The sequence below is a fragment of the Nocardia mikamii NBRC 108933 genome, assembly GCF_001613505.1.
In the GTDB taxonomy this organism is placed as follows: Bacteria; Actinomycetota; Actinomycetes; order Mycobacteriales; family Mycobacteriaceae; genus Nocardia; species Nocardia mikamii.
This window is the reverse complement of the sequence record NZ_BDCM01000003.1, coordinates 1-115,343: the sequence shown is the minus strand read 5'-3', so window position 1 is coordinate 115,343 and position 115,343 is coordinate 1. Positions and strand designations below refer to the sequence as shown.

Genomic DNA, 115,343 nt, shown 5'->3' with positions numbered 1-115,343 from the left:
GGCGCTCGATCTCGGCCTCCGACGGGCAGCCGAACGTGCACGAGACCACCGCGACCGGCTCGGCGGTGAGCAGATCGAGCTTCTCGTCCCAGGCGTCGGCGTCGAACCGCGCCTCGCCGAGCGGGAAACGGCGGGCCAGCCGGTCGAGGTAGGCCGCGAAGTGTTCCGGCGGTGTGGGCGTGCCCGGAACGAACAGATTCACTCCAAAGGGGGTCTCGGTCAGCTCGCGCAGCGCCGCGACGCGCGCGGCGGTATCGGTGGCGCTCAGATATCCGGCGGCGAGGAATCCCAGGCCGCCCGCGTTGCCGACAGCGGCGGCGAGTTCCGGGGTGGACGGGCCGCCGGCCATCGGCGCCAGCACGATCGGGGTGCGCACGTTGTCGAGGATCACCCCCTCAGTCTGAACCCGGCCCCGGACCTCGGTAACGGTGCCCACGGGACCAAGATCAGCCTTCCACCTGCGAATTCCGCCGGGGAGGTTGCGAAAAGGTCACGACGGAGTACAGTTTCCGTCACAACAGATGCCGAATCGTTACCGAATGTCAGGTTTCGTCCGGCGTCGCCGCCGAGTTGATCGACGCTAGGACCAGCCTTGCCGCAGCACCGTGAGACATCCAGTTCCGTATCCGTTCAGGACCTGCTCGGTGACATCTCCGCCGGTAGCGGCGCGGCCGAGCGTCCCACTCGCCATCGTGCCCAGCCGCGCACCGGCGACCGGATGAAGCTCGCCGCCAGCGCCGCGGTCGCGACCGGTGCGCTGATCGGCACCGCCACCCAGTTCGCGCACGCCGCGCCGCTGTTGCCCGGCGGCCACAACGACACCCCCGAACCGGTCGCGCTGAAGTCGGCCTCCGAACCCGCGCACGAGGCCGAGCAGGCCGCACCCGTCGCCGCCCCGGTCGCCGCCGAGACTCCCGCCGCGCCGCAGGCTCAGCCGGTGGCCGCGCCCGCGCCCGCCCCGTTCGGTCTGCAGAATCTGCCGCCCGAGGTCGCCGGCCCGCTCTCGCACGCCGAAGAGGTGCTGAAGGGTATTCAGCAGCAGCTCGCGCCGGCCCAGGCCGTGCGGCCGGTGGCCGGGGTCGTGAGTTCCGGATTCGGATCCCGGTGGGGCGCCATGCATTACGGGGTCGACTTCGCCGATTCGATCGGTACTCCTATTCATTCGGTGGAGAACGGCACGGTGATCGACGCCGGTCCCGCCTCGGGCTTCGGGCTGTGGGTCCGGGTGAAGCAGGACGACGGCACCACCGCGGTGTACGGCCACGTCAACGACATCCTCACCCACGTCGGCCAGCGGGTGAACGCCGGTGACGTGATCGCCACCGTCGGCAACCGCGGCAACTCCACCGGTCCGCACCTGCATCTGGAGATCTGGGATCCCAGCGACGTCAAGATCGATCCGGCTCCCTATCTGGCGAGCAAGGGCGTCGTCCTGTCCCAGCAGTCGTGGGGGGCGGGCGAATAGCGCCCGCGCTGTCGTCGGCCGCCCGGCTCGGCCGGCCGCGGGGGGTTGATGCATTGACTGGTTTGCACGAGCTGTTCGATTCCGGATCCTTGCACGGCCGCACCTACACAGCTCTGGTGCAGCATCCGCGGTCCAGCCTGTCGGAACTGGCGCAATATCTGGAGTGCTCGCGCGAGGCCGTCGCGGCCGCGCTGGACACACTCTGCGAAATGCAGGCCGTGGTCCGCATCGAGATCGACGACACCGTCCGCTGGGACGCCCACGCTCCCGAGGCCCTGTCGGAAGCCGAATCCCGCCGCCGCCAAGCCGAAACCGTGCGCATGCACGAGGCCGCGGCCCGGCTCGGCGAGACCTTCCGCTCGGTGCGGCGCACCACGCGCGGCGACGGCACGGTCGTGCCGATGTACGAGGCCCGCGAGGTGGTCGCCGAATTCGAGGATCTGCAGCGGGCCGCGCGCAGCCGGATCCGGATGATCGACCGGGGCCCGTATCTGTGCGAGGGCGAGCGCGCCGCGCGGCTGGTCGACGTGCGCTCGGCGCGGATGTCGGCGGGCGTGCGCTATCAGACGCTGTATCAGGACACCATCTATCAGGATCCCGATCGGCTGCGCTTCGCGCTGCAGGCCAATACCGCTGGAGCGCAGGCACGCACTCTGCCCGATCCGCCGTTCAAGGTGATCATCGCCGACGACGACCGCGCGGCGCTGATGCTGCATCACGACGAACGCCGCGGCGATCCGATGGGCCTGCGCATCGCGGCCTGCCCGGCGCTGGACGCGATCGTGCACACCTTCGAGGTGTTGTGGTCGCTGGCCGCGCCGATCTCGGTGAATCCGGACCAGCCGCTGGACGAACGCGACCGGGCCATCCTGACCCTGATGGGCCTGGGCGCGACGGACGACACCATCGCCCGGCGGCTGGGCATGTCCCGGCGCACGGTGGTGCGGCGGACCGCCAGTCTGCTGGAACGCCTGGGTGCCAGCACCCGGTTCCAGGCCGGCGTGCAGGCGATCCGCCGCGGCTGGCTGTGACATGCGGCCGCCGGTGCGGCTGTGACTAGAGTCACGGAGGTCGACGCGGGGTGCAACATCGAGGCACCCTGGCAGCGATGAGAACTAGGAGAACCAGCGGGTTGCGGCCGTAGATCGGCCGTGCCCCGGGGGCTCAGCCATCCTTATATGATTGCTCGGACCGCGCGAGGGGGTGTTGGACCGTGCGGACCTGCTGGACGCGAGAGGTGAAGACACTCGAATGGATACTGCCCGCCGTTCCGCTCGTGGAGGTCGTCGCCGCCGGTCGGGCAGCCCGCTTTTCGGTCAGCTGCTGACCGCTGCGGTGGAATCCGCCGCGGACGCGATAGCGATCCGGTTCGATCCGACCGGTGACGAGGTGGATGCGCGACAGCTCACCTACCGTGAGCTGGACGAGGCGTCTTCGCGGCTGGCCCGCGAACTGATCGCGCGCGGGCTCGGCGCCGGCGATGTGGTCGCCATCGGAATCGGCCGCTCGATCGAGTCGGTGCTGTCGGTGTGGGCCATCGCCAAGACCGGCGCGGCCTATGTTCCGGTCGATCCGACCTATCCGCCCGAGCGCATCGGGCACATCGTCACCGATTCGGGTGCCGCCCTGGGGCTTACCCTCGGGGCATACCGCGCCGGGCTCGGCGCCGCGGTGGAGTGGCTCGAGCTCGACGATGCGGCGGTCGCCGAGCGGATCGCGGCGCATCCATCGCATCCGATTTCCTATACCGATCGGGTGCGTCAGCTCACCGAGCAGCATCCCGCATACGTCATCTACACCTCGGGCTCGACCGGCCGGCCCAAGGGCGTCGTCGTCACCCATGCGGGCCTGGGCAGCCTGGTCGCCGCCGAACGTGAGCGCTGGGGCGTCGACGGGGAATCCCGTGTGATGCACGTGTGCTCGCCGAGCTTCGACGTCTCGGTCCTGGAGCTGATGCTGACCTTCTCCTCGGGCGCGACACTGGTGGTTTCGCCGCCGGATGTGTTCGGCGGCTTCGAACTTGCCGATCTGCTCCGCCGCGCGCGGGTCACCCACATGATCATCACGCCCGGTGCACTGGAGTCGGTGGAGTCGGAGAATCTGCCCGACCTCGAGGTCGTGGCCGTCATCGGTGACCGCTTCGGACCGGAGCTGGTGGCCCGATGGGCTCGCGACGGCCGGCGGTTCTACAACGAATACGGTCCGACCGAGGCGACGATCGTGGCGACCACCGGCGCGCCGCTGGTGCCGGGCGAACTGATCACGATCGGTGCGCCCCTGCCGGGAATCGGCGCATTCGTATTGGATTCGCGATTGCGTCCGGTTCCGGAGAATGTGATCGGCGAGCTCTACCTCGCCGGACCGGCCCTGGCACAGGGGTATCTGAATCGCCCGGGCCTCACGGCCGAGCGCTTCGTGGCCGGTCCCTTCGGAGACGGCCCTGGGCAGCGGATGTACCGCACGGGTGATCTGGTGCGCCGCACGGCATCCGGGACGATCGAATACCTCGGTCGTTCCGATTTCCAGGTCAAAGTGCGCGGTTTCCGCATCGAACTCGGCGAGATCGACAACGCGCTCACCGCCCATCCGGATATCGATTTCGCGGCGACGCTGGGTAAGCCGCTGCCGTCGGGTGCCACCGGCTTGGTCTCCTATGTGCTGCCGCGGCCGGGCGCCGCCGTGGACACCAAGGAGCTCGAGGACTTCCTGGCGAAGTCCTTGCCCGCGTATATGGTTCCGGCCGTCATCATGGTGCTGGACGAGATTCCGCTGACCCCGATCGGCAAATTGGACCGGCCCCGGCTGCCGGAGCCGAGCTTCGCGTCCCGGGAGTTCCGCGCACCCTCGACACCCGTCGAGGAGATCGTCGCCGAGGTCTTCGCGGCGCTCCTGGTCCCCGGTGTGGACGGTCAGCCGGGGCGGGTCGGCGCCGACGACGACTTCTTCGAACTCGGTGGCAATTCGCTGCTCGCGGCACAGGCTGCCGCCCGAATCGGATCGGCGCTCGGGGCACGCGTCCCGGTGCAGCTGCTGTTCGACGCGTCCACCGTCGCCGCGTTCGCCGCGCAGGTCGAGCGACACGCGGGCGCGGGTACGCAGCTGCGGGCGATGCCGCGCCCGGAGCGCATCCCCCTGTCGTATGCGCAGCAACGGATGTGGTTCCTCAACCGGTTCGACCCCGCGGGCGCGGTGAACAACATCCCCGTCGTGGTCCGGTTGTCCGGACAGCTCGACCTCACCGCCCTGCAGGCGGCGGTGGTGGATCTGGTGGCGCGGCATGAGGTGTTGCGCACCGTGTACCCGGAATTGGACGGTGAGGGTTATCAGCGGATTCTGCCGATCTCCGATCTCCGAGCCGTTCCGGAGATGCCGGTGGTGTCGGCCACCGAGTTCGAGGTCGCCGGGCTGGTGATCGAAACCGTCTCGGGCGGTTTCGATGTCACGACCGCGCCGCCCGTGCGGTTGCGCGTGATCCGGCTCGGCGAGAGCGAGCACATTCTGGTGTGCGTCGTCCACCATATCGCCGGTGACGGCTTCTCGATGGGCCCGCTGACCCGTGATCTGATGACGGCGTACCTGCAACGTGTGCAGGGTGCGGAACCCGAGTGGGTGCCGCTGACAGTGCAGTACGCCGATTACACGCTGTGGCAGCGGGAAGCCCTGGGCTCCGCCGACGACCCGGAATCGGTGCTGTCCCAGCAGATCGAGTACTGGCGGCGGCAGTTGGCGGCGGTGCCGGAGCAACTGGAGCTCTCGGCCGACCGCCCGCGCCCGGCGGTGGCGTCCAACGCCGGCGCGACGATCGACTTCCAGCTCGATGCGCAATTGCACGCATCACTGAAGCGGATTGCCCACGAACACAGTTCGACGCTGTTCATGGTCGTGCACGCGGCATTCGCCACCCTGCTCGCCCGGTTGTCGGGCGGCCGGGACATCGTCATCGGCACGCCCGTCGCCGGTCGTGGTGACGCGGCACTGGACGACCTGATCGGCATGTTCGTCAATACGCTGGTGCTGCGTACCGAGATCGATCCCTCGCAGCCGTTCGACGAGGTACTGGCAACGGCGCGGGCCACCGACGTGGCGGCCTTCGGCCACGCGGACGTGCCCTTCGAGCGCCTGGTGGAGATTCTGGATCCGGCGCGCTCGACCGGGCGCCATCCGCTCTTCCAGGTCATGCTGACCTTCCAGAACATGGCCCGCACCGCCTTGGAGTTGCCCGGGCTCGCGGTGTCGGGTGTCGATCTCGGTTCCGAGCCGGCCAAGTTCGACCTCCAGCTCACCATGGCCGAGGCCGAGGACGAACGCGGTGTGCCGCAGGGGGTTTCGGCGGCGTTCACCTATGCGACCGACCTGTTCGACGAGGCCACGGTGCGCGATTTCATCGACCGGTTCCGCCGGATCCTGGCGGCCGTGGCCGCCGATTCGGCCGCTGTGGTCGGCGATATCGACGTGCTGTCCCCGGGCGAACGCGAACTGGTGTTGCACGATTGGAACACCCCCGGTGTCGCGGTGCCGCCGGTGACCCTGGTGGATCTGATCGGTGCTCAGGCGAGGCGCCGCCCGGGCGCGACCGCCATTCGATTCGGTGATGTCACGCTCAGCTTCGGCGAGTTGCAGCAGCGCGCCAACCGGGTGGCCCGCGCCCTGATCGCCAGTGGCGTGGGCCCGGAAACGCTTGTGGCCGTGGCAGTTCCGCGAACCGAGGAGCTGCCGGTGGCGCTGCTCGGAGTGCTGATCGCCGGCGGTGCCTACCTTCCGGTCGATACCGGCTATCCCGCGCAGCGGCTGGAGTTCATGCTCGGTGACGCCGCACCGGCCTGTGTGCTGACCACCGCCGAACTGCGGGATGCGGTGCCGCCCGGCGCTGTTCCCACCGTGCTGCTGGAAGAAGTCGGTCAGTTCGACGGCGCCGCCGTCACCGATGCCGACCGTCGCGCGCCGCTGCGGCCATCGGATCTGGCCTATGTCATCTACACCTCGGGCTCCACCGGTGTGCCCAAGGGCGTGGGTGTCACCCATCGCAATGTGCTCGAGCTGTTCGCGAACACCCAGCTGTTGTTCGATTTCGACGAAACCGATGTATGGACGCTGTTTCACTCGTTCGCCTTCGACTTCTCGGTATGGGAACTCTGGTGCGCGCTCGCCAACGGCGGCGCCGTCGTGGTCGTCGATCATCTGACCTCGCGATCCCCGGAACTGTTCCGCGAGTTGCTGATTCGCGAGCAGGTCACGGTGCTCAACCAGACGCCGTCGGCTTTCTACCAGCTCGCCGAGGCCGACCGGGCCGCACACGGTGCGGCCGGCGACGGCGGTATGGTGCCGCAGTCGAGCAAGTTCGCGTTGCGCTACATCGTGTTCGGTGGCGAGGCACTGGATTTGCGCCAGCTCACCCGCTGGTTCGATCGGCACGGTGCGTCGCAACCGCAGCTGGTGAACATGTACGGCATCACCGAAACGACGGTGCACGTCTCGTTCCTGGCCGTCGACGAGTGGCTGGCCGATCATCCGGTCAGCGTTATCGGCCGGGCGCTGCCGGGGCTGGAGATCTATGTGCTCGACGATCGGCTGCATCCAGCGCCGGTGGGGGTGGCCGGTGAAATGTACATCGCGGGCCATCAGCTCTCCCGCGGATACCTCGGCCGTCCGGGTCTGACCGCGACCCGGTTCGTCGCCAATCCGTACGGGCCCGCCGGCTCGCGGATGTACCGCTCCGGCGATATCGGCCGCTGGGCCGGGTTCGACGGCGAGGCCGCGCTCGAATACGCGGGGCGCAGTGACCAGCAGGTGCAGTTGCGCGGCTTCCGGATCGAACTCGGTGAGATCGAGGCGGCGCTGCTGCGCTGTACCGGTGTCGCGCAGGCGGTCGCGCTGGTTCGCAGTGGCGAGCACAGCGGTGAGCGCCTGGTCGGATATGTCGTCGGCGAGGCCGGTGCGCAGCTGGATCCGATGACGGTGCGCGACGAAGCGGCCCGTTTCTTGACCGGATACATGGTCCCGGACGCGCTGGTGGTGCTCGATGCGCTCCCACTGACCCCCAACGGCAAACTCGATCGGCGCGCGCTGCCGGAACCGTCGGTGCGCAGCGCCGCGGAATTCCGTGCCCCCCGTACCCCGATCGAACAGGCGGTGGCGGACGTGTTCGCCGAGCTGCTCGGTGGATCGGACAAGCAGGTCGCGGTCGGGCTCGACGACGACTTCTTCGGCCTGGGAGGCAATTCGCTGCTGGCCACTCGTGCGGTCGCGCGGATCAATGAGGCGCTGGACTCGAATGTCGTTGTCCGGGAACTGTTCGAAGCCTCGACTGTCGCGGGCCTGGCCGCCCGCGTGGTGCCCGGAGCGCGCGGGGCGGCCCGGCCGCGGCTGCAGCCGGCCGTGCGCGACGAGTACATTCCGCTGTCGCTGGCCCAGCAGCGCATGTGGGTGATCAATCAGCTGGATCCCGAGTCGCCGGCCTACAACATCCCACTGGCCATCCGGCTCACCGGCACCCTCGATATCGAGGCGCTGCGCCAGGCCGTGATCGACGTGCTGGAACGGCACGAGGTCCTGCGGACCCGCTATCCGGTCGGCGGACCGGACGAGACGCCGTATCAGGAAATCCTGTCGGCGCGCCAGGCGCTGCCGGAAGGTCTGGCGGTCGAGACGGCCGACGATCCGTTCGGCCGGATCGCGGCGCTCATGGCCACCGGATTCGATGTCACCCGACAGGTTCCGGTCCGCGCATTGCTGTTGCGCAACGGTTCCGACCACTTGCTGGCGCTGGTGCTCCACCACATCGCCGGCGACGGGGCCTCGCTGGCGCCGCTGGCCCGCGACCTGGTGACCGCGTATATCGCGCGCAGCGGCGGCCACGAACCCGGTTGGGCGCCACTGGAAGTGCAGTACGCCGACTTCGCCGTCTGGCAGCGCTCGGTGATCGGCAGCGATGACGATCCGGACTCGGTGGCGGCCCGGCAGCTGGACTTCTGGCGAGAGCGCCTGGCCGGTGTGTCGGGTTCGCCGCTGCTGCTGCCGGATCATCCGCGCCCGGCGGTGGCGTCGATGCGCGGCGAGGCGATCGGCTTCACCGTCCCCGCGCAGGTGCACGAGGGTCTGGTTCGTATCGCGCGCGAACACAATTCGTCGCTGTTCATGGTGGTGCATGCCGCGTTGGCGGCGCTGCTGGCGCGTCAGTCCGGTTCCGCCGACGTCGTGATCGGCACCCCGATCGCCGGACGAGGTGAGCGCGCGCTCGATGATCTGGTCGGCATGTTCGTCAACACGCTGACGTTGCGTACCGGCGTCGATACCGGCGATACCTTCGACACCCTGGTCGAGACGGCTCGGGAAGCCGATCTGGCGGCCTTCGCCAATTCGGATATTCCGTTCGAGCGGGTGGCCGAGGTCGTCGCACCCGGCAGGAGCGGGGCGCAGAGCCTGTTCACGGTCGTGCTGTCGTTCCAGAACAACGAGCGGCCCAACCTGGAGCTGCCCGGCCTGCACATCGCCGCGCTGGATACCGACGCGGTGGCGGCGAAGTTCGATCTGCAGGTCACCGTCGAGCCGCAACACGGCTCCGACGGATCCCCGGCGGAACTGATCACCCTGTTCACCTACGCGCGGGAGTTGTTCGAGCCGGAGACGATGCGTGTGCTCGGCAACCGTTTCGAGCGAGTGCTGGCGGCGGTGGCCGCCGATCCGCAGATTCTGCTGAGCGCGATCGATCTGGGTGAGGCCGTCGACGCGCGGGCTAGCGAGGTCGGGCAGCCCGAGCCGGCCGACGGTGGTTCCACCATCGGCACCGCCCTGGCGCAAGCGTTGGCCGCCGCGGTCGAGGACGATCCGGAAGGGCCCGCCCTGACCTGGGGCGAACAGTCGGTGACCTATCGGGAACTCGACGCCCGCTCGTCGCGGCTGGCCCGGGCGCTGATCGGGCGCGGATGCGGACCCGGCACCGGTGTCGCCGTCCGCCTCGACCGCGGTGTGGAAGCGACCGTCGCGACCTGGGCTGTGCTGAAGACAGGTGCCGCACTGGTTCCGGTGGCCGATGGCGAGGCGTTGCCGACCGCGCTCGAGATCAAGATCGGAATCACGCTGTCGGACAGCCGGCCGCAGCCTGGACCGGTCGGGATCGAATGGCTGATTCTCGACGATCCGGCGGTGTCGGCCGAAATCGCGGGCGAGTCGGCTCGTCCGGTCACCTACGCGAATCGGATCCGGGCGCTGCGCGCTACCGATTCGGCATTCGCGGCGGCCGACGCTGTGCTGCGCTACGACCAGCTCGCCGAGGCCGTGGATCGGTTGCGGTCCCGCACGGAGCTCACCTTCGAGTCCCGGACCTTCCGGCACGGCCGTCCCGAGGGGGTCGCGGCACTACTCGAGGTGGTGGCCGCCGGTATCGCGGGCGCCTCGATGGTGCTGTCGGACGAGGTGAGCACGCAGGCGCTGGCCGACGAGTGGGTCACCCATCTGTTCACCGATTCGAGCGCGCTCGCTCATCTGGAGGCCGGCCCGCTCGAGGATCTGCGTGCGGTGCTGCTCGAACAGGGGCCGGCGCCGGCCTCCGGTTTCGGCTCCGCCGAGGTGGTCGTGCTGCCCGGGGATGTGCTTCGCTGGGGGCAACCGGACCAGAGCTCATGTGATAGGTAACGAGCGGTGCGGCCGGGATCGATGGAGAAACGTGGCGCCGTGCGGGCGCATGCGGGGACGACAGGCAGGATGAAATACGTGGTTCGGCGGATGGTCAGCGGCAAGTACGTGCTGGGCGGGACGGCATGACGCGGCCCGCACGGACCCGTCCGGCCCGGACGCGTCGGCCCCGTGTGACCACCCTGCCGCAGCTGATGGCCACCGCGGTCGAGGCCGATCCCACCGGCACCGCGTTGGTCTACGCCGACGCCACCACCACAGTGGCCGAGATCACCTACGCCGAACTCGACGAGCGGTCCACTCGGCTGTCCCGCCTGCTCATCGACCGTGGGCTCGGTCCCGAGGATCTGGTCGCGGTCGGCATCCCGCGGTCGGTGGAGTCGGTACTCGCGGTGTGGGCGATCGCCAAAACCGGCGCCGGCTTCGTCCCGGTGGATCCCAATTATCCCGCCGACCGGGTCGCGCACATGGTCACCGATTCCGGGGCGAAGCTCGGATTGACGGTCGCGCAGGTCGCCGCGGATCTGCCGGACTCGGTCGAGTGGCTGACCGTCGACGCGCCCGAATTCGCCGCCGCCCTCGCGGAATTTCCGGGCGATCCGGTCACCTATGCCGATCGACTGCGTCCGCTGCGCGCCGAACATCCCGCCTATGTGATCTATACCTCCGGATCGACCGGCAAACCCAAGGGCGTCGTCGTCACTCAGGCCGGGCTGTCGAGTTTCTGCGATGAGCAGCGTGAGCGCTATCGCGTCGCAAGTGATTCGCGCACGTTGCATTTCGCATCGCCGTCATTCGACGCATCGGTGTTGGAGCTGTTGCTGGCGTTGGGCGGCGCGGCGACGATGGTGGTGGCCGCGCCCTCGGTCCTCGGTGGTGACGAATTGGCGAGTCTGCTTCGCCGCGAAGCGGTTACGCACGCCTTCGTGACGCCCGCGGCGCTGGCCTCCGTGGACCCGGCCGGACTCGACGCGCTGCGGGTGGTGGTGGCGGGCGGTGAGGCCTGCCCCGCGGAGTTGGTGCGGCGCTGGGTGATTCCGATCGGCGACGACGGCGCGACCCGCGAGTTCTTCAACGGTTACGGCCCCACCGAGACGACCATCATGACGAACATCAGCGCGCCGTTGGTCCCGGGGCAGACGGTGACCATCGGCGGCCCGATTCGCGCGATCACCGAATATGTGTTGGACGAACGACTGGCACAGGTGCCTCGCGGCGCTGTGGGCGAGTTGTACATCAAGGGCGCACAGGTGGCGCGCGGATACCACCGGCGTCCCGGTTTGACCGCCGCGCGTTTCGTAGCCGATCCGTTCGATCCCGACGGTTCTCGCCTGTACCGCACCGGCGACCTGGTCCGGTGGACCGCAGCCGGTGAGCTGGAGTACGTGGGCCGCAACGACTTCCAGGTCAAGATCCGTGGCTTCCGCATCGAGCTCGGCGAGATCGACGCGGTCCTGGCCGGCCACGACTCGGTCGATTTCGCGGTCACGGTCGGGCACGAATTGCCGACCGGCGCCACCATTCTGGTCTCCTACGTGCACGCCGCGGCGGGGCAGGCGGCCGACCCCGACACCCTGATCGCATATGCCGGCCACAGCCTGCCGACGCATATGGTGCCCACCACCCTCATGGTGCTCGACGAAATCCCGCTGACGCCGGTGGGCAAGCTGGATCGCTCCGCACTGCCCGCGCCGGTGCTGGCCGCGGGGGAGTTCCGGGCGCCCGCGAATGCGCTCGAGGAGATGGTCGCGGGCGTCTTCGCCGAGCTGCTCGACCCGGGCGCGCCGGTAGGCGCCGACGACGACTTCTTCGATCTGGGCGGAAACTCCCTGATCGCGACCCGAGTCGCGGCCCGGCTGGGCGCGGCGATCTCGGCTCGGGTTCCGGCGCGGCTGCTGTTCGAGGCTCCGACGGTGGCGCAACTGGCACAGCGGCTGGAGCCGCTCGCGGGTGCGGGTGGCCGGTTGCCGCTGGTACCGATGCCGCGCCCCGAGCACATCCCGTTGTCGCTGGCGCAGCAGCGAATGTGGTTTCTCAACCAGTTCGATCCGGACTCGCCCGCCAACAACATTCCGTTCGCGATCAGGCTCACCGGCGCACTGGACGTGGCGGCGCTGCAGGCAGCCGTCGCCGATGTCATCGAACGTCACGAGACTCTGCGCACCGTCTACCCGGCCATCGACGGCACCGGCCATCAGGTGATTCTGCCTGCCGAGGAAGCGGTTCCGGATCTGACGCCGCGCCCGGTGCCGCAGGACGAACTCGGCGGCTGGCTGGCCACCGAACTGCTCGCCGGTTTCGATGTCGCCGTCCAGGTGCCGTTGCGCATCGCCGTCGCCCAGGTCGGGCCGACCGACCATGTGATCGGGATCGTGGTGCATCACATCGCGGCGGACGGCGCCTCGATCGCGCCGTTCATGCGCGATCTGGTCGCGGCGTTCCTGGCCCGCCGCAACGGCTCTCGGCCGCGCTGGGTGCCGCTGCCGGTGCAGTACGCGGATTACGCGCTGTGGCAGCGCGCGGTTCTCGGCGACGAGAACGATCCGGATTCGATCGCCGCCCGGCAGATCGAATACTGGCGAAAAACTTTGGCGGGCAGTGCCGAACGACTCGATCTGCCGTTCGACCGGCCGCGTCCACAGATCGCCTCCGGCGCCGGCGCGCAGTATCGCTTCGAGCTGGACGCCGCTATCCACGCCGAACTCGACGAACTCGCGCAGCGGACCGGCACGTCGCTGTTCATGGTGATGCACGCGGCCTTCGCGGTACTGCTGGCGCGGGCCTCCGGTACCGACGACATCGTCGTCGGTACCCCGGTCGCCGGGCGCGGCGAGGCGGAACTGGACGCGCTGGTCGGCATGTTCGTCAACACGTTGGCGTTGCGGACCACCGTCGATTCCGGGGCCACGTTCGAGCAGCTGCTGGCCGCGGTGAAACAGACCGACCTCGGCGCGTTCTCCCATGCGGAACTACCCTTCGAGCGCCTGGTCGAGGTTCTGGATCCGGTTCGCTCGCAGGCGCACCACCCCCTGTTTCAGGTGGCGTTGTTCTTCCAGAACATGGAAACACCCCGGCTGCAGCTGCCCGGGCTCACCGTGGACGCGGTCGAATTCGACGGTGCCATCGCGAAATTCGATCTGCAGCTGACCGTGGTGCCGCGTCAGGAGGGGAGCACCCCTGGCGGTCTGTCGGCGATGTTCACCTATGCGGCGGACCTTTTCGACGAGGAGACGGTCGCCGGTTTCGCCGATCGACTCGTCCGGATCCTGCGCGCGGTGGGCTCGGATGCCGAGCGTGCCGTCGGTGAGATCGAACTGCTCGATTCCGCTGAGCGCGAGCAGATTCTGCGCGCGTGGAACGACACCGCCCATCCGGTCGAGCCGGAGCTGCTTCTGGACGGGTATCGACGTGCGGTACAGCGGACTCCGGGCGCCGTCGCGCTCCGCTACGAGGGCGCCGAGCTCACGTACGCGGAGTTCGACGCGCAGGTCAATCAGCTGGCACGCCTGCTGATCGCCCGGGGTGTGGGTCCGGAAACGCTGGTGGGCCTGGCGATTCGCCGCTCGCTGGACCTGGTCGTCGGGATGTACGCCATCATTACCGCAGGTGGCGCCTACGTGCCGCTGGACCCCGACCATCCGGTCGAGCGCATCACCCACATCCTCGAGACCGCCGAGCCGGTCTGTGTGGTGACCACTCGCGCCGATGCGGTCCCGGTGCCTGCGCACATTTCGCTACTGCGCCTGGACACCATGGACCTCAGCGGATTCGACGCGTCCCCGGTGCGACCGGAGGAGCTGGCCGCGACGCTACGGCCGGAGCATCCCGCCTACGTCATCTTCACCTCCGGGTCCACCGGCCGGCCGAAGGGCGTGGCGGTCTCGCACAGTGCCATCCACAACCAGATCGAGTGGATGCTGGCCGCCTATCCGCTGGGCAGCGGGGACGTCTATTTGCAGAAGACGGCGACCACCTTCGATGTCTCGTTGTGGGGCTACTTCCTGCCGCTACGCGCGGGCGCACGATTGGTGCTGGCCACCCACGACGGCCACCGGGATCCGGTCTATATCGCGGAAATGATTGCGGCGCAGTCGGTTACCGTCACCGATTTCGTGCCGTCGATGCTCACGGTATTCGCTACCCAGATCAGCCCGGGTAGCTGCCCCACCCTGGCCGACATCTTCGTCATCGGTGAGGCGCTGCCGCCGGAGACCGTCGATGCCGTGCGCGCGGTCAGTGACGCGCGCATCCACAACCTCTACGGGCCCACCGAGGCCGCTGTTTCGGTGACCTATTGGCCGGTCGGCGACGAGCGGCCGAGCGTTCCGATCGGCCTGCCGCAGTGGAACACCCGGGTCTATGTGCTGGACGACCGGTTGCATCCGGTTCCGCCCGGCGTGCCCGGTGAGCTGTACCTGGCCGGTGCCCAGTTGGCCCGCGGCTACGTGCGGCGTCCCGACCTCACGTCCGATCGATTCGTGGCCGACCCGTTCGATACGGGTGCGCGCATGTACCGGACCGGCGATCTGGTGCGCTGGCATGCCGCCGACGACATCGGTTCCGGCCGCCTCGATTACATCGGCCGCACCGACTTCCAGGTGAAGTTCCGTGGTCAGCGCATCGAGCTCGGCGAGATCGAGACCGCGCTGCTGGCCCTGCCCGGCGTCAGCCAGGCGGTCGCGGTGGTGCTCGGTTCGGACCTGGGTGATCAGCTGGTGGCCTACGTGGTCCCGGTACCCGGAACCACGCTGGATCCGCAGCGGCTGCGGTCGGTTGTGGCGCACACCCTTCCGGCGTACATGGTTCCGTCGGTGGTCACGGTCCTCGATGCGCTCCCGCTCAATGCCAGTGGCAAGCTGGACCGCAAGGCACTACCCGAACCGACCTTCGGCAGCCGCGAATTCCGCGCGCCGAGCACCCCGGTCGAGGAGATCGTGGCAGAGGTGTTCGGCTCGGTGCTCGGCATCGAGCGGGTCGGCGCCGACGACGACTTCTTCGCCCTCGGTGGGAACTCGCTGATCGCCACCCAGGTGGTGGCGCGGTTGGGCGCCGCGATCGGGAGCCGGGTACCGGTCCGTACGCTGTTCGAGGCTCCGGTCGTGGCCGGGCTCGCGGCGAGTGTGGAGTCGCAGACACACCGCCGCCGCGGCGTCGAACTCGGTTCGATCGAGCGGCCCGAGGCGCTGCCCCTGTCGCTGGCGCAGCGCCGGATGTGGTTCCTGAATCGGTTCGACCACGCCGACCAGCGGGCAGCCGGAACCGGTTCCGCCGCTTACAATCTGCCGTTCGCACTGCGGCTCACGGGCAACCTGGACGTGGCGGCGCTCAGTGCGGCCCTCGACGATGTGGTCGCGCGGCACGAGGTGCTGCGGACCATCTATCCGGAGACGGCGAACGGCCCGGTCCAACTGGTGCTGCCGGTCGACACCCGGCTCGGCCTGCAGCCCGAACCGACGCCCTCGGGTCTGGTGACCGACGTCGTCTACCGCTTGGCCACGACATCGTTCGACGTCACCACCGAGGTACCACTGCGGGTGCGGCTGCTGGAGGTCTCCGATCTCGCGCCCGGCTCGCGGCGGGTCTACATCCTCGCGGTCGTTGTCCACCACATCGCCGCCGACGCCTCCTCGATGGGTCCGTTGGTCCGCGACGTGATGACAGCCTATGTGGCGCGGACCTCCGGTCACGCCCCGAACTGGGCGCCGCTGGCGGTGCAGTACGCCGATTTCGCCTTGTGGCAGCGCGCTGTGCTCGGCGACGAGCATCAGCCCGATTCCATTGCGGCCCAGCAGATTTCCTATTGGCAGCGGCAATTGGCGGGACTGCCCGATGTGCTGGAACTGCCTACCGACCGGCCGCGCCCGCCGGTGGCGAATCTGGCCGGCGCCCGGGTGGATGTACGCATCGCGCCCGAGGTACACGCCGGTCTGGTGGAGCTGGCCCGGGCGCACGGCGCAACCCTGTTCATGGTCGTGCATTCGGCACTGGCGGTCCTGCTCGCGCGCCTGTCGGGCAGCGACGACATCGCCATCGGTAGTCCGGTCGCCGGCCGCGGTGAAGCCGAACTCGACGATCTGATCGGCATGTTCGTCAACACCGTGGTGTTCCGGACCCGGGTCGAACCCGGCGAGTCGTTCGTCGACCTGCTGGTGCGCCAGCGCGAAACCGACCTGCAGGCCTTCGCTCATGCCGATATCCCGTTCGAGCGGCTGGTCGAGATCCTCAACCCGCCGCGCTCGACCGCGCACCATCCGCTGTTCCAGGTCGGCTTGTCGTTCCAGAATGTGGCGCGCACCCAATTGGAATTGCCCGGCCTGAGTGTGTCCGGGCTCGCCGCCGATCTCGACGTCTCCCAGTTCGATCTGCATGTGATCGTCTCCGACAGCTACGACGAGGACGGTCGCGCGGCCGGCATCGGTGGCTTCCTCACCTACGCCACGGATCTTTTCGATGCCTCGACCGCGGCCGAGTTCGCCCAGCGGTTGTCGCTGCTGCTCGGCGCCGTGGTGGCCGATGCGGCCGTGCCGGTCGGCGATATCGACCTGCTGACCGCGGCCGGGCGCGATCGACTGATGGAGCTGGAACGCGGCCCGGTCCGAGCGATCGACACCACCGCGACGTTGCCGGACCTGCTGGCCCGCAGCGTGGCCGCGAATCCGGCGGCGCCGGCATTGGTCGCCCGGGCAATGGGTGGCGAGGGTGTCGAACTCGACTACGCCGAACTGGGCCGCCGCGTCAATCGCCTTGCCAGGAAATTGATTTCGCTCGGCGTCGGTCCCGAGTCCCGGGTCGGCCTGGCCCTGCGGCGCGGGATAGACCTGGTGGTGGGCATGTACGCGGTCTCCGCGGCGGGCGGCGCCTACGTTCCGCTCGATCCCGACCAGCCCGCCGAGCGGACGCGCTACATCCTGGAAGCCGCCGATCCGGTCTGTGTGCTCGCGACGTCCGATGTCGGCGATCTGCCGTGGTCGGGTCCGGCCGCGGAATCGACCGGGGTGGTTCGTGATTGGCGTGGCCGCTCGGAGTCCATTCCCGCCGCCCGCCCCGCCGGGGCGGCGGGCGCAGTGGTGCTGATCGACGCGCTCGATCTATCGGATATCGCCGCTGACCCGATCACGGATGCGGATCGGCTCGCGCCACTGCGGCGCCAGCACACCGCCTACGTGATCTTCACCTCCGGCTCCACCGGGCGGCCGAAGGGCGTCGCGGTGCCGCATGCGGCGATCGTGAACCAATTGCTCTGGAAGCAGGCCGAATTCGAGCTCGGTGCCGAGGATGCGGTGCTACTGAAAACGGCGGCGACCTTCGATCTGTCGGTGTGGGAGTTCTGGTCCGCGGCGGTGGCCGGTGGTCGGCTGATCATCGCCGCGCCCGACGGGCACCGCGATCCGGAGTACCTCAACGAGCTCATCGCCGGAGAAGGCGTCACCACCCTGCATGTGGTTCCGTCGATGCTCGAGGCGCTGCTCACCGAGACCGAGTCGGCCGGAGTGGTGGCGCGCCGCGCCACCGCTCTGCGGCGCGTCCTGGCGATCGGTGAGGCGCTGCCGGCGGCTCTGGCCCAGCGCTTCGCGGCTGTCCACCCCGACGTTGCGCTGTACAACCTGTACGGGCCGACCGAGGCCGCGGTCTCGATCACCAGTCATCGGGTCACCGACCGGGACGAGACCTCGGTGCCGATCGGGGCCCCGGAATGGAACAGCCGGGCGTATGTGCTGGATTCGCGCCTGCATCCGGTCCCGGTGGGGGTGGCCGGCGAGTTGTATCTGGCCGGCGCGCAACTCGCACGCGGCTATTTCGGTCGTCCGGATCTGACGGCGGATCGGTTCGTCGCCGATCCGTTCGCTTCCGGTAGCCGGATGTATCGCACGGGTGATGTGGCGGCCTGGAATTCGCACGGTGAGCTGGAATACCGGGGTCGCACCGATTTCCAGGTGAAGGTCCGCGGTTTCCGCATCGAACTGGGTGAGATCGAGGCGACGCTGTTGCGTCTGCCGCAGCTCGCCCAGGCCGTGGTCGTCGCCAAATCCGACGGCCGCACCGGCCACCGGCTGGTGGCGTATCTGGTGTCGGCCGACCGCGAACTCGATGTGGCCCGGGTGAAATCGGCGCTCGAATCCGCGCTGCCGTCCTATATGGTTCCGGCGGCCTTCGTAGTGTTGGACGCGTTGCCGCTGACCGTCAACGGGAAACTGGATCGGGCGGCACTGCCCGATCCGGTGCTCGAGGTCAAGCGCTATCGTGCGCCGCGCACGGTCGCCGAACAGGTGGTCGCCGAGGTCATCGGCGAGGTGCTGGGTATCGAGCGGGTGGGTCTCGACGACGACTTCTTCGCCCTCGGTGGCGACAGCATCGTCTCGCTGCAGGTGGTGGCCCGGGCCCGGGAACGCGGAGTGAACTTCCTTCCGCGCGAGGTGTTCTCGGCTCGCTCGGTCGAGGCGCTGGCGGCGCGGGCGACCGTGACGCAGGTGCACGCCGACGAGCGGTTCGGCGAGCTACCACTGCTGCCACCGGCGGTGCGCATGCTGCGGCTGGAGCCTTCCGGATGCGCCCAGCGTGCCATCACCATCGATCTGCCGGCCGACAGCGCGGCCGATCGCATCGATGCGGCGATTTCGGCACTGCTGCAGCGGCATCCGATCCTGTCGGCGCGACTGGACCGCGAGCGGAACGTCCTCGTGGTCCCCGAGGAGCCGGTCGCCGTGTCGCTGCGCCGGTTCGCACCCGGTGACGACACCCTCGCGATCGCCGTGCGCGCGCTGTCGGAGGATCTGGATCCCGACACCGGTCGCGGCATCGCATTCGGTCTGGTCGCACCGGACGGTGGCGATGAAACCGCGGATGCGCCGACGAGTTTGGTCGCCGTGGCCAACGGGTTGGTGGTCGACGACACATCCTGGCGCATCGTGGCCGATGAACTGTCGCATGCGTGGGCCGGCGGGCATTCGGCGCCGGCCGCCGATTACGCGGGTCCGGTCGGTGTCGGTAAGGCGTTGGCCGCGCTGGCCGACGACACGGTCACCGTCGCCGAATTGGGCTGGTGGCAGAAGCATCTCGCACAGGCTCCGGACGAAGTCGCCGTCGACGAGGTCGATCTGTCCGATCGCGGCCGGGTCTCGCTGGTACTCACCGCCGAAGGCGCGGCCGCGGTGGACGCGGTGGCGCGGGCCTACCACGCGACGATCGAGGATGTCCTGCTCACCGCGCTCGCCCTGGCCTGGGCGGGGCCGACCCCCGGCACAGTGGCCGAGGTCGTCGGGCCCGTGGTTCAGCTGTCGGCCGACGGACGGGCCGCCATCGGCGCCGAATCGAGCGGCACCGTCGGTGGTTTCACCCTCGCTTATCCGCTGGTCGTCGGCCTCGACGGCATCGACGTCGAGCAGGCGCTGCTCGGTGCCGATGCGGCCGGCGCCGCGATCGCGCAGATCAAGGAGCTGCGGCGCGCGGTGCCCGGCGCGGGGATCGGCTACGGTCTGCTGCGGTACCTGAATACCGAAACCGAGCCGGTCCTGGCCGCGGCGGCGCAGGGTCGCACCGCGTTCCGCTATCGCGATCTGCGGCCCGCGCATCCGCACCCCGACACTCCGGCCGGTGATGTGCTCCTCGATATCACCGTCGATGCCGCCGAAGACGGGCTGCTGGCCCGATTCGACTACGCCGCAACGGTTTTCACTGTGGACGAGGTCAAGGAGTTCGCTGGGCAGTGGGTGCGCGCGCTGGGCGGGCTCGCCGAACACGGCACGCATCCGGGCGTCGGCGGTTTCACCGTCTCCGACTTCGCCCTGGTCGAACTGAACCAGAGCGATATCGATCGCCTGTATCGGCGGTATCCGGCGGTGACCGATATCTGGCCGGTCACCCCGCTGCAATCGGGCATGTTGTTCCACGCGCTACTCGCCCGCGCCTCCACCGACGTCTACCTTATGCAGTTCGTCGTGGCGCTCGGCGGTGCGGTGAACGGGCAACGGTTGCACGCGGCGGCGCAGGCCGTGCTGGACCGGCACGACAACCTCCGGGTCGCATTCGCCGTCGACGGCGCGGGCAACCCGGTGCAGGTGGTGCTGGATCAGGTCGACGTGCCGTGGCGCGAGATCGATCTCGGGCAGCTGCCCGCGGATCGGGTATCGGCCGAACTGGACCGGATCCGCGAGCTGGACTACGCCGAGCGCTTCGATATGGCGAGTGCGCCGCTGCTGCGCTTCACCCTGGTCCGGACGGGTCAGGACAGTTATCAGCTGCTGGTGACCACCCACCACATTCTTCTCGACGGCTGGTCCATCCCGCTGGTGATGCAGGAGGTGCTGACCGTTTACGCGCTGGGCGCGCGGTCGCGGCAACTGCCCACGGTGCGGTCGTACGGCGACTATCTGCAGTGGCTGACCGCCCAGGATGTCGAGGCCGCCCGCACCCGGTGGCGGCGTGCCCTGGCGGGTGTCGACGAGCCGACGCCGTTGGCGCCGGTCGATCCGGGCCGGGAGATCTCCGCGGGTGTCGGGGAGGTCGAGTTCGCCCTGTCGTCGGCCGATACGGCCGAACTGGGCCGACTGGCCGCCACGCTGGGCGTCACCGTGAACACCGTTGTGCAGGCGGCCTGGGGACTGCTGATCGGCCGCTGCACCGACCGTGACGACGTGGTATTCGGTGCGACGGTCTCGGGCCGCCCGCCGACGCTGTCCGGCGTGGAAACGATGGTGGGCCTTTTCCTCAACACCATTCCGGTGCGAGTTCGCCTGGGCGCCGAGGAAACCCTGAGCGGATTGCTCACCCGCCTGCAGGCCGAACAGGCCGACCTGCTGGACTTCCACTACCTGGGGCTCAGCGAAATCCAGCGGGCCGTCGGCGTCGAGGGCCTGTTCGACACGCTGGTGGTGTTCGAATCCTTCCCGGTCGACGAGAAGGGCCTGGCCGCCCTCGGTTCGATCGACGGCATGCGGGTCGACGGCGTGCAGTCCGTCACCGGAACCCACTATCCGGTCACGGTCATGGTGGTGCTGGACGATCAGCTGCGCATCTCGTTGAAGTATCTGCGCGACGTTTTCGGTGCCCGGGAGGCCGAGGCGCTCGCGGACCGGTTGCGGTATTCGATCGACCGATTCGTGCGTACCCCCCACGCGCGGGTAGCCGAGGTGGACGCACTGCTCGCCCACGAAGTGGCGGAATTGGCCGCGCACAACGCCACCGATGATCGGCGACTGCTCGACGACGCCACCCTGCTGACGCTGTTCGACGCACAACTGGCACGGACTCCGCAGGCTCCGGCCGTGTACTTCGGCGATACCGTGCTCACCTACCGGGAGCTCGACCGCCGGTCCCGGGATCTGGCGCGGGAGCTGACGGCGCGCGGGATCGGACCCGAATCGCTGGTGGCGGTCGCCATGCGACGGTCGATCGAGCTGGTCGTGGGAATCTATGCCGTCCTGCGAGCCGGCGCGGGATATGTGCCGGTGGATCCCGACCATCCGGCCGAACGCAACGATTTCGTCCTCGCCAACACGCGGCCCAGTTGTGTGCTGACCACCGCTCGCGAGGGCTTCGTCACCGCCTCCGAGGTCCCGGTTGTGGACGTCACGGCGCCGCGTGACGCGGGTCTGTCCGCGGCGGTGCGGCTGCCGCGGATACATCCGGATGCGGTCGCCTATGTCATGCACACGTCGGGCTCGACGGGCCGGCCGAAGGGCGTGGTGATCACCCACCGGCAGATGGCGAACCAGTTCCGCTGGGCGCAGCGCACCTACCCGCACCGCACCGGCGACGTGGTCTTGCACAAGACCCCGATCACCTTCGACATCTCGACGTGGGAACTGTTCTGGCCGTTGCACACCGGCGCGGCGATCGCCGTCGCCGAGCCGGACGGACATCGCGATCCGACCTATCTGTCGCGACTGATCGATGCCCGATCGGTCAGCACGGTTCACTTCGTACCGTCGATGCTGGACGCGTTCTTGGATCCGGAAGGCAATCCGGCCGTGTCGCAGGGATATCCGTCGCTGCGCCGGGTCTTCGCCGCCGGTGAGGCGCTTTCGGCGGATACCGCACGGCAGTTCGCGGCGACCCTGCCCGGCACCGATCTGGTGAACTGGTACGGCCCCGCCGAGGCGACCGTGGTCACCGCCTGGCCCGTTTCCGCCGGTGCCGAGCACGCCGTGCCGATCGGCACGCCGGTCGCGAATACCCGCGTGCACGTCCTGGATCGCCACCTGCGCCCGGTCCCGCCCGGCGCACCGGGCGAACTGTACGTGGCCGGTGTGCAGCTCGCCCGCGGGTACATGAACGCGGCACCGCTCACCGCCGAGCGGTTCGTCGCGCACGAGGGCGGGGAGCGGCTGTACCGCACCGGCGATATCGTGCGCTGGCGGGCGCAGGCGGACGGTGCGGCCGCGCTCGAGTATCTGGGCCGCAGCGATTTCCAGGTCAAACTGCGCGGGCAGCGGATCGAACTGGGCGAGATCGAGGCGGTGCTCGCGCGCGATCCGGCCGTCCGGCACGCGGTGGTCTCGCTGGTGCGCGGCGCTTCCGGTGACCGGCTGGTCGCCTATGTCGTCGCGGCCGACGGTGTGCTGGACGAGGTGAGCTTGCTCGCTCGCGCGCGGGAATCGTTGCCGTCCTATATGGTTCCGGCCGCTGTCGTCGTCCTCGCGGAATTGCCGCTCAATGCCAGCGGCAAGCTCGATCGCAAGGCTTTACCGGTGCCCGAGCTGTCCGGCCGTCCCTACCGGGAACCCGCGACGGCGACCGAACAGGCCGTCGCCGCGGTCTTCGCCGAGGTGCTCGAGCTCGGTCGGGTGGGCGCCGACGACGATTTCTTCGATCTCGGCGGTAATTCGCTGGTCGCGACCAGGGCGATCAGCCGCTTGCGGGCACTGACCGGCGTCGATGTCCGGGTGCAGTGGTTCTTCGCGGGCGCCACCGTGGCCGCCCTGGCGGGGCGTATCGACGCGTCCCCGGGCACGGCGTACGACTACGACGCCGCTGCCGAAGAAGCGCTCGGGGTGCTGTTGCCGATCCGCGCCGAGGGAACCGGTACACCGGTCTTCTGCTTCCACCCGATGTACGGATTGGCCTGGTGTTACGCCGGCTTGGCGCGCTACATCCCGGACCGCCCGATCTTCGGATTGCAGTCCCCGGCCCTGTCCGAAGGCGACTATCTGCCGCAATCGCTGCGGGAGATGGCCGAGGAATACCTGCGCCGGATCCGGACCGTGCAACCGCACGGCCCGTACCGGTTCCTCGGCTGGTCGCTCGGTGGCGTCCTCGCCCACGCGGTCGCGACCACGCTGCAGGCCGAGGGGGAGCGGGTCGAGAGCCTGATCATGTTCGACAGCCGCGCCGAAATGGATATCGCGCATTTCCGAAGCACGATGCGAGAAGCATTGGCGGAGATCGGGATCGGTGCCGAGGCGCTGATCGGCGCGGGCGACAGCGATATCCGCGACCTGAGCGACGATGCGGTGCACCAGCTGTTCGAGGCGTTCGGATCCGATATGGGCGCGTTCACTCCGGAACGGGTGCACCGGATCTACCGCAGTGCGGTGCAATCCGCCGAATTGACCACCGAGCATCGGCCGGCAGTCTTCCGCGGCCGGATCGAGTACTTCACCGCCTCCGACAACACCACCGATGTCGGGGATTGGCGCAAGTACGTGGACGGAGATGTGGTCGAATATCGGGTCGAGGCCGAACACAGCCTGATGATGTCGCCCGAAGGGGTCGCGGAGTTGGGGCCGGTACTGACGGAGTTGCTCGCCGGGCGGGGCGGGCCTCGCGAACCAGGTCCTGGTTCGGCATGATGAGTCACGCACACGTAACGGAGCGGTCTGGTCAGACGACTAGATGGCCGTAGGGTCGGGTGACGTCCCGACCTGGCCGGTGCGCCTCGCCGGGCGTCGCCGGAACAGCTGAAACCGAATTGTCGAGCAGATAGCGAAGGTGTGAACATTGATTCGTCGACACTTCCGGCGTAGCGGTCTACGGGCCGCTGCCGTGTTCGCGGCCACCGGAGTCCTCGCAGGCGTCGTGGCCGGAGTCGGCGCTACCACCGCTTCGGCGGAGGATCCGGTCATCGCCTCGAAGTCTCTCTTGTCCGACCCGAAGTCGCCCGACGGATCGCGTATCGAGAAGGCCACCTACAAGGACGACCGCAGCATCCGGCTGTACGTTCACTCCGCGGCGATGAACCGGACCTTCCCCGTCGATGTGCAGCGCCCGGCCGACGCCTCCGTGCCGCGTCCGACCCTGTATCTGCTCAACGGCGCGGGTGGCGGCGAGGACGACGCGTCGTGGCAGAAGAGGACCGATATCGTCAACGGCTTCCTGTCCGACAAGAACGTCAACGTCGTGCAGCCCATCGGTGGTAAGTGGAGCTACTACACCGACTGGCTGAAGGACGACCCGAATCTGGGTCGCAACAAGTGGAAGGCCTTCTTCACCGAGGAGCTGCCTCCGTTGATCGACGGCGCGCTGGGCACCAACGGTGTCAATGCCATTGCGGGTCTGTCGACTTCGGGTACCTCGGTGCTGAACCTGGCGATCGCCAAGCCGGGTCTGTACAAGTCGGTGGCCGCCTACTCCGGTTGCGCGGAGACCAGCAGCGAGGTCGGCCGCGAAGCGGTGAAGCTGACTGTCAACACCTGGGGCGGCGGCGACGTGCGCAACATGTACGGCGACGACGACAACCAGGCCTGGCGGGACAACGACCCGCTGTTGCACGCCGATCAGCTGCGCGGCGCCAACCTGTACATCTCCTCCGGTAACGGTCTGCCCGGCCAGTGGGACAGCCTCAACGGCCCCTATGCCCTGCCCGGCGCTTACGGCCTGGGTAACCAGCTCGTCGTCGGTGGCGTCATCGAGGCCGCGACCAACTACTGCAGCCACAACCTGCAAACGAAGCTGGACGCGCTCAACATCCCGGCGACGTACAACTTCCGTAATTCGGGCACCCACTCCTGGGGCTACTGGCACGACGACTTCCTCGACTCCTGGCCGGTGCTGGCCCGCGGCCTGGGCATCTGACCGCCCCGTACGAATCATCGAACCCGCCCCGATCGCGTGAGCGATCGGGGCGGGTTCGCCGTTTCAGCAGGGATGACTCATCGAAAAGTTCGGCAACCCGTAAACTATTTTTCATGGACACGATCGCCATCACGCCCCGGACGACGATCCGCTTCCGGCTGCGGTCGGTCGCGGTGCTGCTGGGTCCGGCGTTCGTGGCGGCGATCGCCTATGTCGACCCTGGCAATGTGGCATCCAATATCAGTGCCGGCGCCCAGTACGGCTATCTGCTGGTGTGGGTCGTCGTCATGGCGAATGCGATGGCGGCGCTGGTGCAGTACCTGTCGGCGAAACTCGGTGTGGTGACCGGTCGTTCGCTGCCGGAGATCGTGCGGGAGCGGGCCGGCCGGCCGGTACGGCTGGCCTTCTGGGCGCAGGCCGAATTGACCGCGATGGCCACCGATCTCGCCGAGGTGGTGGGTGGCGCCATCGCGCTCAATCTGCTGTTCGATTTGCCCCTGCTGCTCGGCGGGGTAATCACCGGGATCGTCTCGATGGGTCTGCTGGCGGTGCAGAACCACCGCGGGCAGCAACCGTTCGAGCGGGTCATCATCGGCCTGCTGGCAATCATCGCGATCGGATTCCTGGCCGGTGTGGTGATCTCCCCGCCCTCGCCGTCCGGCGTCGTGGGTGGGTTGGTCCCGCGCTTCGACGGGGCCCAGAGCGTGCTGCTGGCCGCCGCGATGATCGGCGCCACGGTGATGCCGCATGCCATTTACCTGCATTCCGGCCTCACCCGAGACCGGCACGGCCGAACCGAACCGGGCCCATACCGCAGCCGGCTGCTGCGCGCCACCCGGCTGGACGTAGGGCTGGCGATGGTGATCGCCGGTGCGGTCAACCTGGCCATGCTGTTGATGGCCGCCGCCACCCTCGGCGGCCGCGATATCGATTCGATCGAATCCGCACACGCCGCGGTCCGGGAAGTGCTGGGGCCCTGGGCCGCCCTACTGCTTGCCGTAGCTCTGCTGGCCTCCGGTCTCGCCTCCACCTCCGTGGGCGCCTACGCCGGCGCGATGATCATGGACGGGCTGCTGCGGCGAAAGATCCCGCTGCTGTTTCGGCGCGTGGTGACCCTCATTCCCGCCCTGCTCATCCTCGCCGCCGGGGTGGACCCGACGCGCGCCCTGATCGTCTCCCAGGTGGTGTTGTCCTTCGGCATCCCCTTCGCGCTGATCCCGCTGGTGCGGTTCACCGGCGATCGGGTGCTGATGGGCGCGGAGGTCAACCACCGGGCGACGACCACAGCAGCCTGGGTGATTGCCGCCATCGTCGCCGCCCTGAACCTGGTGCTGATCTATTTGACGGTGACCGCGAACTGATCGAATCCGCCGAGCTGCGGTCTCGGGCACCACCGCGGCATGCCGGTGAGCACTGTCCTGACGATGAAAACTCGAAGATCTGCGGTCACGGTTCGTCCGCCGCGAGGGATTCGGTGACGCCCGTCTACGTCCGCTGGTAGTGCGTGGCGATATCGTCGCTGGTGGTGACCCATACGCCCGGATGATTCACCACATAATCGAGGGCCTCGTCCAGGTAGCGATGCCGGAACGCCTGCCCGGTGATGAAGGGGTGCAGGGCCAGGGCCATGACGCGTCCACTGTCGGCGGAGTCGGCGTGAAGCTGGTCGACCTGGTCTCGGACCATGCGTACGAAATCGGGTCCGGTCAGGCCCTTGGTGACGAAAATGCCGATATCGTTGAGCTCCACCGAATAAGGAACGCTGAGCATCCCGGGCACATTCAACCGATAGGGCTGGTCGTCGTTGGTCCAGTCGAGTACGTATTCCAGCCCCAGTTCGGCCAAAAGTTCCGGCGTGTGGAAGGTCTCGGTGAGACCCGGGCCCATCCAGCCGCGCGGGCGACGGCCGGTGGTCTTTTCGATGGTGGTGACGATATCGGTCAATGCCCGGCGCTCCTGCTCCACCGAGAGCCCGGAATGCAGATGGCTGTTGCTGCTGCCGTGGGCCAGCCAATCCCAGCCGCGTTCCTTGCCGGCCGCGATGATCTGCGGGTAGCGCTCTCCCACATCGGAATTCAACAGCGCGCTGGCGCGGATACCGTACTTGTCCAGCAGTTGGATCTGCCGCCAGATGCCGACCCGCGGCCCGTAGTCGCGCCAGCCGTAGTTCAGTGCGTCCGGGGTCAGGGTGGTGGTGCCGTCGTAGGTCGCGGTGCCCGGCAGATCGACGTAGAAATGTTCGATATTCAGCCCGACATAGAACGCGACTCGCTTGCCGTCCGGCCAGTGGATCGGCCCCCGCTCGGTGATGGGGGAGTAGTCGTACAGCGTGATGTCCTTGCTCATGCCCGGTATCATCGAACGTTGACATTGATGTGAAAGTCAATCGGAATTCGTTGTGAGGTAGGGCATATGCGGATCGGCGAGTTGGCGAAGCGAACCGAGACCTCCCCGCGGCTGTTGCGCTACTACGAGGAACAGGGACTCATCCGAGTTCGGCGCTGCGCCAACGGCTATCGAGACTACGACGACCGCCTGGTCGACCAGGTTGTCCACATCCGCGGCCTGTTGGACGCGGGCCTGCCGACCCGGATCATCAAACAGATCCTGCCGTGCCTGGACGACCCGCGAGATATCCATTTCGCCGATGCGACACCGGAGATCATCGCCGCCTTGGAACACCAGCGCGACCGCCTCACCCAACGCATCGAGCTGCTGACCCGCAACCGCGACGCCATGTCCACCTACATCGGCGAGCTGCGTGGGTGCGCCCGCATGGCGTTTTAGTCGTGGTTCATGCCCCTGTTTCGGCCGCCCGCTGGTAACCGCGGATCGCGGGGTATCCGAAGACCAGGATCATTCCCAGCACCCAGGCCACTGTCTTCAGCAGCGGCGAGGCGATCGGGCCGTCCCAGCACAGCCCGCGCATCGCGTCGATCGCGGTACTCATCGGCTGGTTCTCGACGGCCTTCTGCAGCCACGTGGGGTAGGCGAAGACGGGGACGAAGCCGGAGTTGAAGAACAGCAGCAAGGTGTTGATGATGGCGATGATGTTGACCAGCATCACGCCCTCGGAGACGGTGGCCAGGGCGGTCACCATCACCGCGAAGCCCACGCCGAACATTACCGGGATGGCGATCATGGCCAATGAGGCCAGCGGGCCGTTCCAGAACCGGAATCCGATGCAGACACCGACGACGAGCACGAACAGCGTGGTGATCAGCACGCGGATGGCCTCGGCCAGCAGCCGTCCGGTGAGTCCCGCGGCGCGATGGATCGGCATGGTCCAGAACCGGCCCAGCAGGCCGGTCTGCTTCTCGGTTTTGAAGCCGAGCGCGCTGACCACCGCGCCCGACATGGCGGCGACGAGGGTGATCATCGGGACCGTGCCGTACACGCTGGGCATGCCGGTGACCTGAGTGATCGTGTCGCCGAGCACGATCCGGAACATCAGCAGGGTCAGCGCCGGATAGATCAACGTCTGCACGGTGGTCGCCGGGTCGCGCGCCCAGCCCGTCAGCAACCGCTTGCACTGGATCAGGCTGTGCCGGGCCCAGGTCGACACCGCTCGTTCCGAACTCGGCGCGACCGCGGGCAGCGGCGCGCTCCAGCCGGCGGCCTCAGCGGGGACCGCGTTCGTTTCGATGGCCAGACTGCTCACGATCGCCTCACACTCGCCCACACCGCCAGCGGCACGAACGCCACCGCCAGCACGGCCAACCACACCAGCGGCACCCACAAGACGTGCCAGCTCACCCCGTCCGCGGCCATATCCCGCAGCGCGAACGAGAACTGCGAGACCGGCTGATTGCGCGCGAAGGGCCGAACCCATTCCGGGAATCCCGCTTCCGGAACGAATCCGCAGGACAGCATGCCCAAGATCAGGGTCGGCAGCGTCAGTGCCTGACTCAACGATTCCGGGCTCTTGGTGAGACTGCCCAATCCATCGGCGCCGATGGCCAGCACGGTGCCCACGGCAAGGGAGAAGACGCAGAACAGCACGGCCTGTCCGATTCCGGCGGTGAACCGGAACCCGATCATGTACCCGAAGAGTAGGGCCGCGATCAGGGAGGTCACCGAGCGCACCAGGCCGGCGCAGATGCGGGAGGTCAACGGCACCATCGGGCCGATCGGCATGGTTTGCAGGCGGCTGTGCAGTCCGGTCATGGCCTCGAACGCGGCGATCTGCGCATTCGACATCATCGTGAACGACATCGTCTGCAACACGATGATCGGCATCACGAACTGCGCGTAATCGATGCCTTTGACCTGCATGACGAAGCGCAGAGGAAGGTAGAAACCGAGGGTGAACACCAGCGGGGTGATCACCGCGACAACCAGCTCACCCTTGGTCGCCATCGTGTACACGATCCGCCCGGTCAGCGCCCGCCACTGCGCGAAACCGGAGATCCGCGCCACGGGCAACTGGTCGAACAGTTGGGTCTCGGCCGTCGGTGCGCTCACTGCTGTCCGCCCGAATGTCCGGTGATGGACAGGAATACGTCGTCGAGCGACGGCCGCCGCAGCGCGATGTCGGCCAGTTCCAGTCCGGCGGCGTCGAGGCGGCGCACGGCCTCCGCAAGGGTGCTCGCCCCGTCCGGAGCAGGAATGGAGATCCGGTCACCGGCGAATTCGTGCCGGAACGCCTCGGGCACCAGCTCGCCCAGCGCCGTCACCGCCTGCCGCAACTGCGTCGGGTCCAGCGGAACCACCTCGCAGTAACTGCCGCCGGTCTTCTCTTTGAGTTCATCGGCGGTGCCCTCGGCGATCACCGTGCCCTTGTCGATGACGATGATGTTGTCGCTGAGGACATCGGCCTCTTCCAAATACTGGGTGGTCAGCAGCACTGTGATGCCCTGTTGTTTGAGCGCGTTGACGAGATCCCACACGCCCTGGCGGCTGCGCGGATCCAGGCCGGTGGTCGGCTCGTCGAGGAACACCACCTCCGGCCGCACCACCAGCCCACACGCGATGTCGACCCGGCGGCGCATACCGCCGGAATAGTGCCGCACCGCACGCTTCCCGGCGCCGACCAGATCGAACTCCTCGAGCAACGTGTCGGCGCGGCGGCGGGCGTCCTTCTTGGGCAGCCCCATCAACCGCCCGAACAGCTCCAGATTCTCGCGCCCGGACAGGTTCTCGTCCAACGCCGCATACTGCCCGGTCATCATGATCGAACGCCGCACCCCGGCGGCATCGCCGACCACGTCGTGTCCGGCAACCGACGCGCTACCCGAATCGGGCCGCAGCAACGTGGACAGGACCTTTACCATCGTCGTCTTGCCGGCGCCGTTGGGGCCGAGAATGCCGAGTATCGAGGCCCGCGCGGCCGTGAAGCTGATTCCCTGTAGCGCCTGGACCTCGCCGAAGGATTTGTGGACGTCGTCGACCATGACCGCGGGGTCGGCGCCGGGACCACCCGCAGTGGCGCCAGCAGTTACCGCGTCGGTAGCCCCGGACGTTGCCGCAGTGGACTCCGAACCCTCACGCGGTGTGTGTGATCCTGTGCTGTCCAAACTCGGCATCAACTCTCCACTATCGGCCGGGCCGCGACCGGATTGTCCGGAACGCTGATCGTCGCCCCGGTTGATGGATACCTTCCACCGGGCGCGATGTTACTTCCTCGAGCTGCCGCGCAGGCCCGGGCGCCGGGGCGGCGCCACGAGTCTTTCTACCGTTATCTGAAACATGGCGTTGTCTTTTGCTGGAAAGCGGGTCCGGGAGGGGTACGCCGCCACGGGTGAGGTGTGGTTTTGATCACATTCGCGGGGTGGGTCCGGTGTAGGTTGTCATCCCCGCTGGTGGGGGCGCAGACCGCGCGGTTCGTGGGATGATCGTGGTTGTTGTCGGCCGACGGGTCGCACCATAGTCTGGCGAGCAGGGAGGCGGGTCCGATTCGTCCGCACCCGTCCGCGGCATCGTCGCCCGCCCGCTGCCGGTGCACACGTCGAACGAATGCCGAGGTCTCCGCCGGCGAGAGGGTGGCCAATGGCCGAGATGCTGAAGTCCCATGATCCACGCACCGGCGAGCTCATCGGGGAATATCCGATTATGGACGCCGCTGCTGTCACCGATGTCGTGCGTGCCGCCGGATCGGCCGAGACGTGGTGGGCGGCAATCGGATTCGCCGGCCGGAAGCGGTGGCTGCTGGATTGGAAGCGCAGTATTACGCGCAATGCGGGTCAGCTCGCCGAACTGGTCTGCACCGAAACCGGTAAGCCGAAGGTCGATGCTGCCATCGAGATCATGCTCGCGGTCGAACATCTGAACTGGGCTGCGCGCAACGCCGAAAAGTTCTTGGGCCGAGGCAGACTCGCCTCGACCTGGCTGACCCGCAATCAGCGCGCCTCGGTCGGTTATCTGCCGCTGGGCGTGGTCGGCGTGCTCGGTTCGCCGCACAATCCGGTCTTCACCCCGATGGGTTCGATCGCCTATGCGATGGCGGCCGGCAACGCGGTGGTGTTCAAACCCAGTGAGCTCACCCCGGGGGTCGGGATGTGGCTGGCCGACAGCTGGGCCGCGCTGGCCCCGAACAAGCCTGTGCTGCAGACGATCACCGGAAACAGCTCCACCAGTGCCGAATTGTGCCGTGCTCGGGTGGGCAAGGTCGCCTACGCCGGTTCCGAGGCCGGCGCCCGTGAGGTCATCGAATTGTGCGCTCCCACCCTGACCCCGGTGGTGGTCGAGAAGGCCGGCAAGGGCACGATGATCGTGCACGTCGACGCCAAACTCGATACCGCCGCGGAGGCAGCGGTTTTCGGAGCGATGTCGAACGCGGGGCAGAGTCCGGCCGGAATCCAGCGTGCCTACGTTGCCGACTCGGTGTACGAGCCGTTTCTGGAACGCGTTGTCGCGCAGGCGCGTTCACTGCGGCCCGGCGCGGACCGCAAGGCTTCCTACGGTCCGATGATCGTCGAGTCGCAGGTCGACGGGGTACGGCGGCAGGTCAAGGATGCGATCGCGCGCGGCGGCCGGGCCGTGGTGGGCGGTCTGGAATCGATTCGCGAGCCGTACATCGAGCCGATCGTGCTGACCGATGTGCCCGAGGACAGCCTGGCGATCACCGCCGAGGCGGTCGGCCCGGTGCTGATCGTAAACCGGGTGGCGGACATCCACGAGGCGATCGAGCGCATCAACGCCGCCGACCAGGGGTTGGCAGTCTCCATATTCACCCGCGACGTGCGTGGTGTCGACGAATTCGCCGAACGCATCAGAACCGGTGTGGTGACCGTGAATTCGACGATGGCGTACGCCGCCAACCCGGCCCTGCCTTTCGGCGGTGTCGGCGAGTACGGACAGGGACATACCCACGGCGCGGCCGGACTACGCGAATTCAGCCGCACGCTCGCCATCGCGGAGAAGCGTTATCGCGCGCCGGTCGACCTGTCGAGTTTCGACCGCCATCCGCGCCACCTGCGGTTCACTCGCGCTGTCTTCCGAATGCGACACAGCCGGCTGTAGCGGCGCGGCTGTGAAGTCGCTACGCCTTCCGCGGCTCGGCCGCCGTTTCCGGTGGCGAATCCCAGCCCAGCAGAACAGCTTCCATCAGAGCGCAGACCCGCGCGACATGTTCGGGCCGATTCTCGAAGCGCACCCGCCTACCGACATCGACGACCTGAGCGATGGCCGCATGCACCCGGCAACGGGCCTCGGCCGGATCGTCGTCGAGCAGATGCGCCCATTCCAGCACGTTCTGCCGCTGCACCGAACGCAGCTTCTGCTGATCCGCCGCGGGCAGATTCGAGAATTCGGCGAAATAGACCGGCAGGATCTCCGGGGTCGCGAAGGTCAGTCGCGCGAAGCGTGCCGCGATCCGCAGGGCGGCGTCGGAGCGACTGGTTGCCTCGGCCAGCGCCTCGGAGTTGGCGATGGCCACACGTTCGCCGGTGCGATGGAAGGCGGCGGCCAGCAGGTCCGATTTACTCGCGAAGTAGCGATAGACGCTCGAGGCGTTGATCCCGACCGCCGCGCCGATCTCCTCGATACTGGCCTCGTGATAGCCCTGGCGTCCGAAGATCCGGATCGCCTCGGTGAGCAACTGTTCGCGTTTGGAACTCAGCGGCAGTCCGCGCACCGGGGCGGCCGCGGCCGCGGGGTCGGGGAGCGGCGGCAGTTCGGTGTGCAGGATGGACCAGCACATGTCGAGGATCAGGTCGGTGAGCCGGGTATTGGACAGGGCGGTGCGGTGGGCGGTGATGCTGCCGATCACGCCGAGCATGCCGGTGGACAGCAGTTCGACATCGGCCGGCGGCGCCTCCGGTCGTAGCCCGGCGACAGCGGATTCGATCAGAGCCTGTAGTTCGTCGTAGATCACCCGGATGCGGGCGCGGTCCGCGCGCTCGAGGTAGCGGCGCTCCCAGCGGTACAGGCCGCCCTCGCGGCGTACATCGATGGTGTGTTCGGCCGATGCGCGAATCAGTGCGGTGAGGCGCGATTTCGGGTCGAGTCCGGGTGCGTCGGCGGCCTGCGCGGCGTCGAGAAGTTGCTGGGCGCCGGATTCGGCTGCCGCCACCAGCAGGGCGTACTTGTTGGCGAAGTGCCGGTACAGCGCCGGACCTGAGATCCCGACCTCAGCGGCGATCTCGTCGACGCCGACCGGATGATAGCCGCGTTCACTGAAGGCCCGGGCGGCCACTCGCACGATCTGTGCCTTGCGATTCTTGGGCCGACGCCGTGTTGTCGTGGCGGTACCCGGTCGCGCGGATGCGAGCCCGGCCTCGCTGCGATCCGCGACCATAGACCTCTCCTTCTGCATGTCGGCTCATCGACTGCGCCATTGGTTGACAGCGCTGGACAAGTCAACATAAGTTAACCACAATTCGCAATGTTAACCATCATTCTCGTCTCGTCGCCGCCATCGCGACCCACCTGGGAGTAACCATGAGCGATCACGACCACACCCCCGGCCTCACCATCGTGCGGGACGATCGCGTGTTGCGGGTGACGATCGACAACCCTGGTCGTAAGAACGCCATCAGTTACGACGCCATGATCGCTCTCGGCGACACCTTCCGGAACGTGGCAGCGGACCCTTCGGTGCGCGTGGTGATAGTCACCGGTGCGGGAGGCGACTTCTGCACCGGCGCCGACCTGTCCGCAGCGGTCGCGGAGAAGCAGCGGGGCATCACCCCGGAGATGACGATGGACGGTGCGAATCGCATGGTTCGCTCGATCATCGACGCGCCGGTGCCGGTGATCGCCCGCGTGCGGGGCGCGGTCGCGGGAATCGGTGTGGCGCTGGCGCTTTCCGCCGACTTCACCTACGCGAGCGAGGAAGCTTATCTGCTGCAGGCGTTCATCAACATCGGGCTGATGCCGGACGGCGGTGCCACGGCGCTGGTAGCGGCGGCCTCGGGGCGGGCACTGGCGGCGGAGCTGGCGCTACTCGGCGAACGGCTGCCCGTGACCGAGGCCTATCGCCGCGGTCTGCTGGCCGGAGTGCTTCCCGCCGACGAACTCGACGCCAAGGTCGAAGCCGTCGCCGCGAAACTCGCCCACGGTCCCCGGCGCGCCCTCGAACTCACCAAGCGGACCCTGAACCGCGCGGCGCTGGCGTCATTGGACGAGACCTTGGCCGCCGAGAAAGCGGGCCAGGCGGAGCTGCTGCGCTCACCCGATTTCGCCGAGGGCGCCGCGGCGATGCTGGGCAAGCGCAAGGCGGTATTCGCCCACCAGTGCCCGTGATTCAGTCCCGTGATCAGGGGAACAGCCGGTCGACTTGCCCGCTTGCGATCGCGGCCTGATAGTCGTAATCCACCCACCGGTTGCGGTTGGTCCAGCCGACCAGGTCGTAGCGCCACCGGAACGGCCAGGTCCGTGACACCGTCATGAACAGCACGGCGCCGAGGGCGGCGTAATCGTCGTGGTCGGACAGCAGTGCCCGCTGCTGGCGCGGCGAGGCCGTGAAGAAGGCCTCGAACATCGAGATCGACTGGGCGGTGGTGAGCCGCCCGAGGCCGTAGAGCCCGCGCGTCCGCATCCAGTACACCAGCCGGGCCTGCCACGGCCACAGCGCCCGGACCGGATCGGTGCCGGTACGCAGGGCCTCGATCAGCGTGTCCACCAGCGCGAGTGAATCGGCGACGCTGTAGCCGGTACAGGGATGCATCATGCCGCCGCGGGAGCCGAACCGTATCGGGTCGGCCGCGCGCAGCCCGGCGCGGACCGGCGGCGGGGGCTGATCGAGCGGATAGTGCGCGGCCTCGGCCGGTTCGTCGCCGCGTAGCCGGATGCCATGGGCGGCAAGGCGATTGAGCGTGCGCCGACGCAATTCGTGCTGCGGCATACCGCCGCGCAGGCCGAGACTGGTCTCTTCGAAGATCACGGTGCCGTCGCCGAGCGGCACCGCGTACAGGAACGACGGCGGCTCACCGGGGCCCGCGCCGTTCTCGTCGCGCCAGTCCAGCAGCAGTCCCTCGCCGTCGCCGACCATGGGCGCCGCCACCTCGGCATCGACGAAAATGCCGTGTGCGCTGGCGGTGCGCCGGCTGCCGGGAGCGGCCAGCCCGCGGGTGTCCACGACGGTCGTCGCGGTGACGGTGCCGCCGTCCTGCAACTCCACCCGATGAGCGCCGACGGCGGTGGCCCGCTGGGCGAGGACGGTGGCGTCGTCGAGCGCGAGCACCTCGCGAAGACCGGGTTTGGACAGCACGCAATACGGGCGCTCGATGCGGTGCTGTGATCGCGTCCATACGGTCGGCGCCTCGATGCGCTGGGCGATAGCGCTGTGTGGAAGCCATTGCGGCAATTCGTCGACCCAGCAGGAGAAGGTCGGCGGCCACAGCCGCTCGGGTCGCGGATCCACGGCCACGACATCGAAGCCCGCCCGCATCGCGCGATGAGCGACGGCCCGGCCGGTGGGACCGAGCCCGACGACACACAGATCGGCACGGTGGACATGGTGCGCGCTCATGGCCGCCATTCTCGCAGCCTGGACAAACCTCGCCGTCGCGACGTCGCGTAATCGTTTCGAGACGCGTCGCGCGGGCCGAGATGCTGTTGCCGCGAAATCGCCTGTTCCTCGTGATCGACAACGCGGTCGCGGCGTGGAAGTGTTGCGCGATCGTCCGGCTACTATCGACGGGCATGACTAGGATGCGGTTCGCAGTCGTCGCCTTCGTCCTGTGTGCCCTGAACGCTGTCATCACCCCTCGAGCCCACGCGCTTCCGGTCCAGGTTCCTACCCTCGCCGGTACGAACGATTTCGGTTGCAGGCCGACCCGGGACAAGCCTTTTCCGGTGGTTCTCGCGCACGGGGCGGCCACCGATGCGGAGTCCAGTTTCGCCGTGCTGGCGCCGGAGCTGCACCGACTCGGTTACTGCGTATTCGCCGCCGACATCGGGCGGGCGCGGCTGCCGGTGCTCGGTGTGAACGGGGTGGTCAAACCGTCCTGGCCCGGCCTGGGGCCGGTATCCACGGCGCTGCTCGGCAATGTTCCCTATGGCGTGGCCGACATTTCCTCTCAGACCACCGAACTCGCTGCCTTCGTGGCGATGGTACGGGGTATCACCGGGGCGCCCCAGGTGATCATGCTGGGCCATTCCACCGGCGGTAACGTTATTCGCGAGCTCGTGCAACGGCACCCGGAAACCGTGGCGCGCGTCGTCACCGTGGGAACGCCCTATCGCGGATCCACCTTCTCCGGCCTGCCCACGATGTATCCCTTCTACGGCGCGCTCGGGATGAACGGACCCGAGACGGCGGCGGAGATCTACGGCCCGGCGGGCGCCGAGCAGGCTCCCGGCACGCCGACGCTGTACGGGTTGAACGCGGGCGGCGAAACCCGCCCCGGGATTTCCTACACCGCGATCGCGAGCCGCACGGACGAGGTGATCACTCCACCGGAGACCGCACTGCTATCCGAGCCGCAGGACGGCAACCGCAATGTCTGGATTCAGGATGGCTGCCCAGGGCTCCAGGTGGGCCATGCGGAACTGCTGTCCGACCCGCGCGCGGTTGCTGTGATCACCGCCGCGGTGAGCGGCGCGCCGTCACTTCCGCCCTGCTGAGCGCTACCGGGGGGTGACCCAGGTGGTGATATCGGCGTGCACGACCTCGCGGCCACGCTTGTCGTAGATCGACACCGGGACTACCACTTCGGCGCCCGCGGTGATGGTGTCGAAGTCCGGAATCCGTTCCAGCTTCGCCACCGCGCGCAGGCCCGATTCGGCCTTGGTCAGGTACTGCACATTCATCGCCTTCGGAATCCACCGATGCGTGGTCGGCACTGTGGCCTCGCTCAGCATGCCCATCGCGACCTCGGCCAGGTTGCACGCCGCGATGGCGTGGAAGGTGCCCAGGTGGTTGTGGATGCCGAACCATTTGGGGGCGGTGACCTCGCACATCCCCGGTTCCAAGCGGACCACGTTGGGCACGATGGTGCCGAAGTAGGGGACCCGGGCGATCATGCCGAGCGAGAACAGCGCATGTCCGAGGCGATTGTCGGGCAACTTCTTCCAGCCGCGGTACGTGGCGGTCTCTTGGTTCATGCCCATATCTTACTGTGAAGTAAGTTTTGTGCGATGGGGCCGCTATCGCCCGGGCGATACCCTGATGATCGGTCCGGGCGATCGCGGCAGTGGTACGCGGGCGCAGCCGGCCGAGTCGGTAGCGCACCGGCGGCTTCTCCGAGGTGTTGGAGGTACGGCGGATTCGTGGTCGCCGGAGTGCACCCGCCCGAACGCGGGCCGTTCCCGGTCCGGTCCGGGCAGGCACGACCCCCGATTTGGAGTGGGTGGGGGGCCTCGGGCATACTGTTCGGGTTGCCTGCAGCGGTGGTGCGTGTCCATCGCCGGTAGGTGAGCAGGACCCACTGAGTATCGGCGTCGAGTCCGGCGCGGGTACGTCCGGGACGAAGTTCCGAGACCCACCAGGTGAAGTATGCCCGGGGTCGGAGAATGAGCGGAGGGGCGACACGCCCGACCGCGTGGACCGGAAGAACCATGACAGATGAACAGCGGCGATGGATCGGGTGCGCCCCGGTCGTGATGGTGGCTGATGCGTCTTCGTGTGTTCGGGCTGTGCAAATGAGGGTGGTTCGGGAGCGAAAGCTCCTGGGTCACAACGTAAGCGGAGAAAAGGACACTCAGCGTGGCGGGACAGAAGATCCGCATCAGGCTCAAGGCCTACGACCATGAGGCGATCGATGCGTCTGCGCGCAAGATCGTCGAGACGGTGACCCGCACCGGTGCCCGCGTCGTCGGGCCGGTGCCGTTGCCGACCGAGAAGAACGTGTATTGCGTCATCCGCTCGCCGCACAAGTACAAGGACTCGCGCGAGCACTTCGAGATGCGCACGCACAAGCGGCTGATCGACATCCTCGACCCGACGCCGAAGACGGTCGACGCGCTCATGCGCATCGATCTGCCGGCCAGCGTCGACGTCAACATTCAGTGACGGGGATTGCAGATATGACTGACAACAAGAACAGGCCGGCGGCGGGCATCCTGGGCACCAAGCTCGGTATGACCCAGGTCTTCGACGACAAGAACCGCGTCGTTCCCGTGACCGTCATCAAGGCCGGACCGAACGTGGTGACCCAGATCCGCACCGAGGAGCGCGACGGCTACTCCGCCGTTCAGATCGCTTTCGGCGCGATCGACCCGCGCAAGGTGATCAAGCCCGTCGCCGGGCAGTTCGCCAAGGCCGGTGTCACCCCGCGTCGCCACGTCGCCGAGATCCGCGTCGCCGACGCCGCCTCGTTCGAGGTGGGCCAGGAACTGTCGGCCGATGTCTTCGAAGAGGGCACCTACGTCGACGTGACCGGCACCAGCAAGGGCAAGGGCTACGCCGGTGTCATGAAGCGTCATGGCTTCAAGGGTCAGGGCGCCGCTCACGGTGCGCAGGCCGTGCACCGCCGGCCGGGCTCCATCGGTGGATGTTCGACGCCGGGCCGTGTTTTCAAAGGCATGCGGATGGCCGGCCGGATGGGTAACGACCGCGTGACCACGCAGAACCTCTCGGTCCACAAGGTGGACGCCGAGAACGGCCTGCTGCTGATCAAGGGCGCGATCCCGGGCCGCAAGGGCGGCATCGTGATCGTCAAGAGTGCTGCGAAGGGTGGTGCCCGGGCATGAGCACCGACACTGTGAAGTCGGAAAAGGCGACCAATCTTACGCTCCCGGTGAAAGAGCCGGGCGGCAAGTCCAACGGCACCGTCGAGCTCCCCGCGGAGATCTTCGACGCGACCGCCAACATCGCGCTGATGCACCAGGTCGTCGTGGCCCAGCAGGCCGCGGCTCGCCAGGGCACGCACGCCACCAAGACCCGCGGCGACGTCCGCGGCGGTGGTAAGAAGCCGTACCGCCAGAAGGGCACCGGCCGCGCCCGCCAGGGTTCGACCCGTGCGCCGCAGTTCACCGGCGGTGGCACCGTGCACGGCCCGCAGCCGCGCGACTACTCGCAGCGTCTGCCCAAGAAGATGAAGGCCGCCGCCCTGCGTGGCGCCCTGTCGGACCGGGCCCGCAACGAGCGCATCCACGTCGTGACCGAACTGGTCGCGGGCCAGACGCCGTCCACCAAGGCCGCCAAGAACTTCCTGGCCGAGCTGTCGGACCGCAAGAAGGTTCTGGTCGTGGTGGGCCGCGAAGATGTCACCGCGTGGAAGAGCGTGGCGAACCTGCAGGGTGTGCACCCGATCGCGCCGGACCAGCTGAACACCTACGACGTGCTGCTCAGCGACGACGTCGTGTTCAGCGTCGAGGCGCTCAACGCGTTCGTGCACGGCCCGGCCGAGTCTGCACAGGAGGAAAGCAAGTGACCACCATCGCCGACCCCCGCGACATTCTGCTCGCGCCGGTGATCTCCGAGAAGTCCTACGGGCTGATCGAAGAGGGCACCTACACCTTCCTGGTGCACCCGGACTCGAACAAGACGCAGATCAAGATCGCCGTCGAGAAGGTTTTCGGCGTCACGGTGACCAGCGTCAACACTGCCAACCGTCAGGGCAAGCGCAAGCGGACCCGCTTCGGTTACGGCCAGCGCAAGAGCACCAAGCGCGCGCTCGTGACCATCTCGGCCGACAGCAAGCCCATCGAGATCTTCGGAGGCCCGGTCGCGTAAGCGGTCGGATCTTCAGAAAGTAGAGAAGAACTCATGGCAATCCGTAAGTACAAGCCGACTACGCCGGGTAGGCGCGGGTCGTCCGTTTCGGACTTCGCCGAGATCACCCGGTCCACTCCCGAGAAGTCGCTGCTGCGCCCGCTCACCAAGTCCGGTGGTCGTAACGCGCACGGCCGGATCACCACCCGTCATCGCGGTGGCGGTCACAAGCGGGCCTACCGTCTGATCGACTTCCGCCGGTTGGACAAGGACGGCATCCCGGCCAAGGTCGCTCACATCGAGTACGACCCGAACCGCACCGCCAACATCGCCCTGCTGCACTACGCCGACGGCGAGAAGCGCTACATCATCGCGCCGAAGGGCATCGCCCAGGGCACGCGGATCGAGTCCGGCACCGGCGCCGACATCAAGCCCGGCAACAACCTGCCGCTGCGCTCGATCCCGACCGGTACCACCATCCACGCGGTGGAGCTGCGTCCGGGCGGTGGCGCCAAACTGGCTCGTGCCGCCGGTATGAGCATCCAGCTGCTGGGTAAGGAAGGCGCCTACGCCGTCCTGCGTATGCCCTCCGGTGAAATCCGCCGCGTCGACGTGCGCTGCCGCGCCACCGTCGGCGAGGTCGGCAACGCCGAGCAGTCGAACATCAACTGGGGTAAGGCCGGCCGTATGCGCTGGAAGGGTCGCCGCCCCACGGTCCGTGGTGTCGTCATGAACCCCGTCGACCACCCGCACGGTGGTGGTGAGGGCAAGACCTCCGGTGGTCGCCACCCGGTCTCGCCCTGGGGTAAGCCCGAAGGCCGTACTCGTAAGCCCAACCGTCCGAGCGACAAGCTCATCGTCCGCCGCCGCGGCAAGAAGCGTTAAGGAGGAGGTTAAAGATGCCACGCAGCCTCAAGAAGGGCCCGTTCGTCGACGAACACCTCCTCAAGAAGGTGGACGTCCAGAACGAGAAGGGCACCAAGCAGGTCATCAAGACCTGGTCGCGTCGTTCGACCATCATCCCCGATTTCATCGGCCACACGTTCTCGGTCCACGACGGCCGCAAGCACGTGCCGGTGTTCGTCTCGGAGAACATGGTCGGGCACAAGCTCGGTGAGTTCGCGCCGACCAGGACGTTCCGGAGCCACGTCAAGGAAGATCGGAAGAGCAAGCGGCGATGAGCGAAGCGAAGAGCCAGACAGCACAGCTGAGCGAACCCGAGGCGAACCCGACCGCGCGCGCGACCGCGAAGCACGTTCGCGTCACTCCGATGAAGGCTCGCCGCGTCGTGGACCTGGTCCGCGGCAAGCGGGTCGAGGATGCGCTGAACATCCTGCGCTTCGCACCGCAGGCCGCCAGCGAACCCGTCGCCAAGGTCGTGGCCAGCGCCGCGGCGAACGCCGAGAACAACTTCGGCCTGAACCCCGACACCCTGGTCATCTCGACGGCGTATGTCGACGAGGGCGCGACCATGAAGCGTTTCCAGCCGCGTGCCCAGGGCCGCGCGTTCCGGATCCGCAAGCGCACCAGCCACATCACCATCGAGGTCGAGAGCGTCGCTTCCGCCGCCCCGGCTCGTAGCCGCCGGAAGGGAGGGGCTAAGTAAATGGGACAGAAAATCAACCCCCACGGCTTCCGCCTCGGTATCACCACCGATTGGAAGTCCCGCTGGTACGCCGACAAGCAGTACAAGGAATACGTCAAGGAAGACGTAGCCATCCGCAAGCTGCTGAGCACGGGTATGGAGCGGGCCGGCATCTCGAAGGTCGAGATCGAGCGCACTCGTGACCGCGTCCGGGTGGACATCCACACCGCGCGTCCGGGCATCGTGATCGGCCGTCGCGGCGCCGAGGCCGACCGCATCCGCGCCGAGCTGGAGAAGCTCACCGGCAAGCAGGTTCAGCTGAACATCCTCGAGGTCAAGAACCCCGAGTCGGATGCGCAGCTGGTTGCCCAGGGTGTGGCCGAGCAGCTGTCCAACCGTGTGGCGTTCCGTCGCGCGATGCGCAAGGCCATCCAGTCGGCCATGCGTTCGCCGAACGTCAAGGGCATTCGAGTGCAGTGCTCGGGCCGCCTCGGCGGCGCCGAAATGTCGCGCTCGGAGTTCTACCGCGAGGGTCGGGTGCCGCTGCACACGCTGCGCGCCGACATCGATTACGGCCTGTACGAGGCTCGCACCACCTTCGGCCGCATCGGCGTGAAGGTGTGGATCTACAAGGGCGACATCGTCGGCGGCAAGCGTGAGGTCACCGCCGCCGCCGCGCAGCCCGAGCGTCGCGAGCGTCGGGAACGGCCGAGCCGTCCGCGGCGGTCCGGTTCGGCCGGTACCACCGCGACCAGCACTGAGGCCGGACGGGCCGCCACCGCGGTGGCGGAGGCTCCGGCAGAGAATCAGGAGGGCTGACCCATGTTGATGCCCCGCAAGGTCAAGCACCGCAAGCAGCATCACCCCCGTCGTACCGGTATGGCCAAGGGCGGCACCTCGGTGGCGTTCGGTGACTTCGGCATCCAGGCTCTGGAGCCGGCATACGTCACCAACCGGCAGATCGAGTCGGCGCGTATCGCGATGACCCGCCACATCCGTCGTGGCGGCAAGATCTGGATCAACATCTACCCGGATCGCCCGCTGACCAAGAAGCCGGCCGAAACCCGCATGGGTTCCGGTAAGGGTTCGCCGGAGTGGTGGGTCGCGAACGTTAAGCCGGGTCGCGTGATGTTCGAGATGTCTTACCCGAACGAGGAGACCGCTCGCGAGGCGCTGCGCCGCGCGATGCACAAGCTCCCGATGAAGTGCAGGATCGTGACCAGGGAGGAGCAGTTCTGATGGCTACCGGAACTCCGGCCGCAGACCTGCGCGAGCTCAACGAGGACGAGCTCGTCGCCCGCCTGCGTGAATCGAAGGAAGAGCTGTTCAACCTGCGCTTCCAGATGGCGACCGGCCAGTTGCAGAACAACCGGCGCCTGCGTGTGGTTCGTCACGAGATCGCGCGCATCTACACGGTCATGCGTGAGCGCGAGCTCGGCTTGGCCTCCGGTCCTGAAGGCAAGGGAGACGCCGCATGAGCGACGTAAAGGGCCCGGCCAAGACGCCGGCCAAGGAGACCGAACGTGGCTCGCGCAAGGTGCGCGTCGGCTACGTCGTCTCGGACAAGATGAACAAGACGATCGTTGTCGAGCTGGAAGACCGTAACCGGCACCCGCTCTACGGCAAGATCATCCGCACCACCTCGAAGGTGAAGGCGCACGACGAGAACGAGATCGCCGGTGTCGGCGACCGCGTGCAGCTGATGGAGACCCGTCCGCTGTCGGCCACCAAGCGGTGGCGGCTGGTGGAGGTTCTGGAGAAGGCGAAGTAGTCTTCCCGGCCTCGGCTGTGTAGTCGAAATACGAAGGCCCGCTTCCTGTTCGGGAAGCGGGCCTTCGTGCATCCGAGGCCGAGCATTCCGCTTGCGGTTTCGCCGGACCGGCAGCCGTTCGCACGCGACGGGTCTGCGACAACCACACCGGCCGGCGAGTATCCGCCGCGTTCGTATGATCGACGGATGCGGATTCCCGAGCGTATTCGACCAGATGTCCGCACCCTGTGGGAGTACAACCTCATGGGGCATGAGACGCGGCCGGTGGATGTGGGGATCGGGCTGGGGAGTCACGACATCGGGGTGGCGGTGTATGCGGTCGAGCTGTTTCGGCGGGGGATCTTTTCGACGATCGTGTTCAGTGGCGCCAATGCGCCCACGACGGTTGCCGAGTTTCCGGACGGGGAGGCGGTTCACTATCGGGAACACGCTGTCGCGCAGGGTGTTCCGGACGAAGCTGTCCTGGTCGAGCCCCGCGCCACGAACACCGCTGAGAACATCGACCTTTCGCGTGCGTTGCTGCGCGACTCCGGTCGCGTCGTGCGGTCGGTTCTGCTGATCTGCCGGCCGTATCAACAGCGGCGCAGTTTTGCGACCTGCCGGAAGCGGTGGCCTGAGGTCGAGGTGGTGTGCGGTTCACTACCGGAGTCGCTGGACGACTATGTGGCGCGGATCGGCGATGCGGAGCGAGTCGTCACGATGCTGGTGGGGGATACGCAACGGGTGTGGCGGTATGCGGCCGAGGGATGGGCGATCGAACAGGATGTTCCGGACGCGGTTCGCGCCGCGTACGAGCGGCTGGTGGCGGCCGGTTTCACCGGACGTCTGCTGCCACCGCACCGATAACCGGCCGGCCGCGGGTGGCCGTCGATCGGAACACACCCACCCACGGTGAATGACTGGGCTGCCCACACCTGAGAATCGGTAGATTACTCGCGTCCTCGGGGCATCGGCGGGAGGAGCGAGAAGGTGTGGGGTGTACGGAATTTCGATTCACTGCGACTACCGGCGGGAGAGCGGTGATGCGGGTTGTGATCGCGGGCGCAGGGATCGCCGGACTGACCGCGGCGGCCTGTCTGCACCGGGTGGGCATCGACGCGGTGGTTTTCGATGCGGTCACCGAACTGCGTCCCCTCGGTGTCGGGATCAATCTGTTGCCCCATGCGGTGCGGGAACTGACCGAGCTGGGAATCGGTGCGGCCCTGGCCGATTGCGCGATCGCGACGTCGCGCACGCTGCACCTGGATCGGTTCGGGAATCGAATCTGGAGTGAGGCACGCGGATTGGCCGCCGGTCAGCGCTGGCCGCAGTATGCGGTCCATCGCGGCGAATTGCAGGAGTTGCTCGTGGAGCTGGTGCGTGCCCGGCTGGGAGCGGACGCCGTGCGTGAAGGGCTGGCGCTGCACTCGTTCACCGAGGACGCCGATAGGGTGCGCTGCCGCTTCCGCGACCGGTCCGCGGGCCACTTCGTCGAGGAGACTGCGGATGTATTGATCGGCGCCGACGGTCTGCATTCGGCCGTCCGAGCGCAATTGCATCCGGCCGAGGGACGTCCGCTGTGGAACGGCATTCGAATGTGGCGGGGCGTCAGTGAGATTCGGCCCTTCTTGGACGGCCGGACGATGGTGGTCGCGGGTTCCAACCACGCCGCGAAATTCGTCATGTACCCGATTTCCGGCGCCGCGCATCGTCGGGGGAGTTCGCTGGTGAACTGGGTTGCCGAAGTGCGCGGGCACGATACGGCGGCGCAGAGCCCGGACTGGAATCGCGCCGGGCGGCTGGCGGATGTGCTCCCACACTACGACGGTTGGCGCCTGGCCGGTGTCGACATTTCCGCCTTGCTGCGCGCCAGCGCCGAAGTGCTCGAGTATCCGATGGTCGACCGAGACCCGTTGCCGCACTGGGGGACCGGACGCGTCACGATTATGGGCGATGCCGCACATCCGATGTATCCGGTCGGCTCCAACGGCGGCTCGCAAGCCATTCTCGACGCCGGCGTTCTGGCGTCCGAACTCGCCGCGGCCGCGGATCCGATCGCCGGACTGGCGCGCTACGAGCAGGTCCGGCGGAAGGCGGTCAACGCCATCGTGCTGGCGAACCGCGATATGCCGATGGACCGGGTGCTGCACGCGGTGGCGCAACGGGCGCCGCTCGGCTTCGATCGGATCGAGGAGGTGCTCACCGCGGCCGAACTCGCCGGCCTTGCCGAGGCGTACCGCCATGCCAGTGCTGCTGTTCCCGTCGATCTCGCATCGGACGCGGTCGCCGCAGAAGCCACGACCTATGCCGCCGGCGCCTCGGCGGACGACGGCCGTCCGTACGACTCCGGGACGGAGTGACCGGTCTCGAATGCCGTCACACGCTGCGGCGATGCCGGGCCGATCGACCGCAGTCGGCGAACGAGCGGGGTGGTGCCTTCGATCCGGGGCCGGCCGGTGAGGTAGATACTGCCGGGCGCGTGGCGCACCACGCCGACCACCGCGAGGGTGACCGCCAGGACCGCGACGAACAACAGGGCCGTCGCGCCCGCGGCGCCGACCGTGTCGTGCAGCTGCGGATAGAGGGGGATCAGCAGTTCCAGCACGATCGGATGCATCAGGAAGACCGCGAAGGAGCGATCGGCGCCGTAGCGCGAGATGCGGCCGACGACGCGATACTTCGGCCGCAGCCAGGACCACCACGTGCTCACGGTGTAGAGGCCGACGATCAGCGCGACGAAATAGACGGCCATGTACGGGTTGAAGACGTTGTCGGCCTGCCACGGGGTGGTGCCGCTCGCGACGGCGTGCTGATAGCACCACTCGGCGCCCGCCGCCACGAGGACCGTGCCGAGGATCAGCAGTGGGCCGAAGCGCCGCACGGCCCGGTCGACGGTGCCGATATGCCAGGCGGCGACCGCGCCGAACAGGATGTAGAACTGGTACGGCAGTACCGTCACGTAGAGGTGGTCCCACAGCTGCTCCGGCATGCCGGTGAGCGTCGGCGGATGCGTCAGCGCCGACAGCATGCCCGCTTGTACGAGCGCACTCGTCCCGAGCACCCACCGGTGGTGGCCGGCCGACCAGCGGACGAACCGGAGCAACAGCGGGAAGAGCAGGTAGATCTGCATCGAGACCAGCAGGAAGTACATCTGATACCAGGCTTCCCCGGTCACGAGTTCGATCGCCAACCGGCGTACCGCTCCCGCCGCGGACTCCTGATGAATGCCGGCGACCACCGAATAGCCCCAATAGAACACCGACCAGAGGACGTAGGGGATGCCGACGAGGGCGAAGCGGCGGCGCCAGAAGTGCGGCGCGTCGAAGGACCGGTCGGCGTACTGGTAGATCAGCACGAATCCGGTCAGCGTGAAGAAGGCCTCGCGGGGAAAGTGCAGCAGGACCATGGCCCCGTTCGCGGACACATTGTTCGGATCACTGGATCTGTCGATCACGTGTACGGCGATCACGCTGGCGAAGGTCAGGATCCGGAACAGGTTGACCTGATGCAGATAGGGCCGCGACGGCTGGGGTTGTGCGGCCTCTCCGGATTCGGTCGCGACGGAGGTGGGCGTACCGCGGACCGATGTCGCAATCGCCGTACTCATCGTGTCGTGATCCGTGGGCAGGAGCACCGTCCGTCGCGCGGCAAGGTCGCCGACGAATGCGCTCGCGGAAAGGTCTCGATCATCTGCTTCCTCGAGTCGGTCGTCGCACTCCATGATTACGACCGAGCCTGTGAGGTTCCTTATCGGGCCCTTCGAGGCGCCTGAACCGCCTGGTAGCGGCGTCGCGAATCGGCGCTCAGCGCATGCCGGGACAGATCGCGGCCCGGCGCGGTCAGCCGCCGACCGCCACGGGCATGCTGATGCGGCGGGCCGCCTCCAAGATTCCCAGTATCCGGGAGCCCGGCAGGCCGATGGCGGCGCCGATCGCGGCGGGGGTCCACGATTCGTCGGTGAGGGTGAGGATTTCGGCGAGCTGGTCGACCGACAGCTTGGACAGGCCGCGGCGGCGGATTTCGTGTGCCACCGACCGGATGGCGACCTCGCCGGTCTCGTCCTCCGCCGAATCGAGAGCGACGGAATCGACAGCGACGGAATCGACAGCGACGGAATCGACAGCGACGGATTCGATATCGGCGAATTCGGCGTCGTCCACCTCCGCGTCTTCGGCGTGGGCGAGGTCGGCCGGGGCGTCCGTCGGCGCCGTGCGGTCGAGTTCGGTTGCGGCCGCGACGGATCGAGGTGCTTCGGCGACCGGCTCACCCAGCACCAACTGCACGGCGTCGTCCACGGCCCGCCGCGTGCGCGTCTTGCGCGGTTCGTCGGAGACGATCCGAAGCCCGGCACCGTGTGATCCCGACCGCTCATCGGAGTGCGCGAGCGCCTCGGCCTCCGTGACTTCCGTTGGCGCCGGAGCGTTTACCGTTGGCTCGTCGGCCTTGCCGGTTGCCGCGTCGGCGGAGTCGCCGGTGGCTGTCGCCTCGGTGAGCACCTCGTATGCGGTGGCCGGCTCGACGGGAGCCGGGCCCTGCGCGGTCGACGATGCGTTTGCCGTGGTCGCAGGCGAAGGGGGCGGTGCGGTGCGCGCGGCGGACTGCGGCGGTGTAGACACGGGTTCGGCCGCTGCCCCGGCAGCGGCCGCCGTCGCGGTCGTAGGCCGGCGATTTTCCACCGCGTCCGCGAGCAGTAGCGACGCCTCCCATCCCGCCACCGAAACAGGTTGCGGCACAGGCGTCGACGGGAGCTGTGGATAACTGGGGAGTTCCGCGTGCCCCGCACCGTCGGGTAGCGGACGTGCCTCCGCCCATTCCGGAAGGTCGTCGGGCCGGTAGCTCGGGCGGTACCCGGTCGGCGGCAGATCGGAGTCGATGTCCTCCATCGGGATGTCATCGATGAGCTGGGCGTAGCGCGCGGAAACCCAGGCGTGCAACCAGATCACGACGCCCACCATGACGGGGGCGACGGCGGCCTCGGCGGCGCGCGCCGGTGCGCCCGCGACCAGATGTGGGCCGGCGTTGAGGGCGATGGTGACACCGAGCAGCGCGGTTTCCAGGAAGACGACCTTGCCGCGGTCGATATCGCGGCCCCATCGGGCGGCGGTGGTGGCGACCACCATGATGGTGATGATCGGGATCGAGATCATCGCCTCGAAGCCGTAACTGAGCCAGTACAGCGGATCCGACATGTCGCCGCTGGGGACGAGGTTGTGCTGGACGTTCACTCCCGCCCACACCATGCCGAGGACGACGACGCCGATCAGCGCCCGCGACGACCATTCGGCGCGGCGGAACAGTTGCGCCAGGCGCGCGTCGGGATTCGACACCCGCATGCGTGCCGCGCGGGCCCGCCGGTGCCAGCGAGCGTCCGCGTCGTCGGCCCGGCGCAGGGCGAGGGCGACGCGGCGATCCCGCTTCTCGGCCGACAGCTGGGCCGTCACCGCGCGTTTTCGTTGCCGGCGGCGCTGGGTGCGGATCCATTCGGCGAGATCACGTTCGGCGGCGATCTCCCGATCGGACAGTTCGGCGAACAGCGCCGGATCCGCTTGCAGGGGCAGCTTGCCCCGCGCGGTCGCCACCCGCCGGGCCAGCGCGTTGAGCTCCGCTTGCGGGGAGTGCTCGGTGGCGCCCCGGCGCCGGGCGGTCTTCGGCGTGGCCGGGGGCGCCTCCACGGAGACCTCCCCGGGGTGAGCGCCTGCGGCGGACCGTGCGGCGTCGTGGGTCGAAGGGTGCGCGGAGTCCGCCGGAGGGACGGCGGTCGTGGTGGTCGACTGCTCGTCGAGCATGGCGTGCCTTTCCCGGCAGCAACCGCGCTACCGAGGTCGATTACCCGAGTACTCGAACATATGTGTGATCGAAGTGAGAGAGTAATCGCCGACCATCGGCGCGGTCAACGCTTTCACCGAACATCAGTTCGGGCGAATATGCAAATGCGCTGTTCGGCCCGGCGATTGGCGAATTAGGCTGCGACAGCGGAATTTCAGTGCACCGCGGTATGCCAGACAATGGCCGCCGCGAGCGCGCCCGCGCCGTTGAGTGACCAGTGCAGTGCGATCGGCGCGAGCAGACTTCCGCTGCGCCGGCGCAACCATGTGAAGATCACACCGGCGGCCGCGGTGGCCAGGACGGCCAGTGCGATTCCGGCGATCTGCCCGCCGACACCACCGCCGAGCAGCGTGCTCAAACCGCGGTTCCCGCTGGTCAAACCGAGTGACGAGGCGATATGCCAGCAGCCGAAAAGCAGTGACCCGACGATGAATACACCGCGTGCGCCGGTCGCTCGATCCAGTGTGCCGTGCAGGACGCCGCGGAAGGCGAGTTCCTCCGGAATCACCGTCTGCAGCGGAATGACGATCATGGAGGCGATCAATGCCCCGGACAGGGTCGCATATCGATTGGCGAGAAAGAACGGCCGGGTAATCGGCAGGAGGGCGCCGATCACCACCGCGCCCACGACAATCGCGACCGCGCCGAGCGCATAGAGCGTTCCGCGCCGCCACTGCCGCGGCGAAAGTCCCAATTCCGCCCAGCCGAGCCCGCGGCGCCGCATCAACAGCACGAGAATCACCGCGGCCGCCGGAACGGTCGCGATATTCGCCCATTGTGAGGTGAAATGCGCGATCAGATTCGTACCGGCGAGCACCGCCACCACGACGGCGACGTCGAGGTAAGCGTGTAACCGGCGCCCCGGGCCGACCGGGGCCGAGGACTGCGCAACCCCGTTATCGTTTCGAGACATCGCCGCCAGTCTACGTTCATCCGGGCGCGCGCGCCGTGTTCGGCGGGTCACGATCGACGCATCGGACGCCGGTGTCGCGGCTCGCGGGCGAACGGCCGTTCGGGCTATCCGGTCGGTTCGCCGCTCCAGCCCGCGTAATCGGTCCACGCCCGCAAGGTTCGCGTGGTCTCGAACACCCGCTCGGTCCCGCTGATCGGGTCGGTGAAGGCCAGCCGCGCGGCCAGCAGTTGCAGCGGCCGGGTGAAATCGTCCACGGGGCGATCGGTGAGGTCGGGATAGAAGTCGTCGCCCAGGATCGGCACCCCGAGCCCGTTCATGTGCAGTCGCAGCTGATGGGTGCGGCCGGTGTGCGGGCTCAGCCGGTAGCGACCGAGGCCGTCGCGGTGGTCGATCAGCTCGATCAGCGTTTCCGCGTTGGGTTCGCCCTCGACCTCGAAGGCGCGAAGGATCGTGCGCTCCTTGACGATCCGGCTGCGTACCGTGCGGGGCAGGGTCAGTTCGGGATCGTAGGGCGCGATCGCCTCGTACTGCTTGTGCACCCGGCGCTTGTGGAACAGGGTCTGATACGCCCCGCGCCGCGCCGGATCGATGATGAACAGGATCAGTCCGGCCGTGGTCCGGTCCAGCCGATGCGCGGGCACCAGATCGGGGAGGTCCAGATCCCGCCGCAACCGGACGAGTGCGGTCTCGAGGATGTGCTGTCCGCGCGGAATCGTGGACAGGAAGTGTGGTTTGTCGACCACCAGCAGATGGTCGTCGCGATGCACCACGGTGACCTCGAACGGCACCGGTGTCTCGTCGGGTAGATCGCGGTGGAACCACACCGCGCCCCCGGGGACATAGGGCGCGTCCGGCTCGATCGGACCGTCGAGGTCGACGATGTCGCCGCCGGCGAGCATCTCGTCGATGCGCGCGGCGGGGACCCGGGGGAGCCGATGGACCAGATGGTCGCGAATCGTCGCCCAGGTTCCGTCTTCGGGTAACCGCAGCCGCGCCGGATCGAGTCCGTGGCGCTTGGGCAGCGGCGGCTGTTGCCGGCGTCGCACGTAACGACCCTAACGACAGCACCGTAGTGCCGAGGATCGGCCTGCGCAGATACGGGCCGGCCGCGGCGCCGGAGGATCTGGAGCGGGCGGGGCTGTCGGGCGAGTGGCCCGGGCGTCCGCGATGGCGGTCCCGGGCGCGACGGCGGGCGCCCGGGACCGCTCGTGCACTAAACGGTGCAGGGCAGGTTCGCGTAATAGGCGATCGTGCACTCGGATTCGCGGGTCAGCTTCCAGGTGCCGTCGATGTCCTTCCACTTCAGCTCGATGTACATGGCATCGAAGCCGGGGACGTTGATCTGCAGGTTGTGAGTCAGGGTGTCGCCCTGCACGTTCACCGGAGCGACGGCCTGCCACTGGAATCCGGGCACCGAGGCCATGACGCCGCCGACCTGGTCGACCAGGCTCAGACCGGCCTCGCCGGCCTCCAGCTCGTTGGCGCGAGCGGACCGCGAACCGTTCGGGTCGAGCACCAACTCCAGCTTGCTCTGCAGCTCGCCGACACCCGGAGCGGCGGCGTGCACAGGGGCGGCGATCGGCGCGGCCACGGCCGGGGTCACGGAGGCGACGCCGCCGGCGAAGACCACGGCGGCCAGCGAAAACGCCGCAACGGCACGGGATTTGATCTTGATCATGGTCGTATCCGATCAGTTGGGGGACAGGAGTGCCGTGCCTCGCAATCGTTCCGCAAGGGCTGGCACCACTAAGCAATATAAGGTAAGCCTATGCAAAGGTAGGTAATACTCAGTCGACTTCGGGTGGATCCGCTCTTCCCGATATGTCGGATCTGCGCAGCTGAACGCCCCGGCGACCGGCTGGGCGGTGGCTGGAATCACAGAACGGGAGTACCAGTGAAGACGCTTCTCGTGGTCGGAGCCGGGCCGAAAGCGATGGCAGTGGCGGCGAAGGCTCGGGTGCTGCGGGACCTGGGCTTACCCGCTCCGCGCGTGGTCGTGGTGGAACCGCATGCGGTGGGCGGCAATTGGCTGCCCAGCGGCGGATGGACCGACGGCCAGCATCGGCTCGGCACCAGCCCCGAAAAGGATGTCGGCTTCCCGTATCACTCCACCTGGGCGCGCGGCCACAACCGCGCGATCGACCGCGCGATGATCGCCTACAGCTGGACTTCGTTCCTGGTCGAGAACGGCACCTATGCCGAGTGGATCGACCGGGGCCGGCCCAATCCGCATCACCACGTCTGGGCCAACTATCTGCAGTGGGTCGCCCGCAAGGCCGAGGTCGAGATGGTGATGGGCGCGGTGCGCCGGATTCGCCCGGCCGCCGACGGCTGGCTGGTCGCGGTGGCCGACGGTTCCGGTGTGGAGACCGAAATCGACTGCGACGGGCTGATGATCACCGGCCCGGGCGACAGCCGGCGCGCGCTGGCCGAACATCCGAAGGTGCTGAGCATCGCGGACTTCTGGGATCTCGCGGGGAAGCGCCGGCTGCCCGTCTCCTCGCGGGCGGCGGTGATCGGCGGTGGTGAGACCGCGGGGTCGGCGGTGGACGAACTGGTCCGCCACGATGTCCTCACCGTGTCGGTGATCTCGCCCGCGGCCACCATCTACACGCGCGGCGAAAGCTATTTCGAGAATGCGCTGTTCAGTGATCCGGCGAAGTGGCGGGCACTGAGCCTGCAGGAGCGCCGCGACGTCATTCGCCGCACCGATCGGGGCGTGTTCTCGGTGCGGGTGCAGGAGAACGTGCTGGGGGACAATCGCGTTCATCATCTCCAGGGGCGCGTGGTGCGGGTGGCCGAGCGCGGCGAGGGGGTGGCGCTCACCTTGCGCAACGAATTGCGTCCCGATCAGATGCACGCCTTCGATCTGGTGGTCGACGCGACCGGTGGCCAGCCGTTGTGGTTCCTGGATCTGTTCGATGCCGACGCCTCGGATCTGGTGGAGCTCGCGGTGGGCGGGCCCGTCACCCATGCCCGGCTGGAGGCGGCCATCGGCCACGATCTGGCGGTGTCCGGCCTCGACGCCAAGCTCTACCTGCCGAATCTCGCGGGGATGGCGCAGGGGCCCGGCTTCCCCAATCTCAGTTGTCTGGGCGAACTTTCGGATCGGGTGCTGGGTGAGGTGCCGGTTCGCCGGGCCGCCGCGGTGGCACGGATCGGGGCCGGGCAGCGCCCGGAATGATCACCCGGCAAACTGTAGGCTAGGCTACCCTTAGTTCGAGGGAAGAGGTTCGGTTCATGCGTATCGTGTCGTTCGGTTATCAGACCTGGGGTCGTCAAACGCTGCAGGCCCTGATCGATTCGGAACACGAGGTGGTTCTCGCGGTCACCCACCCCGCGAGTGAACACGCCTACAAGGGCATCTGGTCCGATTCGGTCGAGGAACTGGCGCGCGAACACGGCATTCCGGTCCACCTGACCGAGCGCGCCGACGCGGAGACCATCGACCTGGTCAAGCACGCCGAACCCGACATCATCGTGGTCAACAGCTGGTACACCTGGATGCCGCCGGAGCTGTACCTGATGCCGCCGCACGGGACGCTGAATCTGCACGATTCGCTGCTGCCGAAGTTCACCGGGTTCTCGCCCGTGCTGTGGGCGCTGATCAGCGGTGAATCCGAATTCGGCCTCACCGTGCACCGGATGGACGAACAGCTCGACACCGGCGACATCATCGTGCAGCGCTCGTTGCCGATCGGCCCGACCGCCACCGGAACCGAACTCGTCCTCGCCGGAATGGAATTGATTCCGGGCGCGCTCCAGGAGGCGCTGAGCGCGATCGAATCCGGCACCGCGGTCTGGCGGCCGCAGGACAAGGCCGAGCGCACCTACTTCCACAAGCGGTCCGAGCGCGACAGCCGCATCGACTGGCACTGGGACGCAGTGGATCTCGAGCGTTTCGTGCGCGCGCTGTCCGAGCCGTATCCGCGGGCGTTCTCCTACTACCGCGGCGAGAAGGTGGAGATCACCGCCGCCACCCTGTCGCAGGCCCGCTACGGCGGAACCCCCGGCCGAGTGGTCGTGCAGGAGGGCGGTGGCGTGGTGATCTGCGGGCCGGACGCACATCGCGGTGGCAATCTCGGACTGGTCGTCACCCGGGTGCGCACCGCCGACGGCGCCGAGCACGACGGCGCCGAATTCTTCGCTCGCGGTGGTTATCTCACCGACGCCCCGCGATGACCGCGCTGTCGGCGCAGGAGCCGGCCGCGGTGGAGCTGTCGGCGGGGCAGCGCCGGATCTGGTTCCTGCAGAACCGCGATCCGGAGGACACCACACTCAACTGCTGTGCGGTCCATCGGCTCGAGGGTGCCGTGGACGCCGTCCGGCTGCGGGACGCGATCACCGAAACCGTTGCGCGGCACGAGGTTCTGCGCACCGTATACACCCTCGACGAGGACGACGAGCCGCATGCGGTGGTGCGTTCCGACGCGACGCCGTCCTGGCAGGAGGCGGATCTGCGCGATCTCGCCGACGCCAGTCGCGAGCGCCGAGCCGAGGTGCTGATCCGCCGCGAGGCGGGGCGCGCCTTCGATCCCTCGGCCGAGACACCGTTACGCTGCCTGCTGATTCGCACCGGCGAGCGACAGTATGTCCTCACCCTCGTGGTGCATACGATCGCCTGGGACGACGACTCCTGGCAGATCTTCCTCGACGAGGTGGGGCAGCGCTACGACGCGGTGGCGACCGCGCGGGCGTCCGTCGACCGCGCGGTGCGCAGCCGACGCGACGGGGCACCCGGCCCGGCAGCGGAGGCCGATCGCGCGTATTGGCGAAACGCATTGTCGCCCTTGCCGCAGCCGTTGGAACTGCCCGGCCGCGTCGTCGCGACCGTACCCTCGCTGCGCACCGGCCACGTCCGCGCCGGACTCCCGGCCGATGTGGCCGCGCGGGTGACAGAGTTCGCGCACCGGCAGGGCACCACGCCGTTCGTCGTACTTCTCACCGCCTTCGACACGCTGATCCACCGCTACACCGCCGCAACGGATTTCCTGGTGTGCGTACCGGCCACCGTGCGGCATGCCGACGACGCCGGTATCGGGTACTTCGGCAATACGCTGTTGCTGCGTACGACGGTCGATCCGGCGGGCAGCTTCCTCGACTGCCTGCGCGCGGTGAACGACCGCGCCGCAGCGGCTTTCGAGCACCGCGGTACACCGATCGACGAGGTCGTCGCCGACCTCAACCCCGAGCGGGGCAGTGGTCGCGACGGACTGGAGCAGCTGGCCCGCATCGAATTCGGCATCCGTCGCACCGCGACGCTCTCCCTGGAGGGCATCGCGACCGCGGCGGTGGACGTCGGCAGCCCGACGACGCGGATGCCGCTGTCGCTCAGCGTGATCACCACCGGCGACAGACTCGATCGCGTCGAAATTGCCTATCAGGCAGACGAATTCGACGCCCGCATCATCGAACAGTTCCTCACCCACTATGTGCGCGTGCTCGCGGCGGCGATCGCCGAACCCAAGCGTCGCGTCGGCGAGCTGGATATCTTCGGCGTCCGTGACCGTGAGGGAATTCTGGATCAGTCGCACGGCGAACTCGTCGCCGTCGCTCCCACCACGCTGGTCGATCTGTTCGAGCGGCGGGTGGCGGCGAATCCCGAGGCGGTCGCACTCGTCGATACCCGCGACGGAGATCGCGAGCTGACCTACGGCCACCTCGACCGGCGCGCGAATCGCCTGGCGCATCATCTGATTCGGCGGGGAATCGGCACCGAGGACGTGGTGGCGCTGCGGCTGACCACCTCGGTGGAGTTCGTGATCGCCGTCGTCGCGGTGCTGAAGGCCGGTGCGGCCTATCTGCCGATCGATCCGGCCTATCCGGCGGATCGGGTGGAATTCCTGCTCGCCGATGCGCGGCCGGCGCTGGTCCTCGATGCGGGCGATCTGCGCGCCGCAGAAGCGGCCGCCCGCACATCGCCGCAGCACGATCCGCGCGACAGTGACCGGCTGCGCCCGCTGCGGCCCGGCAATCTCGCCTACGTCATCTACACCTCCGGCTCCACCGGAACGCCGAAGGGGGTCGCGGTCTCCCACGCCGCGATCGCGGAACACGTCGTGGGATTCTGTGCGCAGTGGGGTGTGGGCGCGCAGGATCGGCTGCTGCAATCCTCGTCGATAAGTTTCGACGCCTCGCTGCTCGACATCTTCGTGACGCTCACCCTCGGCGCCGGCCTGGTGATCCCGAAGGTGGACGCCTTCGACGACATACCCCATGTGGCGGAGCTGATTTCGCGCTGCGGCGTGACCGTGCTGCATATGGTGCCGTCCATGCTCAGCACCCTGCTGATGCTGCCGGAGGTGAGCCAGTGGCGCGCGCTGCGCCATGTGCCGGTCGGCGGTGAGGCGCTCTACGGTGAGGTCGCCGACCGGTTCGCCGGCATCTTCGAGGCCGAACTCCGCAACCATTACGGGCCCACCGAGGCGGTCGTCTCGGCCACCCATCTCACCGTGGAGGGCCCGCAGGGAACCGGGATCGTGCCGATCGGCCGGCCCAACCGCAATGTCCATCTGTATCTGCTCGACGAGCGGCTGCAACTGGTGCCGACCGGCGTGGTGGGCGAAATCCACCTCGGGGGCGCGCAATTGGCGCGCGGCTATCTCGGCCGGGCCGCCGCCACGGCCGAGCGCTTCGTGGCCGACCCGTTCGCGCCCGGGCAGCGGCTCTATCGGACCGGAGATCTGGCGCGCCGCAACGGCAACGGCGAACTCGAATTCCTGGGCCGCGCCGACGAACAGGTCAAGGTGCGTGGCTACCGCATCGAACTCGCCGAGGTGCAGGCCGCCGTCGCCGCCCACCCCGACGTCGCGCACTGCGTGGCCGCCGCGGTGTCCGACGAGACGCTCGGCACGGTACTCGCCGCCTACCTCGTGCCCGCGCGCAGCGAGAACGGCAGCGCCGCACTGGATGTGGAGGCGGTGCGCGCACACGCGGCGGCCGTCCTGCCGCCGTACATGGTTCCGGGCGCCTTCGCGATCATCGACGAGATTCCGCTGACCGAACACGGAAAACTGGACCGCCGCGCCCTGCCGCTGCCACAGCGGTCGCCGGTGGAGTTGTATCGGGAGCCCAATACCGCGGTGGAGACGCGGATCGCGGAGTTGTTCGGGCGGATGTTCGGCCGCGAGCGGATAGGCGCCGAGGATTCGTTCTTCGAACTCGGCGGTCATTCCCTGCTGGCGGTGCGGCTGCTGGCCTGGATCCGAGCCGAATTCGGCGTGCGGATCGGCGTGCGCGCACTGTTCGACACTCCGACCGTGGCGGGATTGGCGGCCAGGGTCGAGGCATCGACGACCAGTGTTAGCTTAGCCTAAGCTACGATTCGAGAGGGCCGGGATCGCGAGTCGCCCGGAGCGAAGTACAAGGAGCTGTGCAATGAACCCAGGTCGAACATCCGCGCGCCGCGGCATGCGCGCATACGGCGCGGTGCTGCGAACCGCGTTGCTGGCGCTGATCCTGGGTCTGGTGAGCGCCGTGGCCGCCTGCGGATCCGGTTCGGACGACGCCGATTCCGGTGGGGCCGTGACGATCGAGCACAGCATGGGCACCACCACCGTCGACGGCACGCCCAAGCGCGTGGTGACCCTCGGCCCGGCCTGGCTGGACGCGGCCGTCTCGCTCGGGGTCACCCCGGTCGGCTATCTGGTGCCCGGCGCCGGGGCCGGGATGACCGTGCCGTGGCTGCCGCCGTCGCTGCCGCAACAGTCCAAGGCCCTGAACATGGGCGGCGATGTGGTCGAGCAGATCGCGGCGCTCGAACCCGATCTCATCGTGGCGCCGGGCTACATGATGGACAAGGCCATGTACGACAAGCTGTCCAAGCTGGCCCCGACCATCGGGCCGCTGTCCTCTGCGCAGATCGACCCGTGGGAGGACCAGGTTCAGGCCCTCGGCAAGGCGCTGCACAAGCAGGACCAGGCCGACAAGGTGGTCGCCGATGTGCACGGCACGATCGACGCGGTCGCCGCGAAACATCCGGGCCTGAAGGGCAAGACCTTCCTCACCTGCATGCTCACCACGCCCACGCAGCTGATGGTGCTGGCGGATCCGAAAGACGGTTCCGCGCAGGTGTTCACGCGGCTCGGGATGACGATGCCGGCGAAACTGGTCGCCGAGGCCCCCTCGGGCGGACGGCTGGCGCTCTCGCCGGAACGGCTCGGTGATCTGACCTCCGATCTGCTGGTGTGCGGCGCGGCGCCGGGCCTGCGGGAGAAGTTCACCCAGTTGCCCGGCTACGCGGATCTGCCGTCGGTGCGCCAGGGCGGCATCTCGTTCGTCGACATGATCACGATCAACGCCATCAACCAGCCGACCGCGCTGTCGGTGCCGTATCTGCTCGACAAGCTCGAACCGACCTTCGCGACCGTCGGCAAGTAAGGACTGATTACCCATGTCTGATTCGCCCGTGCCGAATACGGCCGCGCCGGCCACGTCTGCTCCGAAAACCGCTGCGGCCGCGACGGAGTCGCGAACGGGCGGGCGGGGCATCCCGTTGTCCCCGGCCCAGCAGGCCGCCCTGCTACCGGAACGACTGCGCGGCGTCGCGGCGACGAATCTCTTTCTCGCCCTGGAGATCACCGGCGACCTCGGACCGGCCGATCTGGAGCGGGCCGCGGTCGCCGCGGTGAGCCGGCACGACATTCTGCGCACGGTCTATCCGGACGATCGTCGGATTCCCTACCAGCGTGTCGTCGATGCGCCCGATACGGTGGTCGAGACGGTCGACACCGCCGCCTCGGACCTCGACGCCGCGCTGCGTTCCGATGCCGCGCACCGCATCGATCCGGTGCGCGAGCTGCCGATCCGGATCAGACTGCACCGCACGCCCGATCGAGACATTCTGTCCCTCACCGCTCATCCGGTCGCAGCCGACGATCGCAGTCTCGAACTGCTGGTCGCGGAACTGGTCGAGGGGTCGGTCGCCGAGCCCGTGAGGCAGTATCGGGACTACGCGATGGCACAGATGAAGTCGCTGGTCGGCGATGCCGCCGCCGACCCCGACCTCGGGTACTGGCTGGCTCGGCTGGCCGACCTGCCGGAGCGGGCGAGCGTGGCGGTGGCCGCTGATTCCGCCGTGGAATCGGGTGCGGGCGCCGCGACGCGCACCCTCCGGGTTCCGACGGCTGCCTTCGGCGATCACGACGTCGAATTGTCCGTGGTCGCCGCACTGGCCGCGGTGCTGGGCCAGGCGGGTCTCGGCGATGATGTGCCGATCGGCATCGCCGACGCGGGACGTACCGGCGCACAGGAGGATTCGGCGCTCGGCGCCTATGCGAACCATCTGGTGCTGCGCGTGGACACCGCCACGGCGTCCACCCCGGGAGCGCTGCTGGCGCAGGTCGCGGAGCTCGCGGTGCCCGCGCGCGCCCATGCCGCGGCCCGGATCGAGCGGATCACGCATCAGCTGCGCGGTGCCGCCGCCGTCGGCGCGGGCGCGCCCTTCCAAGCCCTGGTCACCACCCGAACCGAGGTGACCGGTGCGAATGCGCGCGAGATCGCCCGGCGGGTGGCGCGGCCGCACGGAGTGGATGTCGTCGCCGATGTCGTCACCGGAGCCGAGGAGGTGGCGGTGACCCTGGAATTCCCGGCGGCACTCGCGGGGAGTGATGAATTCGATACGCTCGCAAGCGGAATCGAGCGATGGCTGCTGAATTGTGCTGCGGCCTCGGAAAATCCGCTGCGCGATGTGGAGCTTCCGACGGTGTTCGAACGGAACGCGTCGTACTCCGGAGGCACCGGCCTCGGCGGAGAGCCCAGCACGGATGCCGAACGGCTGATCGCCGACACCATTCGTGAGGTGCTCGAGCTGGACGCGGACGACGAGGTCGGCCGCGCCGACACCTTCTTCTCCCTGGGCGGTGACAGCATCGCCGCACTGCGCATGGTCACCCTGCTCGGTGAGCGAGGCTATGCGCTGGACGTGCAGAAGGTGTTCGAATTCCCGGCGGTGCACGAGATGGCCGCACAGCTGACCGAGGCCGAGGCGGCCCCGGCCGCCGAACAGCCCGCCCCCGTCGCGCCGATGAGCGCTTCCGGTCTGGATCCGGCCGCGCTGGCCGCACTCGGCAAGAAGTTCGCCGCACGGTGAGCGAGGTGGAGATTCTCGACGTCGTCGCGCTGTCGCCATTGCAGCGCGGGCTGTATTCGGTCAGTTCGATGGTGCAGGGCATCGACCCCTATCTCGTCACCTTCGCCGTGCGCGTCGATAATCTGGCCGATCCGGCGGCACTGCGCGCGGCCTTCGACGGCGTCCTGCGGCGCTACCCGCATCTGGGGGCGGCGGTACTGGCCGAGGATGTGCCGCATCCGGTGCTGGTCATCACCTCGCAGGGCCGAATCGGCTGGCGCGAGGTCGATCTGCGCTCGGCACCCGACCCCGAGGCGGCGGCGCGGGATCTCTACTGGCAGGAAGCGCGCCGGCGGCTCGACCTGGACAGCGGCCCGCTGTTCCGGGTCGTCGCGGCGCAGGTCGGCGAGCGCGACTACGAAGTGGTGTGTACCGCCCACCATATCGTCGTCGACGGCTGGTCCATTCCGCTTCTGTTCTCCGATCTGATCGCCCTGCACCGGGGGGAGGGCGCGACGCTGCCCCCGGCTCCGCCGTTGCGGGAACACGCGGCCTGGCTGGCGAGTCGCGACACCGAGGCCTCGGCGCGGGCGTGGGCCGCCGCACTGGAGGGTCTGGCGCCGATGCCGATGCTCGGGCCACCGGCCCCGGCGGATCTCGACCTGCCCGTCGTGGGCGAGGCGCGCGTGGACGCGGCGGGCACCGACCGGCTCCTCACCTGGGCGCGGGCCAACGGCCTCACCCTGAACACCGTGCTCCAAATGGCTTGGGCGCGTATTCTTTCCGGGCTGACCGGCCGCGACGACGTGGTCTTCGGCCAGACCACCTCGGGTCGCGACGCCTCGCTGCCGAACGCGGAGCGCCTGGTCGGCGCGCTGGTCACCACCATTCCGGTGCGGGTGCGGATGGACGAACGCGCGCCCGCGCAGGTCGGCGCCGAACTGCAGCGCGCGGTGGCGCAGTTGCGGGCGCACGAATATCTGGGCATCGCGGAGATCACCCGCCACGCCGGCGCCGGGCAGTTGTTCGACAGCCTGCTCGTCTTCGAGAACTCACCGGTCGGCGCGGTCGCACCGCGAATGCCCATGGGCGGCGGCGCCACCATGACCGCACGCCGCGTCGATTCCCCGAGCCACTATCCGATCGCCGTCGTACCCGTACTGGAACACGGCGAGCTGATCTGCCGCGTCGAAACCCGGCCCGACCTGCTCACCACCTTCGACCCGGACCGGATGGCGCGCCGGCTCCTCGCGGTCGCCACCCGGATCGTCAGCGCGCGGCAGTGTAGTGCGGTCGACGTGCTGCTCGACGACGAGCCCGCCGCGTTGATCTTCGAATACGACTGTGGTGCAGAATCGGGCCCCGCCGCATCCGCGCAGCCGGTGCCGGGCGGTGCGGCGAGTTCTGCCGCGACGGTCCCGGAAGCGTTGCTCAACGCGGCTCGTGCGGCCGCCGATCGGATCGCGGTCGTCGACGCGGTGGGTGAGCACAGCTTCACCGAATTCGGTTCCGCGGTGTGCACCTTGGCCGACGAGCTCCGAGCGGCCGGAATCGGCACCGGTGACGCGGTGGCGGTCATGCTGCCCCGGGATCGCCGAGTTCTGCACGCGCCCTTCGCCATCGGTCTCGCCGGTGCCACGTGTGTCCACGTCGATCCCGCCACACCGGCCGACCGTGTGGCCTATCTGCTGACCACCAGCGGCGCGCGGATCGTTCTCGCCGATGCGGATCGCGCCGAAGTCCTGGCCGAGGTCCGCGCCCAGGGTGTGGAGTGCCGCCACGGGATCACGGACAGCGACGGCCGCCTGCTGTTCCGGGCCTCCGAGGTGGTCGATCCGGCGGGCGACGGTCGTGTGCAGCGGTCGACGCTGCCGGCCGAGGTGGCGAACCCGGACTTCGCCACGCCGGAAGATGTGCCAGCGCACGAGTCGCCACTGCACGCATCGGACGGCGCCGGAGCACCCGTAGGGTCGGACTCCGGCGCGGCATCCCAGTCGCTCGCATCGAGGCCCGTCACGCTGCGGGAGGTAGTGGCGCCGGAACGGAACGGCGACTCGGTCCACGCGACAGGCGCTGTGCCGCAACCGCATTCGGACGCACCGTTCTATGTGGTGTTCACCTCCGGCACGACCGGCAGGCCGAAGGGCGTCGCGGTGTCGCATCGCGCACTGCTCAACCACTGGGGCAATCACGAGCGGCGGATCTTCGCGCCGATCGCCGCCGCCACCGGGCGTACGCTGCGCATCGGGCACGGCTGGTCCACCGGATTCGATGCGGCGTGGCAGCCCACGGTCGCGCTGCTGAGCGGCCATACCCTGGTCCTGCTGGGTGACGAAGTGCGCACCGATGCCGAGCGCATCGTCGGCGCCATCGGCGAATTCGGGATCGACATCTTCGACACGTCGCCGTCCATGCTGAACCGGCTGATCGCCGCCGGACTGTTCCGCACCGATCCCGAGACCGGCGCCGAGCGCTGTCCGCTGGCGGTGCTCGCGCTCGGCGGCGAGGCGATCAGCCCGGATACCTGGCGGCGCCTGCAGGGCTTGGCGACCACCCGGGTCATCAACTTCTACGGTCCGACCGAGGCGACCGTCGAGGCGCTGATGGCGGATGTGCACGACCACGCCGCGCCCACCATCGGCCGTCCGTTCGACGCGATGACCGCCGAGGTGCTCGATCACCGGCTACGGCCGGTGCCGCCGGGCGGGCAGGGCGAGCTCTACCTGTCCGGGCCACAACTCGCGCTCGGTTATCTGGGGCGGCCCGCGACCACCGCGGCCGCCTTCGTCGCGGGGCCTGCTGGTGAAAGGCGTTATCGCACAGGTGATCTGGTGCGCCGGTCCGACGACGGGACCATCGCCTACGAGGGGCGCGTCGACCGGCAGGTGAAGATCAACGGATACCGCGTGGAACCGGACGAGGTCAGTGTGGTGCTGCGGGAACTCGACGGCGTTCGCCACGCGGCGGCGCTGGCGTTCACCGAGAACGGGCGGACCCGGCTGGGCGCGCTGGTGGTCGGTGGCGGCACCGTCGCACGGCTGCGTTCCGATCTGGCCCGGCGGCTGCCGCAGTTCCTGGTTCCCACCCGCATCGTGTTCGTCGACGAGATTCCGTTGAACCGCAACGACAAACTCGATGTGCACCTGGCGACCGAACTGCTGGCCCGCCCGGACGGCACCGGCTCCCGCGCCGAACCGCGCACCGAGACCGAACGCACCCTGCTGGCGCTGCTCGCGGCGATGAGCGCCGGATCACGGATCGGCATTCTGGACAGCCTGGTGGACTTGGGGATCGACAGTATCGGCGTGATCGATCTGGTGTCACGGCTGCGCGGCGCCGGCTACCGTGTCTCGGCGCGAGAAGTGCTCGCGGCGGCCGATCTTCGCGATCTCGCCGAGCGTCTGGACGAACCGTCCGAGGACGCGCAGGCCGAGGCCGAGGTGACACCGGCGGGAACCGTATTACCGCTCACCGCCCTGGCGCACGAGATACTCGGCTACGGCGACTACCGCTGTCTCGCCCAAACCCAGGTGATCTCGCTCGATCCGGAGATCACGCCCGAGGCGATCGTGCGACGGCTCGAGGACTTGGCCACCGCGCACCCCACACTCCGGTCTCGCCTGGAGGTCGGCGACGACGGGCGGGCGGTCCTGATCGCGCGGGACCGCTCGAGCGCGGAGACGTCGTTCGCCGTCGCCGCGCCGGACGAAAGCCGGAGTGCGGCAGATCATCTGGCGGCGACCGCGCAACGGCTGGATCCGGACGCCGGCCGCATGGTGGCCGCGACCTTGTTGCCCGGCGACCGGCCGCGACTGGTGCTGTCGATCCACCACCTGGCGGTGGACGTGGTGTCCTGGCTGATTCTCGTCGACGATCTGCGCCGGCTCGAACAGGGCGGCGACGCGGTGAACGAGACCGGGGCCGAACAGGTTTCGGATTCCGGGCCCGACGGAACCCGGACCGGCATCCCGCCGACGCTGGGCACACCGCTCGGCGGCCGCTACACCGATCCGCGCAGCGATCGGGCCGGTAAGGCCATCCAGCGAGTCGTCGAACTGGGCCCCGACCACACCGAGGCGCTGCTCGCCCGGTGCGCGGACACCGATGTGCCCCTGGACGATCTGTTACTGGCCGCGTGCGCGCGACTGGTCGCCGATACCGCCGACGACACCGGTCGCATCGCGGTGACCCGCGAATCGCACGGCCGCGACCCCGGCGACGACACCCGCCGCGTCGGCTGGTTCACCGTCGAGGAGACGGCGTTGGTGCCGGCGGCCGCACTCGAGACCTGGACGCCGGCGACGGGCCGGGCGCCGGTCCACGATCGGACCCTGCACGCGCGCGGGCAGATTCGCCTCAACCACCTGGGTCGCTTCGACGTGCTGCGGTTCGGCAGCGGCCCGTGGACGCCGGTGCCGTTGCCGGAGCTCACCGCCGAATTCGGTGTGGCCGGACATCCGGATCTGCCGCTGCGCTTCACGATCGACCTCAACACCGCGGTGGTGTCGAAGGACTCACGCCCGGTTCTGGTCGCGCACATCGACGTGAACTCGGCGGTGCTGGACGAGGCCGAGGCCGACGCGCGCGCCGAGCGCTGGCGCACCATACTGTGTGATTTCGCCGCCGGGATGTCCGAATTCGGCGCACAGCGACAGGCAGGGTGACAGCTATGGGAGGGAAGGACTGATGACGGTTCAGACCGTGGATCCGGCCGAGCCGGAGGCGGCGCGGCAGGTGCCGCCGACCACGCCCGACGCACCGCTGGAACCCGACCGGGTCGCGCTCAAACAGCAGCGCCGCGCCGACGGCCTGGCCCGCAAACAGGTGCTCGCGCCGGTGAACGGTGCGCTGTCGCTGGCGAGTCTGGTCGTCGTGGCCTCCTCGATCTGCGCGGTGGCGCCGTTCATCCTGATCGTCGAGGCGTGCCGGGAACTGCTCTCCACTCCGATCGACAAGGACCGGGTGTGGACGCTGGTGATCGCCGCGGTCGTGGTGCTGGTGCTGCGTGGACTGCTGCAGGCCGCGGCGCTGGTCTGGACCCACATGGTCGACGCGAAATTCCAGCTCACCCTGCGGCAACTGCTGGCGGCCAAGCTGACCCGGGTGCCGCTGGGCTGGTTCACCGACCGCAGTTCCGGTGAGGTGAAGAAGTTCCTGCAGGACGATGTCGAGGCCCTGCACTATCTGGTCGCGCACGCGCGACTGGAATTCGTCGGTGCGGTGACGGTGCAACTGGTGGCGCTGATCTACCTGTTCACCGTCGACTGGCGGCTGACGCTGATCCTGCTGGTGCCGCTGGTGCTCTACACCCGCGGCCTGGCGGCCATGATGGGTAAGGCGCATCAGGAACGCTTCGCCGTCTTCGACGCCAACGAACGCGCCATCGAACAGTCCATCATCGAATTCGTCGACGGCATTCAGATGGTCCGCGCGTTCGGCCGGGCCCGCAAGGCGCACAGCACCTTCCAGCGCGCGGTCGACAACACCGCCGAGAGCCTGCTGGCGTGGAAGACGCCGATGACCAAACTGCAATCGGCCGCCGAGATCCTGCTGACCCCGGCGCTGCTCATGCTGGTCGTGGTGGTGGCCGGCGTGGGATTCGCGGACCTGGGCTGGACCGATCCGGTCGACATCCTGCCGTTCCTGCTGCTCGGCATCGGGCTGGGCAGTGCGCTGCTGGGCATCGGCTTCGGCGGTCAGGCGCTGCGCGAGGGCGGTGCCGCGGCGCTGCGCCTGCACCAGTTGCAGCAGACACCCGAACTCGAGGTGCGGGCCGCCGCCGCGGACGAGGCTGCCGGCAACGGCGACGCCACGGGACTCGCGGTCCGGTTCGAACAGGTCAGCTTCGGCTATCGTGCCGATCGCACCGTCCTGCGCGAGGTCGACTTCGAACTCGCTCCCGGTTCCATCACCGCACTGGTCGGCCCCAGCGGCTCCGGCAAGTCGACCCTGGCCCGGCTGCTGCCGCGTTTCTACGACGTGACCGCCGGCCGGATCACGATCGGCGGCAAGGATGTCCGGGAGTACTCCACCGCGCAGCTCTACCGCACCGTGGGATTCGTCCTGCAGGACGTGCGGATGATTCGCGGCACGATCCGCGACAACATCGCGCTGGCCCGGCCCGACGCGGATGCGGCCGATGTCGAGCGTGCCGCACGCGCCGCCCAGATCCACGATCGGATCCTGGAACTGCCGCGCGGCTACGACTCCGAAATCGGTGTCGACGCCGTGCTGTCCGGTGGTGAGGCGCAGCGCCTGTCGATCGCCCGTACCCTGCTGGCCGATACTCCGGTGCTGGTGCTGGACGAGGCCACCGCCTTCGCCGATCCGGAATCCGAGGCCGCGGTCCAGGACGCGCTCGCCGTCCTGGTCGCCGGGCGCACGGTGCTGGTGATCGCGCATCGGCTGCACACCATCACCGGCGTCGACCGAATTCTGGTGCTGGACAACGGCGAACTCGCCGAATCGGGTGACCACGCGACGCTGTCGGTGGCCGGTGGGCTCTATCAGCGCCTCTGGGAACAGAATCAGGCGTCGGTGGGCGTGCCGGGCGGCTCCGACTCCGAAGGAGAACTGCGGTGATCAGGAAGATCTTCGCCCTCATTCCGCCGGAACTGCGCCGCTACGTGCCGCGCCATCTGGCCCTCATCGGCGCGGGCGCGCTGGGCCAGATCGCGGCCTATCTGCTGCTGATTCCGGTGCTGCAGGCGCTGTTCGACGGTGATTTCGGACGCGCGTGGCGCTGGACCGCCTGGCTGGCGCTCGCCGTGGTCGTCGCCTCGGTGTGCTCGTACCAGCAGTTGCTGGTGGGTCTGCGGATCGGCGTGGGTATGCTGCGCGGCGTGCAGACCCGGCTGGGCGACCACCTGAGCACGCTACCGCTGGGCTGGTTCGCCACCGCCAACGCCGGATCCCTGTCCCGCATGGTGGTCGGCGGCGTGCGCGAAATCCTCAGCGTCGTCAACTATCTGCTCGCACCGGTACTGACCGCGGTCCTGGTCCCGGTGGGCGTCGCGATCGGGGTCGCGTTCATCGACTGGCGGATCGCGCTGGTCATGCTGGTCAGCCTGCCGGTGCTGCTGCTGGTCAGCAGCTGGGCCAACAACAGTTACACTCGCGCCGACCGCAGGCTCGATGCCGCTGCGGCAGAAGCCAATTCGCGAGTCGTGGAGTTCGCGCAGGCGCAGCCCGTGCTGCGGGCCTTCGGTGCGGTGGGCGCGGGCAACCGGGCACTCACCCGGGCATTGCGCGACCAGGAGGCCGCGTCCAAGCGCATGATCGTCGCCAGTGTGCCGGGACTGATGGTGTTCGCGCTGTGTGTGCAGATCGTCTTCCTGATCGTGGTGTCGGTGGTGGTGGCCCGCGGGACGGGCGGCGACCTCTCCATTCCGGCCACGATCGCCCTGATCGCGGTGACCTCCCGGTTCATCGAACCGATCAACCGCGCCGCGCAGCTGAGCACCGCGATCCGCAGCGCGGGCGACGCCGCCGACCGGATCACGGACTTCCTCGCCGAGCACGATCTGGCCGAGGCCACCGAACCGGTGACCCCCGGTGCGCCGGAGATCGTCTTCGACAATGTCGACTTCGGTTACCGCGAGGGCGAAAAGATCATCGACGGCGTATCTTTCACGGTGCCGAGCGGCACCACGACGGCGATCGTGGGCCCGTCCGGCGGCGGTAAGACCACGCTGCTCAAGCTGGCCTCCCGGTTCTACGATGTCGAATCCGGCAGCATCACCGTCGGCGGCCACGACGTGCGCCGGCAGCCCTCGGAAACACTGCTGCGCCAGGTGTCGCTGGTCTTCCAGGACGTCTACCTGTTCGACGAGACCATCTCCGACAACATTCGCATCGGAAATCCGGACGCCACTGTCGAGCAGGTGCGTCGAGCCGCGGAGATCGCGCGGGTGGACGAGATCGTCGACCGGCTGCCCGACGGCTGGGATTCGGCGGTGGGCGAGGGCGGTGCGGCGCTGTCCGGCGGTGAGCGCCAACGGGTTTCGATCGCCCGAGCCCTGCTCAAGGACGCCCCGATCGTACTGCTCGACGAGGCGACCAGCGCCCTCGACCCGCACAGCGAGGCGGCGGTGGTGCGCGGCATCCACGAACTGACGCGGGACAAAACCGTCGTCGTGGTGGCGCATCGCCTCGACACCATCGCCCACGCCGATCAGATTCTGTTCGTGGAGGCGGGCCGGATCGTCGAACGGGGCACGCACGCCGAACTTCTCGAACTCGGCGGCCGCTACGCCGGGTTCTGGTCGGAGCGGACCCGCGCGACCGGCTGGCATCTGGTGTCGGCCTGAGGTTTTCGCGGATGGGTGGCGGTCACGGAGCGATGCCGTGATCGCCGCCCGAGCTACCAGTGTTCGCGCCCACCGCGTCCGCGTTCGTCCCGCATGCGTGCACGTTCCTCCCGGCCGGCGCGGGTCCTCCCCGGGGACGGCGGTTGCTGGTGCAGGTGTTCCAAGCCCGGAGTCGGGCGACTCCTGATCAGGAGCTCCGCCACGTCGGGAGGGAATCTCCCTCGCGTCTGCACGTCGGCCAGGTCCCTCTCTCGCTGCTTCCGCTCGCGTTCTGCTCGCTCCAGTCGCGCACGCTCTTCTGCTTTGACGTGCTCCTGGTGGCGAGCCTGTTCGGCGGCGTCGGCGGCGTCGCGCGCCTGTTGCACCTGTTCGGCGTACGCGCTCAGCTCGTTCAGTTCCGCGATCATGCGCGCCTCGCGAGCTTCACGCGCATCCCGGGCCGCACGCTCTTCGCGTTTGATGCCCTTCATGACCTCCCCGAATTCGCGGGCAACACCCCGTGCAGCTTCGCGGGCTGTTTGTTCGCGCCGCTGTCTTACTTCGTTCTGCCGCAACCGTTCTGCCGCTTCGCGGACTCTCGGAAGGCGCTCTTGCGCTCGGCGGCGCCGGTCGTCGCGCTGCTTTTGTCGTTCGAGTTCGCGCTTCCTGACCAGTTCTCGAATGTTCTGAAGTCGTTTGCGCGCTCGGTCGGCACGATCGAGCTGATAGGTGCGAACCAACTCGAGCTGTCTCGAAACCAACGACCGGCCGAGCTCGAGTGCGCGCGCTGCGTCGGCTCTCGACAACACCTCGTGTTCGAACCGCCCCGGGAAATCCTGGGTCATTGCTCGTAATTCGTCGCCGACCGAACGGGGAATCTTCTCGCCCGCCACAGTTTCCCAGCGGCTGTGTGTCAGCTTTCCGGATTCCAGAGCGCTTCGTTCACGACGCAATTGCTCCAGCGTGGACCGTTCATGGATCCGGCCCGATTTACGTTCGACACCGCGTGTTCCACGGCCATCGGTCCGAGCCGAATCCAGGATGCGTGCCTTATTGCCAACCTGCAATTGGAACTGGCGAACCCAGCCCCTTTCGGCTGTTTCCCCCCGGATATGTGCTCTGCCTAATTCGAAATACAGGCCACGTTCATAATTCGACAATCCACGTCGGATGCCGTCGTATTCGTCCGGCACGCGCCCCCCTGATGCTCATGATCAGATAGGTACTCCGGCCTTCTGGATGCTGTACTCGACCATCCGAGGGCCGTAGTTCTCCATGAAAAGTTCTCGGACCAGCGAGATCACGTTCTCGCCGAGTCCGGTGTCGACTAAATGCACGGCTGGCCCGAAGTCGGTGTAGAGCGGAGCTCCCGACCCAGGATCGTTGGTCCATGCCATGCCGGGATGCTGTTTGACACAGCATTCACCCAGGAAACGAACGAATTGATCTGCGCGATCACGGTTTTCCGGCGCGCTGAATGTGCCCCAGTCGCCGAACAGTTCCAGTGTCGCGTCCAGGACGCGCGTCAGCACCGCTGGCTTCCACCACGGGTCTTCGTAGTCGGCGATGCCCGGAATGGTGTTGGAGAGAAACGACCGCACCTGCGACTCCATGCGCTGCGGCGCGACCCAATCCAGGAAGGCTTGGGTCTTCTCGTCGAAGTCGATGTCGAAACCCATCTGCTCGGCGTCGTTCACGTCCGGCTCCCCTCGTCGGTAGGTTGCTGCTGGTCAGACTATCCCGCCTCACTGTCACGTTTCGTCGTCCTCGTCTTCGATCCGCCGGCGGATTTCGTCCACTGAGCGGCCTTTCGGGATCCGGGCCGGCCAGCACCACACCGTGACGGAAACGATCACCAGAGCACCGAGCGCGGTGGCGCCGAAGACCCAGATGTCACTCACGGAAGTGTCCACAGCCGTTCACAGGGCAGCCGCCGGCGGTGCGGATCCGGCGGCTCGAAAGTCACCGACACCGCCGGGTAGTCGGCGCCCCAATGCAATGCGAACCGGATCGCGGCCGGTATGCACGCGACGAACTTCAGCTCGTGCTTGTTCGGGACGGTGATGAGCACGCAGAGCCCGATGTCCGGTTCGTGAGGTAGCGGCGATTCGGGTTGAGCTTCCGTGGGTTCGGTGAAGCTCATCGCGGCTCGCTATCGGTTCCCGGTCGAGGCGTAGTCGGCCAGCCCGCTCAAGACGTCGAGCAGGGTCTCCAGGTTCACTCCCTCCGGTAGCGGACCATCGTTGCTGCGGCGCGGACGGAACCGCAACCCCCGGGCAGCCGCACGTTCGCGAGGGCTGTCGACCGGCGGAACGATCTTGCCGGCGCGGACCAGGCAGCCGTATGCGCTCGCCTTGCGCGGGCATTCGACAGCACGGCAACTCACATGCTGCTGCATGATCTGTTGCGCCGACGCGACAGTGAGCGGTTGCTCCGGGTGCGAGTGTTCGGGATCGGCGAAGCCCGGCAGAGTCGCGGCCCAAGTCGCTGGGGGACAGACGGTTTCGAGGTCGAACATGTCGCAGACCCGGCGCGGGGTGTTGCCGACGGTCTCCAGGTCGTAGACGACCACCGCGTCGACATTCAGGCTGGCAGCCAGTCCCAGCGCATAGCCGACCGGATCGGCGGCGTCGGCCGGCGGCCGCACCGTGTAGAGATGAAGGTAGCCGAGACGTTCTGCGTGACGCTGCACCTCCATCGCGTGCCGCGGGGCGTTGGGGCCGGAGACCTCTGCGCGTACGAGGCATATCGCGGTGGGCTTCGCGTTCGCTTCACCGGAATCCATTGTGTGCCCTCCCATCTCGTGTGTGTGAGCGGCACCCGCCGCCGAAGATCCGTTCACCGTCGATCCGGCGTCGCTGTGGATTGGATCGACGAGCGAAAGGGGTGCCGGTTCGGTCCGGCGGCGGGGCCTGCACTGCAGCTTTGCAACGTGGGTGCCGAATCCTGTTCCGTGCTGGAACAATGCGCGTAAAGCGTGGGACTCGGCAGGGAAGACACAGGTATGTAGTCATGACCGACGAACCGGATATCTACATCGGCCAGCGGGTACGCCAGATTCGTGCCCGGCGTGGCATCACGCAACAGGTACTGGCCGATCGGTCGGGTATCGGCCGATCGGCGCTTGCCAAGTACGAGGCTGGATTACGGCCGGTGGACTCGCGCCGCACGTTGCTGGCCCTGGCGGCAGCGCTCGGCTGCACACTCGGCGACCTGACTGGATACGAGCAAGACCGGATCGACCCGTCCGCCGCGGGATTCCACGCAGCCGTGCCTGATATCGAGATCGCGCTGTGGACTCAGGGAAACGCGACACATACCGGTCCGCCAAGCTCCCTCGACGACCTGAGCAGGCTCGCGCAGCGCGCGGCCCAGCTGCGCATAGCCTGTGATTACGCCGCGCTGGGCCCGATGCTGGCTCCGATGCTGACCGACTGCTACCGGCACATCCGTGACGCGCACGATGATGACCTATACCGGGCTTGGGATGTGCTGAGCACAATCGCGCACACCACGGCCGCCGCCCTGAAGGCGCGCGGGTATGGGGCGCTGTCCTGGACGGCCGCGCAGGAAGCCGAGAACGCGGCTCGCCAGATCGGCGGAACGGCCGCCCTTGCGGCCATCGCCTTCGCTCGCTCTCAGGTACTGCTGTCCCGGCCAGGGTCGCTGCCCGCCGCTTTGGAGCACGCGGAGGGCACGGCCGATACGATCGCGCCCGAGATACGCACGATAGGTGAGATCGAGACATTCGGGATGCTGCATCTTCAGGCGTCGCTCGTCACGGCTGCGATGGGCGGTGACCCGGAACCCCATCTGGACGAGGCGGCCGAACATTCGCGAAGGCTGGCCGATGCCCCGGCCGGACATTCGATCTTGCGCAATCCTACGTTCGGGCCGGCTAACGTCCAGCTGTGGCGCATGTCAGCAGCGATGGAACGGCGCGAACCAGGCCGCGTGCTCGCGTTGGCGCCAAGCCTGTCCGTGGGCGATCTGCCCGCCGAAGGACGCCGCGCCCAGTACTTCGTGGAGATCGGGCGGGCGCACGCGATGAAGCGCGACTACCGGGAGGCGCTTTACGCTCTACTGCGTGCCGAACATGCTGCCCCACAACATGTTCGGAACATGATCCACGTTCGCGAACTCGTCGGACATATGATGCGCACTGCCCGGCGCGACCTCACGACCGGCGACTTGGGCAAGCTGGCGCAGCGGGTGGGCGTCGTACCCGCCTGAACTGGCCCGATACGGCAACGGGCATATTCGGCGAACAACGGGGTTCGGATCGATTGAAGTCCTGCCGCAGTGTCGAGACCGTGCATGGGTTCGCGGTGTGGTGCGGGATCGCGGACCGACTCCGACTCGGACTACTGAGCAGCAGCAAGCCCCTTTGCCGCTGTGGGAGTGAGGAATTCGACGCGGAACGACTCGACGTACTCTGATCGCTGCTCGAGGAACCGTCGGGTGTGGGGCTGGCGTTCGTGTTCGTCGAACGCCTCACGGTCCCGGTACACCTCATAGAAGATCCGGGAGAGTGGTTCGTCGACAACCGTGTGAGTCGCATAGACGAGGGTGCCGGGTTCCTGGGCTGTGATCGCTCGAACAGTTTCGGCGACCAAGGCGTCGAAGGCGGTTGCCTTCTCCTCGTTCTCCAGATTGAATTTCACGACGAGCGCAAACATCGGACTCCTTCGAGCGCTGTTGTGGCAACCGACAGAGAGTAACCCCGAAGCCGGGCGGCGTGCTCGGAGTATGCAAGCTCGTACCACCTGTCGTATCACCAGGTCGGATGTACGGTCCACACCGCGAGCCGCCGCCACCCCGACGACAGGCCCCGGCCGTGTCTTGCTCACCTCCAGTAGCCGCGGGTGGCGATATTGTGTTTCGGCAGTTCGGCTTTCAGACAATGAAGCCGCAAAGGGGGTTGTGATGGAGATCGGCGTGCGTGAACTTCGTGATCATCTCAGTCGACATCTGGCTGAGGTGCGTGCCGGCCATGCAGTGGCTGTCACCGTCCATGGGCGTCCGATTGCCTGCATCGTCCCGATCGACGCTCTTTCGCCGCTCGAACTGCGTCAGCAGGGGATAGTGCGGCCGGCGTCGCAACGTAAAATGCCTGCGTCCGAACCGGTTCCAACAGCCGGTTCGGTGAGCGATCTCATCGACGAGCAGCGCCGGTGATCGGCTACCGCACTTTGTGGCTACGACGCGGTCCACGGTGTCGACGGCAGCTCGTGATGGCGAGTCATCGCCAGTATCCGCGTGCCGCGACATTCCCCTTGGGCAGTTTGGATTTCAGTGATTTGGCGACGGCCCGGGTCGTGGCGGCGTCGCACGCGGCCCAGCCGAAGGCATCCGGGGAGCAGGTGACCGATTCGGCGGCTTGCCGGAGCAACTGGCCGTAGTTGACGCGTTCGACCCAGGTGATTTCGGTTTTCGGGCCCCTGCGCACGGGCAGCGACTGTTCGGATTCGTGCTGCCATTCCAGCCAGACTCGGGCGGGAGTCTCGCCGATGGCGTCCAGTAGCGAGTTGACGGCGGGCAGGGAGGCGCTGTCGCCGAAGATCAGAAACTCGGCGGGGACCGGTTCGGGCACAGCGAATTTCGAGCCCATGACCGTCGCGTCGATGACATCGCCGACCGCGGCTTTCTCGGCCCAGCGTGAGGCGGGTCCACCGTGCAGGGCGAATTCGATATCGAAGGTGTCGGCCTCCGGATTCGGGTCGACCAGGGTGTAGCCCCGCTGGACGAGATTGCCGCTGTCCTCGGCGAACCAGATCCGTACCCATTGGGTGGGGTGGACCGGGTGCTCGGCCAGCAGGCCGCCGCCCGTGAAGCCGATGCGCAAGTATCTGTCGCTGATCTGCCGCGTCGAGGTCACTGTGAACCGGTAGTCGTCGGCGCCGAGCGCCTTCAGCACGATGCCATTGAACCCTTTGCCCATGCGGCTAGAGTAGCGGAGTTAGGTTAGCCAAACCACATCCCTACGGTAGTAGGGGTCGCGTGGGCTACTATGCTTGCAGGTTAGGCAAGCCTAGCCTTTGAAACAGGTGGTGAGGCCCGATTTCCGGCCGGTGAGGAGTTTGTCTGATGCTCGGCAAGGCGGACGTTCGCGACATCGTGGCGGCGGAGCTGGGGATCCGACCCGATGCGATCGGATACGACGACGACCTGGTCGGCCTGGGCATGCATTCGATGAAGCTGATGCGCCTCGCCGGTCGCTGGCGCAAACAGGGCCACGAGGTCCGCAGTTCCGAACTCGCGCTGGCGCCCACGATCTCCGCGTGGGCCGAATTGCTCGGCGCCACTCCCGAACCCGCGCCCGCGGCCGCCCCCGCCACCTCGGCCGAAGCCGGTGCCGCGTTCGCCGACGGCGAGGAATTCCCCCTCGCCACCATGCAGCACGCCTACTGGGTGGGCCGTCGCCAGGACCAGCGGCTCGGCGGTGTCGCCGCCCACCTCTACGTCGAATTCGACGGCCGCGGCCTGGATGCCGAGCGCATGAGCCGTGCGGTCGAACGCCTGGTCCGGCGCCATCCCCAGTTGCGGGTGCAGTTCACCGACGCCGGCACGCAGCGCGTGCTGCCGGAGCCGCTGCTCCCGGTGTTCCGGGTGGAGGATCTGCGCGCGGCCGCCGATCCGGATACGGAACTGGAACGCCTGCGCCAGGCCAAGAGTCATCAGCGGATGGACGTCGAGGCCGGCCAGGTCGTCGACATCACCCTCACCCTGCTGCCCGGCGGCGCCCACCGCGTGCACGTCGATGTGGACATGCTCGCCGGAGATGCGTTGAGCTACCGGCGAATTCTCGACGATCTGGCCGCGCTCTACGACAGCGACGCCGATGCGGCCGATACCGTCGGCTACACCTTCCGCGAATATCTCGACGCCAGAGCGCGCCACACACCGGACAATTCGGCTGCCCGGGCCTGGTGGGAGCAACGCCTCGCCGACCTGCCCGATATTCCGTCGTTGCCGGTACTGGCCGAGGACGAGCGCGCCGACCCCAGCCGCAGCATCCGGCTGCACCACTGGTTCGAACCCGAGGCCAAGGCCGGATTCGACAAGCTCGCCCACAGCCACGGTGTCACCCCCGCGGTGGCGCTGGCCACGGTGTTCGCCGAGGCCATCGCACGCTGGTCCGCGCGGCAGCGCTTCCTGCTCAACGTCCCGCTGTTCGACCGGGAGCCGCTGCACGACGATATCGACCGCGTGGTCGGCGACTTCACCAATTCGGTCCTGGTCGACGTCGACGCCCGTGCGCCGGAATCGATGGTCGCCCGCGCCAAGCGCCTGCAACGCGAATTGCACACCTGCGCCGTGCATTCCGTGTACGAGGGTCTGGATGTGCTGCGCGATCTCGGCCGCCTGCGCGGCGGTCCGGTGACGCCGTCGGTGGTCTTCACCTCGGGCCTGGACCTGGGGGAGCTCTTCTCCGACCGGGTCACCGCGCTGTTCGGCGAGCCGGTGTGGATTCTGTCGCAGGGCCCGCAGGTCGACCTCGACGCGCAGGTCGCCGAACTGGGCGGCGGTCTGCTGGTCAACTGGGATGTGCGCCGGGACGCCATGCCCGAGGGTGTGGTCGCGGCGATGTTCGCCGAATTCCGCCGCCTGCTGCTGGCCCTCGCCGAGCCGGGTGCGGACTGGAACGCACCACTGTCGATCGAGCTGCCGGCCCAGCAGCGTGCGGTGCGTGAGCGGGTGAACGACACCTTCACCGACTGGCAGGCGCGCACGCTGCACGGTGACTTCTTCGACCGCGCCCGGCGCAAGCCGGAGGCCGAGGCCCTGCGCTGGCGCGGCGGTGCCTGCGACTACGGCGACGTGGCCGATCAGGCGCTCGCGGTGGCCGCCGCGCTCACCGATGCCGGCGTGCGGCCGGGCGATACCGTCGCGGTGGTGATTCCCAAGGGCCACCGGCAGATTCCGGCCGTGCTGGGTGTGCTGGCCGCGGGGGCAGCCTATGTGCCGATCGGCACCGGTCAGCCGCCGGCGCGGCGCGACCGCATTCTGGCGCGCGCGGGCGCCCGGGTCGCGCTCACCGACGCGACCCTCGCGCTGCCGGCCGAGGTCACCGCCATCGAAATGACCACCGCACTGGCCGGCCGTCGCCTCGAGCGCGCCTACGCGAGCGATCCGGACGCCGTCGCCTACGTGCTGTTCACCTCCGGATCCACCGGTGAGCCCAAGGGTGTGGAGGTCAGTCATCGCGCCGCCGCCAACACCATCGACGCCCTCGCCGCCTGTTTCGGCCTGGACGCGAGCGCTCGGCTGCTGGGCCTGTCGTCGCTGGAATTCGATCTGTCGGTCTTCGACATCTTCGCTCCGCTGGCACTGGGCGGTGCGCTGGTGTGCGTGGACGCCGAGATCGAGCGGGACGCCCAGGCGTGGGCCCGCCTGATCGCCGAAGACGAAGTGAACGTGCTCAATTGCGCGCCCGGGTTGATCGGGATGCTGCTGGACTCCGCCGACGCGGCGGCCTTGCGCACACTCCGGGTGGTCGTCACCGGCGGCGACCGGGTCGACGCCGAACTGGCGCATCGCCTGCGCGCCTCGGTGCCCGGCCTGCGTTTCGCCGGTCTCGGTGGGGCCACCGAGGCCGCGATCCACTCGACCGTCTGCGAAGTGACCGACGACTTCCCGGCCGACCGCGCCACCGTGCCCTACGGCACGCCGCTGGCGAATGTGGCGATGCGGGTGGTGAACGAGCGTGGCGAGGACTGCCCGGACTGGGTGGTCGGCGAATTGTGGATCGGCGGAACCGGTGTGGCCGACGGCTACCGCGGCGACCCGGAACGCACCGCGCAGCGCTTCGTCGAATACGGCGGCCTGCGCTGGTACCGCACCGGCGACCTGGCCCGGTATCTGCCCGACGGCACCGTCGACTTCCTCGGTCGCGCCGACCATCAGGTCAAGATTCGCGGCTACCGCGTGGAACTCGGTGAGGTCGAAACCGCGCTGACCACACTGCCGTCCGTCCAGCGGGCCGTCGCAGTGGTGACCGATTCCGGCCGGTTGGCCGCCGCGGTGCGGGCCGGTGGTGTCACCGCCGACGAGTTGCGGGCAGCGCTGCGGGATCTGCTTCCGTCCCACATGATCCCGGACCTGATCGAGATCGTGACCGAGATCCCGCTGACTCCCAACGGGAAACTGGACCGGGCCGCGATCCGGCGGCTGGTGGAGGCCGGCGCGCCCGATGCCGGCGCGTCCGCGGTGCCGCCCGCGAACGAGATCGAGGCGGCGCTGGCCTATATCGCGGCGCAGATCCTCGGTGTCGAGACCGTCGGTGTGGAAACCGATTTCTTCGAGATCGGCGGCAACTCGATCCTGGCCACCACGCTCACCGCCAAGGTGCGCGGACTGCTCGCGGTCGAGAAATTCGGTGTCACCGCGGTGTTCGGCGGACGGACCGTGCGCCGCATCGCCGCGCGGCTGCAGGCCGACGAGACCACCCCCGGCCGCTTGGCGCAGGTGTCGCGGATCCTGCTGGAACTGGCCGAAGTGCCGGTGCCCCAGACGGATTCGGCCCTCGCCCCGACGGCGAACTGACCGCAGCACCGGGCACCCGAGTTTTCGTTGTAGACAGATTGGTTCGTCAGATGCGTTCGCTGGAAGACCTGCAGGTAGCGATGGCGGCTCGGCTCGCCGAGGAAGGTTTGGCCACCGCCACGACCGTGCCGGTACGCCGGGATCCGCAGCGGGCGCCGTTGTCGTTCGGACAGCGTTACGTGTGGGCGCATCAGCAGATTTCGCCCGGCAGCTCCGCCTACAACCTGTGCCTGGCGCTGACCTTCGAGGGCGCGGTGGCCGCCGAACCGATCGATGTGGGGGCGCTGCGCACGGCCTTCGCCGCGCTCGTCGAGCGGCACGAGGTGCTGCGCACCACCTATCACACCGATGAGGACGGTGAGCCCTATCAGCGGATCCACGCCGACCTGCCACCCCGGCTGGTGGAGGAGGATCTGTCCGGTCTCGCCGAGGAGCAGGCCCGGGGGCGGTTGCGCGAGCTGACCGAGGCCGCGGCCCGCGAAACCTTCGATCTGACCTCGGAATCCTCGCTGCGGGTGACCTTCGTCCGGATATCCGCCACCGAAGTGGTCGCGGTGGTGGTGATTCAGCACATCGCGTGGGACGGGATGACATTGCCCGCCCTCTCCCGGGATGTGGAGAACTTCTACCGGCAGGCGCTGACCGGCCCGGTCACGGTGGAGCCGCTGCGGTTGCAGGTCGCCGACTTCGCCGAATGGGAGGCCGACCGGTTCGCCGCAGACGACCACGCCGAGGATATTCGCTTCTGGCAGAGCTGCTTCGACGGTGAACTGCCGGAGCTGCAACTGCCCTACGATCGCCGCCCCGTGGCGGCCACCGAACGCGGTGCCCGCCGCGATCGCCCGCTGAGCGCGGCCGCCGACACCGCGCTGCGCCGCCTCACCGCCGAGCTGCGCACCACCCCGTTCTCGGTATTCCTCGCCGCCTATTACATCGCGCTGCGTGAGATGACCGGGCGCGGCGACATGGTCATCGGCACCACCGTGGCCAACCGCGAAGAGTCCGGGATGGAGCTGCTGATCGGCAATCTCAGCAATATGCTCCCGCTGCACATCGCCGGCCGTGACGATCAGCGCTTCGCCGAGCTGGTCGAACAGGTGCGCGGCGTGATCACCGACGCCTTCGGGCACAAGCATTTCCCGCAGGAGGGCATCGTCCGCGCGGTGAACGCCGCGACCGGCAACGTCGGCTCGAATCTGTTCGACACGATGGTGCTGTTCCTGCACCAGAAGATCGACGGCCCCCAGCTGCCGGACGTCACCACCCGCTGGGAGCTGATGGACAACGGCGCCGCCCTGCTGCCGCTGGTGGTGGAGACGTTCATGCACGGTGATCGGACCGACGTCCAGATCACCTATCGCACCGACCTTTTCGACGCCGTCACGATCGATCGCCTGCACGAGTACATCGATCTGGTGCTCGCCACCGCGACCGACGATCGGCGGGTGTCGGAGCTGGCCACGCTGTCGGCGACCGACCGCGCGGCGTTGGCGCGGTGGTCGCACGGCGCCGCGGTGCCGATCGAGGCGGAGACCGCCGACGCGATGATCCGCGCCTCCGCGCGCACCTACCCGGACCGCACGGCCGTGGTGTTCGGCGATATCGAACTGAGCTACCGCGAATTCGATACCCGGGTGAACCGGCTCGCGCGACTGCTGCTGGAAGACGGGGTGCGGCCCGGCGATCGCGTCGGTGTCTACGCCGAACGCAGTGAACGGCTGCCGATCGCGTTCGCGGCGGTGCTGCGCGTCGGCGCGGTGTATTTCCCGATCGACCCCAGCTACCCGATCGACCGCATCGAGTACATGCTCGGCGATGCCGAGCCGGCGCTCCTGCTGAGATCGGCCGGCCAGGCGTTGAGCGTCGAAACCGATGTGTCCACCATCGATCTCACCGACCAGCGGGTGATCGAACGCCTGTCCGCACTCGACGGCTCGGAGCTGTCACCGGCCGAACTGACGCGGACCCCGCATCCGCTCGACCCCGCCTATCTGCTCTACACCTCCGGCACCACCGGCCGCCCCAAAGGTGTCGTGATCCACCATCGCGGCATCGCCAACCACGTGCAGTGGATGCGCGACTACCTCGGCTTCGGCGAGGAGCGCATCCTGCAGAAGGCGCCGATCGGCTTCGACGTCTCGGTCTTCGAACTGGTGAACGCGCTGTGCACCGGATCGGCGACGGTGCTGCCGCCGCCGCAGTGGTGGCAGGCCGACGTGGAAGCGCTCGCCGAGATCATCCACCGGCATCGCATCACACAGATCTCGTTGGTGCCCAGTGTGGTTCGCGCCTTCATCGACGCCGGACCGGATCCGGCGCGGCTGCAATCCATGCGCTACGTGTACCTGGGCGGCGAGGCGGTACCGCCGGCGCTGGTCGAGGAATCGAGTCGCTTCTTCGGCGGCACGGTGCTGGGCCTCTACGGCCCGACCGAGGGCTCGATGGACCTCATGCACGAGGACTTCGCCGGCCGCACGAACACCGAAGCCACCTCCGGCGCTGCGCTCGAACCGGCGCTCATCGGCCGGCCCGAATGGAATTCGTCGGTCTACGTGCTGGACGAGCGGTTGCGGCAGGTCCCGCCCGGCGTGATCGGTGAGCTCTACCTCGGCGGCGTGCAGCTCGCGCAGGGCTACCACCGCCGCCCCGATCTGACCGCCGGCGCCTTCGTGGCGTGCCCGTTCGCCGGCGAGCCCGGTGCCCGGATGTATCGCACCGGCGATATCGTGCGCTGGAATTCGCAGGGCCGCATGGAATATCTGGGCCGGGTCGACGATCAGGTGAAGGTGCGCGGGCATCGCATCGAGCTCGGTGAGATCGGCACCGTGTTGCGCCGCGTACCCGGAATCGCCTCCGCTGTGGCGATCACCGTGCCGCAGGGCGCGCAGAGTCACGACCTGGCGCTGGTGGCCTACTATGTGCCCGAAGCGAATTCGGAATTCACCACCGGTGGCGACGCCGAGAACGCCGAGCGCATCAAAGCCGCACTGGCGCAACGCCTGCCGGAATACATGATCCCCACCGCACTGGTGAAGCTGGCGGCACTGCCGCTGACCGCCAACGGCAAACTCGACCGCCGGGCACTGCCGCACCCGGATCTCGGGGGCAGCACCGGTCACGGCCGGGAACTGCGTGCGGGCGCCGAAGCCGCGGTCGCTGAGGTGGTGCGCGCGGTGCTGCACCTCGGCGATACCACCGCGCTGGCGGCCGACGACGATTTCCTGGCTCTGGGCGGCGATTCCATCAGCGCGATCCGGATGGCGTCGGCGCTGAAGAAGTACGGATTGCTGATCACCACAAGCGCCCTGTTCGACGCGCGCACGATCGCCCGCATCGCCGCGGCGTGCGAGCCGATCGTCGAGAGCGGCGGCCCGGCCCCGGTCGAGGCGCAGAGCCCGTCCGGCTGGATCCCGCTCAACCCCATCGCGGCCCTGCTGATCGAACAATCCGACGACTACCACGCCTACACCCAGGCCACCACGGTCGTGGCGCCCGCGCACAGCACTCGCGAGCAGATCGCCGAGGTGGTCTCGGCGCTGGCCGCCCGCCATCCGATGTTGCGCGCGCGGCTCGGCACCGATCCACAGGGCGCCACGGCCTATTACGTCCCGGAACCGGACGAGCCGACCGCCGCGCCCACCGTCGCGGAGATCGTGGTCGGCGACGAGAACTGGGACCGCGGCGCGGGTGCGCGCCTGAACGAGCAACTGGCCGAGTTGAGCGCGCAGCTGGACCCCGCGGCGGGCCGCATGCTCGCCGCCGCCTGGGTGCACTCCGCCGACGGAACGCAGGGTCGGCTGCTGCTGGTCGTCCACCACCTGGTGGTCGACGGGGTGTCCTGGCGGGTTCTGCACGACGATCTGCGCGGCCTGTGGGGCGTCGCGGCCGCGACGGTCGAACCGCAGCCGGGAACCTCGGTCAAGACCTGGAACACCAGCCTGGTGCACGTCGCGAACAGCGACGCCGTACTCGCGACGCTGCCGTACTGGCGCGCGGCCGCCGAGGCGGTGGATCCGCTGCTCGGCAGCCGCGCCCTGGACCCGGCCGTCGACACCGTCGCGACCGTGCGCGAGGTCACGGCCACCCTCGACGCGGACGACACCGCGTTCCTGATGAGCACGGCCGCCACGGCTTTCGGCTGCGACTTCCTCGACATCCAGGTCGCCTCGCTGGCCGTGGCGATCCATCGCTTCCGCCGCCGTCGCGACCGGGACGCGGAGGCGGTGGCGTTGACGATGGAACGGCACGGCCGGGTCGAAACCCTGTTCAACGGAGTCGATCTGGCCAACACCGTCGGCTGGTTCACCACCACCTATCCGGTGTCGCTGAATATCCCGGATGCGGGCGAGCAGGTCGAATCCGCGGTGAAAGCGGTCAAGGAGCAACTGCTCGCGGTGCCCGAATCGGGAATCGGCTGGGGACTGCTGAGCCGGCTCAATCCCGAAACCCGCGCCGAGCTGGCGGGTTCACCCTCACCACAGGTGAGTTTCAACTACATGGGCCGCTTCGCCTCGTCCGGCGCCGCCGACCGCGAATCGGTCCGAACCTGGGATGCCGCACCGGAATTCGGCTACATGGGCGGTCATGCGGATCCGGCGATGCCGGCCCCCGCCCTGCTGGACATCAACACCGTGGCGCTGGCCGACGGCGACAGCGTGCGGTTGCATGCCTCCTTCCGCTTCCCGGCGGGACCGCTGTCCGACGACGAAGCCGGCGAACTGGCGCAGCTGTGGACCGAGGGGCTCGGTGAACTCGTGAAGACGGTGCGCGACAACCCGGTTCGCCGCCTCACGCCCAGCGACGTCGTCGCCGACGAGGTGTCCCAGCTGGACCTGGATCGCTGGCAGGCGCTGTATCGCGGCTGCGTGGACATCTATCCGCTGGCACCGCTGCAGGCCGGCTTGTACTTCACCGCGCTCGGCTCCGCGGGCAACGACGTCTACAACGTGCAGACGCTGATCGGGGTGCGCGGTGAACTCGACCAGCCACTGCTGGCCGCATCGTTCGACACCGTGCTGAATCGCTATCCCAATCTGCGCGTATCGATGTCGGTGTCTCATGCCGGACAGCCGTACGCGGTGGTCGCCGACCACATGCGAATCCCGGTGCGCGAGATCGACTTCGCGGAACTGCCCGACGCGCAGCAGCGGTTGCGGGAGTTCTTCCGCGCCGACCAGGCCGAACATTTCGATCTCACGCACGGACCGCTCCTGCGAGTGACGGTGGTGCATCTTCCCGACGACCACCACATGGTGGTACTGACCTCGCACCATCTGCTCACCGACGGCTGGTCGGGCCAGTTGCTGCCGCGCGAGATCTTCGCCGAATACGCCGGTCGCGGCGGGCAGCCGCTCGGCGATCCGGAGACCTTCGCGCGCTTCCTGCGCCTCACCCGCGATCGGGAGCAGGCCACCGAGGCGGCCTGGCAGAGCTATCTCGAGGATGTGCGGCCGTGCCTCGTCGCCCCGGCCCGCACGCCCGACAGTGGCGGTGTGCCGGAGGGGCGCACATTCGTCCTCGACGACGACACGGTCGCGCGCGCCACCCAACTGGCCGCCGAGCAGGGCGCCACCTTCAGCCTGGTCTGCCAGCTCGCCTGGGCCAACGCGCTGCGTTACGTCACCGGCGAGCAGGCAACGGTGTTCGGTGAGGTGGTGTCGGGCCGGCCCGCCGATCTCGACGGCGTCGACCATGCCGTCGGGTGTTTCGCCAACACCATCCCGGTCGCGATCGACCTGGCCGGCGACCGCACCTGGCGCGACCATCTCGCCGAGATGCAACGTCACCGCGTGGATCTCATGGAGTACCACCAGTACCGGCTCACCTCGGCGATGCGGGCGGCGGGACGATCCGGACCGGCGGCGCGCAAGCTGTTCGACAGCATGTTCGTCTTCCAGTCCTATCCGCCGGGGCGCGACGAGCTGGAAACCTCGTTGCGCGAGGGAGGTTTGGAGCTGGTGTCGTTCGAGGGCGGCGGCGCCACCGACAACGCCCTGCTGCTGATGATCTTCCCGGCGAATTCCCTGCTGCCCGGCGACGCCGTGCAGGCCGTGGTGTTCTACGCCGAGGACAGCTTCGAAGCCGACGATGCCCGCATCGTCGAGACCGCCTTCCGGAACACGTTGCACGCCATCGCCGAACAGCCCGACCGCGCCGTCGCCGACACCACCGTGCTCGACGACGAGGATCAGGGCCTGCTGGTGATGCGGCGGATGTGGCAGTGACAGATATGAGGAGTCAGACGAGCATGGCAGCAGCACCCGGTTGGATCCGGCAGTTCCACGCACCGCGCGGTGCGAGCGCGCCGCTGATCATCTGCCCGCACGCGGGCGGCGGCGCATCGACCTACCGGCCCTTCTCGAAGCAGTTGCGTGAACACTTCGACGTCGGTGTGCTGCAGTACCCCGGCCGCCAGGACCGGGCTCGCGAGGCCGCGCTACAGACGCTGCCCGAGATCGCCGAGGGCGCCTTCGGCGAATTCGCGCTCTCCCCGTGGAATCGCGACGAGCCGATCACGGTACTGGGCCACAGCATGGGGTCGATCGTGGCCTTCGAATTCGTGCGCATCGCCGAATCCGAGGGAGTTCCGGTGCGATTGCTCGCGGTCTCGGGCGCGGTTCCGCCGGGACGGGTCGCCGAGATGCCGAACCATCCCACCGAGGACGAACAGTTGCTCGACCATATGGCCGGGCTGGAGGGCACGGGCTCGGATCTGCTCGGCAATCGTGAGCTGATGCGGATGGCGCTTCCGGCGCTCAAGGCCGACTACGCCGCCTTCGACCGTTATTCCTGCCCAGCGGACGTGCGCGTGCAGGCGCCCGTTCAGGCGATGGGCGGCAGCGACGACGAATACGTCACCATGGGCGACCTCTACGGCTGGCAGCAGCACACCGAATCGCACCTGCGAGTGTCGATGTTCGACGGTGGCCACTTCTATCTGCACGACCACGTCGAGGGCATCGCGGAGCTGCTGGTCGCGGAAATGGAGACCACATCATGAGTGACGCGGATCCGATCGTCGTCAGCGGTTTCGCCGTCGAGGCGCCCGGTGGCATCGAGACGCCCGGACAGTACTGGGCGGCACTGTCGCAGGCGCGCGATCTGACCGGGCCGTTCCCGCGCGACCGCGGCTGGCCGCTCGCCGAACTGCTGAACCTGTCGCGCCGCGAAGGCTGGGCGGCGGTCTGCGACGCCGGCGGATTTCTCGATCGCGCAGCGGAATTCGATCCGATGTTCTTCGGCATCACCCCGCGCGAGGCCGTCGCGATGGATCCGCAGCAGCGGGTGGCGCTGCGGGTGGCCTGGCGGGCGCTGGAGAACGCCGGCATCGATCCCGCGGCCGTAGACGGTGACGAGGTGGGCTGCTATATGGGCGCCTCACCGACCGAATACGGTCCGCACGGCGCCGAAGTCAACGACTATTCCGGCTACCGCGCCGCCGGTGCCGCGCTCGGGGCGGTGGCGGGGCGGATCTCCAACTGTCTCGGTCTCGGCGGCCCGTCGATCGTGGTCGACACCGCCTGCGCCTCGTCACTGTCGGCGGTACATATGGCGGCGGCGGCGATCCGCGCCGGGGAATGTGACTGGGCGCTGGCCGGAGCGGTGTGCGTGATGGGTTCGCCCGCCGCGTTCTTCGAATTCTCCAAGAACAACGCGCTGGCCGCGGACGGACAGTGCAAACCGTATTCCGATGCCGCCGACGGCACGCTGTGGGGTGAGGGCGCGGGCGTTCTCGTACTCGAACGCGAATCGCGGGCCCGTGCGGGCGGTCGCCGGATCTACGCCCGGGTGCTCGCCACCCGGGTCAATCACAACGGCGCGGGGGCACCGATCGCCGTGCCGAGCAGCCGGGCGCAGGAGCGGCTGATCCGCGCGACCGTGGCGGCAGCGGGTATTTCGCCCGAGGTCGTCGGCATGATCGAAGGACACGGCACCGCGACCGCGGTCGGGGACCCGCTGGAACTCGAGGCGCTGGACCGCGTCTACGGTTCCGGCGCCGCGCGCCTGGGCTCGGTGAAATCGAATCTGGGCCACGCCCAGGCGGCGGCGGGCATGCTCGGCCTGATCAAGGTGCTGCTCAGCGGTCTGCACGGACAGATCGCGCCGACCCGCTTCGCCGACAATCCGACCGGCAAGGTCGATTGGGACGCGACCGGCTTGCGGCTGGCCGCGAAACTCGAGGACTGGCAGCCGCACGACGGTGTGCGCTACGCGGCGGTGTCGTCGTTCGGCGTCTCGGGCACGAACGCCCATGCGCTGCTGGCCGTTCCGGCCGAAGAGGAGAGTCATGTCTAGCTACCGCCTGCCCGACGGCAGCGTCGCGATCCTGCTGTCCAGCGACAACCCGGATCTGCTGGGATCGGAGGCGGCCGCGGTCGCGGACTACCTCGCCGCCCATCCCGAGGTGACGCCGGATCGCGTGGCCGACATGCTGTTTCGCACCCGGTCGCCGCGCCGCCACCGCGCCCTGGTCATGGCCGATGCGCAGACCGATGTGATCGCCGCGCTACGCGCCGTGGCCGACGGCCGCCCGCATCCGGCGGTGGTGCGCTCGGAGCGCGCCGCGACCGCGCAGCGCGTGGCGTACGTCTTTCCCGGTCAGGGCAGCCAGCGCCCCGGCATGGGCGCGATGCTCTACGAGCACTCATCGGCCTACCGCGACGCAGTCGACGAGTGCGACAAGGTCTTTCACGATCTCTACGGCTGGTCGCCGCGCGCCTATCTGCTCGAGGCCGGCCGGCAGGCCGACGACAAGGCGCTGACCGTGCAACCGGCACTGTTCATGCAGATGGTCGGCGTGGCCGCGATGTGGCAGGCCGCCGGGGTCGCCCCGGGGGTGACGGTGGGGCATTCGCAGGGGGAGATCGCCGCCGCCTATGTGAGCGGGGCCCAGACCCTGCGGGACGCGGTGCGGATCGTCACCACCCGGGCGCAGATCGTCGACGACCGCAAGCTCAGCGGCTATTCCATGGCGGTGCTCGGCATCGACCGCGACGAGTGCGAGGACCTGATCGCCCGGCAGGCCGACTTCGTGGAGTTGTCGGTGATCAACTCCCGCCACATCATCGCGATCTCCGGCGAACGCGACGCCGTCGTGGGCATCGTCGAAACACTGAACGCCGCAGGGAAATTCGCGAAGGAAATCCGCGTCCAGTATCCGGCGCACACCTCCTACGTGAGTACCGCGCGCGAATTGCTCGCTGCCACGGTCGGTCCGGAGATGGACAACCATGCCTTCACCGACACCGACATCGACTGTATCGGTGCCACCATGGGCGACCGCATCCATTCGGGCCTGTCGACGGTCGACTACTGGTATATGAACCTGCGCAACCGGGTGCGCTTCGACCTGGCGATCCGGACAGCCGCGGACGCGGGGGCGACCACCTTCCTCGAGATCTCCGAACATCCGACGCTGATGTTGGCGATGCAGGAGAATCTGGCGGAGATCTCGGGACAGCGGGAATTCCAGGCGCTGGGCACCTCGCGCCGCACCGCCGAGGATCTGCGGGAATTCACCCGCAATCTGGCGACCGTCGCGGTGCACGACGCGAATTATCGATGGGAGGCGCTGCGCGAATCCGGCGACGGTGGTGTGCCCGCACTGCCGCTGCTCGACTTCCCCAATACGCGGATGAGCGCCAAATCGCTGTGGGCGCCGTTCGATTACGCGCGCGCCGCACACAAGCCGCTCGCCGACAGCGATCGCGACGACTCGACGGTCGCCCCGCGACGGGTCGTGGAGACCTGGACCCGGTTGCAGCGGCGAACGATGGTGCCGCCGCGGACCTTCGCGGTCATCGATCCGGCCGGCACGAACGAAGACCTCGCGGCGGCCGTCCGCACGGCCGCACCGCGCCAGGGCGCCACGGTCGTCGAGCCGGGTTCCGGCACCAGGCCGGACACGGTAGTGGTATTGGTCCCGCAGTCGTCGGCGGACGGGCCCGTGCGCGACGTCGCCGAATTCCTCGGCGCCCGAGCCTGGTTGGACGATCTGGACGGCATCGGCGATATCTGGCTGGTGACCAGCGGCGGCGAACAGGTCGTCGAGTCCGATCTGCCGGATCCGTTCCATGCCGCAGTGCAGGCCGGATTCCGTTGTCTGGCAGCCGAACACGTGGGCGTCGCCTTCCGGCACGCCGATCTGGGCGCCGGGGTCGATCCCACCGCGGCGGCCAAGGGCCTGCTCGGTGCGATCCACATCGCCGCCGAACCCGAACTGGCCGTGCGCGACGGCGGCTTCTACGCCAAACGGCTGATCCTCGACGACACCGCGGGCGATGCCCCGTTGCGTGCCGAGGAATTGCGCGAGGTCGTGATCGTCGGCGGCACCGGCAAACTGGGGCTGGACTTCTGTGCGCAGTTCGCCGCCGCGGGCGCGGGCCGGATCACGCTGATCAGCAGATCCGGCGGTACGGCCGCCGCCGGGGCGCGCATCGCCGAGATCGGAGCCCGCTACGACACCGAAGTCGTCGTGCGGCGCTGCGACGCCGGTGATGCGAAGGCGCTCGGCGCCCTGGCGGCGGAATACGCCGCGAGCCCGGCGACTCTGATCGTGCACGCCGCCGTGGACTACGAGGCGGCGGCCGCCGATCCGGCCCCGTCCACCATCAGCGCGGCGGCGACCGCCAAATCCGTTGTGCTGCATAACCTCACACGCATCTTCCCGCGCACCGACGACGGGCGCGTCGTGGTGTGCTCATCGCTGTCGGCCACGCTGGGCGGGCGCGGGCACATGGTCTACTCGGCGGTCAACCGGATGCTGGACGCGCAGGCCGCGCACTACCGGGCCGAGGGCATCCGATGCTCGTCGGTGCAGTGGGGTCTGTGGCGGGCGGTCGGCGCCGACCACGCCGAAGCGCTGGCCCGTATCAGCGGCACCGGCCTGCTGCCGATGGACCCGGCTGTTGCGGTCGCCGCCGGTTTCGCGCCGCGCGCGGCCAATGTTCTGGTCGCCGCCGCGCAGTGGGGACGGATCCGAGACCTGTTCTCGGTCTTCGGTTTCGCCCCGCTGTTCGCCGAACTGCCCGAGGACGAGCCGGAACCCGCGCCGCCGGTCGCCGAGCCCGCCGCCGAACCCGTGCCGGCCGCCGAAGTGGCGGCCGTGCCACGCGACGTCGCCGACTCCGTGCGCGATGCGCTACGCGCGGTGATGGGGCTGGAGCCGGACGAAGCCGTCGACGGATCGGTTCCGCTGGTGGCGCTGGGCCTGGATTCGCTGCAGGCGCTCGATCTCCGCAAGCGGGTCGAGGCCGAGTTGCGGCGGGATCTCCCCGTCACCGCCATCCTCGGCGGCGCCTCCCTCGACGAGGTGGTGGCGCTGCTCGGCTGATGCCGAGGCGGTGGAGTTCATCGAATAATAAGTTAGCCTTGCCAAAGTACATGGGTGGGCGCTCGGACGGAGAGCATGGTGTCGAATTCAATGGGTGGTCCGGCGGATACGGACGACGCGATCGTCGTCGACAGTGTGGAGAAGACCTTCGGCGCGGTGCGCGCGCTGAGAGGTATCAGCTTCAGCGCCCCCGCCGGCAGTGTGCTGGGCGTGCTCGGGCCCAACGGCGCGGGTAAGACCACCACCGTGTCGGTGTTGTCGACGCTGATCCGGCCCGATGCCGGCAGTGCGCGGGTGGCCGGCTTCGACGTGGTCACCCAGGCGGCGCAGGTGCGGTCGTCGATCATGCTGACCGGGCAGTACGCGGCGCTCGACGAAATGCTCACCGGCCGGGAGAATCTGGTGCTCTTCGCCCGGCTGATGGGTTTGCGGCGCAAGGCCGCCGCGCAGCGTGCCGAGGAACTGCTGGAACAGTTCGCGCTCACCGAGGCGGCGCAACGCCGGGTCGGCCAGTACTCCGGCGGTATGCGCCGGCGCATCGACATCGCCTGCGGATTGGTCCGCCCGCCCCGCGTCGTATTCCTCGACGAACCCACCACCGGCCTGGACCCCGTCAGCCGCCAGAGCCTGTGGGCGCTGGTGCGCTCGCTCAAGGAACAGGGCGTGACGATCCTGCTCACCACCCAGTACCTCGAGGAGGCGGATGCGTTGAGCGACAACATCATCGTCGTCGACAAGGGCACCGTGATCGCCGAGGGTACCGCCGATCAGCTCAAGGCCCGCTCCGGCGACAGCTACTGCGAGGTCGTTCCGGTCGACGCCGCGGATGTGCCGGCCGTGGCCGCCGCGCTGGCGAACCTGGGCGAGGTCACCATCGCCGAATCGCAGGACCGGGTGTCGGTGCCGGCGCCCGGCGGCGCGGTGACGCTGTCGGAGGCGCTCGACCGAATCACCAGCGCCGGAATCGAATTGATCGACATCGCGCTGCGCCGCCCCTCCCTCGACGAGGTCTTCATCCAGCTGACCAAGCCGGCCGAAGAGGTATCGGCATGACCGCGGCGACCACCGAAACGCCGGAACTGTTCCGGGTTCCGGCCGGATTGCAGTGGTCCGCCCTGAGCGGGCGCATGATTCGTAGCGCCCTGCGCGAGGGCGATCTCGTGCTGGCCTTCGCGGCGCCCGTGGTGTTCTTCGTCTGCTTCTACGTGCCGCTGCGCCATTCCATGGAAGCCGGCGGTATCGATTACGCCCAGTACCTGCTTCCGCTGATCGCGGTCTTCGCCATGTTCTTCACCTCCATGTTCGCCGGTGACCGGGCGGCACGAGAGGTCGTCGGCGGCATGGCCACACGGTTGCGGGCGATGCCGGTGCCGCCGTGGATTCCGGTGACCGCGCGAATGTCGGCGAATCTCGTGCGTGCCGTCGCCGCCTTCGCCGGGGCGCTGGTCATCGGCACGAGTTTCGGATTCCGATTCCACAGCGCGGATTCCGCGCTGGTTTTCGTACTGGTGGTCCTGGCTTTCGGCGCCACCCTGGTGATCGCCACCGATGCGCTCGGCACCATCACCCGCAACAGCGAACTGAGCGGCACCGTCTTGTTCGGCCCCCAGCTGTTGCTGGTGATGACCTCCACCGGGTTCGTTCCGGTCCAGGGCTTCCCGGGCTGGATCCAGCCGTACGTGCGCAATCAGCCGGTCTCCCAGATCACCGACGCGCTGCGCGGACTGGCCGCGGGGGAGTACACCTCCGAACTCGGCGTGGCCGCGATCTGGATCGCGGTGCTGCTGGTGGTCGCCGCGGTCCTGGCGGTGCGAGCGGAAGGGCGCCGGGGATGAGTGAGGTGACCGGAATGTCCCCGGTAGGCGCAGCCGCGAGCGAGGTGGTGATGGGCGATTCTCCCGTGCTCGGCAACCGGATCGGCGATCTGGGGTCGCAGACCCTGGTCGAGACCGGTCGCCTGCTGCGGCGGTGGTCGCGGCAGCCGGAGGTGATCACCAGCACGCTGGTGCTGCCGATTCTGCTGCTGCTCATGTACGACCTGGTGCTGGACAAATCCCTCGGCGCCACCGGCGGCGCCGACCCGATCTACGGTTTCGTGCCGATGATCGCCGTCGCCGGAGCAATGTACGGCGCGATGGGGACCGGCATGTCGTTGTACGCCGAGCGGAAAAGCGGTCTGCTGCGCCGGTTCTGGGTGCTCCCGACGCATCGCTGGGCCGGACTGTCCGGCCGGCTCGCCGCCGAATGCGCCCGCGCGCTCGCGGCGACGATCGTGGTCCTCGCTGTCGGTATGGTGTTGGGCCTGCGTTTTCAGCAGGGCTGGGGCGGCGCGATCGGCGTCCTGCTCGTGCCGGTGATCGTGATCGCCGGATTCACGCCGCTGGTCGTCGCGGTCGGGGTGAGCAGCGCCGGCGACAAGGTGGTGCAGCTGTTCGCGATCGTCGTGCTGGTCGGCATGTTCTTCAATTCCGGATTCGTGCCGGTGCGGAACTATCCGGGCTGGTTGCAGCCGGTCGTGCGGGCCCAGCCGATGAGCTGCGCCATCGAGGCGATGCGCAACTTCACCCTCGGTGGTCCGCTTGTGGTTCCGGTGTTGCAGACCGTCGCGTGGTCGGCAGGGCTTATCGTCGTTTTCGGCGCCGTGGCCATTCGCGGTTATCGGCGGGCCGTGCAGAGTTGACCGATCCGCGCCTTCGGACAACCCGTTAGCCAGTCGATAGCGAGACACGCCGACCGTCATTCTGATTCCCCGAAGATCGATCCGTCTTTTTCGGTACTGTCGAGATCCGTTTGTTCGTTCCGCTAGGCATCCCGAAGCTCAGGAAAGGACGAATCGTGCGGAGCCGGATTCGCAGTTGTACCGCTGTCTTGTTCGGAGCTCTCATCGCAGTCGCGGGCGGAATGGTTTCGGCGCCGCATGCCTGGGCACAGCCGCCGGCGCAGGCCGGCGCCGATGATTTCTATGTTCCCCCGGCGCCGTTGCCGCCGGGGCCTCCGGGTGCCATCGTGCGGGCTCAGCCCGCATCGTTGCTGTTCTCGGCGCCGGGACAACCCGGCGTCGTCCCGGCGATCTCGACACGCATGATGTATCTCAGCAACGACACGCACGACGCGCCGACCGCGGTGACGGGCACGTATCTGCAGCCGATGCTGCCGTGGACCGGTCCCGGCGAACGCCCACTGGTCGCGTACGCGGTCGGCACACAGGGGCAGGGCGATCAATGCGCGCCCTCGAAATTGCTCCCGCAGCTCGCCCGATACCAGCCGCCGTTCGACGTCATCGCCGAATACGATGTGGTGGCGCTGTATTCGCTGCTGTCGCGCGGGATGGCCGTCGTGGTCACCGATTACCACGGGCTGGGCACACCGGAAATGCACGACTTCCTGAATCGGAAAGCGCAATCCTATGCGGTCCTCGATTCGGCGCGGGCCGTGGAGCAGTTACCGAACAACGGCCTGGGGCCGCGACCGCCGGTCATCGTGTACGGCTACTCCCAGGGCGGTATGGCTTCGGCGGGTGCGGCCGAACTGCAACCGAGCTATGCGCCCGAGCTGAATATGCGTGGTGCGTACATCGGCGGACCGGTGGTGGACCCCGAGTACTTCATCGGCTTCAACGAGGGGCAGCCGAGCCTGTCCGGTGCGGTCGGCTTCACGCTCAACGGCATCGCCGCCGACTATCCCGATACTCGCGCGGAACTCGACGCCGAACTCAACGACGCGGGTAAGGCGCTGATGCGTGATGCCGAGAGCAAATGCGCCATCGCGGTGTCGCTGGACAATCCGCAGCAGCACACGGCCCAATTCACCTCCAGCGGACAGCCACTCACCACGGTGATCGACCGGTCGCCGGCGTTGAGCCAGGCCTTCGCCGATCAGCGCATCGGTGGCGGCACGCCGTCGGCGCCGGTGCTCATCGCCTCGGCGAGGAACGACGAGGGCGCGCCGTTCGCGCCCATCCGAGATGTGGCCGCCGCGTGGTGCAGTCGTGGCGTGCCGGTGCAGATGGACGCGAACTCCCAGCTGCCACTGATTTCCGGTGTCATCGGCACCCATGATCTCGCGTTCTTCCCGTCGTTGGCGGCGTCGCAGATGTGGCTGACCGATCGGCTCGCGACCGCGCCCGCGGCCAGCAATTGCGCCGCGCTGCCGTAGCGGCCCGTGCCCGGATGGGCCACGGACGGCCCATCCGGGCCGCTGATGTTCGACCGCTCGACGCTCGACACATATCCGCCGAAAGCGCAGGGAAGGATCGATCGTGAGGGGCTTGATCCGCAGATGGAACGCAGTTCTGTTCGGCTCGCTCGTCGTCATCGCAGGCGCCGCGATCTCGGCGCCACCCGCGTTGCCGCAACCGGCTACGCAGGTCGCCGCCGATGATTTCTACATGCCACCGCCACCACCGCCGCCGATGCCTCCGGGCGCGATCCTTCGCGCCCAACCGGCAGCGCTGGTGATGTCGGCGCCCGGCCAACCGGGTGTCGTGCCGGCGGCGTCGACGCGAATGATGTACCTCAGCAGCGATACTCACGACGCTCCGACCGCCGTGGTGGCGACCTATCTGCAGCCGACGCTGCCGTGGACCGGCCCGGGTGAACGTCCGCTGGTCGCATACGGAGTCGGCTCTCAGGGCCAAGGCGATCAGTGCGCGCCGTCGAAGGTGCTGCCGCAGCTGGCCCAGTTCCAGCCGCCGTACGATCTCATCGCCGAATACGACGTCATCGCGCTGACGTCGTTGCTCGCGCGCGGTATGGCCGTGGTGGTGACCGACTATCACGGGCTGGGCACACCCGATGTGCACGACTTCCTGAACCGGAAAGCGCAGGCGTATGCCGTACTCGATTCCGCGCGTGCGGCATTGCAGCTTCCGGGCACCGGGCTGAATCCGCACTCGCCGGTCATTCTGTTCGGCTACTCCCAGGGTGGCATGGCCTCGGCCGGCGCGGCCGAACTGCAATCGAGCTACGCGCCCGAACTGAACGTGCGCGGGGCCTACATCGGCGGGCCGATCGTCGACCCGGAGAGTTTCATCGGTTACAACTACGGCCAACCCGGTGTCGGATCCTCCGCGCCATTCACCCTCAACGGCATCGCCGCCGACTATCCCGAAACGCGTCCGATTCTCGATGCCGAAATCAACGATGCCGGTAAAGGACTGATGAACGACGCTCTGGGCAAGTGCGCCATTGCGGCGTCATTGGATATTCAACTACGGCGAATTACGCAAATCACCACCAGTGGAGAACCTCTCACCGCGGTCATCGACCGGTCTCCGGCGCTGAAAGCGGCATTCGACGAGCAGCGCATCGGAACCGTGGCGCCCTCGATGCCGGTGCTCATCGCCTCGGCCGCGAACGACGAGGGCACGCCGTATCCGCCGGTTCGCACCGTGGCCGCCGGTTGGTGCGCCGGTGGCACTCCGGTTCAGCTGGACGCGAATCCGCAGCTGCCCGCTGTCACCGGCGTCGTGGGCACCCACGACCTGGCCTATTTCCCGTCGCTGGCGACCGCGCATTCATGGGTGACCGATCGGCTGGCCGGGTTGCCTGCGCCGAGTAATTGCGCGGCCCTGCCGTAGCGACATTCGCGCACGGCCCGGCCGACGCCGCCCGCCGAACGGGGTGGGCGGCGTCGCGTCGTCCAGTGGCGAAAATCCCGCCCCGGAAAATCGTAGCCATACCTTGGTGATTTCGGGGTATATGCACGTCGGTAGGTCTTTTTCGGCGATCTCTGGACAGCCGGGCACGAACGGCTACTCTGAATATTCAGGCCTACGCCGCTTCCCGCGGCCGCATTCTCGATCCGGTGTCACTCTTGGACAGCGAGAAGAATATGGCGATCTTCGAACAAACCCGAGCTCGCGACCCCAAGCGGTATCTATGGATGCTGGGGTTGATCGCACCGGCTTGTGCCCTGCTCCCCGGGCCACTGGTGGTCCTCACCGGATCGCCCGTGTTCTGGTGGATCGGGCCGATCATCGTTTTCGTGGCCATTCCGTTGCTGGATTGGGCGATCGGGAACGACGGTAGTAATCCGCACGACGAGGACTACGAAGCGCTCTCCAACGACCGCTACTACCGTTGGTGCACTTACCTCTTCCTCCCGATGCAGTTCTTCGGGCTGTTCATCGCGGGTTTTCTCTGGGCGGACACCGACCTGTCCTTGGTGGACAAACTCGGTCTCACCCTCACTCTCGGCGTGGTGTCCGGCATCGGGATCAACGCCGCGCACGAACTGGGACACCGGTCCGAACATCTGGAGCGGTGGCTGTCGAAGATCGCGCTCGCGCAGTCCGCGTACGGGCACTTCTTCGTCGAGCACAACCGCGGCCACCACGCCCGCGTCGCGACCCCGGAGGACCCGGCCAGCGCCCGCTTCGGCGAGCCCCTGTGGGTATTTCTGCCGCGCAGCATGTTCGGCGGGCTCCGCTCGGCGTTCCGGCTCGAACGGGACCGGCTGGCACGCAGGGGCAAGCGATGGTTCACCTACGAGAATCATCTGCTGCAGGCCTGGTCGATGAGCGTCGTGCTGTTCGGCGCCATGATCCTGTACTTCGGTCCGCGTGTGATCCCGTGGCTGGCCTTGCAGGCGTTGGTCGGCGCCCTCCTGCTCGAGACGGTGAACTATGTCGAGCACTACGGCCTGCTGCGCGCGCGGCGACCCGACGGCACATTCGGCCGCTGCTCGCCACGTGACAGCTGGAACAGCGACAGTCTGGTCACCAACATCTTCCTGTTCCATCTGCAGCGCCACAGCGACCACCACGCGAATCCCGGCCGCCGCTACCAGACCCTGCGCAGCGTCGAGCAGGCGCCACAGCTTCCGATGGGATATGCCGGGATGGTCCTGCTGGCCGCGGTGCCGCCGCTGTGGCGCGCGGTGATCGATCCTCGGGTGCTGGCCCATTACGGCGGTGACCGCAGCCTGGTCCACGTCAAACCGCCGCGCAAACGGCCTGTCGAGGGAGCCGGCGATCGCGCGCGCTGAGTCCGGTCCGCGATCCGCCGTACTATGCCGGCCGCAGCGCGGATTTGCGACGTGGTCGAGGGATTGGCCGTGCCGAGCACCCTCCAGCGGTTACTCTCGATGATCGAGACGTTCTCGCACGAACGTTGTCGGATAGGCCCACGCAAACCTCGAGCCGGATCGGTTGCCGCCGGTGATCAGGGAGGAGCCGTTCGCGATGGTGATGTTCGAGTCGACGAAACGATCTACCGCGCCTGCCGCGGCGCCGCGACACCCCCGAGGGGATGATGCGCGATGACCGGGCCCTCACCTCTCAACGGCGGCGAACCCGCCCTGCTGAACGGTTCGGTGACGCTGGTCGAGGGCAGCACCTTCTGCCTGTCCGACCGGGTCGGCGATGTGGAATCGGGAACCTCCCAGGGCCTGTTCTATCGCGATGCCCGCGTGGTGTCGCGCTGGGAGTTGCGGGTGGACGGGCAGCGCCTCGAACCGCTGTCGGTGCTCAGTCCGGAGGCCTTCACCGCGAGGTTCATCCTGCGGCGGCCGCCGCGGTCCGGCGCCGCCGATTCCAGTCTGCTGGTGGTGCGCGAACGCCTCGTCGCCGACGGTATGCGGGAGACGGTCATCCTGGAGAACCTCGGCCGCGAACCCACGGCCGTGGTGCTGGAACTGCGCGCCGACGCCGACTTCGTGGATCTGTTCGCCGTCAAGGAGGGCCGAGCCGGGCACGGACGGGCCGAAATACTGGTCACCGACAACGAACTACTGCTCAACGACCGCTCCGATCGCGCCCGCGGCCTGGCGGTCTCGTCCTCGGAATTGCCGATTGTGCTGCCCGGCTCGCTGACCTGGCGCATCGTCGTGCCCGCCACCGGGCGCTGGCAGACCGAGATCCTGGCCCAGCCGACGGTGGCCAATCAGCGGGTGCATGTCGCGCTACGCCCGGGCGAGCACTACCGCAGCAGCGAACCGGGCCGCAAGATGGCCGCGTGGCGTGACACCGCCACCAAACTCACCACCGGCGATCCGCAGCTCACCGCCATTCTGCAGCGCACCGAAAGCGATCTGGGCGCTTTGCAGATTCGCGAGGAACGCCGGCATCGCACCTTCGTCGCCGCCGGCGCCCCGTGGTTCATGACGCTGTTCGGCCGCGACTCGCTGCTCACCGCGTGGATGGCGCTGCCGCTGGACTCCTCGCTGGCCCTGGGCACCATGCAGCAATTGGCCGAAATGCAGGGCCAGCAGGTCGACGCGCTCACCGAGGAGGAACCGGGCCGGATCATGCACGAGATCCGCCGCGGCCCGGCGGGCGGACTGGCCCTGGGCGGTGAGGTGTACTACGGAACCGTCGATGCCACACCGCTTTTCGTGATGCTGCTGGCCGAGACCCGGAGGTGGGGCGCGTCGCCGGAGGCCGTGCAGACGCTGCTGCCGGCGGCCGACGCGGCTCTCGACTGGATGTCGCATTTCGGCGACCGCGACGGCGACGGCTTCGTCGAATATCAGCGCGCGACCGACCGCGGGCTGATCAATCAGGGCTGGAAGGACAGCTTCGACGGCATCAACGACGCGGCCGGACATCTCGCCCAGGCCCCGATCGCGCTGTGCGAGGTGCAGAGCTACGTCTACGCGGCGATCCTGGCCCGCGCCGAACTGGCCGAGGAATTCGGGCAGTCGGACAAGGCCGAGAAGCTACGCGAACATGCCGCCGAACTGCGGACGAAATTCGCGGAAGCGTTCTGGATTCCCGAAAAGGGCTGGTACGCAGTCGCTTTGGACGGCAACAAACGCCGCGTCGACGCGCTCACCAGCAATGTCGGACATTGCCTGTGGTCGGGCATCGTGACCGACGAACATGCCGAACAGCTGGTGCACCATCTGGCTACCGCCGAGATGGACTCCGGATTCGGTTTGCGCACACTGTCTTCCGGGATGGGTGCGTTCAATCCGATGAGCTATCACAACGGTTCGGTCTGGCCGCACGACACCGCCATCGCCGTGGCCGGCCTGCTGCGTTACCGTCACATCCCGGGCGCGGTCGGACTGGCCACCCGGTTGTCCAACGGATTGCTGGACGCCGCAACCGCTTTCGGCGGCCGCCTGCCCGAGTTGTTCTGTGGTTTCCAGCGCTCTCGGTTCTCGGCGCCGGTGCCCTACCCGACCTCGTGTTCCCCGCAGGCCTGGGCCAGTGCCGCGCCGCTGCTGCTGGTCCGTTCGTTCCTCGGACTCGAACCCGATGTGCCGCACCGCACGGTGACCGTCCTGCCGCACGTCCCCGCGCGCTGGGGCAGAGTAGAACTCACCGATCTGCGCCTCGGCGGTACAGCGGTGGACCTGGCGGTGGACGGCGAGCAGGTGACAGCCGCCAACCTTCCCGACGATTGGCGACTGATCACGCACTGACCGGTCGCGCGGAGCTCACAGAGCGACGCGCTGATCTTCGGGAAGGAAGAGTTTGTCCGACGGCTGGACGCCGAAGGTCGTGTAGAACTCCGGCAGGTTGCGCACCACCTGGTTGCAGCGGAATTCGCCGGGGGAGTGCGGATCCGTCGCGACCTGCTGTTCGAGCGACTGCTGGGTCTGCTTCTCGCGCCAATTGCGGCCCCAGGACTGGAACATCGGGGTGTAGTCCGGGGCGTTGCGGCCGCTCTTGGCTTCCTCGATGCGGAAGGCGGCCAGCGCGATCATCAGCCCGCGCAGGTCGGCGAGGTTCTCGCCGACGGTCAGCTGACCGTTGACGTGATCGCTGGGCGGCAGGCCCTCGGGCACCAGCGCGTTGTACTGATCGATCAACTGTTTGGTCTTGGCCTCGAAGGCGGTCCGGTCCTCCGGGGTCCACCAGTCCTCGCGATTGCCGTCGCCGTTGTACTTCGAGCCCTGGTCGTCGAAGCCGTGACCGATCTCGTGGCCGATGGTCGCGCCGATCGCGCCGTAGTTCACCGCCGGTTCGGCCCCGGTGTCGAAGAACGGGGCCTGCAGGATCGCGGCCGGGAAGTTGATGGAATTGGAGGTCGCCTCGTAGTAGGCGTTGACGGTCTGCGGCGACATGCCCCATTCGGCCTTGTCCACCGGCGTCCCCAGCTTGTCCATCGACCGCTTCGCCTCGAAAGCCTCGATGGCGAGCAGAGATTCGACCAGTTGGCCGCGGGTGACCTTCAGCTTCGAATAGTCCACCCACTTGTCCGGATAGCCGATCTTGACCGTGATCTTGTCGAGCTTCGCGATCGCGGCCTCGCGGGTCCGCGGGGACATCCACGAGGAGTTGCGGAAGTTGTCGCGGTAGGCGGCGAGCAGATTGTCGACCAGTTCCTTGGCCCGCGTCTTCGCCTGCGGCGGAAAGTATTTCGCCACGTACAGCTTGCCCAGCTGCTCACCGAGATTCGCGTCGACCACCGCGACGGCCGATTTCCACAGCTCCGGCCGCTGCTCGATTCCGCTGGTGGCCTTCAGGAAATCGAAATTCGCGTCCGAGAGGGCCTTGTTCATGTATTTGGCGTATTTGCGCAGCAGGCTGAGTTTCAGCCATTCCCGCCAGGTGTTGATATCCACCTCGGTCCACAGCTGACCCGCCGCGGTGACGAACGACGGTTCACCGACGACCATCTTCGTGAACAGATCCTTGGGCCGGTCGGTGCTGCCGGCGAGCCACGGCTCCCAGTCGAAACCCGGTGCCAGCGCGGTCATCTCGTTCCAGGCCATGAGGTTGTAGGTGGCGTCGGCGTCGCGGGTGCGGACGTTGTCCCAGTACCCGGCGGCGATGCGCTTCTCCAGGTCCAGGGTGCGTTCGGCCGCCCCGTCCGGATCCGGGAGGCCGGCCCCGGTCGCCAATTTGTGCAGCAATGTCTGGTACGCCGAAAGGTATTGCGCGAATTCGGGTTTCCGGTAGTACTGCTCGCTCATGCCGAGACCGGACTGGCCCACCGCCGGAATGTAGGCGTTCGAATTCTTGCGGTCGATACTCACGCCCAGCCCGATCAGGCCGCCCAGTGGCAGCGCGCCCATGACCTTCGCGAGATCGGCCCTGTTCTGCGCCCCGTCGATCCGCGCGAACAGCGGTTGCAGCGGGGTGGTGCCGAGCTTCTCGAGCGTGTCCAGATCCATCCGCGCGTCGTAAAGGTCGCGGATCTGCTGGCCCTCCGATCCGTCCTCCGGATCGTGGATCCCGTCGATGACCTCGCGCAGCTGTCCCTCGACCCGATCGGACACCTCGGCGAAGGTACCGTAGGAGACCTTGTCCGGCGGCAGCTGGTAGGTGCGCAGCCAGGTGCCGTTGATATTGCGGTACAGATCGTCCTGCGGCCGCACCGCGGGGTCGAGGCCCGACAGGTCGGGGCCGGTGAGGGGTTTCGGCTTCGTGTCGTCGCTGTTGCACGCCACCAGGGCGGTGGCCACCGGCACCGCGCCGAGGGCGATCAGGAACGAGCGGCGACCCAGGCGGACCTGGCGACCGGACGATGTCACAGAAAATCCTCTCCCCGACTTCATCGTGCACCTGCGCGACATCACCGCGGCCCCACCCGGAGGCGGGGCCGGTCGCGTCCGTGAGAGGCTAACCGAACCTGCTGAGTATCGGCTGAGTTCGACTGCCACCCGTGGGATCGCCACGCGGACCCCGTTCGACCCTGATTTGGGCGCGACCTGCGGCTTGGCTACACTTGTCGGGTTGCCTGCGAGCATTGTGCCCGCACTTCGGCCGCGAACCCACAGTGGTTGATCCTTCCGATCATGCAAAACCGCTGGCAGGCGCTGCCCCGCTGCTGTGCGGGAGCGGGCCGTCAAGGTCCGTCGAAGGGCAACTGACCATGCCCGTCGGGTCGGTAATCCGGCGTGCATTACGTCCAGGTCTAGGAGGAGCTGAAGTGATTCAGCAGGAGTCGCGACTGCGCGTCGCCGACAACACGGGTGCCAAGGAGATTCTGTGCATCCGCGTGCTCGGCGGGTCGTCGCGTCGCTATGCCGGTATCGGCGACGTCATCGTCGCCACCGTCAAGGACGCCATCCCCGGCGGCAACGTCAAGAAGGGTGATGTCGTCAAGGCGGTCGTCGTGCGCACCGTCAAGGAGCGTCGTCGTGCGGATGGTTCGTACATCAAGTTCGACGAGAACGCCGCGGTGCTGATCAAGGCGGACAACGATCCGCGTGGCACCCGCATCTTCGGCCCCGTCGGCCGCGAGCTGCGTGACAAGCGGTTCATGAAGATCGTTTCGCTGGCCCCGGAGGTGCTCTGACATGAAGGTGCACAAGGGCGACACCGTGATCGTCGTCTCGGGTAAGGACAAGGGCGCCAAGGGCAAGGTCATCCAGGCCTACCCGGCGACCGACAAGGTCCTGGTCGAGGGCGTGAACCGGATCAAGAAGCACGTCGCGAACTCCGCGAACCAGCGCGGCGCCAGCTCCGGCGGCATCGTGACCCAGGAGGCGCCCATCCACGTGTCCAACGTGATGGTTGTCGACTCCGACGGCAAGCCGACCCGGGTGGGTTACCGCACCGACGAGAACGGCAAGCGGGTGCGCATCTCCCGTCGCAACGGGAAGGACATCTGAGCATGACCACCGCAGAAAACATTCAGCCTCGCCTCAAGCTGCGCTACCGCGCGGAGATCAAGGACGCGCTGAACAACGAATTCAACTACGCCAACGTGATGCAGATCCCGGGCGTGGTGAAGGTCGTCGTCAACATGGGTGTCGGTGACGCCGCCCGCGACGCCAAGCTGATCAACGGCGCCGTCAACGACCTGGCCCTGATCACCGGTCAGAAGCCGGAGATCCGCAAGGCCCGCAAGTCCATCGCGCAGTTCAAGCTGCGTGAGGGTATGCCGATCGGTGCGCGCGTCACGCTGCGCGGCGACCGCATGTGGGAGTTCCTGGACCGCCTGGTGTCCATCGCGCTGCCCCGTATCCGCGACTTCCGCGGCCTGTCGCCGAAGCAGTTCGACGGCAACGGCAACTACACGTTCGGCCTGAGCGAGCAGTCGATGTTCCACGAGATCGACGTGGACTCCATCGACCGTCCGCGCGGTATGGACATCACGGTCGTCACCACGGCGACCAACGATGAGGAGGGCCGCGCCCTGCTCAAGCACCTCGGCTTCCCGTTCAAGGAGAACTGAGCACATGGCTAAGAAAGCTCTCGTCAACAAAGCCGCCGCGAAGCCGAAGTTCGCCGTTCGTGGCTACACCCGCTGCCAGCGCTGCGGCCGCCCCCGCGCGGTCTACCGCAAGTTCGGTCTGTGCCGCGTCTGCGTCCGTGAGATGGCGCACCGCGGTGAGCTGCCGGGCGTGCACAAGAGCTCCTGGTGAGCTCGCGCTGCTGAGGCAGCGCCCGCGCTCCGCGCGATAATCGAATCGAGAAAGGGTACGGACTCCGAGGAGTCCGTACCCTTTCTTGCGTGGAGGAGTTCTGCTCTGACGCCGACAACCTCGAGTACGGACGAACCATATTCAAGGTTGTGCGACAACCTTGAATGCGCGCTCGCCGACCACGATTCAGAATTCGAGATCTGACCACGGGATGCGAATGGGGAAGGGGAATTCCGTGTCGATCGCTGCCGAGTCCTTCGGTGTCCATTTGGCCGTGAGCAGGTAGTTGGCCGGATAGAGGGGATGGACGCCGGCGGGCAGGGCGCCGTGGGTTCGTTCGAGCGCGAATATCCGGATCATGGCTATCGCGCTCTTCTCGCGTTCCAGGGTGACCTCCCAGTACCAGGGGATCCCTCCGCGCGCAGAGCGGGCCCGCTTGTCTTCCATGTCGGTTTGCGAATTGGACGGAGACAGCACCTCGCCGACCAGCAGGACATCTGCGGCACGGATATCCTGATAGGGGTTCGGCAGGTAGCGGGCGACGAGAAAATCCGGTGTGACGAAGTCGGATTTCCCCGTCGATCCGAAGAAGACGTTCGTCTCGGTGTGGGCTCGCCAGCACTGCTCCGGGTCCGCGGACATCGCTTCCCGAGCGCACCGGCGCAGTCCGCTCCACAGGAGATTGGTGAACTCCTGATGCTCGGCCGGGCCTCTCCGCAACCAGACGACACGACCTTCCCACAGCTCGACCTCGCCGGCGACCTCGTCAGGCAATTGTTCGAGTTCTTCCCACGTCATGTATTCGGGAAGATCGGGTCGTTCGACGCGGGGATGCGACATGCTTCGATCGTAGCCACGATATGGAGTTATGGGCTGCGAGCCGAAGTTCGCGGCGGAGGTGACGCAAATCGGCGGAAACCCCCACACCAGGCAGGTTTGCACGATCAGTTCGGTCGCACTCAGCCGACCTGGTACATCGCCCGCGAGCTGTCTCTGATCTCCGGCTCGTAAGAGTCGCCGGCGTCTCGTGGCATGGTGCCCGGACCGAGTCGTGCGTGGTCGGGCTCGCTCGACGATGTCTGCGGCGGGCGCCGTCGGTCGTAGGCGAGTCCGGCGAGGGCGATGCCGACACAGACGACGGCGGGCACCAGGAGTGCCGCCTCGCCGATCCGCGTGCCGAGGATGGTGCCGGCGATGCTGCCGGTGACGAACGTGACGACCGTGGCCGACAGCACCGCGGCTCGCCATCTGTCGATGCCGTGCAAGCGGGAGCGGCCGATGATCAGCCCGAGATCGGTGACGGTACCGGTGAAGTGGGTGGTTCGGATCTGCATTGTTCGCAGGCTCGAGGTCGTTCCGTTCTGGAGCCCGCAGGCGATGGCTGCCAGCAAGACCGACACGGTGTGCTCCGACCAGGCGAAGGCAAGCGCCAGTAGCAACGCTTCGCCGATCATGACGGCGCTGTGACGAACTCCCGCATGGGTTTTCGCGGGCGCCAGGATCGCGCCGGCGCACGCGGCTCCCATCAGGAATCCGATGAGTATGAAGGCGAGCACGCTGCTTTCGAACAGCCACGGGCTGGCGGCGTCCATCCCAAGCCGCGTTGTCGTCGCGGTGAGATTGCCGACCGGAATGGCCAAGGTCAGGATGGCCACGGCATTGACGAAACCCGCGACTGTCGCGAGCAGCGAACCGTAGCCGAGGAGGAGTGCGCGGTGAGAATTGGTGAGGCTCATGGCAGGCATACAGCTCCCGGAGTTGTTGTCTGTCTGGGCGAATGGGACAAATAGTATCGAATCCGCCTCGGAAGAAGCTGAGAAAATCCGAGCGTCGAATCTGGAACATGTTGCATCTCAACGTGTTCGGGCGACCGTGTCGCGCTCCGATCGCGGGAACCGCCCGGATGCTGATCGTTTGCTCGTCCCTCCGCCGCCTAGCCGTGGCCGCGCCGAGCCGCCCTTGCCGGCTTGCGAATCGGCACGTCCATAATCCGCCGATGATCTTGTGGTGCAGAAGAATTGCCTGCAATTCTCCGCATTCGAGATGCGAGCCCAGCGGGTGATGTGTAGCGTCGGCGTTTCAGATAGCCCGAACTCGACGAGCGGTGGCGTGTGATCAGTATCGACGAATGCCTGCGGCGGATCATGGAGATTCCGGGGGCGCGCGGGGTGACGCTGGCGGACGGGGCCAGCGGGCTCGCGATCGCCGCGGCCGGTCGGCACGACTCGATCGACGAACACGAAGATGCCGCTGCCACAACGGATGTGGTGCGTTCGGTGCTCGCGTGCCCGGCGCTGGCCACCGAGCACGGCGACGACGACGTCACCGAGATCATCGTCTGCGGGACCCGCGGCTATCACCTGCTGAACCTGATCGACGGCGATTTCGACGGCAGGTTGTTCGTGCACGTTCTCTTCGACGAGGAATCCGGGAATCTGGCCCTGGCGAGATTTCAGTTGCGGGGGATTCTCTCCGAATTGACCGAGGGGAGTCATGGGACTTGAACTGGCGGTAGCACTGCGCAGGCTGGAGGAAGAGGGAAGTACGGGGGTACTACGCGCGGGGGACGGATCGTTTCATCTCACCAGGGGGGCAATCGTTTCCGCCGACTGCCGGCGCACCACCGGACTGGACCGGCTCGTGGTGGAGGCGGGCGTGGCCACCGCAGAGGATTGGCAGCGCGCCGGATCCGGGGACCCGGGGCGGGTACTCGCGCAACCGCAGCTGGAAACCCTTGCGCTGCTGTCGGTTTTCGACGCCGCGTATTTTCTGCTGGCTTCCGCGACCACCCCCGAATTCGAGCCCGCGCCCGAGCACTGGCTGGCCCCGGTCTGTCATATCAACCCGGGCTTGCTGGTGAACGAATGTGCGCGCCGGGGTGATCCAGAAGCGGGACCCTGGCCGGCCGAGGCCGTCGATCGCGTGCCCGTCGTGCCGGTCCGCCGGGTGCGGCGGCGCCGGATCTCGCTCACGGGCGGGCAGACGGAGGTCCTGGCCATCGCGGACGGGCGCCGCACGGTGGCCGATATCGCCCGCGAACTCGGGCGCACGAGTTACGGCTGCCTCGTGGCGGTGCGTGACCTCACGCTCGCGGAGCTGATCCAGCCCGCGGATGTGACCGGCTTTCCGACGGTTTCGGTGCCGGCGGAACCCTCGCCGGCGCGGTCGGAGCCCGGGGTCGCGCCGCCGTTGGTCCGTCGCCGCCGATCGGCGACATCCGTTGCGTCACCGGACCGTTGGGAATCACCGGTGGATATCGACGTGCTCGTCCGCCTGCGGGCGGCGTTGGAGGAACTTGCGTGACCGTGCGGAAGAAGCTGCTCGGCGATCTGATGGGAAGGTTCAGCAAGGTGACGATGTCGGGACCCGAACCGAATGCGGCGGTTCTCGCGGAATTGAAGGCGTTGCGCGACCGCGTTCCCGGACTGATCGGTGCGCTGGTGGCATCCAGCGACGGGCTGCTCATCGAGCACGATCTTCCGGCGCATATCGAACCCAGCGGCATGGCCGCACTGTCCGCCTCACAGCTGGCGCTCTCGCATCGGCTGGCCACGACCGCGGTCGGCGGCGGCTTCCACGAGGTGGTGGTGCGCGGCACCGGCGGCCATGTCGTGGTCTACGGCGCCGATTGGACCTCGCTGACGGTGCTGGCCGAGCCCGACGTGAATGTCGGCCGGCTGCATCTGGAATCGCGCCCGGCCGCCCGCGCGATCGCCGGCCACCTCACCGCCACCCCTACCGGCAAGCACAGCAAGGACCGAACAGGTAATACCGATTGAAAGGAAAGAAATGTCCAATTTGGATCTCGCGCTGAAGGAAATGATGGCGATCGACGGCGCGCTCGGCGCATCGGTCGTCGATTACAACAGCGGCATGTCGCTGGGAATGCTCGGCAGTTCGAAGGCTCTGGACCTGCAGGTCGCCGGCGCCGGTAACACCGAGGTGGTGCGGGCGAAACTGCGTACGATCGAACAGCTGGGCCTCAACGAGGAGATCGAGGACATTCTGATCTCCCTGTCCACGCAGTACCACATCATCCGGCCGATGACCGGCCGCAACTCCAAGGGGCTGTTCCTCTATCTGGCCTTGGATCGTGGCCGGGCGAACCTCGCCCTCGCGCGGCATCGTCTGCGGGGCATCGAAGAGGAACTCGAGGTGTAGCCGAACCGCGGCGGAGTACGGCGCGCAGTGACGCGGTCGGCGGTGGTCACCCCGATTTTGCCCGCTCATACCGCTCGCCTACACTAGACCGGTTGCTCGGGCACCCTCGTGCCCATATGCGTGCGCGTTGCTCCGGGTGACAGCATTCCGAATCCGGTCGGCAATGGTGTCGGCCGGACCAGCCGAAATTGTCGTAGGCCCACGACCGCCCCGCGTGACGGTGCTGTATGGGAACCGCGGCGAGAAAGGTAACGGTCAACACATGACCATGACTGATCCGATCGCAGACTTTCTGACCCGTCTGCGCAACGCCAACTCGGCGTACCACGATCAGGTGAAGGCTCCGCACTCGAAGCTCAAGGCGAACATCGCCGAGATCCTCAAGCGCGAGGGCTACATCGCCGACTACCGCACCGAGGATGCGCCCGTCGGCCAGACCCTGATCGTCGACCTGAAGTACGGCCAGAGCCGGGAGCGCAGCCTGCAGGGTGTGCGCCGCGTCTCGAAGCCGGGTCTGCGGGTGTACGCGAAATCCACCAACCTGCCCAAGGTGCTGGGCGGTCTGGGCGTGGCAATTATCTCCACGTCGAAGGGCCTGCTCACCGACCGTCAGGCCAAGCAGCAGGGTGTGGGCGGGGAAGTCCTCGCCTACGTCTGGTAAGGGAGGTAGGAACAATGTCGCGTATCGGTAAGAAGCCGATCTCGGTTCCCGCCGGCGTCGAGGTGACCATCGACGGCCAGCAGGTGTCGGTGAAGGGTCCCAAGGGCACCCTCTCGCACACCGTCGCGGAGCCGATCACCGTCACGAAGGCCGAGAACGGTGAGCTGGAGGTGGGCCGTCCGGACGACGAGCGCCGCAACCGCTCGCTGCACGGCCTGAGCCGCACCCTGATCAACAACATGATCGTCGGCGTGACCCAGGGCTACGAGAAGAAGATGGAAATCTTCGGCGTCGGTTACCGCGTGCAGCAGAAGGGTTCGAACCTCGAGTTCGCCCTCGGCTACAGCCACCCGGTTCCGATCGAGGCCCCCGAGGGCATCACCTTCCAGGTCGAGGCCCCCACCAAGTTCTCGGTGTCCGGCATCGACAAGCAGAAGGTCGGCCAGATCGCCGCAGTGATCCACGGCCTGCGCAAGCCCGACCCGTACAAGGGCAAGGGCATCCGCTACGCCGGTGAGGTCGTTCGCCGCAAGGTCGGAAAGACGGGTAAGTAAGCCATGGCACAAACTGAAGCTCAGAAAGCCGCCCGCAAGCCGGTCGGCAAGGATGCGTCGACTCGTCGCCGGGTGTCGAAGACCCGTCGGCACTTCCGTCTGCGCAAGAAGGTCCTCGGCACCGCCGAGCGTCCGCGTCTGGTCGTGTTCCGCTCCTCGCGGCACCTGCACGCCCAGGTGATCGACGACTCCGTCGGTAAGACCGTCGCCTCGGCGTCCTCGATCGAGGCCGATGTGCGCGCGCTCGACGGTGACAAGTCCGCGAAGGGCAAGAAGGTCGGCGAGCTGCTGGCCGCCCGCGCGAAGGCTGCCGGTGTGGAGGCCGTGGTGTTCGACCGCGGTGGCCACGACTACCACGGCCGCATCGCCGCGCTCGCGGATGCCGCTCGCGAAGGTGGGTTGAAGTTCTGATGCAGATTCAGCTCATGGACCGAATGAACCTGAACGGAAGGAACGTCTGATGCCGGGACGTCAACGGCGTGACGGCGGCAACGGACCCGCCGGACAGAACAGCAACGAGCGCGATCAGCGCGGCGGTGGCCGCGATCGCCGCGGCGGCGGTGACCGTCGCGACAACGCCGCCGAGAAGAACCAGCTCGAGCGCGTCGTCGCGATCAACCGCGTCTCCAAGGTCGTGAAGGGTGGTCGTCGCTTCAGCTTCACCGCCCTGGTGATCGTGGGCGACGGCAACGGCCTGGTCGGTGTCGGATACGGCAAGGCCAAGGAAGTTCCCGCGGCCATCCAGAAGGGTGTCGAGGAGGCTCGCAAGGGCTTCTTCCGCGTCCCGATGATCGGCAGCACCATCACGCACCCGGTGCAGGGTGAGGCCGCCGCCGGTGTCGTCATGCTGCGTCCGGCCTCGCCCGGTACCGGTGTGATCGCCGGTGGTGCGGCGCGTGCCGTGCTGGAGTGCGCCGGTATCCACGACATCCTGGCCAAGTCGCTCGGCAGCGACAACGCCATCAACGTCGTGCACGCGACCGTCGCTGCCCTGAAGATGCTGCAGCGTCCGGAGGAGGTGGCCGCTCGCCGCGGTCTGCCGATCGAGGACGTTGCCCCGGCGGGCATGCTGCGTGCGCGTGCCGGACAGGGAGTCTGACATGGCACAGCTCAAGGTGACCCAGATCAAGTCCACGATCGGCGCCAAGAAGAATCAGCGGGAGTCGCTTCGCACCCTCGGTCTGCGCGGCATCCGCCAGACCGTGGTCCGCGAGGACAACGCCCAGAACCGCGGGCTGATCAACGTCGTGCGCCACCTCGTTTCCGTTGAGGAGGAAACCGCATGACCCCCATCAAGCTCCACCACCTGCGGCCCGCCCCGGGCGCCAAGACCGAGAAGATCCGTGTGGGTCGCGGTGAAGGCTCCAAGGGTAAGACCGCCGGTCGCGGTACCAAGGGTACGAAGGCGCGCAAGAACGTGCCGGCCCGTTTCGAGGGCGGCCAGATGCCGATCCACATGCGCCTGCCGAAGCTGAAGGGGTTCACCAACCCGTTCCGCGTCGAGTACCAGGTCGTGAACGTCGGCGATATCGCGCGCCTGTTCCCGCAGGGCGGCACCATCGGCAAGGACGAGCTCGTCGCTGCCGGTGCCGTGCGTAAGAACCAGTTGGTGAAGGTGCTCGGCGAGGGCGAAATCGGTGTGGCCGTTCAGGTCAGCGCCGACAAGTTCTCCGGCTCCGCCAAGGAGAAGATCACCGCCGCCGGTGGTACCGCCACCGAACTGGGCTGACAGTTACTGGTAATACAGTCGGGGCGCCGGACGGGTGAGAGCCCGTCCGGCGTCGCTGTTAGAGTTCAAGTGTTGTCTGCCAACCAGTCTGCCCCGTTGTCGTGGCACAGGACCGGCTCTGCCCTGTAGGGCACCGGTATGTGCCGAGGTGACGGAAGTGGGCGTGACCCCCGTGTCGTCAGCCAGGAGGATCTGTGCTTTCCGCCTTCGTGTCGGCCTTCCGGACCCCGGACTTGCGGCGGAAGATTCTCTTCACGCTGGGCCTGATCGCGCTGTACCGCGTCGGCGCCTCGCTACCGTCGCCGGGCGTCGACTACAAGGCGATCCGCCATTGCATCGACGTCGTCTCCGGCGGTGACAATGCCGGTATCTACCAGCTGATCAATCTGTTCTCCGGTGGCGCGCTGCTGCAGCTGTCGGTGTTCGCGATCGGGATCATGCCCTACATCACCGCGAGCATCATCATCCAGCTGCTGACGGTGGTCATCCCGCGGTTCGAGGAACTGCGAAAAGAAGGCCAGTCCGGCCAGAACAAGATGACGCAGTACACGCGGTATCTGTCGATCGCACTCGCGATCCTGCAGGCCACGGGTCTGGTCGCCCTCGCCGCGCGCGGTCAGCTGCTGCGCGGCTGCCCCGACGACATCCTGGCCGACACCAGCATCTTCGGCATGATCATCATCGTGCTGGTGATGACGGCCGGCGCGGCCCTGGTGATGTGGTTCGGCGAGCAGATCACCGAGCGCGGTGTCGGCAACGGTATGTCGCTGTTGATCTTCGCCGGTATCGCCGCCCGCATCCCGACCGAGGGCAAGCAGATCCTCGACAGCAAGGGTGGCTTGATCTTCGGGCTGGTGTGTGCCGCCGCCTTCGTGGTGATCGTTGGCGTGATCTTCGTCGAACAGGGCCAGCGCCGAATACCGGTGCAGTACGCCAAGCGCGTGGTCGGCCGCAAGATGTACGGCGGATCGTCGACCTACCTGCCGCTGAAGGTCAACCAGGCGGGTGTGATCCCGGTGATCTTCGCGTCCTCGCTGCTGTACCTGCCGAATCTGGTCGCCCAGCTGACCCAGTCGTCCAACTCCGACGGCTGGTGGCAGAAGATCATCCAGAAGTATCTGGTGAACCCGGGTAACCCGGTGTACGTCCTGATCTACTTCGCGTTGATCGTGTTCTTCACCTACTTCTACGTCGCCATCACCTTCAACCCGGAGGAACGCGCGGACGAGATGAAGAAGTTCGGCGGCTTCATTCCCGGTTACCGTCCGGGTAAGCCGACCGCCGACTATCTGAACTATGTACTGAGCCGAATCACCCTCCCCGGTTCGATCTACCTCGGTGCTGTTGCCGTACTGCCCAACCTGCTGTTGCACATCGGTGCCGGCGGTGGCGGTTCGAACTTCCTGCCGTTCGGCGGCACGTCGGTGCTGATCGTCGTGAGCGTCGGCCTCGATACGGTCAAACAGATCGAGAGCCAACTGATGAACAGAAATTACGAAGGGTTCCTCAAGTGAGACTCGTACTGCTCGGACCGCCGGGTGCCGGTAAAGGGACACAGGCCGAACTGCTGTCGGACAAGCTGGGTGTGCCGCACATCTCCACGGGGAATTTGTTCCGTGCGAACATCTCCCAGCAGACCCCCCTCGGCCGCGAGGCGCAGAAGTACCTCGACGCGGGCAATCTGGTGCCCAGTGATGTGACCAACCGCATGGTGGAGTCGCGCATCGCCGAGCCCGACGCCGTCAACGGTTTCGTGCTCGACGGCTACCCGCGCACCGTCGACCAGGCCGAGGCCCTGGAGAAGATGCTCAAGGAGTCCGGCCACGCGCTCGACGCCGTGATCAGCTTCGAGGTGGCGACCGATGTGGTGGTCGAGCGGATGCTCGGCCGCGGCCGCGCCGACGACACCGAGGAAGTCATCCGCAACCGGATGCAGGTGTACCGCGACGAGACCGAGCCGCTGCTGCAGCACTACGACGGCCTGGTCGTCTCCATCGACGGCGTGGGTGAGGTCGACGAGGTCAACGCCCGCGTGCTCCACGTTCTGGGTCGCTGAGGCGAATGGTCTTCGGCCTCAAGCAGAAGAAGGTGGTGCCCTTCCGCACCGCCGGTGAGCTCGATGCCATGGCCGCGGCCGGCGCGATCGTCGGCCGCGCGCTGGTCGCCGTGCGCGCCGCCGCCAAGCCCGGGGTCTCGACCTGGGAATTGGACGAGGTCGCCGAGCAGACCATCCGGGAAGCCGGCGCCGTCCCGTCCTTCAAGGGCTATCACGGTTTCCCGGGATCGATCTGCTCCTCGGTGAACGACCGTGTGGTGCACGGGATTCCGTCGAAGGACGAGGTGCTCGCCGAGGGCGATCTGGTGTCCATCGACTGCGGTGCGATTCTCGAGGGCTGGCACGGCGATTCGGCGTGGACATTCGGCATCGGCGAGGTGATCGAGGCCGACCGGCTGCTCAGCGAGGCCACCCGGCTGTCGATGGACGCCGGTATCGCGGCCATGCTGCCGGGCAATCGTCTGACCGACGTCTCGCACGCGATCGAGTTGGGCACGCGCGCCGCGGAGAAGGAACACGGCCGCGCCTACGGCATCGTCGACGGCTACGGCGGACACGGCATCGGCCGCCAGATGCATATGGATCCGTTCCTCGCCAACGAGGGTGCACCCGGACGCGGTCCGAAACTGGTAGTCGGTTCGGTGCTGGCCATCGAGCCGATGTTGACCCTCGGCACCACGGAAACCACTGTGCTGGAAGATGATTGGACAGTCGTCACCACCGACGGCAGTCGCGCCGCGCACTGGGAGCACACCGTGGCGGTCACCGAGGACGGTCCGCGAATCCTGACCGTTCGCCCCGAATAATCCGTTTCGCGACGCACCCGTGGCCACGTCGGCGCGGGTGCGTCGTGCTGTCGGCGCGCTGTTACGCCGTGCGGCCGGTCATGGTGGTGAGTGGAACCACGCCGGTCCAGCCGCACGGGCGGTCGCAGCTGGCGACGACCGTGGGCGCCCCGGCGAAATCGGCCGAAGCCCGTGCGGGATAACCGCATTCGGGACATTTGCCGAAGTAGTCGAGAACCTCGTGCATTCCGGGGTTCATGGCGATACTGCGTTCGGTCACGGGCCCTCCTCACAGTCGGCGTGCGATGTCGCGACCGCACGTGTCGATGAATATCTGCTGGTCGAGAACCTAACTCGCGGGCCGGTGCGATCGATCGGTTCCGGTGTGCGCATTGGACATCTCACAAGCGGTGCGGCGAGGCGCTGCGGGTGTGCCACAGCGGTGTCGTTCGCGGTGGGCAGCAGGTGCTCGGCATCACCCCTCTGTCCCGGGTGCACGGCGGTAGTCGACACTGAATTTCCTTGGGCGCCACCGGATATTCAATCTGGTGTGCTGTTGTTGCTACTGCGCGCGTCGACAGTGGAGGTGGCAGTGGTCAACGAACGGCTCCATGCCGACATGATGACGGTGCTCGAGGGGCTCGACGAGCAATTGCGCGGGATCGCGGAGATCCAGTTGCGACGCTCCCGCCTGACGGCTACGGCGAGCACCTGTGAGCAGCGAATTCAGGTGACGGTCAATGCCGACGGGCTCCTGATCGACACGAAGTTCGCCGACGATATCGCGGATCTGACCTACGACGAGATCGCCGCCGGGATGACCGCGGCGGTGCAGCAGGCCGCGGCCGAGGTGCTGCGCCTGGGTGCCGAACTCATGCAGCCGCTGCGCGAACGCAAACTGCAGTTGCCCAAATTGTCGGAATTCGTGGAGGGCGCACCGGATCTCGGGCAGATGATGCCCACCGCGCCACCGACGCCGACCCGGATCGAGGATTATCGCGACGTCCCGTCCGCGCATCCGATGGACGGTAGCGCGCACCGCTCGATGGTGTCCGACGAGGACTGATCCGCCGTGAGCCTGTACCTGCCCCCGCCCGTACGTCCGATCGCCTGGGTCGCCGGTGCGAGCTGGCCCGACGGTGACGAAGACAAGATGTGGGCGGTGTCGCGGGCCTGGGAGCAGGCGTCCAAGGATCTCGCGGCGCAGGTCCCCGGTATCGAGAGCGCGAAAACGGCGGCGATGGCGGCCTTTCCGGCGGGTGATGCCGCCGATCAGATCGGCAAGTTGTTCGACGTCTTCCTGCAGGGAGACCAGTCGCTCGCGACGCTGGCCGAATCGTTCAAGACCATCGGCGATTCGACCTTCGACGTCGGGACCGAACTGCAGTCGGCGAAGATCAACATCATCGTCTCGCTGTGCATTCTGCTGGTCGAGATCGCCTGGGCATGGCTGTTCCCGCCGACCGCACCGGCGGTGGAGGCGGCCGCGATCGGCACGACCCGATCGATCGTGAAATTCATCGCCGACGCACTGCAGAACGCACTCGAACGAGCCTGGGCGAAACTGGGATTCGCGACCCGCGGCGAACTCAACGGCGCCTCCCGGTACTGGTTCAAACACATCCTCTCGGCCGATACCTGGAAGGGGATGAAGGGGCAGACCTGGAAGTACAAGGCCAAGACGATTCTGCCCACGGCCAAGGGCATGGGCGTCTACACGCTGAAATTCGGTGAGGGCGCGCTCTGGGCGCCGGTCACCAATGCGATCGTGCAGGGCGCGCAGATCGCGGACGGTAAACGGCACGGATTCAACTGGAAGGAATTCGGCGCCTCCTGGGCGGCGTCGGCGTTGAGCACCATTCCCAGCCGCGAACTCGGACGCTACATGGGCTTCGGGATCGGCAACCTGGACAAGAAATTCGGCGGCGCGATCACCAATATGCCGTTCCGGTCGGGGATGTTCCTGCAAGGTGCCACCATCGGCGCCACGGCCGGTGTCTTCGGCAACATCTTCGGCAATATCGGCGCGGGCGCGGTGACCGGCGATATCGCGGGCGCCTTCGCGGGGCCGGAGGGGTGGGTCGGTAGCGCGGCCCGCGGTGGCATGGTCGGCGGTATACGGGGCCTCGGTACGAAGACGACCACCAATACCGAGGGCGACCCGCGATTCAACCTGTGGATGAATGCGAAAGCGCCCTGGGCCCCGCCGAAAACACCACCCACCAACAACCCGCTGACGCCGCGGCCGGTGCCAGGACAGACCGAGTCGTCGTCGACGACGCACTCCGGCACCACGACGACGAATACGGGCGGAAACCACCAGTCGGGTGGTGGTTTTCGCGATCCGTCGGATCCCAATTACATGACGCCGTCGCGTCCTGCTCCTGCTCCGCCGGTGAACGGTGGGCACGGTGGTGGTGGTTTTCGCGATCCGTCCGATCCGAATTACATGACGCCGTCGCGGCCGGCTCCCGCCCCGCCGACCCAACCGGCCGGAACCGGTGGTGGCGGAAACCATTCGGGCACACCGGGGTTCGATGGTCAGCACCAATCGACGGCCGGTGGGGGCGGTGGGGGTTTCCGGGATCCGTCGGATCCGAACTATATGACGCCGTCGCGTCCTGCTCCTGCTCCGCCGGTGAATGGTGGGCAGGGTGGTGGTGGTTTTCGCGATCCG

At 67.8% G+C, this 115,343-nt stretch carries 88 protein-coding genes (1 of these 88 running past the window's edge); 64 read left to right on the top strand and 24 right to left on the bottom strand.

Features of this window, described 5'->3' with window-relative positions; translation table 11 throughout:
- Positions 1 to 391, bottom strand: partial view of a nitronate monooxygenase gene (locus tag NMI01S_RS02055; RefSeq protein ID WP_174554429.1) — the start only. The gene continues 653 nt to the left of window position 1, outside the view; 391 of the gene's 1,044 nt are visible here — the first part of the coding sequence; its start codon is at positions 389 to 391; its stop codon lies off the left edge, out of view.
- Between the two features lie 201 nt (positions 392 to 592).
- On the opposite strand from NMI01S_RS02055, the gene NMI01S_RS02050 reads away from it, so the two are divergent.
- The 6 genes from NMI01S_RS02050 to NMI01S_RS02025 all read left to right on the top strand — a co-directional run bounded on the left by NMI01S_RS02050 (position 593) and on the right by NMI01S_RS02025 (position 26,466).
- Positions 593 to 1,465 (top strand): M23 family metallopeptidase, encoded by an 873-nt coding sequence (locus tag NMI01S_RS02050; RefSeq protein ID WP_062994331.1) that lies wholly within the window; start codon positions 593 to 595, stop codon positions 1,463 to 1,465.
- A 53-nt stretch (positions 1,466 to 1,518) separates the two neighbouring features.
- Positions 1,519 to 2,496 (top strand): helix-turn-helix transcriptional regulator, encoded by a 978-nt coding sequence (locus NMI01S_RS02045; RefSeq protein ID WP_062994330.1) that lies wholly within the window; start codon positions 1,519 to 1,521, stop codon positions 2,494 to 2,496.
- 220 nt (positions 2,497 to 2,716) lie between these two features.
- Complete coding sequence (locus NMI01S_RS02040) at positions 2,717 to 10,096, top strand: non-ribosomal peptide synthetase (RefSeq protein WP_062994329.1); 7,380 nt, start codon at positions 2,717 to 2,719, stop codon at positions 10,094 to 10,096.
- Between the two features lie 173 nt (positions 10,097 to 10,269).
- Complete coding sequence (locus NMI01S_RS02035; RefSeq protein WP_245716671.1) at positions 10,270 to 23,883, top strand: non-ribosomal peptide synthetase; 13,614 nt, start codon at positions 10,270 to 10,272, stop codon at positions 23,881 to 23,883.
- A gap of 193 nt (positions 23,884 to 24,076) precedes the next feature.
- The gene (locus tag NMI01S_RS02030) at positions 24,077 to 25,105 is read left to right on the top strand and encodes an alpha/beta hydrolase (RefSeq protein WP_062994327.1); all 1,029 of its coding nucleotides are present in this window, start codon (positions 24,077 to 24,079) and stop codon (positions 25,103 to 25,105) included.
- Positions 25,106 to 25,218: 113 nt separating this feature from the next.
- Positions 25,219 to 26,466, top strand: coding sequence for an Nramp family divalent metal transporter (locus tag NMI01S_RS02025; RefSeq protein WP_062994326.1), 1,248 nt, complete (start codon positions 25,219 to 25,221; stop codon positions 26,464 to 26,466).
- A 124-nt stretch (positions 26,467 to 26,590) separates the two neighbouring features.
- Here the strand turns inward: NMI01S_RS02025 and NMI01S_RS02020 are convergent, their stop codons facing one another.
- Positions 26,591 to 27,451, bottom strand: a complete 861-nt coding sequence (locus tag NMI01S_RS02020) for a polysaccharide deacetylase family protein (protein WP_062994325.1) — start codon at positions 27,449 to 27,451, stop codon at positions 26,591 to 26,593.
- Positions 27,452 to 27,517: 66 nt separating this feature from the next.
- Here NMI01S_RS02020 and NMI01S_RS02015 point away from each other — a divergent pair, with 66 nt between their 5' ends.
- Complete coding sequence (locus NMI01S_RS02015) at positions 27,518 to 27,892, top strand: MerR family transcriptional regulator (protein WP_062994324.1); 375 nt, start codon at positions 27,518 to 27,520, stop codon at positions 27,890 to 27,892.
- A 7-nt stretch (positions 27,893 to 27,899) separates the two neighbouring features.
- Here the strand turns inward: NMI01S_RS02015 and NMI01S_RS02010 are convergent, their stop codons facing one another.
- From NMI01S_RS02010 to NMI01S_RS02000, 3 genes are read right to left on the bottom strand one after another with little or no spacing between them, the layout of a single operon-like run.
- Positions 27,900 to 28,757: an ABC transporter permease gene (locus tag NMI01S_RS02010; RefSeq protein ID WP_062994718.1), complete on the bottom strand. Its 858-nt coding sequence runs from the start codon at positions 28,755 to 28,757 to the stop codon at positions 27,900 to 27,902.
- 5 nt (positions 28,758 to 28,762) lie between these two features.
- A complete protein-coding gene (locus NMI01S_RS02005) occupies positions 28,763 to 29,569 on the bottom strand; it encodes an ABC transporter permease (RefSeq protein WP_062994323.1) in 807 nt (268 codons plus the stop codon).
- On the bottom strand, positions 29,566 to 30,498 hold the full coding sequence (locus tag NMI01S_RS02000; RefSeq protein ID WP_062994322.1) for a daunorubicin/doxorubicin resistance ABC transporter ATP-binding protein DrrA: 933 nt from the start codon (positions 30,496 to 30,498) through the stop codon (positions 29,566 to 29,568). Before NMI01S_RS02000 ends, NMI01S_RS02005 begins: the two co-directional genes overlap by 4 nt.
- Before the next feature lie 604 nt (positions 30,499 to 31,102).
- Between NMI01S_RS02000 and NMI01S_RS01995 the strand changes: the two genes are divergently transcribed.
- On the top strand, positions 31,103 to 32,566 hold the full coding sequence (locus NMI01S_RS01995) for an aldehyde dehydrogenase family protein (RefSeq protein ID WP_084512314.1): 1,464 nt from the start codon (positions 31,103 to 31,105) through the stop codon (positions 32,564 to 32,566).
- A 19-nt stretch (positions 32,567 to 32,585) separates the two neighbouring features.
- Here the strand turns inward: NMI01S_RS01995 and NMI01S_RS01990 are convergent, their stop codons facing one another.
- Positions 32,586 to 33,842 carry a TetR/AcrR family transcriptional regulator gene (locus NMI01S_RS01990; RefSeq protein WP_062994320.1) on the bottom strand — a complete coding sequence of 419 codons (1,257 nt, stop codon included), beginning with the start codon at positions 33,840 to 33,842 and terminating at the stop codon, positions 32,586 to 32,588.
- 143 nt (positions 33,843 to 33,985) lie between these two features.
- Between NMI01S_RS01990 and NMI01S_RS01985 the strand changes: the two genes are divergently transcribed.
- On the top strand, positions 33,986 to 34,789 hold the full coding sequence (locus NMI01S_RS01985; protein ID WP_062994319.1) for an enoyl-CoA hydratase: 804 nt from the start codon (positions 33,986 to 33,988) through the stop codon (positions 34,787 to 34,789).
- Between the two features lie 13 nt (positions 34,790 to 34,802).
- Here the strand turns inward: NMI01S_RS01985 and NMI01S_RS01980 are convergent, their stop codons facing one another.
- On the bottom strand, positions 34,803 to 36,182 hold the full coding sequence (locus NMI01S_RS01980) for a lycopene cyclase family protein (RefSeq protein ID WP_501193594.1): 1,380 nt from the start codon (positions 36,180 to 36,182) through the stop codon (positions 34,803 to 34,805).
- On the opposite strand from NMI01S_RS01980, the gene NMI01S_RS01975 reads away from it, so the two are divergent.
- Positions 36,128 to 37,114 carry an esterase/lipase family protein gene (locus tag NMI01S_RS01975; RefSeq protein WP_245716669.1) on the top strand — a complete coding sequence of 329 codons (987 nt, stop codon included), beginning with the start codon at positions 36,128 to 36,130 and terminating at the stop codon, positions 37,112 to 37,114. The genes NMI01S_RS01980 and NMI01S_RS01975 overlap by 55 nt on opposite strands.
- Before the next feature lie 3 nt (positions 37,115 to 37,117).
- On the opposite strand, the gene NMI01S_RS01970 is transcribed toward NMI01S_RS01975, so the two are convergent.
- Complete coding sequence (locus tag NMI01S_RS01970; protein ID WP_062994715.1) at positions 37,118 to 37,594, bottom strand: hotdog fold domain-containing protein; 477 nt, start codon at positions 37,592 to 37,594, stop codon at positions 37,118 to 37,120.
- A 601-nt stretch (positions 37,595 to 38,195) separates the two neighbouring features.
- On the opposite strand from NMI01S_RS01970, the gene rpsJ reads away from it, so the two are divergent.
- The 13 genes from rpsJ to NMI01S_RS01905 all read left to right on the top strand — a co-directional run bounded on the left by rpsJ (position 38,196) and on the right by NMI01S_RS01905 (position 45,840).
- Positions 38,196 to 38,501, top strand: coding sequence for a 30S ribosomal protein S10 (gene rpsJ / locus NMI01S_RS01965; RefSeq protein WP_003938093.1), 306 nt, complete (start codon positions 38,196 to 38,198; stop codon positions 38,499 to 38,501).
- A gap of 14 nt (positions 38,502 to 38,515) precedes the next feature.
- Positions 38,516 to 39,181, top strand: a complete 666-nt coding sequence (gene rplC / locus NMI01S_RS01960; RefSeq protein ID WP_062994318.1) for a 50S ribosomal protein L3 — start codon at positions 38,516 to 38,518, stop codon at positions 39,179 to 39,181.
- Positions 39,178 to 39,864 (top strand): 50S ribosomal protein L4, encoded by a 687-nt coding sequence (gene rplD, locus NMI01S_RS01955; RefSeq protein WP_062994317.1) that lies wholly within the window; start codon positions 39,178 to 39,180, stop codon positions 39,862 to 39,864. The genes rplC and rplD overlap by 4 nt, the downstream gene beginning before the upstream one ends.
- Positions 39,861 to 40,166, top strand: a complete 306-nt coding sequence (gene rplW, locus NMI01S_RS01950; RefSeq protein WP_025347175.1) for a 50S ribosomal protein L23 — start codon at positions 39,861 to 39,863, stop codon at positions 40,164 to 40,166. The genes rplD and rplW overlap by 4 nt, the downstream gene beginning before the upstream one ends.
- Positions 40,167 to 40,199: 33 nt before the next feature.
- Positions 40,200 to 41,030 carry a 50S ribosomal protein L2 gene (rplB, locus tag NMI01S_RS01945; protein ID WP_036498168.1) on the top strand — a complete coding sequence of 277 codons (831 nt, stop codon included), beginning with the start codon at positions 40,200 to 40,202 and terminating at the stop codon, positions 41,028 to 41,030.
- Positions 41,031 to 41,044: 14 nt separating this feature from the next.
- Complete coding sequence (gene rpsS / locus NMI01S_RS01940) at positions 41,045 to 41,326, top strand: 30S ribosomal protein S19 (protein ID WP_030513362.1); 282 nt, start codon at positions 41,045 to 41,047, stop codon at positions 41,324 to 41,326.
- A 26-nt stretch (positions 41,327 to 41,352) separates the two neighbouring features.
- Entirely contained in the window at positions 41,353 to 41,751 is a 399-nt protein-coding gene (rplV, locus tag NMI01S_RS01935) for a 50S ribosomal protein L22 (protein ID WP_062994714.1), read from the top strand.
- Complete coding sequence (gene rpsC / locus NMI01S_RS01930; RefSeq protein ID WP_039776445.1) at positions 41,752 to 42,549, top strand: 30S ribosomal protein S3; 798 nt, start codon at positions 41,752 to 41,754, stop codon at positions 42,547 to 42,549. It abuts the gene before it with no gap.
- Positions 42,550 to 42,552: 3 nt separating this feature from the next.
- Positions 42,553 to 42,969, top strand: a complete 417-nt coding sequence (rplP, locus tag NMI01S_RS01925; protein WP_030513364.1) for a 50S ribosomal protein L16 — start codon at positions 42,553 to 42,555, stop codon at positions 42,967 to 42,969.
- A complete protein-coding gene (gene rpmC, locus NMI01S_RS01920; RefSeq protein WP_025347181.1) occupies positions 42,969 to 43,208 on the top strand; it encodes a 50S ribosomal protein L29 in 240 nt (79 codons plus the stop codon). The genes rplP and rpmC overlap by 1 nt, the downstream gene beginning before the upstream one ends.
- Entirely contained in the window at positions 43,205 to 43,501 is a 297-nt protein-coding gene (rpsQ, locus tag NMI01S_RS01915) for a 30S ribosomal protein S17 (protein WP_036498176.1), read from the top strand. Before rpmC ends, rpsQ begins: the two co-directional genes overlap by 4 nt.
- Positions 43,502 to 43,687: 186 nt before the next feature.
- Positions 43,688 to 44,347: a YdcF family protein gene (locus NMI01S_RS01910; protein ID WP_062994316.1), complete on the top strand. Its 660-nt coding sequence runs from the start codon at positions 43,688 to 43,690 to the stop codon at positions 44,345 to 44,347.
- A gap of 176 nt (positions 44,348 to 44,523) precedes the next feature.
- A complete protein-coding gene (locus tag NMI01S_RS01905; protein WP_062994315.1) occupies positions 44,524 to 45,840 on the top strand; it encodes a flavin-dependent oxidoreductase in 1,317 nt (438 codons plus the stop codon).
- Here NMI01S_RS01905 and NMI01S_RS01900 read toward each other — a convergent pair.
- The 5 genes from NMI01S_RS01900 to NMI01S_RS01880 form a co-directional block, all read right to left on the bottom strand.
- Positions 45,783 to 47,087 carry an acyltransferase gene (locus tag NMI01S_RS01900; protein WP_167669860.1) on the bottom strand — a complete coding sequence of 435 codons (1,305 nt, stop codon included), beginning with the start codon at positions 47,085 to 47,087 and terminating at the stop codon, positions 45,783 to 45,785. The genes NMI01S_RS01905 and NMI01S_RS01900 overlap by 58 nt on opposite strands.
- A gap of 232 nt (positions 47,088 to 47,319) precedes the next feature.
- A complete protein-coding gene (locus tag NMI01S_RS01895; RefSeq protein WP_157126011.1) occupies positions 47,320 to 49,152 on the bottom strand; it encodes a hypothetical protein in 1,833 nt (610 codons plus the stop codon).
- Positions 49,153 to 49,460: 308 nt separating this feature from the next.
- On the bottom strand, positions 49,461 to 50,219 hold the full coding sequence (locus tag NMI01S_RS01890) for a CPBP family intramembrane glutamic endopeptidase (RefSeq protein ID WP_062994312.1): 759 nt from the start codon (positions 50,217 to 50,219) through the stop codon (positions 49,461 to 49,463).
- A gap of 104 nt (positions 50,220 to 50,323) precedes the next feature.
- The gene (locus NMI01S_RS01885; protein WP_062994311.1) at positions 50,324 to 51,265 is read right to left on the bottom strand and encodes an RluA family pseudouridine synthase; all 942 of its coding nucleotides are present in this window, start codon (positions 51,263 to 51,265) and stop codon (positions 50,324 to 50,326) included.
- A gap of 167 nt (positions 51,266 to 51,432) precedes the next feature.
- Positions 51,433 to 51,897, bottom strand: coding sequence for an MTB12 C-terminal domain-containing protein (locus NMI01S_RS01880; RefSeq protein ID WP_062994310.1), 465 nt, complete (start codon positions 51,895 to 51,897; stop codon positions 51,433 to 51,435).
- 255 nt (positions 51,898 to 52,152) lie between these two features.
- Between NMI01S_RS01880 and NMI01S_RS01875 the strand changes: the two genes are divergently transcribed.
- The 8 genes from NMI01S_RS01875 to NMI01S_RS01840 all read left to right on the top strand — a co-directional run bounded on the left by NMI01S_RS01875 (position 52,153) and on the right by NMI01S_RS01840 (position 68,597).
- Entirely contained in the window at positions 52,153 to 53,403 is a 1,251-nt protein-coding gene (locus NMI01S_RS01875) for a SidA/IucD/PvdA family monooxygenase (RefSeq protein WP_084512163.1), read from the top strand.
- 56 nt (positions 53,404 to 53,459) lie between these two features.
- Positions 53,460 to 54,401 carry a methionyl-tRNA formyltransferase gene (locus NMI01S_RS01870; protein ID WP_062994308.1) on the top strand — a complete coding sequence of 314 codons (942 nt, stop codon included), beginning with the start codon at positions 53,460 to 53,462 and terminating at the stop codon, positions 54,399 to 54,401.
- Positions 54,398 to 57,535 (top strand): non-ribosomal peptide synthetase, encoded by a 3,138-nt coding sequence (locus NMI01S_RS01865; protein ID WP_062994307.1) that lies wholly within the window; start codon positions 54,398 to 54,400, stop codon positions 57,533 to 57,535. Before NMI01S_RS01870 ends, NMI01S_RS01865 begins: the two co-directional genes overlap by 4 nt.
- 61 nt (positions 57,536 to 57,596) lie before the next feature.
- Complete coding sequence (locus NMI01S_RS01860; RefSeq protein WP_062994306.1) at positions 57,597 to 58,598, top strand: ABC transporter substrate-binding protein; 1,002 nt, start codon at positions 57,597 to 57,599, stop codon at positions 58,596 to 58,598.
- Positions 58,599 to 58,611: 13 nt separating this feature from the next.
- The gene (locus NMI01S_RS01855; protein WP_084512161.1) at positions 58,612 to 60,309 is read left to right on the top strand and encodes a condensation domain-containing protein; all 1,698 of its coding nucleotides are present in this window, start codon (positions 58,612 to 58,614) and stop codon (positions 60,307 to 60,309) included.
- A complete protein-coding gene (locus tag NMI01S_RS01850; protein WP_063920628.1) occupies positions 60,306 to 64,952 on the top strand; it encodes a non-ribosomal peptide synthetase in 4,647 nt (1,548 codons plus the stop codon). The genes NMI01S_RS01855 and NMI01S_RS01850 overlap by 4 nt, the downstream gene beginning before the upstream one ends.
- A 22-nt stretch (positions 64,953 to 64,974) precedes the next feature.
- Positions 64,975 to 66,870, top strand: a complete 1,896-nt coding sequence (locus NMI01S_RS01845) for an ABC transporter ATP-binding protein (RefSeq protein ID WP_062994305.1) — start codon at positions 64,975 to 64,977, stop codon at positions 66,868 to 66,870.
- On the top strand, positions 66,867 to 68,597 hold the full coding sequence (locus tag NMI01S_RS01840) for an ABC transporter ATP-binding protein (RefSeq protein ID WP_062994304.1): 1,731 nt from the start codon (positions 66,867 to 66,869) through the stop codon (positions 68,595 to 68,597). The genes NMI01S_RS01845 and NMI01S_RS01840 overlap by 4 nt, the downstream gene beginning before the upstream one ends.
- A gap of 53 nt (positions 68,598 to 68,650) precedes the next feature.
- Here the strand turns inward: NMI01S_RS01840 and NMI01S_RS35600 are convergent, their stop codons facing one another.
- From NMI01S_RS35600 to NMI01S_RS01820, 5 genes are read right to left on the bottom strand one after another with little or no spacing between them, the layout of a single operon-like run.
- Positions 68,651 to 69,769 (bottom strand): hypothetical protein, encoded by a 1,119-nt coding sequence (locus NMI01S_RS35600; protein ID WP_157126010.1) that lies wholly within the window; start codon positions 69,767 to 69,769, stop codon positions 68,651 to 68,653.
- A gap of 21 nt (positions 69,770 to 69,790) precedes the next feature.
- Positions 69,791 to 70,273, bottom strand: a complete 483-nt coding sequence (locus tag NMI01S_RS01830; RefSeq protein WP_062994302.1) for a hypothetical protein — start codon at positions 70,271 to 70,273, stop codon at positions 69,791 to 69,793.
- Positions 70,274 to 70,327: 54 nt separating this feature from the next.
- Positions 70,328 to 70,477 (bottom strand): hypothetical protein, encoded by a 150-nt coding sequence (locus NMI01S_RS34660; RefSeq protein WP_157126009.1) that lies wholly within the window; start codon positions 70,475 to 70,477, stop codon positions 70,328 to 70,330.
- On the bottom strand, positions 70,474 to 70,719 hold the full coding sequence (locus tag NMI01S_RS01825) for a hypothetical protein (protein WP_062994301.1): 246 nt from the start codon (positions 70,717 to 70,719) through the stop codon (positions 70,474 to 70,476). The genes NMI01S_RS34660 and NMI01S_RS01825 overlap by 4 nt, the downstream gene beginning before the upstream one ends.
- 9 nt (positions 70,720 to 70,728) lie before the next feature.
- Positions 70,729 to 71,361, bottom strand: coding sequence for a hypothetical protein (locus tag NMI01S_RS01820; protein ID WP_157126008.1), 633 nt, complete (start codon positions 71,359 to 71,361; stop codon positions 70,729 to 70,731).
- Positions 71,362 to 71,588: 227 nt separating this feature from the next.
- On the opposite strand from NMI01S_RS01820, the gene NMI01S_RS01815 reads away from it, so the two are divergent.
- A complete protein-coding gene (locus NMI01S_RS01815; RefSeq protein ID WP_062994299.1) occupies positions 71,589 to 72,809 on the top strand; it encodes a helix-turn-helix domain-containing protein in 1,221 nt (406 codons plus the stop codon).
- 131 nt (positions 72,810 to 72,940) lie between these two features.
- Here NMI01S_RS01815 and NMI01S_RS01810 read toward each other — a convergent pair whose 3' ends face one another.
- On the bottom strand, positions 72,941 to 73,255 hold the full coding sequence (locus NMI01S_RS01810) for a putative quinol monooxygenase (protein ID WP_062994298.1): 315 nt from the start codon (positions 73,253 to 73,255) through the stop codon (positions 72,941 to 72,943).
- A 247-nt stretch (positions 73,256 to 73,502) separates the two neighbouring features.
- On the opposite strand from NMI01S_RS01810, the gene NMI01S_RS33880 reads away from it, so the two are divergent.
- Positions 73,503 to 73,754 carry a type II toxin-antitoxin system Phd/YefM family antitoxin gene (locus tag NMI01S_RS33880; RefSeq protein ID WP_084512155.1) on the top strand — a complete coding sequence of 84 codons (252 nt, stop codon included), beginning with the start codon at positions 73,503 to 73,505 and terminating at the stop codon, positions 73,752 to 73,754.
- A gap of 64 nt (positions 73,755 to 73,818) precedes the next feature.
- Here NMI01S_RS33880 and NMI01S_RS01805 read toward each other — a convergent pair whose 3' ends face one another.
- The gene (locus NMI01S_RS01805) at positions 73,819 to 74,517 is read right to left on the bottom strand and encodes a siderophore-interacting protein (protein ID WP_062994297.1); all 699 of its coding nucleotides are present in this window, start codon (positions 74,515 to 74,517) and stop codon (positions 73,819 to 73,821) included.
- Between the two features lie 146 nt (positions 74,518 to 74,663).
- Between NMI01S_RS01805 and NMI01S_RS01800 the strand changes: the two genes are divergently transcribed.
- The 12 genes from NMI01S_RS01800 to NMI01S_RS01745 all read left to right on the top strand — a co-directional run bounded on the left by NMI01S_RS01800 (position 74,664) and on the right by NMI01S_RS01745 (position 98,823).
- The gene (locus NMI01S_RS01800; protein WP_062994296.1) at positions 74,664 to 78,122 is read left to right on the top strand and encodes a non-ribosomal peptide synthetase; all 3,459 of its coding nucleotides are present in this window, start codon (positions 74,664 to 74,666) and stop codon (positions 78,120 to 78,122) included.
- 50 nt (positions 78,123 to 78,172) lie between these two features.
- On the top strand, positions 78,173 to 84,346 hold the full coding sequence (locus NMI01S_RS01795) for a non-ribosomal peptide synthetase (RefSeq protein ID WP_062994295.1): 6,174 nt from the start codon (positions 78,173 to 78,175) through the stop codon (positions 84,344 to 84,346).
- Positions 84,347 to 84,369: 23 nt separating this feature from the next.
- Positions 84,370 to 85,122, top strand: coding sequence for a thioesterase II family protein (locus tag NMI01S_RS01790; RefSeq protein ID WP_062994294.1), 753 nt, complete (start codon positions 84,370 to 84,372; stop codon positions 85,120 to 85,122).
- The gene (locus tag NMI01S_RS01785) at positions 85,119 to 86,417 is read left to right on the top strand and encodes a beta-ketoacyl [acyl carrier protein] synthase domain-containing protein (RefSeq protein WP_062994293.1); all 1,299 of its coding nucleotides are present in this window, start codon (positions 85,119 to 85,121) and stop codon (positions 86,415 to 86,417) included. The genes NMI01S_RS01790 and NMI01S_RS01785 overlap by 4 nt, the downstream gene beginning before the upstream one ends.
- Positions 86,410 to 89,454 (top strand): nocobactin polyketide synthase NbtC, encoded by a 3,045-nt coding sequence (gene nbtC, locus NMI01S_RS01780; protein WP_062994292.1) that lies wholly within the window; start codon positions 86,410 to 86,412, stop codon positions 89,452 to 89,454. Before NMI01S_RS01785 ends, nbtC begins: the two co-directional genes overlap by 8 nt.
- A 90-nt stretch (positions 89,455 to 89,544) precedes the next feature.
- Positions 89,545 to 90,507: a daunorubicin/doxorubicin resistance ABC transporter ATP-binding protein DrrA gene (locus NMI01S_RS01775; protein WP_062994291.1), complete on the top strand. Its 963-nt coding sequence runs from the start codon at positions 89,545 to 89,547 to the stop codon at positions 90,505 to 90,507.
- On the top strand, positions 90,504 to 91,289 hold the full coding sequence (locus NMI01S_RS01770) for an ABC transporter permease (RefSeq protein ID WP_062994290.1): 786 nt from the start codon (positions 90,504 to 90,506) through the stop codon (positions 91,287 to 91,289). Before NMI01S_RS01775 ends, NMI01S_RS01770 begins: the two co-directional genes overlap by 4 nt.
- Before the next feature lie 14 nt (positions 91,290 to 91,303).
- On the top strand, positions 91,304 to 92,134 hold the full coding sequence (locus NMI01S_RS01765; protein ID WP_245716667.1) for an ABC transporter permease: 831 nt from the start codon (positions 91,304 to 91,306) through the stop codon (positions 92,132 to 92,134).
- Between the two features lie 155 nt (positions 92,135 to 92,289).
- Positions 92,290 to 93,609, top strand: coding sequence for a lipase family protein (locus NMI01S_RS01760; protein ID WP_157126007.1), 1,320 nt, complete (start codon positions 92,290 to 92,292; stop codon positions 93,607 to 93,609).
- Positions 93,610 to 93,712: 103 nt separating this feature from the next.
- Positions 93,713 to 95,032 (top strand): lipase family protein, encoded by a 1,320-nt coding sequence (locus tag NMI01S_RS01755; RefSeq protein WP_157126006.1) that lies wholly within the window; start codon positions 93,713 to 93,715, stop codon positions 95,030 to 95,032.
- A 254-nt stretch (positions 95,033 to 95,286) separates the two neighbouring features.
- Entirely contained in the window at positions 95,287 to 96,441 is a 1,155-nt protein-coding gene (locus NMI01S_RS01750; protein WP_062994287.1) for an alkane 1-monooxygenase, read from the top strand.
- Positions 96,442 to 96,714: 273 nt separating this feature from the next.
- Positions 96,715 to 98,823, top strand: coding sequence for an amylo-alpha-1,6-glucosidase (locus NMI01S_RS01745; protein WP_062994286.1), 2,109 nt, complete (start codon positions 96,715 to 96,717; stop codon positions 98,821 to 98,823).
- Positions 98,824 to 98,838: 15 nt separating this feature from the next.
- Here the strand turns inward: NMI01S_RS01745 and NMI01S_RS01740 are convergent, their stop codons facing one another.
- On the bottom strand, positions 98,839 to 100,881 hold the full coding sequence (locus NMI01S_RS01740; protein ID WP_369689897.1) for a M13 family metallopeptidase: 2,043 nt from the start codon (positions 100,879 to 100,881) through the stop codon (positions 98,839 to 98,841).
- Positions 100,882 to 101,279: 398 nt separating this feature from the next.
- Between NMI01S_RS01740 and rplN the strand changes: the two genes are divergently transcribed.
- Genes rplN through NMI01S_RS33875 form a run of 4 tightly spaced genes read left to right on the top strand, consistent with a single transcriptional unit; the run spans position 101,280 to position 102,720 of the window.
- Positions 101,280 to 101,648 (top strand): 50S ribosomal protein L14, encoded by a 369-nt coding sequence (gene rplN, locus NMI01S_RS01735; RefSeq protein WP_062994284.1) that lies wholly within the window; start codon positions 101,280 to 101,282, stop codon positions 101,646 to 101,648.
- Between the two features lies 1 nt (position 101,649).
- Positions 101,650 to 101,964, top strand: coding sequence for a 50S ribosomal protein L24 (gene rplX / locus NMI01S_RS01730; RefSeq protein ID WP_036498213.1), 315 nt, complete (start codon positions 101,650 to 101,652; stop codon positions 101,962 to 101,964).
- Positions 101,965 to 101,966: 2 nt separating this feature from the next.
- The gene (gene rplE, locus NMI01S_RS01725; RefSeq protein WP_036498214.1) at positions 101,967 to 102,530 is read left to right on the top strand and encodes a 50S ribosomal protein L5; all 564 of its coding nucleotides are present in this window, start codon (positions 101,967 to 101,969) and stop codon (positions 102,528 to 102,530) included.
- 4 nt (positions 102,531 to 102,534) lie between these two features.
- Positions 102,535 to 102,720, top strand: coding sequence for a type Z 30S ribosomal protein S14 (locus tag NMI01S_RS33875; RefSeq protein WP_025347225.1), 186 nt, complete (start codon positions 102,535 to 102,537; stop codon positions 102,718 to 102,720).
- A gap of 186 nt (positions 102,721 to 102,906) precedes the next feature.
- On the opposite strand, the gene NMI01S_RS01720 is transcribed toward NMI01S_RS33875, so the two are convergent.
- Together NMI01S_RS01720 and NMI01S_RS01715 are read right to left on the bottom strand one after the other, a co-directional pair.
- Positions 102,907 to 103,560: a Uma2 family endonuclease gene (locus NMI01S_RS01720; RefSeq protein WP_062994283.1), complete on the bottom strand. Its 654-nt coding sequence runs from the start codon at positions 103,558 to 103,560 to the stop codon at positions 102,907 to 102,909.
- 119 nt (positions 103,561 to 103,679) lie between these two features.
- A complete protein-coding gene (locus NMI01S_RS01715) occupies positions 103,680 to 104,465 on the bottom strand; it encodes a YoaK family protein (RefSeq protein WP_084512152.1) in 786 nt (261 codons plus the stop codon).
- A 366-nt stretch (positions 104,466 to 104,831) separates the two neighbouring features.
- Here NMI01S_RS01715 and NMI01S_RS01710 point away from each other — a divergent pair, with 366 nt between their 5' ends.
- The 13 genes from NMI01S_RS01710 to map all read left to right on the top strand — a co-directional run bounded on the left by NMI01S_RS01710 (position 104,832) and on the right by map (position 112,687).
- Positions 104,832 to 105,224: a roadblock/LC7 domain-containing protein gene (locus NMI01S_RS01710; protein ID WP_062994282.1), complete on the top strand. Its 393-nt coding sequence runs from the start codon at positions 104,832 to 104,834 to the stop codon at positions 105,222 to 105,224.
- Positions 105,214 to 106,023, top strand: a complete 810-nt coding sequence (locus NMI01S_RS01705) for a hypothetical protein (RefSeq protein ID WP_062994281.1) — start codon at positions 105,214 to 105,216, stop codon at positions 106,021 to 106,023. Before NMI01S_RS01710 ends, NMI01S_RS01705 begins: the two co-directional genes overlap by 11 nt.
- Positions 106,020 to 106,499: a roadblock/LC7 domain-containing protein gene (locus tag NMI01S_RS01700; protein ID WP_245716666.1), complete on the top strand. Its 480-nt coding sequence runs from the start codon at positions 106,020 to 106,022 to the stop codon at positions 106,497 to 106,499. The genes NMI01S_RS01705 and NMI01S_RS01700 overlap by 4 nt, the downstream gene beginning before the upstream one ends.
- Positions 106,500 to 106,509: 10 nt before the next feature.
- Entirely contained in the window at positions 106,510 to 106,881 is a 372-nt protein-coding gene (locus tag NMI01S_RS01695; RefSeq protein ID WP_062994280.1) for a hypothetical protein, read from the top strand.
- Between the two features lie 262 nt (positions 106,882 to 107,143).
- Positions 107,144 to 107,542 (top strand): 30S ribosomal protein S8, encoded by a 399-nt coding sequence (gene rpsH / locus NMI01S_RS01690; RefSeq protein ID WP_030513400.1) that lies wholly within the window; start codon positions 107,144 to 107,146, stop codon positions 107,540 to 107,542.
- 14 nt (positions 107,543 to 107,556) lie between these two features.
- On the top strand, positions 107,557 to 108,096 hold the full coding sequence (gene rplF, locus NMI01S_RS01685; protein WP_030513401.1) for a 50S ribosomal protein L6: 540 nt from the start codon (positions 107,557 to 107,559) through the stop codon (positions 108,094 to 108,096).
- Positions 108,097 to 108,099: 3 nt separating this feature from the next.
- Positions 108,100 to 108,507, top strand: a complete 408-nt coding sequence (gene rplR, locus NMI01S_RS01680; protein WP_036498216.1) for a 50S ribosomal protein L18 — start codon at positions 108,100 to 108,102, stop codon at positions 108,505 to 108,507.
- Positions 108,508 to 108,556: 49 nt separating this feature from the next.
- The gene (gene rpsE / locus NMI01S_RS01675; protein ID WP_062994279.1) at positions 108,557 to 109,195 is read left to right on the top strand and encodes a 30S ribosomal protein S5; all 639 of its coding nucleotides are present in this window, start codon (positions 108,557 to 108,559) and stop codon (positions 109,193 to 109,195) included.
- Position 109,196: 1 nt separating this feature from the next.
- The gene (gene rpmD / locus NMI01S_RS01670; protein ID WP_030513404.1) at positions 109,197 to 109,382 is read left to right on the top strand and encodes a 50S ribosomal protein L30; all 186 of its coding nucleotides are present in this window, start codon (positions 109,197 to 109,199) and stop codon (positions 109,380 to 109,382) included.
- Complete coding sequence (gene rplO, locus NMI01S_RS01665; RefSeq protein ID WP_030513405.1) at positions 109,379 to 109,825, top strand: 50S ribosomal protein L15; 447 nt, start codon at positions 109,379 to 109,381, stop codon at positions 109,823 to 109,825. The genes rpmD and rplO overlap by 4 nt, the downstream gene beginning before the upstream one ends.
- A 194-nt stretch (positions 109,826 to 110,019) precedes the next feature.
- Complete coding sequence (secY, locus tag NMI01S_RS01660) at positions 110,020 to 111,339, top strand: preprotein translocase subunit SecY (RefSeq protein ID WP_062994278.1); 1,320 nt, start codon at positions 110,020 to 110,022, stop codon at positions 111,337 to 111,339.
- Positions 111,336 to 111,881, top strand: coding sequence for an adenylate kinase (locus NMI01S_RS01655; protein ID WP_062994277.1), 546 nt, complete (start codon positions 111,336 to 111,338; stop codon positions 111,879 to 111,881). Before secY ends, NMI01S_RS01655 begins: the two co-directional genes overlap by 4 nt.
- A gap of 5 nt (positions 111,882 to 111,886) precedes the next feature.
- Positions 111,887 to 112,687: a type I methionyl aminopeptidase gene (gene map, locus NMI01S_RS01650; RefSeq protein WP_062994276.1), complete on the top strand. Its 801-nt coding sequence runs from the start codon at positions 111,887 to 111,889 to the stop codon at positions 112,685 to 112,687.
- A gap of 61 nt (positions 112,688 to 112,748) precedes the next feature.
- Here the strand turns inward: map and NMI01S_RS01645 are convergent, their stop codons facing one another.
- On the bottom strand, positions 112,749 to 112,946 hold the full coding sequence (locus tag NMI01S_RS01645; protein WP_030513409.1) for a hypothetical protein: 198 nt from the start codon (positions 112,944 to 112,946) through the stop codon (positions 112,749 to 112,751).
- Positions 112,947 to 113,216: 270 nt separating this feature from the next.
- Between NMI01S_RS01645 and NMI01S_RS01640 the strand changes: the two genes are divergently transcribed.
- Both NMI01S_RS01640 and NMI01S_RS01635 read left to right on the top strand, forming a co-directional pair.
- Complete coding sequence (locus tag NMI01S_RS01640) at positions 113,217 to 113,732, top strand: YbaB/EbfC family nucleoid-associated protein (RefSeq protein ID WP_062994275.1); 516 nt, start codon at positions 113,217 to 113,219, stop codon at positions 113,730 to 113,732.
- A gap of 6 nt (positions 113,733 to 113,738) precedes the next feature.
- The coding region (locus NMI01S_RS01635) for a WXG100-like domain-containing protein (RefSeq protein WP_501193593.1) at positions 113,739 to 115,343 on the top strand (1,605 nt) is incomplete at its 3' end.

Excerpts from the sequence above, each read along its gene's own strand:
- NMI01S_RS02040 (WP_062994329.1), top strand. The coding sequence starts at position 2,717 with ATGGATACTGCCCGCCGTTCCGCTCGTGGAGGTCGTCGCCGCCGGTCG.
- NMI01S_RS02025 (WP_062994326.1), top strand. The coding sequence starts at position 25,219 with ATGGACACGATCGCCATCACGCCCCGGACGACGATCCGCTTCCGGCTG.
- NMI01S_RS02020 (WP_062994325.1), bottom strand. The coding sequence starts at position 27,451 with ATGAGCAAGGACATCACGCTGTACGACTACTCCCCCATCACCGAGCGG.
- NMI01S_RS02015 (WP_062994324.1), top strand. The coding sequence starts at position 27,518 with ATGCGGATCGGCGAGTTGGCGAAGCGAACCGAGACCTCCCCGCGGCTG.
- NMI01S_RS02000 (WP_062994322.1), bottom strand. The coding sequence starts at position 30,498 with ATGGTCGACGACGTCCACAAATCCTTCGGCGAGGTCCAGGCGCTACAG.
- NMI01S_RS01995 (WP_084512314.1), top strand. The coding sequence starts at position 31,103 with ATGCTGAAGTCCCATGATCCACGCACCGGCGAGCTCATCGGGGAATAT.
- NMI01S_RS01990 (WP_062994320.1), bottom strand. The coding sequence starts at position 33,842 with ATGGTCGCGGATCGCAGCGAGGCCGGGCTCGCATCCGCGCGACCGGGT.
- NMI01S_RS01985 (WP_062994319.1), top strand. The coding sequence starts at position 33,986 with ATGAGCGATCACGACCACACCCCCGGCCTCACCATCGTGCGGGACGAT.
- NMI01S_RS01970 (WP_062994715.1), bottom strand. The coding sequence starts at position 37,594 with ATGAACCAAGAGACCGCCACGTACCGCGGCTGGAAGAAGTTGCCCGAC.
- rplC (WP_062994318.1), top strand. The coding sequence starts at position 38,516 with ATGACTGACAACAAGAACAGGCCGGCGGCGGGCATCCTGGGCACCAAG.
- rplD (WP_062994317.1), top strand. The coding sequence starts at position 39,178 with ATGAGCACCGACACTGTGAAGTCGGAAAAGGCGACCAATCTTACGCTC.
- rplB (WP_036498168.1), top strand. The coding sequence starts at position 40,200 with ATGGCAATCCGTAAGTACAAGCCGACTACGCCGGGTAGGCGCGGGTCG.
- rpsS (WP_030513362.1), top strand. The coding sequence starts at position 41,045 with ATGCCACGCAGCCTCAAGAAGGGCCCGTTCGTCGACGAACACCTCCTC.
- rpsC (WP_039776445.1), top strand. The coding sequence starts at position 41,752 with ATGGGACAGAAAATCAACCCCCACGGCTTCCGCCTCGGTATCACCACC.
- rplP (WP_030513364.1), top strand. The coding sequence starts at position 42,553 with ATGTTGATGCCCCGCAAGGTCAAGCACCGCAAGCAGCATCACCCCCGT.
- rpmC (WP_025347181.1), top strand. The coding sequence starts at position 42,969 with ATGGCTACCGGAACTCCGGCCGCAGACCTGCGCGAGCTCAACGAGGAC.
- rpsQ (WP_036498176.1), top strand. The coding sequence starts at position 43,205 with ATGAGCGACGTAAAGGGCCCGGCCAAGACGCCGGCCAAGGAGACCGAA.
- NMI01S_RS01910 (WP_062994316.1), top strand. The coding sequence starts at position 43,688 with ATGCGGATTCCCGAGCGTATTCGACCAGATGTCCGCACCCTGTGGGAG.
- NMI01S_RS01905 (WP_062994315.1), top strand. The coding sequence starts at position 44,524 with ATGCGGGTTGTGATCGCGGGCGCAGGGATCGCCGGACTGACCGCGGCG.
- NMI01S_RS01900 (WP_167669860.1), bottom strand. The coding sequence starts at position 47,087 with ATGAGTACGGCGATTGCGACATCGGTCCGCGGTACGCCCACCTCCGTC.
- NMI01S_RS01890 (WP_062994312.1), bottom strand. The coding sequence starts at position 50,219 with ATGTCTCGAAACGATAACGGGGTTGCGCAGTCCTCGGCCCCGGTCGGC.
- NMI01S_RS01880 (WP_062994310.1), bottom strand. The coding sequence starts at position 51,897 with ATGATCAAGATCAAATCCCGTGCCGTTGCGGCGTTTTCGCTGGCCGCC.
- NMI01S_RS01875 (WP_084512163.1), top strand. The coding sequence starts at position 52,153 with ATGGCAGTGGCGGCGAAGGCTCGGGTGCTGCGGGACCTGGGCTTACCC.
- NMI01S_RS01870 (WP_062994308.1), top strand. The coding sequence starts at position 53,460 with ATGCGTATCGTGTCGTTCGGTTATCAGACCTGGGGTCGTCAAACGCTG.
- NMI01S_RS01865 (WP_062994307.1), top strand. The coding sequence starts at position 54,398 with ATGACCGCGCTGTCGGCGCAGGAGCCGGCCGCGGTGGAGCTGTCGGCG.
- NMI01S_RS01860 (WP_062994306.1), top strand. The coding sequence starts at position 57,597 with ATGAACCCAGGTCGAACATCCGCGCGCCGCGGCATGCGCGCATACGGC.
- NMI01S_RS01855 (WP_084512161.1), top strand. The coding sequence starts at position 58,612 with ATGTCTGATTCGCCCGTGCCGAATACGGCCGCGCCGGCCACGTCTGCT.
- NMI01S_RS01845 (WP_062994305.1), top strand. The coding sequence starts at position 64,975 with ATGACGGTTCAGACCGTGGATCCGGCCGAGCCGGAGGCGGCGCGGCAG.
- NMI01S_RS01825 (WP_062994301.1), bottom strand. The coding sequence starts at position 70,719 with ATGAGCTTCACCGAACCCACGGAAGCTCAACCCGAATCGCCGCTACCT.
- NMI01S_RS01820 (WP_157126008.1), bottom strand. The coding sequence starts at position 71,361 with ATGGATTCCGGTGAAGCGAACGCGAAGCCCACCGCGATATGCCTCGTA.
- NMI01S_RS01815 (WP_062994299.1), top strand. The coding sequence starts at position 71,589 with ATGACCGACGAACCGGATATCTACATCGGCCAGCGGGTACGCCAGATT.
- NMI01S_RS01810 (WP_062994298.1), bottom strand. The coding sequence starts at position 73,255 with ATGTTTGCGCTCGTCGTGAAATTCAATCTGGAGAACGAGGAGAAGGCA.
- NMI01S_RS33880 (WP_084512155.1), top strand. The coding sequence starts at position 73,503 with ATGGAGATCGGCGTGCGTGAACTTCGTGATCATCTCAGTCGACATCTG.
- NMI01S_RS01805 (WP_062994297.1), bottom strand. The coding sequence starts at position 74,517 with ATGGGCAAAGGGTTCAATGGCATCGTGCTGAAGGCGCTCGGCGCCGAC.
- NMI01S_RS01800 (WP_062994296.1), top strand. The coding sequence starts at position 74,664 with ATGCTCGGCAAGGCGGACGTTCGCGACATCGTGGCGGCGGAGCTGGGG.
- NMI01S_RS01795 (WP_062994295.1), top strand. The coding sequence starts at position 78,173 with ATGCGTTCGCTGGAAGACCTGCAGGTAGCGATGGCGGCTCGGCTCGCC.
- NMI01S_RS01790 (WP_062994294.1), top strand. The coding sequence starts at position 84,370 with ATGGCAGCAGCACCCGGTTGGATCCGGCAGTTCCACGCACCGCGCGGT.
- NMI01S_RS01785 (WP_062994293.1), top strand. The coding sequence starts at position 85,119 with ATGAGTGACGCGGATCCGATCGTCGTCAGCGGTTTCGCCGTCGAGGCG.
- nbtC (WP_062994292.1), top strand. The coding sequence starts at position 86,410 with ATGTCTAGCTACCGCCTGCCCGACGGCAGCGTCGCGATCCTGCTGTCC.
- NMI01S_RS01775 (WP_062994291.1), top strand. The coding sequence starts at position 89,545 with ATGGGTGGTCCGGCGGATACGGACGACGCGATCGTCGTCGACAGTGTG.
- NMI01S_RS01770 (WP_062994290.1), top strand. The coding sequence starts at position 90,504 with ATGACCGCGGCGACCACCGAAACGCCGGAACTGTTCCGGGTTCCGGCC.
- NMI01S_RS01765 (WP_245716667.1), top strand. The coding sequence starts at position 91,304 with ATGTCCCCGGTAGGCGCAGCCGCGAGCGAGGTGGTGATGGGCGATTCT.
- NMI01S_RS01750 (WP_062994287.1), top strand. The coding sequence starts at position 95,287 with ATGGCGATCTTCGAACAAACCCGAGCTCGCGACCCCAAGCGGTATCTA.
- NMI01S_RS01745 (WP_062994286.1), top strand. The coding sequence starts at position 96,715 with ATGACCGGGCCCTCACCTCTCAACGGCGGCGAACCCGCCCTGCTGAAC.
- rplX (WP_036498213.1), top strand. The coding sequence starts at position 101,650 with ATGAAGGTGCACAAGGGCGACACCGTGATCGTCGTCTCGGGTAAGGAC.
- rplE (WP_036498214.1), top strand. The coding sequence starts at position 101,967 with ATGACCACCGCAGAAAACATTCAGCCTCGCCTCAAGCTGCGCTACCGC.
- NMI01S_RS33875 (WP_025347225.1), top strand. The coding sequence starts at position 102,535 with ATGGCTAAGAAAGCTCTCGTCAACAAAGCCGCCGCGAAGCCGAAGTTC.
- NMI01S_RS01720 (WP_062994283.1), bottom strand. The coding sequence starts at position 103,560 with ATGTCGCATCCCCGCGTCGAACGACCCGATCTTCCCGAATACATGACG.
- NMI01S_RS01715 (WP_084512152.1), bottom strand. The coding sequence starts at position 104,465 with ATGCCTGCCATGAGCCTCACCAATTCTCACCGCGCACTCCTCCTCGGC.
- NMI01S_RS01705 (WP_062994281.1), top strand. The coding sequence starts at position 105,214 with ATGGGACTTGAACTGGCGGTAGCACTGCGCAGGCTGGAGGAAGAGGGA.
- NMI01S_RS01695 (WP_062994280.1), top strand. The coding sequence starts at position 106,510 with ATGTCCAATTTGGATCTCGCGCTGAAGGAAATGATGGCGATCGACGGC.
- rpsH (WP_030513400.1), top strand. The coding sequence starts at position 107,144 with ATGACCATGACTGATCCGATCGCAGACTTTCTGACCCGTCTGCGCAAC.
- rplF (WP_030513401.1), top strand. The coding sequence starts at position 107,557 with ATGTCGCGTATCGGTAAGAAGCCGATCTCGGTTCCCGCCGGCGTCGAG.
- rplR (WP_036498216.1), top strand. The coding sequence starts at position 108,100 with ATGGCACAAACTGAAGCTCAGAAAGCCGCCCGCAAGCCGGTCGGCAAG.
- rpsE (WP_062994279.1), top strand. The coding sequence starts at position 108,557 with ATGCCGGGACGTCAACGGCGTGACGGCGGCAACGGACCCGCCGGACAG.
- rpmD (WP_030513404.1), top strand. The coding sequence starts at position 109,197 with ATGGCACAGCTCAAGGTGACCCAGATCAAGTCCACGATCGGCGCCAAG.
- rplO (WP_030513405.1), top strand. The coding sequence starts at position 109,379 with ATGACCCCCATCAAGCTCCACCACCTGCGGCCCGCCCCGGGCGCCAAG.
- map (WP_062994276.1), top strand. The coding sequence starts at position 111,887 with ATGGTCTTCGGCCTCAAGCAGAAGAAGGTGGTGCCCTTCCGCACCGCC.